The following is a 112,336-nucleotide window of genomic DNA, read 5'->3' as shown; positions in this document are numbered from 1 at the left end:
TGAGAGGGTTGTTAGAATAAAACATGAGCGTTTCCTTTTTTGTTTAGATTGAATTTGACACTCATATTCTAAACGGGAAACGCTCACTTTTTATTGTGATTTGTCAGATTTAATCTGATCTTCTACACTTAATTAAAGTTGTTCTGTACACCACATACCGATTCACTGCCAGCTCGGATTAGCACAGTTTTCCAATTGGTAGGTAATCTCTATTACCGAAATCAGTGCAATACTATATAACTTTGGTAAAATTTATTTTTCTCAATAAATCATCAGCTAAACTTATCCAACAAAACCTAAATGTGAGGAGCGGAGCCTTTTGGATACTAATCACAGATGTAATTGAAGCTAAATTTAAATAATTATATATTTGAATCATTTCAGAAAGTTAAACTGCTAAAATATCCAAAGCCAGGCCCACCCCCTCAAAAAACCGTTCGAGATCGTGTTGATTATTGTAGTGAGCGAGGGAAAGGCGGAGTGTGCCGGTTTGGTTGAGGTAGCGTAAGTAAGGTTTAGCGCAATGCTCGCCGCTGCGTAGGGCAATTCGTTGCTCGGTCAGAATAGCAGCAAGGTCGGCGTGGTGCTGATTTTGCACGGTAAAGCTCAAGGTCGGGCGGGTACCCTGCCCGATAATTTGCACGTTCGGATAAGCATCTAACCGCTTGTAGAGGGTGGCAGCCAACTTATAAAGCCCTTGATTGAGCATTGCAAAATCCCATTCATTCAGCCATTCCAACACACTGGCAAAGCCGATAATGCCGGCGATATTCGGCGTGCCAGCTTCAAGGCAATAGGGCAGATCCGCTAAAATTAACCGTTCTGCATTCACCTCTTGTAGCATTTTGCCGCCGAAAACCAGCGGGCGTAATTGTGCCAAACGTTGCATTTTGCCAATCAATACACCGACACCGGTCGGGCCATACATTTTATGGGCGGAAAAGGCGTAAAAATCGGCATCTAATGTTTGCACGTCAATCGCTTCGCTACACACCGCTTGGGCAATATCCAATACGATGATCGCTTCACTGTGTTGGCGGATAATCGGTATAAGCCGTTCAATCGGTTGCCGAACGCCGCTCACGTTAGACACCAAGTTCAATGCCACAATTTTGGTACGAGCCGACAACGCATTTTGGAGTATATCATCGTCAATTTGATAGGCTGAATTGAGCGGTAACACCACCAGTTTTGCCCCTATCTGTTGCGCAAGCTGTTGCCACGGCACAAAATTAGCGTGATGTTCCGCCACGGAAATCAAAATCTCATCGCCCGCTTGAAGCCGGGCAGCCAAGCCATTTGCCACGATATTCAGTGCGTGTGTCGTGCCGCTTGTCCAGATAACCGCCTCTCTCGCTTCGGCATTAAAACGTTGGGCAACCAAATCCCGTGCCAATTCATAGCGTTCGCTTTGGGCGAGATCGTACTGACTGCGATGCACCGAGCCGGCGGAGCGATAAAATTCGGCGGTCGCCTCGCCTAAAATAGCCGGTTTTAAGGTTGTGGCGGCGGAATCCAGATAAGTCCACTCGGGCTGTTGTTGAAAAAAAGGGAATTGTTGACGAAATTGTGCGTTCATTTGCGATTTGCCTGCCGATAAAGTTTGTTACAGGGAATGCCGTCATTGTTGCCGTCCAATTCTTTCCAACCGCATTGTTGAAAATAACGCAAGGCTTCATTGTAATCTGCCATTTGGCGACAACTGCGTTTCACATTGCAGTTTAGCGTTGCAGAAAGCGGGGCGTTTGGGCGGGAATGTTGCAAAATTGGGGAGTGATCCGAGCGCTTGTTCGCCCGCCAATCCGCCGGATTGATCGGGTTTGCCGCTTGCCATAGTCCAATTCCGCGTTGGCAGGCAAGACTTTCGGCTTGTTGATAGATCGGTTGGGTTTGGCGATACGCCCACGCCATTCCCTGTTCGACCAACATCAGATTGAGATTTTCACCCCGTTCGTTGTAGATCACGCCGAGCAAACGTTGATATTTGTCGTAACCGCTCACAGCAACACGCACCTGTTTTTTAAACGCCAAGGCGGCTAAGGCTTGTTTGGCTCGCTGACCAAACGGCTGGGTGCTTTCCGGCGCATCAATATATTGTAAACGGATTTTGAGCGGTTTGCGATCTTTTAAGCAAGTGAGCGTATCACCATCACTGATACCGACTACTTGACATTCCAAATGACGCAGCTCGGCGCTGCTCCCTGTGGAAAACAGACCTAATCCTAAGCTCATTATCAATATACGCCATCGTTGCAACATTTTCTCCCCACTACAAATCATCATCGGGCATTTAAACGGAACGGCAAATAATAAATTGATTGTTGTTTTTAATCAAATTTTATGCCTAAAATTGTATTCTTTACAAAACAAAAACAATTAGGAACCAATATGACACAACAATCCACTTGGCAAAGTAAATTTGCCGCTATGGGCCCCGGTATTTTAATGGCTTCGGCAGCCGTGGGCGGCTCGCATATCATCGCCTCTACCCAAGCCGGTGCGATTTACGGCTGGCAGCTTGCGTTAATCATTATTTTAGCCAACCTGTTCAAATACCCGTTTTTCCGCTTCGGTGCACAATATACCCTCGCCTCAAATAAAACCTTATTAGAAGGCTATAAAGAAAAAGGCACGCTCTACCTGTTTGTGTTTTTTGTCTTAAATGTGTTTGCCACAATGATCAATACCGCCGGTGTCGGTATTGTAACAGCCGCTATTTTGAGCTTTATTTTGCCGAAATCGTGGGCGCTTACCATTCCGCAACTCAGTACGATTGTTATCAGCGTTACTTGGGGGATTTTGTTACTCGGCAAATATCGCTTCTTAGACCGTTTGTCGAAATGGATTATGACGGCATTAACCGTTTCAACGGTCAGTGCGGTCGTCATCGCCAGCTTTAAAGGCAGTGTGATGCTGCCCGATTTTGTCGAACCCTCTCCGTGGGAACTCGCCTCACTCGGCTTTATCGTGGCGTTAATGGGCTGGATGCCTGCGCCGATTGAAATTTCCGCCATTAATTCAATGTGGGTGGTCGCCAAACAGCGTTTCCACAAAATCAGCTATCAAGACGGCTTATTCGATTTTAATGTCGGCTATATCGGCACCGCCATTTTAGCCTTAGTATTTTTGGCATTAGGGGCAATTATTCAATACGGTTCAGGCGAAGTCGTGGAAAAAGCAGGGGTAAAATATATCGCCCAACTGATCCGTATGTACGCCTATGCGATTGGCGATTGGTCAAGCCTGTTAATCGCATTCATAGCATTTATGTGTATGTTCGGCACGACCATTACCGTGATTGACGGCTACTCCCGTGCCAATGCCGAAGCCTTGCGGGTGTTACTCAACAAAAAAGAGAGCTCCCAAGCCCAATTAAGCCTTTGGATGACCTTTGCCGCCGTCGCCGGCTTAGTGATTATTCTTGTCTTTATGAGCGATGTCGCCAAAATGCTTAACTTTGCGATGATCTGCTCGTTCATTTCTACCCCGATTTTCGCTTACTTGAATTTATCGTTGGTACTCAAAGGGGAGCATCGGGTCAAAGGCGGTTTGTTTTGGCTATCTATTATCGGCTTAATTTATTTAACCGGTTTTACCCTGTTATTTATCGCTTACCACTTTGGCTTTTTAAGCTAGCCGAAATACAAGCGGTCGTTTACGCACAAAAATCTGTAATCAATGCTTTTCTGCTTGTGAAAAAAATTTTTGTGCGTATAATACGCCCGTTCAGTCATATTCACTTTTTAATCCTTGCTTCCACAGGTTGATGACTGGCTAAAGTTGGAGGCTGTTAAACCCGTAAGGATAGTCAATGCGTCACTACGAAATCGTTTTTATGGTTCATCCGGACCAAAGCGAACAAGTACCTGGTATGATCGAGCGTTATACCGCTTCTATTAAAGAAGCAGGCGGTCAAGTTCATCGCTTAGAAGATTGGGGTCGTCGTCAATTAGCATACCCAATTAACAAACTTCACAAAGCACACTATGTGTTAATGAATGTAGAAGCGCCTCAAAGCGTAATCGACGAGCTAGAAACTAACTTCCGTTATAACGATGCGGTTCTTCGTAACTTAATCGTTCACACTAAAAGTGCAGTAACAGAAGCATCACCAATGGTTAAAGCGAAGGAAGAGCGTAAAGCCCCTGAAGCAGTTGCTGAAGTTGAAGCCGAGGATGCAGGCGAGTAATTCGCCGATTGATAACTGTTTAATCCTATCCGGCACCGTTGCCACAAGGATTAAACAAAGCCGAAGCCCGCTAGGTATCCCACACTACAGTTTTTATTTGGAACATCGTTCCAACCAAGTAGAAGTGAATTTACAACGCCAAGCGTGGTGCAAAATCAAAGTGATTTTGAGCGGTAATCAATTTAGTACAATAGCCCAACAAATTATGGTCGGTGTTCGAGTGAAAATTCAAGGTTTTATCCACACTCACAAAGACTACAACGGTTTAAACCAGTTAGTATTACACACCGAACAGATTGAATTTATAGATTAGGAGAAGCCAAAATGGCACGTTATTTCCGTCGTCGTAAGTTCTGCCGTTTCACTGCGGAAAATGTTGTTGAAATCGATTACAAAGATATCGCTACATTAAAGAACTACATTTCTGAAAGCGGCAAAATTGTTCCAAGCCGCATCACTGGTACTCGTGCGAAGTATCAACGTCAATTAGCTCGTGCAATCAAACGTGCACGCTATCTTGCGTTACTTCCATACACTGACAACCATCAGTAATTTAAGGAGAGTACAATGCAAGTTATTTTATTAGACAAAGTTGCTCAACTTGGTACAGTAGGCGACCAAGTAAACGTTAAAGCAGGTTTTGCCCGTAACTACTTAATCCCGCAAGGTAAAGCGGTAATGGCAACGGCAGCAAATATTGCACATTTTGAAGCTCGTCGTGCAGAATTAGAAGCGAAAGCCGCAGAAGCATTAAGCGCAGCACAAGCTCGTGCCGCAGCAATTGCAAACTTAGGCGCTATCGCCATTACCTCTAAAGCAGGTGATGACGGTCGTTTATTCGGTTCTGTCGGTGCGCGTGATATCGCCGAAGCTATTTCTGCTGCTGGCGTTGCTATCACTAAAGCAGAAGTACGTCTTGTCGAAGGTGCGTTACGCACAACCGGCGAACACGAAGTGAAATTACACTTACACGCAGAAGTGAACACAACGGTAACAGTCAATATTGTTTCAGAATAAGCCGATAAAAAAACCCAGCCGAAAGGTTGGGTTTTTTATTTAGGCTCTGCTTGAAATTATGCCGCCTTTTTTCTCAAAATCGCATAGATTTCGTCTTTTAAATGGAGCTTCTCTTTTTTCAAGACTTCAACTTCCGTATGGGTTGCTAGCTCAATATTCGATTCCATATTTTTAATCCGTTGATCCAGCTCGTTATGTTTATCAAACAGCCGTGCAAAGTGGGCATCTTCCGTTTTTAATTGACTGATTAAATCACGGTATTCAGGGAACATATAAAACTCCTTTGGTTATTATTTATTATAGTCGGAATAATAACACTTTCATTTTGACTGCCGACAACTAAATATTAAAAATTTGAAGCAGATCACAAAAAATTCAGGCAAAATCCCGATGTGAACAAATTATGTTTAACGGTATAATAGTTGCGATTTTTTACTTATTAGGATCAAGAATGCGTTATCTTTCCGTCTGTCTGACACTGCTTTTGCTTGCTACCAATACGGTATTTGCCAACTGGCAGAAAATCAGTGAGGCCGATTATGTTTGGGGGCCGTTTAAAATCTATAATCTCTCGCTGTTTACGGAAACAGGTGAATATCAGCTCGGCACTCGCCCGCTAATGCTCACGCTAAAATATGCAAAACCGGTGGACGGGCGGGATTTTGCGATCTCCCTTGCCCGCTCGTGGTCTAATCTTGGTATTACATTGGAAAATCAAGATGAGGTTGTCGATCGGCTGCGCAAAATTCTGCCTAATATTAAGAAAAACGACCAATTAAGCTACATTGCATTGAGCGACAAAGGTTATTTTGTGCTTAACGATACGGTCATACCGGAAGAATTTAACCAAGCCTTTAACAATGCGGTCGTTTCTGTTTGGCTCGATCCACAGGTGGAGATTGGGCGAAAGTTGCTAGAAAGCCAAAAAAATGTTGAAACGATAGTGGTACAAATGCCGAAGGCGGAAGCAGTCATTCCGAGTGAAGCCACTGATGATACGGAACCCCCCCCCGAGCAAGCGGTGAGTTCCGAGCCAAATAATGCAAATACGTCAGCCCCCGAATCCCCAGCACCTCAAAACGATAAAAAACCTGACGCTTCACCCACTAATGAAGATCAAGAGATTGAGATTTCTCCCCCCGCCGATCCGATTCCGACCTGGCAAAATCCAACCGGCTAAAGAATGAAATATACTATCAAAGATATTGCACAACTGTGCCAAGTCGGTAAATCGACGGTGTCCCGCGTGCTAAACGATGATCCGAATGTCAATCCCGCCACACGAGAACGCATTCAAGCTGTAATCAAATCGCTGAATTTTCAGCCGAACCGCAGTGCCAGAGCAATGCGGGGCAGCCGAGAGCCTGTGGTGGGCATTATTATTACCCGTTTGAACTCGGCGGCGGAATCCCAAACATTGAGTGCTATTTTGCCGGCACTTTACCGCCAGCAAATCACCCCGATTATTGTTGAAAGCCAATTTCAGCCAGAACTTGTCAGCCGGCACTTTAAATTATTCCGAGAACGCCAAGTGAATGGGGTGATTTTATTTGGCTTTTCTCAGCTCTCTCACGCCGTTCTCAATGAATGGCAGCACCATTTGGTGACGGTGGCTCGCCCCTACCCGAATATTTCCGCCGTGTTTTATGATGACGCACACGCCGTCAAGCTGATAATGCAACGTTTTTATCAGCAGGGGTATCGAGAAATAGCTTATCTCGGTGTGAATGATGACGATGAAACCACCGGCAAATTGCGTAACCAAAGTTATTTGCAATTTTGTGAGCAGCACCATCTTTCACCGAATTTGGTGAAAACGCCGCTTGGAGCGGACAACGCTTACCGCAATGCACCGCAACTGTTTCGGCAGCCCGTTTCCGCCATTGTATGCGCCAGCAGTAGTTTGACGATCGGCTGCCTTAAATATTTGCAAGAAACACAACAAAACCGACCGCTTGCAACGATTGGTCGCAACGAATTGTTGGATTATCTGATCCCCGATTTGATCAGCCTTGATTTTGGCTATCAACAAGCGGGCAAATGGGCAGTCAAATTATTGTTGAAACAATTACAGGGCGATGCCGAGATTGAGCAACGCAAAGTCCCGCTCGCCCTTTTAGATTGATCATACTCAGGAGAAACAAACGATGAACCTTCCGTTTAAAGCAATTATTTCCGATCTGGACGGCACACTGTTGAACGCCCACCACCGCATCGGCAATTTCACGATTGAAACCCTGAACAAATTGGCAAAATTAGGGGTCGATATTTTTTTCGCCACCGGTCGCAACCTGCCCGATGTCAAACATATCATTAGCAAAGTTGATGTAAAAGAGGCGATGTTGGTAACCTCAAACGGCGCAAGGGGTAATAATTTAGCCGGAGAACTGTTAGTCAATCACCATATTCCTGAAGAGCTTGCCCTTGCGATTATGCAAAACACGCCGTTTAATCCGCAAACCGTTTGTATTAACAGTTATCAAGGGGACGAGTGGTTTATCAACGTGGATATTGAACAGTTGCGAAAATACCACCAAGATTCCGGCTTTTGCTACCAAGTGATCGATTTCAAACAGCACCACGGGCGGCAAACCGAAAAAATCTTCTACATCGGCAAAACCGCTGATGATCTTTTACCGATTGAGCAACATATCCGCCACCATTATGGCGACCAACTGCAAATCACCTACTCCACCCCGCAATGCCTTGAGATAATGCACAAAAATGTCTGCAAAGCGAATACGCTCGCCGAGTTAGTAGCACTACGGGGCTACACACTGGCGGATTGCCTTGCCTTTGGTGATGGAATGAACGATGTGGAAATGCTCTCGCAAGTCGGCAAAGGCTGCATTATGGGCAATGCCGACCCACGTTTAAAGCAGGCGCTGCCCGCCAATGAGATCATTGGCGATCATAAACACGAAGCCGTCGCCAGCTATCTACGGGCAACCTTCGGCATTCACTAACGCCGTTCACCGACAAGGAACTATTTTGCTAAAAATCAGTCGGAAAAGACCGCTTGTTATGTAAAATAAATAGAATGGAATGAAAAAAAGTAAATCAATCGTGATTTTGCTTGCCCTACTGGGGGCAGGCTATTTTATTTATCAGCAATTTTTTGCACCCCAACAGACTGCCCAAATCCACTATATTACCGAGCCGGTAACACGAGGGGATTTGGATAAAAGCGTACTGGCGACCGGTTCGGTACGAGCCAGCCAACGAACCGAGGTTGGAGCACAGGTTTCCGGTAAAATTCAAAAGCTCTATGTTGAAATGGGGCAAGCGGTACAAAAAGGGCAACTGATTGCGGAAATTGACTCCGAAACGCAACAAAATGAGCTTAATACCGCCCAAGCCGAGCTTTCCGCTTCCCAAACGCAGCTTCAATCTCGCCAAGTGGCATTAAATGTGGCGCAATCTAACTACAACCGCCTCTCGACCCTTTACCGCCAAAAAAGCACTTCATTAAGTGAGTTGGAGAAAGCCCAAAACGATTTGGCACTGGCAAAAGCTAATTTAGAAGAGATTAAAGTCCAAATCCAAGTGAAGCAGATCGCCGTCAATACGGCAAAAACCAACTTGGGCTACACCAAAATTCTCTCGCCGATTGACGGTGTGGTGGTATCGATCCCGATTTCCGAGGGGCAAACGGTCAATTCAAACCAAACTTCGCCGACCATTGTCCAAGTGGCAAATGTGGATAAGGCATTGATTAAATTTGAAATTGCCGAGGGCGATATTGCGCAAGTAAAACCGCAGCAGGTGGTCAGTTTTACCCCGTTAGCCGATCCTGAACAGCGCTATCAAGGCACAATCCACAGTGTTGATCCGGCACTCACCACCCTAACGGATAACACCTACAAAGAAGCCTCCGGTAACAGCGATGCCGTGTATTATTACGCTAATGCGTTAATTGACAACCACGATCACCGCTTACGCATCGGAATGACCGTGCAAGGCAAAGTCATTATTGAGCAAAAGAAAGGGGTTTTGCTTGTCCCAAGTAACGCCTTGAAAAAGCAGGGGCAAAGTGCGAGCGTACAAGTGCTGGAAAATAATAAAGCGGTGGAAAAAACGGTTACTCTCGGCTTATCGGATAGCCGCTACACTGAAATTACCTCAGGGCTAAAAGAAGGGGAACAGGTCATTACCACCCAACGGGCAGAGGGCGAGCAAATCAGCAGCGGCAATATGCGCTTGAGATTTTAAGGGGCAATGCCCCTTTTATTTTAGCCGGCGGATTTAATCGGATTGTGATTTATTGAGACGGCTAAACCACATCGCCAAAATCGGCCCTGAAATATTATGCCAAAAACTGAACACGGCACTCGGCACAGCGACAATCGGGTTCGCCTTAAAGTGCAACGCCGCCAAGGCTGCGCCTAAACCTGAATTTTGCATTCCCACTTCAATTGAAACCGCTTTACTATCGTAAACCGAGAGATTGAGTATACGCGCCAACGCATAGCCTATCAGATAGCCCAAGCTGTTATGTAAGGAAACAATCGCAAAAATCAGCAGCCCCGATGCCAAAATTTTCTCTTTGCTCACCGCCACAACCGCCGTAACAATCAGCACAATGGCGATCACCGACACCAGCGGCATTGCTTGGCTCACCTGTGCGATTTTCTGCTTAAATATGCCCCGTATCACCAACCCGATAAAAATCGGCAACAATACTATTTGCAATACCGACAAAAACATCGCCGCGGCGTTAATCTCCAACCATTCGCTGGCTAACAGATAGAACACTGCCGGCGTTAAAACCGGAGCAAGCAGGGTTGAAATGGTTGTACAGGCAACGGATAATACCGTATTCCCCCTTGCCAAAAAGGTCATCACATTTGAGGATGTGCCGCCGGGGCACGCGCCGACCAAAATCACCCCAATTGCCAGATCCGCCGGCAGTTGAAATAATTTTACTAACGCAAACGCTACACTCGGCATTACGATAAATTGTGCCGCTACGCCAATTAGCACGGCTTTCGGATTTTTGGTTACTTCGGCAAAGTCTTTAAACGTTAGAGTTAATCCCATTCCTAACATCACAATCCCAAGCAGATAGGGAATCCACGGCACAAACTGTTTGAAAATATCAGGAAACTGTGCCGCAAGCAAGGCAAACACAATCACCCAAACCGCAAAGGTTTGGCTGACAAATCGAGTTAATTTTAGTAATCCATTCATAAAAATATCTCAAAAACGAAAAGGAGTGCAAGATTATCGAAAATTAGGCAAAAAGTGAATAAAAATCATCAACTTGCAAGCGGTCTTTTTTACGGCAAATGTTGCAACATTGCACTATCATTTCTCGGTGGCACAAAATAGGCTTATTATTAAACCCTTAGGATACATTACCTGTCCTAGCCAATAACGGATTGATATTCTTTGGGTTTTAGATTGCACGCCGATGACGTCATCGTTTAGCGCTGTGCAACCGCTATATAATGTTGCAAAATTTTGCTAGGATCGAACCGCTTGTTATCAAATTAAAAGGAAATCCAATGAAAACGATGAATATCACCCTCTCAACCAGCCCTGCACCGCAAGTTTGGGGCGAAAATGCGATCATTTCGGCAAACGATCAGGGCATTACCATTCACTTGCAAGACAATCCGCTCATCACCATTCAAAAAGCCGCCCGCAAAATTAAAAATCAAGGGATTTTGAATGTCGCTTTAGCCGGAGCACAATGGGAATTGGAGCAATGCTGGGCGTTTCAGCAAGGCTTTGCCAGCGTGAAAAATGCGGGGACGATTGCCTTTCCATCACTGCACGAACAACAAACGGAATTTAACGCCCGCCTTGCCTGCTCAACCTTTACCCGCACACTCATCAACGAACCGTCCGATACCCTCACCCCCGAAGCATTGGCAAACAAAGTGGCAGAATTTATTTTGCATCAGGCGGATCACTATGTCGGTAAAGGCTGCGTTTCCTTTGAAATCATCGCCCGTGAAGCCTTAAAAGAGCGGGGCTATCACGGTATTTGGACGGTCGGCAAAGGCTCGGCGAACTCGCCGGCAATGTTACAGCTTGATTTTAACCCGACCGGCAATCCCGATGCCCCCGTGTTAGCCTGCTTGGTCGGTAAAGGCATTACTTTCGACACCGGCGGATACAGCCTCAAACCTAGCGATTCAATGAGCACAATGCGTACCGATATGGGCGGTAGCGCACTCGTTACGGGCGCATTAGGTTTAGCGATTGCCCGCGGCTTAAAACAGCGGGTGAAACTCTACCTTTGCTGCGCCGAAAATATGGTCAGCAGCCGAGCTTTCAAGTTAGGCGATATTATCACCTACCGCAATGGCGTAACCGCGGAAGTCAATAATACCGATGCCGAGGGGCGTTTGGTACTGGCAGACGGTTTAATTGATGCGGATAAACAGAATGCACAATTTATTATCGACTGCGCCACCCTAACCGGTGCGGCAAAAATCGCAGTGGGCAACGATTACCATTCGGTACTTTCAATGGACGATCAGCTCGTCAATGATTTATTCACCGCGGCTAAAGCAGAGAACGAACCGTTCTGGCGATTACCGTTCGAGCCGTTCCACCGTTCGCAAATTTCGTCCGCCTTTGCCGACATTAGTAACACCGGTTCCGTGCCGGTCGGTGCAGGTGCAAGCACTGCCACCGCCTTTCTCTCCTATTTTGTGAAAAATTATCAGCAAAATTGGTTGCATATCGACTGTTCCGCCACTTTCCGCAAAAATGCCTCGGATCTGTGGGCGGTCGGTGCAACAGGGATTGGGGTTAAAACCTTAGCAAATCTCTTGCTATCCAAATCATAATGCCAACGCCACGTTTAAATCGTGGCTGATTTTTGCTGAAAAAGGGATCGTAATACTGTAATAATTTACAAAAAAATGCATTTTGCCGATTGACACTGTTTTAATAAACAGTAAAATAAATCCTGTATAAACAGACAGTTTCGGAGGCTATATGGCATATTTGCGATCCCTTGAGCGTGAACGCTCCTACCAACCCCTTCCCCTCTATCGAGATACTAACAGCCAGCGATCACTCAAACTCGATCTCAATGCCCTCTGTATCCGCCGCCCGAATGAAACCTTTTTCATTCAGGTTAAAAACCCGAATTTGATTATGTGGGGCATTGAGTTTGACGATCTGCTGATCGTTGAAAACCACCAAGCCCCTCAAAAAAACGATCTGATTGTGATCGAAAAAGCAGGCGAGTATAAGTTCTACCAATTTTTTAATGAGATTGAGGATGAAAAAATCCTGTTTGCATTGGATATTCGTGAATCCAATTTACGGATTCAATCTTGGCAAGATATTCCCCTTGCCGGCGTGATCACTAATGTTGTCCACCAAATGCGAGGGCGGCAATCCGCCGCTTAGGCTTGTTTTCCATCGCACTTTCACGCTAGAATTGCCTTAATATTCTACAATTGAGGGGTAACTATGACTTCAGCCATTTGGACGGCACGTTTTCAAGCGGATCAAAAACGTGAGCAGGATCATCGCTCGCCCTTTCAGCGAGATCGGGGGCGGATTTTACATTCTGAAGCCTTTCGCTGTTTACAGGCGAAAACGCAGATTCACGCCGTTGGGGAAGATGATTTTTATCGCACTCGCCTCACCCATTCCCTTGAAGTTGCCCAAATCGGCAGCAGTTTACGGGCTAAACTGGCGGAGGATAAATTCGGCTTTCAAGCGGTCTGTTGCGAACCCAAATTTGCAAAATATGCCGAACAACTCACCGCCCTTTTACCTTCCCGCAGCCTTACCGAATCCCTCTGCTTTGCTCACGACTTAGGTCATCCGCCTTTCGGACACGGTGGCGAAATGGCGCTCAATTACAAAATGGCAGAATATGGCGGCTTCGAGGGCAATGCACAATCTTTCCGTATTGTTACCCAGCTTGAGCCTTACACCGCAAATGCCGGAATGAATTTAACCCGCCGCACCTTGCTCGGTATTATCAAATATCCCACGCTACTTTCCCAAGCTGTTCCTCGTCAGCCCAAGCCGATCACTCATTCCCGTTACATCAATTTACACGATTTCCCGACCAGTAAAGGGCTATTTGATGACGATCAGCCTTTTTTCGATTGGGTACTTGCCCCACTTTCCGAACCGGATCGCCAACTGTTCACCCAAGTTATCGAAAACAGCGATCCAAATTGTCCAAATCAGACCCGCTATAAATCCCTTGATTGCAGCATTATGGAATTGGCGGACGACATTGCCTACGGGGTGCACGACTTGGAAGATGCGATTGTCGGCGGAATGGTTACACCGCAATCGTGGCAAAATGCAGTAGCGGAGTTTGAGCAATGTTGCTCACCTTGGATCAAAACAATGCTAGCGAAGGGAATGAGCGAAAAACTCTTTTCCGAGCATCGCTACGAACGCAAAGATGTGATTGGCGGCTTGGTCAATTATTTTGTTACCAATGTGCAATGGCAGGCGATAAGCGAGTTTGAAGAGCCGTTGCTGCATTTTAATGCGACCTTGCCTGCGGAAGTCCGTGCCGTGCTGGATATATTAAAACGCTTTGTCTATCAATATGTTATCTGCGATGTAACGACACAGCGGGTCGAATATAAAGGGCAGCGCATCTTAATGGCACTGTTTGATATGCTCAGTTGTGATCCGAGACGTTTACTCCCTAAAGCCGTTGCCCAACGTTGGCAAAAAGCCGAACCGAACCAACGCCCACGGGTGATTTGCGATTACCTCGCAGGTATGTCTGACGGGCAAGCCTTTAAATTATATCAAAGTTTGTAATCCTATCGTTCACGTCGCTATATCATCACAATATGAGGTAGCAAAAATGAACGAACAAGCGATTTCAAAGCGTCCGTTTAAAAGCTCAATTCTATCGCGAGGGCTGCTAATGAACGAAACCGTTATTTTGCTCCATTGCAAACATCAGTGTTAAACCGACCGCTTGTCGCCCGTTCATCATACAATTTGGTGCAAGCGCTCGGATTCCTCACGATTTTTGCAAAATAGGGGCTTGCAATGAACGGCGGAGCAATGGAAAATATCCCCCCAAGATTCTCTACATAACCAATGAGGAAATCACAATGACTCCACACATTAACGCACCAGCCGGTGCATTTGCCGATGTTGTATTAATGCCGGGCGATCCGCTGCGTGCTAAATATATTGCCGAAACCTTTTTAGATAATGCCCAAGAAGTTACCAACGTGCGTAATATGCTCGGCTATACCGGCACTTACAAAGGACGCCGTATTTCGGTAATGGGGCACGGTATGGGGATTCCGTCCTGCTCAATCTATGCCAAAGAGTTGATCACCGAGTACGGTGTGAAAAAAATTATCCGTGTCGGGTCTTGCGGTGCAGTGCGTACAGACGTGAAATTACGTGATGTGATCATCGGTGTCGGTGCTTGTACCGATTCCAAAGTAAACCGCATTCGCTTTAAAGATAATGACTTTGCCGCCATTGCCGATTTCGATATGACAGTTGCTGCCGTTGAAGCCGCCAAACAAAAAGGGGTTAATGTACGAGTTGGTAATCTGTTCTCTGCCGATTTATTCTATACACCAGATGTTGAAATGTTTGATGTAATGGAAAAATACGGCATCTTAGGCGTGGAAATGGAAGCGGCGGGCATTTACGGCGTTGCCGCAGAATTTGGCGCTAAAGCCCTTGCCATCTGCACCGTATCCGACCATATCCGTACCCACGAGCAAACTACGCCCGAAGAACGCCAATTAACCTTTAACGAGATGATCGAAATTGCGTTAGAATCCGTCTTAATTGATGACGAAGCCTAATTGGTCAATATCTGCGGAAAACATACCGCTTGTTAATGCCGAACACCTGATTCGGCATTTTAATCTCTCTAAACATTCTCTCTTATGGCACTTATTGAATACAATCCTCCCCAAACCCCTTGGTTAGACGAAATTTATCGGGATAACCACATTCTTGTTCTGAATAAACCGAGCGGGCTGCTCTCCGTACCGGGCAATCGTCCTGAATATCAAGACAGTGCAATGGTCAGAGTGCAGCAAAAATACGGCTTCACCGAGCCGGCACACCGCTTAGATATGGCAACCAGCGGCATTTTATTGTTTGCGCTCAGCAAGCAAGCGGAAAAAGAGCTTAAACGCCAATTTCGTGAACGAGAGCCGAAAAAGCATTATCAAGCGCTAGTGTGGGGCAAAATGGGGCAGCACGTTGGCGAGCAAGGCACGATCAATTTACCGCTTATTTGCGATTGGGAAAACCGCCCCTGCCAAAAAATCTGCTTTGAGCGGGGAAAGCAAGCGGTTACTTTTTACGATATTCTTGCACACTATCCAAATAATACCACGAGAGTCAGGCTCACCCCCTATACCGGACGCTCCCATCAACTACGGGTACATAGCTTAGCGTTGGGGCATCCGATTATCGGCGATAAGTTCTACGCTAATCCTTTAGCCAAAAGCCTCTCGCCGAGATTGTGTTTACACGCTGAATATCTGGCAATTACCCACCCAATCACCTTTGAACCGATGGCGTTTGAGTCAAAACCGCCGTTTTAAACTAGAACAAAAAGGCTTAGCACCTGTAATGCTAAGCCTTTCTCCAAACTCTATTTTTACTTAAATAAAGAGTTGTCCGGTTGCAACATAACCTTGCGGAGCTTCGTGTTTTTGTTCAAAGGTTACAAATTCCCACGCATTTTGGTTGGCTAAAACGGCACGCAATAATTTATTATTTAAACCGTGTCCAGATTTATAGGCGCTAAAATCGCCTAAAATATTGTAGCCGCACATAAATAAATCACCCACTGCATCTAACATTTTGTGGCGGACTAATTCATCTTTAAAGCGTAATCCGTCTTCATTCAAAATACGAAATTCGTCCAGCACAATCGCATTATCTAAACTACCGCCCAACGCCAGCCCGATCGATTGAAGGTATTCCACATCTTTCATAAAGGTGAACGTTCTTGCCCGACTAAGCTGTTGAATAAAGTTTTGTGCAGAGAATGCCATTTGATAATGACGCACTTCGGGGCTAATCATCGGGTGGGTAAAATCAATGGTGAAATCCAGTTTTAAACCGTGAGCATACGGCTTAAACGCCGCCCATTTATCCCCTTCTTCCACTCTGATATGTTCTTTAATGCGAATGAACTTTTTCGTCGCATTTTGTTCCTCTATCCCTGCGTCTAAGAGAAGATAAATAAAAGGGCTAGAACTGCCGTCCATAATCGGAATTTCCGGCGCATCAACTTCCACAATGATATTATCTAAGCCAAGAGCGGACATTGCCGCATTGAGATGCTCGACTGTGGAAATACGCACGCCGTCGTCATTGATCATACAGGTACAGAGGGTCGTATCACGAATTGCCTCGGCACTTGCCGGAAAATAAACGACAGGATTGAGATCCGTACGAGCATAAATAATCCCGGTATTTGCTGGCGCAGGGCGCAGGGTGAGCGTTACTTTCTTACCACTATGTAATCCAATACCGGTAACTTTTGTTGCTTGTTTTAAGGTTCTTTGTTTAATCATATCGTTTTTCCTTAATCCTTCACAGGATTCGGCGTTATTGACCGTTTCTCATAAAGCCCGGGATAGATGCCGGTGAGAACATTTGGTTGCTATCCACAGACTGCGGTTTTGGTGCGGATTGCGGCTGTTGAACCGGTTGCTGTCCGAACTGGTTATTTTGTTGCTGATAGCCGCCGACAAACGCCGGTTGATTCGACTGTGGCTGTACCGACTGCGGATAGCCGTTTACCTGCGCAATAGGCTGTTGGATTCTCGGTGCGTGCATAATTTCTTCTTGTTGCCCGATACCTGTCGCCACAAGGGTTACCCGGATTTTACCTTCCATTTCAGGATAAAATGCCGAACCGAAAATAATCGCCGCATCAGGATCGGCAAAACTGGTAACATATTCCATAATGGTATTGACTTCGTTTAATTCAATGTCGAAACCGGACGAAATATTTACCAAAATCCCTTTTGCACCCGATAAATCCACATCTTCCAATAATGGGCTTGCCACTGCTTCTTTGGCGGCATTTTCCGCACGGTTTTCTCCTTCGGCAATCCCCGTCCCCATCATTGCTCGTCCCATTTCCGACATCACTTTCTTCACATCGGCAAAGTCCACGTTCACCAAGCCTTCCGATGTGATCATATCGGTAATACCTAATACGGCATTGCGTAAAACATCGTTGGCAACCCCGAAAGCTTCATTAAACTTCACATTTTTAGGCAATACTTTTAGCAATTTGTCGTTTTGGATAATAATCAGAGAATCAACGTGTTTGGCAAGTTCTTTAATCCCTTGTTCAGCGTAAGCGGAACGTTTACGCCCTTCAAAGGTAAAAGGTTTGGTTACAATACCGACCGTGAGAGAACCTTGACTTTTCGCAATTTCGGCAATGACTGGCGCAGCGCCCGTTCCCGTACCGCCGCCCATTCCGACGGCGATAAACACCATATCGGCACCGGTTAGCATATTGGTTAGCGCATCGCGATCTTCTTCTGCCGCTTGGTGTCCGACATTCGGATCAGCCCCCGCTCCCAACCCTTTGGTTACACTTGCACCGATTTGAATGGTATTTTGCACTGAACTACTGCGTAGCACTTGCGCATCGGTATTTACTGAAAAAAACTCAACGCTACCGCCAACATCGTTTTGCGTATTAACCATATGATTGAGTGCATTACCGCCACCGCCGCCGACACCGACAACTTTAATGACCGCATCTTGAGTTGGTTCAAAAATCGGTTCAAACATTTTCGATTCTCCCTGATGTGTTCTCTCGACACAATTAAAAATTTGATTTTGCCCAATGAATTAATTTTTTCGCCCCTCGACCGACAATATCAATGATGCCGCCAACCTTATCACCAATATCGCCCTCGGAACGACTATCCAAATCATTATAATGGCTATAATGTAATAAACCGAGCACACTGGCATATTGCGGTTTATTCACATAATCGGTTAATCCGGTAATATTGAGGGGGTCGCCCACTCTCACTTGGGAATTAAAGACAGATTTGGCACATTCTACAATATCTTCTATTTGAGAACCACCACCCGTTAATACAATTCCTGCAATTAATTCTTGTTTTATCCCTTTTTGATAAAGTTCATTACGCAAATTAATTAATTCGTCCGATATAACCTTTAATAAATCGTGATAGCATTGTGCAGTGTAATTAGACAGTTGCTCTTTGGAAAAAGTTCTCGGCACACGACCGCCTAATCCGTCAATTTGGAATTTTCTATCGGCAAAACTGGACGGCGGCGAAATCGCACTCCCGTGCTGCACTTTGATGGTTTCCGCCACATTGCGTGAGGTTGCAAAGGTTGCCGCAATATAATCGGTTACATTATTGCCGCCGAACGGAATCACCTTGCTAAAGCGCAATGCACCGTCCGTATAAACTAGCACGTCCATTGTGCCGCCGCCAATATCAATTAAGCAAACCCCTAATTCCCGTTCGTCATCGGTTAGCACGGAATAACTGGAGGCTAAACCGGAAAAAATAATTTGATCGATTTTTAATTTACTACGTTCTACCGCATTTTTTAAATTACGCAACCAATCATTATGGCAGGCAATAATATGGGCTTGTGCCTGTAAACGCATACCGGATAAACCGAGCGGGTTTTTAGTTGCCGGCAATCGATCGACTTTATACTCTTGCGGAATAATATGTAAGGTTTCCAACCCATCCGGTAATTTAATTGAACGGGCGATATGAATCGCATTATCCAGATCCTCTTGCTTGACCGTGCCCGATAGCGGCACAGTACCGACTTCGTTGAAAGAGGTAATATGCGCACCGGAAATCGCCAGCGTAACGCCCATAATTTGACATTCGGAGATCGACTCGGCTTCCTCAATCGCCCGCCCGATTGCCGATACCACCGCATCTAAATCCACTACGCCGCCGCTTTGCACGCCTTTGGAGGGGCTGACACCGGAGCCGATCACATTCACAACGCCGTCCGGTAAGACTTCGCCCACTACCGCCACAACTTTATGCGAGCCGACTTCTAACCCGACCACAATTTTAGATTCTGCTATTTTCGTCATATTCATTCTATTCGCAAAAATTAGTGTTTATTACTTAGTCCGACCGCCGCACCGTGTTCATAACGTAGATCGACATAGGACAACCGCTTACCTTCCGGCACATCAATTTCAGGGAAAATGCTCACGAAGCGGTCGATTTTCGGCAACCAATCTCCCCGCCCCAAACGTAATTCCACATCATTATCCAAAGTGATTGTCCAAGAACCGCGGGTATCCATCGCCACCGCTTTTAAACGTAAGTTGCGGGTATTTAAGTCCCGTTTAATTTTGCCCCACGCTTCCAGCACCACTTTACTTTCGCTATCCGGCCCAAACAGTAACGGCAAATTTTGTGCGTCAAAACGCCCTTCGGGCAGCCCAAATACCACGCCTTTGTCAGAGACAAACTGGCTATGATTCCAACGTGCCGCCGGAATGTGTTCAATTAGCGTCAGACTTAGCCGATTCGGGTACACTTTCCGCACCACGACATCTCGCACCCAAGAGAGCGCTAAAAACCGCTCTTTCACCGCTTGAATATCCTGTCCGAAATAGCCCTTTAATTGCGGCGCTTGAGATAGCGTTTCCCGAATATCTTGATTAGTAGTAAAACGGGTTTTATGGGTGAGCGCATAAGATTTGATCGGCGTTTTATCCAGCGACTCAAGCATACTTGTCCAATTTGCATAGAGTATATAGCCAAAAATCAAACAGACAAACAGAATCATCGGCTTAATAAAAATCAGCCAATCGATCGGATTATCGGGCTTACTGATCTTCGTCCCAATAACAGACGTTGGTTTTTTGCGGAAAACCACACTCATTACGCACTCAGCTCCAGTACCCGCTCGACTAACCGCTCAAAACTATAACCCACTGTTGCCGCCGATTTCGGGAAAATACTGTGGCTCGTCATTCCGGGGCTAGTATTCACTTCAACCAAACGGAAATGACCTTCACCGTCTTCCATCACATCAATGCGGCTCCAACCACGGCAGCCCACCACCTCATAGGCTTTTTTCACTAAGGCGGCAACTTCCGCTTGGCGCGCCTCGGAAAGCACAGGGCAGATATATTGAGTATTGTCGGAAATATATTTGGCGTGATAATCGTAAAACTCGCCGTCCGGAATAATTTGCACCGCCGGCAGCACTTCACCAGCTAACACCGGCACGGAATATTCCGCACCGGCTAAATTCTCTTCTACCAACACAATCGCATCATATTGCAGTGCCGCCTCGATCGCCGGTAACAGTTGATCCGCCGTTTTCACCTTGCTGACCCCGACGCTCGATCCCTCGCTCGCCGGTTTCACAAACAACGGCAAACCGAGTTTTGCAATAATTTGCTCGCAATCGACCGCTTGTCCCCGTTGCACCACAACCATTTCCGCTGTCGGCAGCCCAACTGCATTCCACAATAATTTGGTGCGGAATTTATCCAACGTAATCGCCGACGCCATTACACCGCAGCCGGTATAGGCAATGCCAAGCTGTTCCAACGCCCCTTGCAATACGCCGTTTTCACCGATGCCGCCGTGCAAAATATTGAATACCCGCTGAATGCCTTTTTCTTTTAATTTTTCAATCGGGAAGGTTTTAGTATCGATCGCTTCCACGTTATAGCCCAAACTTTGTAGGGCTTCAAACACCGCTTTACCAGAGTTGAGCGACACTTCACGCTCCGCCGATTCGCCGCCAAACAGTACGGCGATTTTTTCCTGTTTCAAATTCATCTTCGTTCTCTCTTAACAAGCGGTCGATAACCGCTGATTTTTTGCAAAATACTGTTATACGAACAATCTAATATTTAATCGGCTATGCGGACTATGGATTTGTCCACTCATATTGCAAATATTCGCCTCAATCCGACCGCTTGCCTAGCCTTTCCACTCGTCTGCCAAGCTACGAGCCAGTTTGCTGACATTGCCCGCCCCTTGTGCCAAAATCAAATCGCCGTCTTGTAAAATTTGATCGAGGACTTCGCCAAGCTGGCTGGTATCCGAAACTAAAATCGGATCAACCTTGCCAAGATTGCGGATCGAGCGGCACAACGCTTTACTGTCCGCCCCCACAATCGGCGCTTCGCCCGCCGCATACACATCGAGCATCACTAAAGCGTCCACCTGCGAGAGTACCTGCACAAAATCATCAAATAAATCACGGGTGCGGGAATAGCGGTGCGGTTGGAATACCATTACCACCCGTTTATTTTCCCAACCTTGACGTGCCGCTTTGATCGTTACATCAACTTCTGTCGGGTGATGTCCGTAATCGTCCACTAACATTATTTTACCGTTCGGGCGGATAAACGAACCGAGCTGATCAAAGCGTCTACCGGCCCCTTGGAAATCCGCCAATGCAGCTAAAATCGCCTCATTGCTGATCCCCTCCTCTTTGGCAACAGCCAATGCCGCTGTAGCATTTAGCGCATTATGCTTGCCCGGCACATTTAACAGCACATCAATCCGCTCGCCGTTCGGACAAACAACGGTGTAATGCCCTTGAAAGCCGGTCTGTTGGTAATCTTCAATACGGTAATCCGCCTGTTCGCTAAAACCGTAAGTCATCACTTGGCGACCGACTTTCGGGGCGATTTCCATTACCACCGCATCATCGGCACACATTACCGCCAAGCCGTAAAACGGCAAATTGCGTAAAAAGCGAACGTAGGTATTTTTCATCTGCTCAAAATCACCGTCGTAGGTATCCATATGATCCGGTTCGATATTGGTTACCACCGACACCATCGGCTGTAAATGCAAGAACGAGGCATCGCTTTCGTCCGCTTCGGCAATTAGATAACGGCTTGCGCCTAAATGTGCATTTTTACCCGCCGATTTAACCAAGCCGCCATTGACGAAAGTCGGGTCGAGCTTCGCTTCGGTATAAATCATTGAAATCATTGCGGTTGTGGTGGTTTTTCCGTGCGTCCCCGCCACCGCAATTCCGTGGCGGAAACGCATAATTTCCGCTAACATTTGCGCCCGTTGAATTACCGGAATGCGTGCTTCTTTCGCTGCGACGACTTCAGGGTTATCTTCGGTAATCGCACTGGAAATCACCACCACACTCGCCCCATTGATATTGTCTGCGTGATGCCCGAAACAGATTTTTGCACCGGCTTTGGCTAACCGTTGCGTTACCACGCCATCGGCAATATCCGATCCGCTGATCTGATACCCTTCGTTTAATAATACTTCGGCAATACCGCTCATTCCTGCACCGCCGATCCCGACAAAATGGATTTGGCTGACACGGCGCATTTCAGGCACCAGTTTTTTAATCTTATCTTGGAAATTTTTCATTTTATCTTCCTAATATCAGTTAATTCGCCACGTCCATAATCACTTCCGCCACCCGCTTGGCGGCTAACGGGGCGGCTTGTCGGCGGGCTTTTACCGCCATTTCGGTTAATGTTTGCCGATCAGCAAGCAGTGGCTGTAATTGGCGGTATAGATTTTCAGGAGTGAAATCCGCCTGCTCAATAATGATCGCTGCCCCCACATTCGCCAAATATTCAGCGTTTAAAAATTGTTGGCGATCTTTATGTTGAAACGGCACAAAAATTGCCGGTAAACCAGCGGCAGCAATTTCGCTAACCGTCAAAGCCCCCGAACGACAGATGACCAAATCCGCCCATTCATAAGCCGCTTGCATATCATCAATAAATTCACTCGCCGTGCCGTTGCCACTCTCTTGGTAGATGGCTTCCACATCGCCCAATTTACCTTTGCCGGCCTGATGACTGATAAACACTTTATCGCCTAGCATTTTCGCTACTTTTGGCACGGTGTTATTCATTACCAATGCCCCTTGGCTGCCGCCCATTACCAAAATATTAATCGGATAACCTCGCTCGGCGAAGCGAACTTCCGGGGCTGCAAGTTGAAAAAGATCCTGCCTCACCGGATTGCCCACCACTTCTGCTTGCGGAAAAGCGCTTGGAAAGGCTTGCAGGGTTTTACGGGCAATTTTTGAGAGCCACACGTTCGTTAAACCCGCCACCGCATTTTGCTCGTGCAGTACCACCGGCACACCGCATAATTTTGCCGCAATACCGCCGGGGCCGGACACATAGCCGCCCATACCGAGAACCGCATCGGGCTGATACGCTTTGATAATTTTACGGGCTTGCAATACCGCTCTGAAAATCGCAAAAGGTGCACTTAAAAGCGCCTTAATGCCTTTGCCTTTAATCCCGGAAATTTGGATAAATTCAATCGGAATACCGTGCTTCGGCACAAGCTCCGCTTCCATTCTATCTTTTGTGCCGAGCCAGCGGATCTCCCAACCTTGCCGCTGCAATTCCCGTGCCACCGCAATCGCCGGAAAAACGTGTCCGCCCGTGCCGCCCGCCATCACTAATAATTTTTTTACCATTGCTTTTTCCTATTCATCATTATTTAAATGAGCGTGTCCTATCCGCTCTAGGCGGTTTTCGTGGTCAATGCGTAACAATACGCCGATCGCTGCCGCCATAATCACTAAACTTGATCCGCCGTAACTGACTAAGGGAAAGGTCAGCCCTTTGGTCGGCAGCAATCCCGATGCCACCCCTAAATTGACAAAGCCCTGCACAAAAATCCAAATGCCGATACCAAAGGCAAAAAAGCCTTTAAAGCGGGCTTCCAATAATAAGGCTTCACGGCTGATTTTTAAGGCTCGGAAAGTTAATGCACAAAGTAAGGCAATAATGACGCAGATGCCAAATAAACCAAATTCCTCGCCAACCACTGCCATCACGAAGTCCGTATGCGCTTCCGGCAAATACTCTAATTTTTGAACGGAATTGCCCAAACCCCGTCCCCAAAACTCGCCCTGTCCAAATGCCATTTGCGAATTTGACAACTGAAAACCGTCCCCATACGCATCGGCAAAGGGATCTAAAAATGAAGTAACCCGTTTTAACCGATATTCCGAAGTTAATACCAAAAAGATAAAGGCTACCGCACCTGCCGCACCGAGCAATAAAAATTGCAAGACCTTTGCCCCCATAATAAATAGCATTGCAAAGGTTAATACAAACAGCACTGCCGTACTGCCCAAATCCGGTTGCAGTAGCAATAATACGCTAAAGAAGATCAGGATCACCATTGGGCGCATAAAGCTGAGATTCTTTGTTCGCATTTCATCAAACTTCCGCACATAAAAGCTGGAAAAATAGCAGATCATCGCTAATTTGGCTAACTCGGCAGGCTGAAAGTTAATTGGCCCTATCGGAATCCAACGGGTTGCGCCGTTCACATTTTTGCCCAAAATTAACGTTGCCAGTAGTAATATCAATGCACCACCGAACAGCCAGCCGTTATAGCGTTCCCAACGCTCACTGGGAATTTGCACAATAAAAGCACAGGCACACAACGCCGCCAACACATAAACCCCATCACGCACGGCAAAATAAAAAGGGTCATTGTATAGCCTTGTACTGACCGGAATAGCAGCGGACGTAACCATTACAAAGCCGATTACCAGCAAAATAAGGAATAGCCAAATCAAGCTACGATCATATAACGCATTAGGCAGGGTGAGTTGCCCCCATTTCTGCCATTCCTGCTTGAGCCTTGCCAGCATCAGTTCACCCCTTGTGCTAATTGGGCAAATTGCTGCCCTCGCACTTCAAAATTCGGGAATTGATCCAAGCTAGCACACGCCGGCGAAAGCAACACCATATCACCCGCTTTCAGTTGAGGGCGGATCTGTGCCACCGCCTGTGCCATTGTTTCCACTAACACACTGTTTTCGGTTAATGCCGCCAACGCTGCGCCGTCCCGACCGAAGCAGTAACAACGGATATGCGGTTGGTTAAGATAAGGCGTTAATTCTGAAAAATCCGCCCCCTTGCCGTCGCCGCCGAGCAACAGGTAAAGCACGCCCTCCACTTGTAAACCGTTTAATGCCGCAACGGTACTGCCCACATTGGTGGCTTTGGAATCGTTGATCCAGCGTACGCCGTCTGTGGTCGGCACAAGTTGAAAACGGTGATCTAGCCCCGTATAGCCCTGCAAAGCATTCACAATCCCCGTGCGATTTATGCCTGCCTTATCCGCCAATGCCATTGCCACCAACGCATTCATTACGTTATGGCGACCGCTTATTTTCAATTTGGCGATCTCAATTACCGGCTCGCCGTCTGCATAAAGCCAGCCGTTGCAAGCGGTATAATCCGCCGCATTTTCTGCAAAAGAAAATGATGAACTGACCGCTTGATCGGGCTGCGTTTGCGGATCTTCACCGTTGATAATCACGTTTTGTGCATTGTGATAGATACGCAACTTCGCTTGGCGGTAATCTTCAAGGCTGTCATAACGATCCATATGATCCTCGCTGACATTTAATACCGTTGCCGCAACGGCATTGAGCGAATAGGTGGTTTCAAGCTGAAAACTAGATAGCTCCAAAACGTAGAGCTGATAATCCTGCTCAAGTAGGCTCAATACCGGCACGCCGATATTGCCGCCCATTCCTACGCTGATGCCGGCTTGCTTTGCCATTTCGGTGGTGAGGGTTGTTACCGTGCTTTTCCCGTTCGAGCCGGTAATCGCAATAATCGGCGCGTTCGCTTCACGGCAGAACAGTTCAATATCGCCGACTACTTCCACGCCGGCTTGTATCGCCTGCTGAATTTCGGGCGTTTTCACCGACAAACCGGGGCTAATCACGATTAAATCGCTGGCGCACAGCCATTGGACGTTCAACCCACCGGTATGTAGCGGCACATCAGCAGGTAGCTGCTCTGCGCCCGTAGGATTGGCACGGGTATCAATCACTCGCACGCTTGCCTGTTTTTTGCGTAGAAATTCCATACAGGACAAGCCCGTTTTGCCTAAACCAATGACCGTAATCGTTTTGCCTTGATATTGATTTTCCATTGTTATTCTCTTGATTTTATGACGAACGCTTAGCGTCCTTACAATTACATCGATATATCCGTTTTTAGTTGCCCGTTGCAAATATTTTCTGAAAACTGACCGCTTGTTTAATTAGGTTTGCGGACGAGTTGCAAGGCAATTTTCTCGATATCCTTTCTACGATACAGCCAATTAAGCCAATTTTCCGGGATGGTTTCTATCCCGTAGTAAGCACCGGCAATTTGTCCGCAAATTGCTGCGGTTGTATCGGCATCATCACCCAAATTCGCCGCTTTTAAAATCGCCTCTTTAAAATTATCTGTGTGCCAAAATGCCCATAATGCCGCCTCTAACGATTCAATCACAAAGCCTGATCCAATGATGTCATCTGCCGATTTTTCCTTAAATTGTTCTGACGTAATCACAGATAAACGATCAAACTTCGTCTGCTCAAAATCAAATAAATCGCTTTTATCTCTACCGCTCAACGCATTGAATAACAGTTGGGCGAAATATTCACAGGCTTGTAAACATTCTTCGGAGGCGTGCGTGGTTTTTGAACTTAAACGAGCATACTCTGCTAAATGTTCGGGCTGATGAAAATAAAAGAGCGGAATTGGCGCTAACCGCATTAATGATCCATTGCCTGAATATTTCGGGTCGATATTTTGGCTATACGCCACTTGAGTACGCTGAAATTCAAATAGCGATTGGATCGTATGTTTGCCTATTCCAAAGGCTTTACCCGTACTTGAATTATGCCCTGAACTCGCCCAATGCCAATATCGTTGCATTTGATCTTTCGGATCAAAGCCGTTACAGTCTAAAAGGCTTTCGGCTAAACATAACGCCATTGAGGTATCATCAGTCCATTGCCCTCTCTCAAGTTTAAACTTTCCGCCGCCGATCATCTCCGTCAATGGGTGAATAATCCTCTCCCTCGGGCAAAACTCAACGGTTGTGCCAACCGCATCACCGCAGGCTAACCCAACCAAACAGCCCTTTGCCCTGCTCTCTAAATTCATCTCGGTATTATCTCAACTTCAACGTTACCAAGCCGATTAACACCAACATTAAGGTGATAATCCAAAAACGCACGATAACACGAGGTTCCGGCCAGCCTTTAAGTTCAAAATGGTGGTGAATCGGCGCCATACGGAAAATACGTTTTTTGCGTAATTTGTATGAACCGACCTGCAAAATCACCGATAAGGCTTCGACCACAAATACGCCGCCCATAATCACCAGTAATAATTCTTGGCGGACTAACACTGCAATAATGCCCAATGCACCGCCGAGAGAGAGCGAGCCGACATCGCCCATAAACACTTGTGCCGGATAAGTGTTAAACCATAAAAAGCCCAGCCCTGCGCCGACAATCGCCGTACAGATAATTACCAATTCACCGCTGTATTTAATATAAGGTATGTGTAAATATTGGGCGAAATTATAGTTCCCCGTTGCCCACGCAATCAGCGCAAAAGCCGCAGCGACCATTACCACCGGCACAATCGCTAAGCCGTCCAAGCCGTCCGTGAGGTTCACCGCATTACTCGTGCCGACAATCACAAAATAGGTCAGCACAATATAAAGCAGCCCCAGTTGCGGCATCACTTCTTTAAAAAACGGCACAACCAGTTGAGTAGCGGCGCTATCCTTACCAATCGCATATAGACCGAACGCCGAAATAAGTGCGACCACCGATAACCAAAAATATTTCCAACGGGCGATTAAACCGTCCGTATTTTTGCGGGCGATTTTCCAGTAATCGTCCACAAAGCCAATCACACCGTAGCCGCCCAATACAAATAATACGAACCAAACATAAGGGTTACGCAGATCCGCCCACAGTAATGTACTGATGCCGATAGCGAATAAAATCATCACGCCGCCCATTGTCGGTGTGCCACGCTTTTTATAGTGGCTCTCCGGCCCGTCGTGGCGCACTTCCTGTCCGAATTTTAAGATCTGCAAACGGCGAATCACTGTCGGCCCGATTAGCAGCCCGATAATCAACGCCGTTAATAACGCCATAATGGAGCGAAATGTAATATACGACACCACATTAAACGCCGTATGGTATTGAACAAGATATTCAGCAAGCCAAACTAACATTGGTTAATCCTTAAAAAGTAACATTAAACGCACGACAAATTGAGCCGATCAGCTCTTCCATTTTTTGGCTGCGAGAGCCTTTTGCTAATAATACAAGCGGTTGATTTTCCGATTTTTTTTGCAAAATAACCGATAAGAGAAAATCCGCCATTTTGGTTTTATCCGTAAAATGATGAGCGTCATTTTGGCTGATTACACAGCTTTGCTCGCCGAAACTCACCACCAAATCCAGCTCGGCTTGGGCAACAAAATCCGCCACCTCTTGATGACGTGTGGCACTTTCCGCCCCCAGTTCCGCCATATCGCCCACCGCAAAAATGCGGAAAGCCGGATACTGTTTCAGCACGCTGACCGCCGATTTCATTGAATCGACATTTGCATTGTAGCTGTCGTCAATCAGCAACAGGTTTGGCGCAATCTCAATCGGGAACAATCGTCCTTTCACCATAGAACGCTGCTCAAGCCCGCCTTTCACAGCGGTTAAATCCGCGCCGACCGCCATTGCCAACGCCGCTGCCGCCAACGCATTACTGATATTATGCTCGCCCAAATACGGCAGGTTAATTTCAGTCTGCCCTTGCGGACTATGCAAGGTAAATTGCGAGCCGTTAAGGTTGAGGCGGATATCGCTCGCCCAGAAATCTGCCGTACTATCCTGTGCGGAAAAAGATTGTCTTTTTCGTGTACCAATCGCCGCTTGCCACTGCGGATAGTCATAATCCCGATTGACAATCGCCGTACCACTCGGCTTCAACCCCTGATAAATCTCCCCCTTCGCCTGCGCCACACCGGCAAGCGAGCCAAAACCTTCCAAATGGGCGGCGGCAACATTATTCACCAAACAGGCATCGGGTTGGGTCATCTCGCTGGTGTAAGCAATTTCACCGATATGGTTCGCCCCCAGTTCCACCACCGCAAATTGATGTTTCTTGGTAAGACGAAGTAAGGTTAATGGCACACCTAAGTCATTGTTTAAATTACCGAAAGTGTAAAGCACCTCGTCTTCACAAGCGGTCAGTTGTTGCAAAATTTTTGCGGCCATCTCTTTAACAGTCGTTTTTCCGGACGAACCGGTCATCGCCACCGTTTTCGGATTGAGCTTGGCTTTCAGCCATTTTGCCAACTGCCCTAATGCTAAACGGCTGTCGGTAACGATAATTTGTGGCACGTTCACCGCCATTTCTCGCTCCACCACGACTGCCACACAGCCTTGCGCCACCGCATTAGCTAAATAATCGTGAGCGTCAAATTTCTCGCCCTTTAATGCAAAAAATAGCCCCGATTTAACCGCTTGTCGGGTATCGGTGCTGATGTTTTCAATACTGACTTCGCCATTGCCGAGCAATCTACCGTTTAGGATCTCGGCAATCTGGTTTACTGTGAGTGTTATCATTATTTTTACTACTTTAGTTTTAAGCCTATCGTATCATTACTTATCTTTCCAAATCTCCCCTAACCCCTCTTTGCTAAAGAGGGGAATCCGATCGAGGCGAACAGCACATTTCACGAATATTATCTCTATTTCACATTGGTGTTGATATTTTCAATGCTGATCTCATCATTGCCAATCAATATGCTGTTTAGGATCTCGGCAATCTGGTTTAATGTGGGTGTTATCATTATTCACTACTTCAGTTTTAAGCCTATCGTACCGTTTAGCTATCTTTCCAAATCTCCCCTAACCCCTCTTTACTAAAGAGGGGAATTCTATCGAGGCGAACAATACATTCAGTGAATATAATCTCCATTTTTCCTATTCCATATCATTAAAGCACTTTGATATTCAAATCCCACTTAATCAGTCCCCCTCTTTAGCAAAGAGGGGCTAGGGGAGATTTGAAAAATCCTTATCGCCCGCTCAAATGCGGCTCTCACTCACTGCTCATCGAAAAACAGATTTCAAACGCCGCCTAACCAATCCCCCTCTTTAGCAAAGAGGGGCTAGGGGAGATTTGAAAAATCCTTATTACCCGCTCAAATGCGTTCTCACCCACTCCAAATCGGAAAACAGATTTCAAACACCGCCTAACCAATCCCTCTCTTTAGCAAAGAGGGGTTAGGGGAGATTTGAAAAATCCTTATCGCCCGCTCAAATGCGTTCTCACCCACGGCTCATCGGAAAACAAATATTCAAACGATACCTAACCAGTTCCCCTCTTTAGCAAAGAGAGGCTAGGGGAGATTTAAAAAAACTTATTGCCCGCTCAAATACTCTCTCGCCCATTGTTGATCAGAAAACGGGTATTTTTTCGTGCCGAGAATTTGGTAGTCCTCGTGCCCTTTGCCGGCAATCAATACGACATCTTTCGGTTCAGCTTGAGCAATGGCTTGTTCAATTGCATATTGGCGAATGTGCATTGTCTGCACTATTTTCGGTTTCTTAAAGCCTTTCATAATATCGGCAAAAATCACATCCGGATCTTCGGTGCGGGGATTATCATCCGTAACAATCACCTTATCCGCCCACTGTTCGGCGATAGACGCCATTAGCGGACGCTTACCGCTATCTCGATCACCGCCGCAACCAAACACGCACCAAAGCTCGCCCTCGCAATGCAAACGTGCCGCGTCTAAGGCTTTTTCGAGAGCATCCGGCGTATGAGCGTAATCGACAATCACCATCGGCGCTTCGCTGTTCCCGCCCGTTACCGTTACCGCTTCCATTCGCCCGCTTACACCCGTTAAAAGCGGTGCGGTTTCGACTAATTTTTGCAAATCATAGCCCAACGCCAGCAGCCCTGCCAATGCAGTTAAGAGATTGCTCACATTGAATGCGCCGATTAGACGGCTCTCAATCGTGCCACCGCCCCAGCTAGATTCAAACTCAATCCTCGCCCCTTGTAATGTATAAGCAATGTGTTTCGCTTGTAACCAGCGAGCTTGATTTAGTGAGCGATCTTTTTCAATGCTCACTGCCACCGCCTGCGGCAAGGCAGGCAGCCATTCACGCCCAATCTCGTCATCAGCATTAATTACCTGTTGCTTGCTTGCCAATTCACCAAATAAACGGTATTTTGCCTGCGCATATTCCGCCATTGTGTGATGATAATCTAAGTGATCGCGGCTTAAATTGGTGAATACTGCCAAATCAAAAGCTAAAGCTTCGGCACGGTATTGGGCTAAGCCGTGTGATGACACTTCCATTGCACAAAAATCAGCGCCTTGAGCCACAAAATCCGCTAAGTTGTGTTGAATTTCCACCGCCGATCCGGTGGTATTAACCGCTTCTTTCACCTGCCCGAAAAGCCCGTTGCCGATCGTCCCCATTACTGCGGCTTTCCCGCCAAGTAAATTTTGCCACTGGGCAAGCAGTTGCGCCGTAGTGGTTTTGCCATTGGTGCCGGTAATGCCGACTAAGGTCAATTTTTGTGAGGGGTCAGCGTAAAATGCACCGGCAATCTCGGATAAACGCTGCGCCAAGTTCGGCACATTCAACACGCAAGCGGTTGGATTTTCCGCCGAATTTGCAAATTTTTCGTCTAAACTGACCGCCTGTTGTGCTTCATCGGCTTCCGCTAAAATCAATCCCACCCCTTGTGCCAGTGCAGCCGGAATAAATTGGCGACCGTCTAATTGATGCCCCTTGAGTGCCACAAATAAATCCCCCGATTGCACTTGGCGGCTGTCGAGGGTCATTTGGCGTAAAGGGGAAAGGCTTGTCCAATCAGACAATTTGGGAAAGAAAGGCAGTAAGCGTTTCATTGCTGTTCCTCTTGAAAATGGTTCGGTTTAAGTTGGCGGATGGCATTTCTCTCCGCTTCGCTGACATTATCCGGCTTGAGATTACGGGCTTTCAGCGTGTAGCCCATAATGCTTGAAAATAATGGGGCGGAGATCGCACCGCCGTAGTAAGCACCCGCTTTCGGCTCGTTAATCAAGACCACTAAGGCAAAACGCGGATCGGACGCCGGCGCAATACCCGCCGTGTAAGCAATATATTTTTCCACATATTTGCCCTTTTCGAGCTTACGGGCCGTACCGGTTTTGACAGCGACACGGAAACCGTCCACCGCAGCCCGCTGTCCGCCCTCGCCTTTTTGGGCGACACTCTCCATCATATGCACAACTTCACGGGTAATTTTTTCCGGCAGTACCCGCTCGCCAATCACCGGTGGATCGACTTTAGTGATCGATAACGGGCGATAAATGCCGAAACTGCCGAGAGTGGCATAGGCCCGCACTAATTGGAGCGGGGTAACGCTCAAACCGTAGCCATAAGAAAGGGTGGCACGTTCAATATCCGCCCAACGTTTGCGATCGCCGTTCGAGCCTTTTTGCTCGCCGAGCCCTAAACCCGTATCTTTGCCAAAACCGACTTTTGAGTAGGTGTCCACCAATGCCGTAGAAGGCATTCTTAACGCTAATCGGCTCACGCCCACGTTACTGGATTTTTGCAAAATACCGGTCAGCGTCAGGCTTTCCCTTGGCGCAACATCACGGATAGTATGCCCGTTTACCACGAAAGGTCGGGTGTTAATCACTTCGGAAAGGTAGGTTACTTTGTTTTGCAATGCGGTTAAGACCACCAGCGGTTTCACCGTCGAACCGGGTTCAAAGGTATCGGTAATCACACGGTTGCGCGCCAATTCGGACTTAAATTCGCTACGGTTATTCGGGTTAAACGAGGGCGCATTCGCCATTGCTAAAATTTCCCCCGTTTGAATATCCACCAATACCGCCGAACCGGATTCCGCCTTATTTTCCAGCACCGCTTTTTTAATCTCTCGATACACCATTGATTGCAATTCTTCGTCAATACTTAACACCACATCTTGCGGGTCGTACTGCTGTTCATTGCGTACCTGCTCAATCATATTGCCACGGGCATCTTTACGGATAACCTGTTTGCCGTTTTTGCCGATCAACAAGCCGTCAAAACTGCGTTCCAGCCCTTCCGTACCTTGTTTGTCGTCCACATCGGTAAAGCCTATCAGTTGGGAAACTTCTTCCGCCATAGGATAGAAACGGCGGAACTCCATTTTCAGCACCAAACCGCCGATATTTAAGGCTTTCGCATAGTCAGCGATGGTTTCAGGTTCGTGGCGGGAAATGTAAATAAAACGCTGTTCGGAAGCCTGGTAGAGTTTATCCATCAAGGATTTATATTTTTGATTGACACTCTTAGCCAGCTCTTGCATTTTTTCACGCTCAAGGCGGATCGTTTCATTTTCAATACGCACAAAAGCCGACTGCGGATTATTGCGCACTTTTTCGATCAATGTGTGATAATCCAACTCGGTCGCACGGGCAAGTAACTGCCAATAATCATCGCTTTGAATATTAAAAATTGCACGGGGATCGTATTTTTTACTGCCTTTTACCGCTTTTTGCTTAATAAAATTTTCAACTTTCGACTCAATTTTGCCAGCAGACACATTCATTTCCATTGCCAAATTACGCCACTGTGCTTTGCTGCGTTTTAATTTGCTGTCGAAATATTCCTTTGGATCGAGCGTAATCGAGTACATCGGTACGCTGATAGAAAGGACACGCCCGTGGCGATCCAAAATTTTGCCTCGTGTAAAATTGAGGGTTTGAGTACGCAAAGAGCGGTTATTCGCTTCTTTAATTAACCGCTCGGCATCCGTTACCTGTAAATAGACACTTTGTGCCGCCAACGCCAACGCCATTGCGAGAATCAATAACGCAACAACGACAAACCGAATCGGCAAAAAACTCGGCTCATTTTTGAGCGTTGCTGCCGATTCAGGCTGTTTTGGCGCTTTAGGCTTGTTAAACTTAACGGATTTACTCATTCTACTAAAATTACTTCTTGCTCTTTCTTAATCGGCTGTAAACCAAATTTTTCCGCCACCGCTTCTACACGGGATTTTTGGCTTCTGGAATTTTCCTCTAACTGCAAATGCACATATTGATGTTCCAGCTTTTGATTAGTCTGCACCAATTTCCCTTGCTCTGCGGTCAATAACCGAGTTTGGTGGGTGATCCAAATGGTTGCCACGGCACTGGCAATGACCCCTAACAGTAAAAACAGTGCCACTTTGTTGTGGCTGGTCAAATCGTCCAAAATCACTTGGCGCAGCGGATAACGTGTTTGTGCCATTAGCATTTCTCCGCAATCCGTAACACCGCACTGCGTGAGCGGGGGTTTGCCGCAATTTCTGCCTCGCTCGGCATCACCGCTTTGCCGATCGTTTTCAACGGAATATTTTTGGTTAATTCACTCTCTAAAATCGGCAACCCTTTCGGTACTGCCTCACCTTTGCTGTGCTTGCGCATAAACTGCTTAACCATTCTGTCTTCAAGGGAATGGAAACTGATGATCGACAAACGCCCTTGCGGTGCTAATACGGATAATGCCGACTGCAAAGCCTTTTCCAATTCGTCCAATTCACTGTTGATAAAAATGCGGATCGCTTGGAACGAACGGGTCGCAGGATGCTTATGCTTATCTTTAAACGGCACGGCTGCCGCAATAATCTCGGCTAATTGCAAAGTGCGTGAAATTTTTTCATTTGCAGATTGATTATAGGAAACGACCGCTTGCGCAATGCGTTTTGCAAACCGCTCTTCACCAAATGTTTTTAACACCCAAGCCAGATCCTCGACCGACACTTGCGCCAGCCACTCCATTGCCGATAAGCCTTTGGTGGTATCCATTCGCATATCCAACGGCCCGTCCCGCATAAAGCTAAACCCCCGCTCGGCTTCGTCAATTTGAGGGGAAGAGACGCCCAGATCGAGCAAAACACCGTCTATTTTGCCGACTAAATCAAGGGACTGGCAAATGTCCGGCAATGCCGAAAATGCACTGTGGATAATGCGAAAACGAGGATCTTGAATGGTTTTTGCTTCGGCAATCGCACGGGGATCACGGTCAATCGCAATCAAACGCCCTTGTGGTGATAATTGGCTTAAAATCAAACGGGAATGACCACCTCGCCCAAATGTGCCATCAATATAAATCCCCTCCGGCTTGATCGCCAAGCCTGCAACGGCCTCGTGCAATAAGACGGTAATATGCTGCGCTGAAGTGTGATTCATTTGATGTTCCAATTATAACGAGAGATTTTTTAGTGCATCGCAGTCGAGCATTTCCGCCGAACTGCCCAAAGCAAGATCTTCGGCAATCTGTATTTGCCATTGTTTTTCTTGCCAAATTTCAAATTTATTGAGCTGCCCGACAAACATAATACTGTGTTCAAGTTGAGCGTGCTGGCGTAATGTCGGGCTAAGCAAGATGCGTCCGGCATTGTCCATTTCACATTCGGTCGCAAAGCCTTGCATTACCCGCTGAATACGGCGTTGCATCGGGTCAAAATTAGAAAGTGCCAACAGTTTTTGTTCGACAACTTCCCATTCGTGCAGAGGGTAAAGCAGTAAGCAAGGCTGGCGGATATCCACCGTACACACCAAGCTCCCTTGATGCTGTTCTAACAAGCCGGCACGATAACGGGTCGGGATCGCAAAACGCCCTTTGCTGTCTAAGCTGATCGCACTGGCTCCCCGAAACATAACCTTGCCCTTTCGACTTTCAGTTTTTTACTGATTGATAGACACTGAAAAAGTTCCCACAAATACCCACTTTTTCCCACACGAATGGAATTTTATACATTAAGCACTGACTGGGCAAGGTTTTATTCCGTTATTTTGGTTGGTAACAAGGAGAGAGGAACAATAAAAAAGAAAATCCCACTACTATTAACAGTGGGATCTAGAAAACCGTATTCGGTGATTTACTCGCCAAAATTTTCCGGTAGTTGTTTAAGCACATCCGCCCATAATACCGTGCTTGCTTGGCGGTGCATTGCAATATAATCGCTCGCCTTTCGGCTGTCTTTCACACGACAAGCCTGTTTTAAATGGCGGTAGAACGCTAAGGTGGTTTGGCGAAACTCTGTGCTATTAAATACCAGCTCCGCCACTTTGTGATACAGTTCTTGGAAGCTGTTTAAAATTAAGCCGTAAACGGGCTTATCTGCAATAAAGGTAAATTGGTGATAGAGCTTATAATCGAAACGGGCAAACGAGCAGGCATCGTCCACCAAATCGTCTAAATCCTGAAATGCCTCATAGGCTGCTTCAGGGTTAAGCCGGATAGCTTCGGGAATATAATATTCTCCCATTCGGGTACGCAGGGATACCACATTGGAGATAATCATCGGTGTAATTGAACGATCGAGCTTAATCAAAGTGCCGATAATATTCGGACCGGCAGTTTCCCACACGTTATTTACCCTCGTAGGTTTGCCGTGTTGGATATTCAGCCAACCATCACGAGCCAAACGCTGCAACACTTCACGCAAGGTCGTGCGTGTTACACCGATAATATCGGCTAATTCACGTTCTGCCGGTAAGTCCGATCCTGCCGGAAAATGATGATTCCAAATGCTTTTAACAATATATTCCTCTGCCAATGCAGCCGGACTTTGTGCTTTTAGTAGCTCAGATGTATCCATTGATTCGTTTCCGATGGGGTAATGGTGAAAAAATACTCCATTATAGAGGTAAAAAATGTGACCTAGTTATCAAAAATAAAATTATCTACTCGCTTCGCTATTATCGTTTAATCTAAAAAAGATTACAATCAACAAAATCTATACTTAAATTGAATAAAACTATGAATAACCTTGATGCAATCTTTAAAAATTTTCTGGGGAAAGCACCGGAGTGGTACAAAATCAGTATTCTTGCCTTTCTCATCATTAACCCGTTACTCTACTTTTTTATTAGCCCGTTTATTGCCGGCTGGGCGTTGGTTGCGGAGTTCATTTTTACCTTAGCAATGGCACTCAAATGCTATCCGTTACAGCCCGGCGGCTTGCTGGCAATTGAGGCTATTATTATCGGTATGACCAAAGCCGATCACATCAAGCACGAAATAATGGCAAATTTTGAAGTTGTTCTATTATTGATGTTTATGGTGGCAGGCATCTACTTTATGAAACGCTTGCTACTTTATATCTTTACAAAACTCTTAGTCGCCATTCACTCGAAAAAAATCCTCTCCCTCGCCTTTTGCCTCAGTGCCGCCTTTCTCTCTGCTTTCCTTGATGCACTCACTGTGATTGCTGTGATTATCAGTGTCGGAATGGGCTTCTATAAAGTGTATCACAAAGTCGCCTCCGGCGGCGGATTTGAAGAAGAAGGGGATGAATCCTGCCACGATGACCAACTCATCAATAATAAACAAATTCTTGAACAGTTTCGAGGCTTTCTGCGCAGCCTGTTGATGCACGCCGGCGTAGGCAGTGCCTTAGGAGGGGTAATGACAATGGTCGGCGAGCCGCAAAATTTAATCATTGCCAACCAATCCGGCTGGGGCTTCGGGGAATTTTTCCTGCGTGTTGCACCAATCAGCGTGCTGGTGTTAATCAGCGGCGCATTAACCTGCTATTTTTTGGAAAAATACAAACTTTTCGGCTACGGCGACCGCTTGCCACGCAAAGTTTGGGTGGTATTAGCGCAATACAATCAACGTAAAGAGCAAGAGATGACCAAACAGGATCGGTTAAAGCTGGTCTTTCAAGGCATTGCGGGCGTGTGGTTGGTGATCGGTTTAGCCTTACACCTTGCCGATGTCGGCTTAATCGGGCTGTCCGTCATTATTTTCGTAACCGCTTTCTGCGGTGTAACCGATGAACATTCCCTCGGAAAAGCCTTCCAAGAATCTCTGCCGTTCACTGCTTTATTGGTCGTCTTTTTCTCAATCGTTGCCGTCATTGTCGATCTCAAATTATTTGACCCGATTATTCAATATGTGCTTTCCGCCCAAGAAAGCTCGCAACTGGCACTGTTCTATATCTTTAACGGTTTACTCTCAATGATCTCCGATAACGTGTTTGTCGGCACAGTCTATATCAATGAAGCAAAAGCCGCCCTTGAAGCAGGTGTTATCGGGCGTGAGCAATTCGATTTAGTCGCGGTAGCAATCAATACCGGTACTAACTTGCCGTCTGTTGCCACACCAAACGGGCAAGCCGCTTTCTTATTCCTGCTGACCTCTGCGATCGCACCTTTAATTCGTTTATCCTATGGACGAATGGTCTATATGGCATTACCATACACCTTTGTACTGTCGCTGGTCGGCTTCTTCGCATTAAAAGTGCTGTTGCCGGGTCTGACCATCTTAATGACAGAATGGGGTTGGTTAATCACTCGCTAATTCAAGGATTCGTATGTTTGCTTATTTTAAAGATCTCTCATTAAGCCGCAAGGCGTGGTTTCTGCTCACCATAAGTTGCTGTGCGTTAGAAGCTACCGCCTTATATTTTCAGCACGGAATGGGGCTTAAGCCTTGCGTAATGTGCATTTACGAACGGCTGGCACTCTTCGCTATTCTAGCCGCCGGCATACTGGGCGTACTCGCCCCAAAAATCACCTTAGTACGCTGGGCAGCCTTGGCATTAGGGCTATACGGTGCAATCAAAGGGCTGCTGCTTGCCCTCAAACATACGAATTACCAACTTCACCCTGCCCCTTGGAATCAATGCTCGCCTTTTGTCGATTTTCCCGATACGCTACCGTTGCATAAATGGTTTCCCTATCTGTTTGAAGCGACCGGTGATTGCGGCAAAATCAGTTGGCAATTTTGGGGGCTTTCAATGCCGCAGTGGCTGATTGCTATTTTTGCCGTTTATTTGGTGATATTTGTGCTGATTACGCTTAGCCAGTTTAAACGCACACGCAGACAGCGGGATCTTTTTCATTAAGCAGGTTTTGCAAAAAACCATCGTAAAACGACCGCTTGCAATGCAAACGGTCGTTCAACTTTAACCATTATCCTGCTAAACGCAGGCACTGAAATTATAGGCTTTCAGTGAAAGTACGGGTGATAACATCACGCTGTTGTTCCGGTGTTAAAGAGTTAAAACGTACCGCATAACCTGATACACGAATCGTTAATTGCGGGTATTTTTCCGGATTTCTCACCGCATCTTCTAAGGTTTCACGGCGTAATACATTCACGTTTAAGTGCTGACCGCCTTCAACCTTAATCGTCGGCGCAACATTTACCGGTACTTCACGATAAGCGATTTGACCTAACTCGCTGATTGCGATAATTTGGTCTTCTTGGAAATCACCTTTTGCCGCTAAGCAACGGGCTTCGTTTTTTTCTTCATCTAACAACCAGAAAGAATTTAACAAGTTTTTGTTTGCAGACTCGGTGATTTGTACGCCTTTGATCATTTTAAGCTCCTAGTAGGGTTAAATATTAAAAAAGTTGAAATTTTCAAAAATATTTGAGTATTCTAACCTGAAACGGATAAAATGCGAGAGATTTTTGAGCATTTTTTGGAAAAATTACGTAAACGAGTAAAAAACAAACGAATTTTAACAACCCTATTTCAACCCTCAACAATCTATTAACAGGTAAGACGATGAAAACGTGGACAGAAGCCATCGGCGATGAAAAAGCCCAACCTTATTTCCAACATATTCTCCATTATGTGCATAATGAACGGTGCGTTGGTAAAACCGTTTACCCACCGCAAAATGAAGTGTTTAGTGCCTTTGCGCTGACTGAATTTGAACAGGTGAAAGTCGTCATACTCGGGCAAGATCCCTACCACGGTCCTAACCAAGCCCACGGCTTATCTTTCTCGGTTAAACCCGGTATCGCTCCGCCACCCTCACTGCTCAATATGTATAAAGAGTTAGCCCAAGATGTGAATTTTCAGATACCGCAACACGGCTATTTGATCGACTGGGCAAAACAAGGCGTGCTAATGCTCAATACCGTATTAACCGTTGAACAGGGCAAAGCACATTCCCACGCAAATATCGGCTGGGAAACCTTTACCGACAAGGTTATTCACCAACTCAATCAACATCGGGAAAAACTGGTGTTCTTACTATGGGGAAGCCACGCCCAGAAAAAAGGGCAATTTATCGACCGTAACCGCCACTGTGTCCTCACAGCCCCCCATCCATCACCGCTCTCTGCTCATCGAGGTTTTTTCGGTTGCCGCCACTTTTCCAAAGCCAACGACTATCTTCGTTCACAAGGGCTTAGTGAAATCAACTGGCAATTACCGCTCACCCTTTAGCCCTTACAAGCGGTAAGTTTTGTGCCATTTTCTACAAAATGCTGCCGCTTTGACACAAATATGGGGAGTGCCATATCAGCAATTCAATGTGCTTAAACGGGCGACTGCATAGCACTTGATCTACTACCACCATTTTCTCAATATCAAACGGATCTAACCGCTTGCTTAGGCGTTGCTGTATTCGGTTTTTTGGTCGAGCCAGCGGCGGATCAGTTTTTCTGCCGTGTCAGGTTGTTCTAAAATCAACCGTTTGGCATAGGTCTGCACTAAGGGGATCATCTTGCGATCACGCATCAGATTGGCAATCTTAAACTCCACCATTCCCGTCTGTTTCGTTCCAAGAATTTCGCCCGTACCTCGAATTTCAAGATCTTTTTCGGCAATCACAAAGCCGTCTTGGCTATCTCTCAACACTTGCAAACGTTTGCCGGAAATTTTGCCGAGCGGTGCTTTATACATCAAAACACAGTGAGAAGCAGTTGCGCCCCGCCCGACACGCCCACGCAGTTGATGGAGCTGTGCTAAACCCAGTCGCTCGGAATTTTCAATGATCATCAAGCTGGCATTCGGCACATCAACCCCAACCTCAATCACGGTGGTTGCCACCAACAAATCAAGATTGCCCTGCTTAAATTCCGCCATAATCGCTTGTTTTTCTTGGGGTTTCATTCGCCCGTGCACTAAGCCGATGCGTAAATCCGGCAATGCCCGTTGCAAATCTTCTGCCGTTGCTGCGGCAGCTTGCGCTTCCAGTACTTCCGACTCGTCAATCAAGGTACAAACCCAATAGGCTTGACGCTTTTCCTGCTTACAGGCACGGTAAACCCGCTGAACAATTTCCGCCCGCCGATCTTCCGAAATCGCCACGGTTGTAATCGGTGTACGCCCCGGCGGCAATTCATCAATAATGGAGGTATCTAAATCCGCATATACGGTCATCGCCAGTGTGCGAGGAATCGGGGTGGCGGTCATAATCAGTTGATGGGGATAAACATCGCCCTTTGCACCCTTTTCCCGTAAGGTTAGCCGTTGATGCACGCCGAAACGGTGCTGTTCGTCAATAATCACTAATGCCAAATGGTGAAATTCAACCTGATCTTGAAATAAGGCGTGTGTACCGATGATCATTTGCACGCTACCGCTTTGGATTGCTTCTAGCTGGGCTTTGCGCGCTTTCCCCTTCACTTTACCTGCCAGCCAGCCCACTTCAATCCCGAAAGGTTGCAGCCAGTTAGCGAAATTATGGGCGTGCTGCTCGGCAAGAATTTCGGTGGGTGCCATTAGTGCTACCTGCTTGCCGTTATCAATCGCCAATAATGCGGCAAGGGCTGCCACTAAGGTTTTTCCCGATCCGACATCGCCCTGTACTAAACGCATCATCGGGTGAGGGCGGGCAAGATCCTGCTCTATCTCCGCCACCACTCTACGCTGTGCATTGGTCGGCTGAAACGGTAGCGTGGCGAGAAAGCGGGTTTTAAGATCCGTTTGATATTGTAACGGCTCGGCAAAATGTTGTTGCACGCCGATACGGATTTGCTGCATCGCCAAATTATGCGCCAATAATTCCTCAAAAATCAGCCGTTTTTGTGCCGGATGCTCGCCTTGCTCTAATTGTGCGGAGGAAATACTCGGTGGCGGGCGGTGTAACAGTTGCAGTGCCTGTTTGAGACTATATCGGTGGGGATTAAATTCATCGGGTAATAGTTCGGCAACTTGAACTTTATCCAATAGCGCCAAGGCTTGATCGGTCAATTTACGCAGTGCCGCCTGCTTTAAACCTTCGGTTGTGGAATAAATCGGCGTAAGGGTTCCTGCCAATACAAGCGGTTGGTTGCCACGAATAATTTGATATTCAGGGTGGTGAATTTCCGCCATATAACGCCCCCGTTTAATCTCCCCAAAGGCTTTCACCCTTGTCCCTGCAGCAAGGCTGTTTTTCATTCCGGCATTAAAATTGAAGAATTTGAGGGTAATTTTGCTCGTGCCGTCCGACAAGGTGGTCGATAAAATCGGGCGTTTGCCGAACTGCACTTCGGTCAGTTGTACAATGCCCTCAATGGTTGCGTAAGACTCGGGGCGTAAATCGGCGATCGGCGTGATGCGGGTGCGATCTTCATAACGGATCGGCAAATGGAACAGTAAATCCTGCACGTTATTGATGCCAATACGGCTAAGTTTTGCCGAAATTGCCGCCCCAACCCCTGATAATGCCGTAAGCGGCACGCCGTCTAATAACTGTTGCACCATTTTAGCCACACCGTCAGAATTAAAACTTTTGCAAATTAAAGGGGCGAGCGCACCGCTTGTACCGTGCCGGGTAAGTGGCTGATCTTCGCCAAAATATCGTCCAGATGGGCTTTACTTTGCACCGCCACCCGCAATAAAACTTGGTACACGCCGCCTTCTCTCGCTTGGCTTTGAATACTCAAAATATTGCTGTTTAATTTGGCGATTGTGCCGGTAATATCCGCCAACACGCCTTGTCGATTTAAAATATCCACGCAAATTTCCGCTTCAAATTCCGCCTGCTGATCTTGAGCAAGCTCCCAATTAACCGGCGTATAGCGACGTTTATCGCTGATATAATCCTTCACATTACGGCACATCACATTATGAATCGTCAAGCCTTTGCCTGAATTGATATGGGCGATAATGTCATCACCCGGCACCGGCAAACAACACTGGGCAAAGCAAATCAAGCCGCCTGTTCCGCCGCCAATCGCTAGCGGGCGAACGCCCTCTTTGCTCGGCATATCCACTTCCATCGCTTGCCCGCTTAGGTAGTGGGCAACCACACCACTGATCTGATTACCCAAGCCGATTTCCGCTAACAGATCGTCAAAACTTGTCAATTTCAGCTCTTTCAGCAGTTTATCAATCACAAGCGGGTCGATCGTATCGAAAGTTTGCAACTGGAGAGATAATAGTAGCTGACGGCGACCGAGGGCAATCGCATCGCTGCGTTGCTGGCGTTTTAAGGTATTCCGAATACTTGAGCGGGCTTTGGCAGTTACCACAAAATTAAGCCATAACGCATTGAGGCAGACAGTGTCGGCAGTGAGAATTTCAATCGTTTGCCCCGATTGCAGCGGCTCGGACAACGGATAAGGCGAGCGATCCACCATTGCACCAATGCAGCGATCGCCAATGTCAGTATGCAACGTGTAGGCAAAATCCACCGCCGTCGCATTGGCAGGCAGTTGGACAATCCGACCTTTCGGGGTAAAGACATAAATATCGCTGGAAAAGAGATCAGATTTGACGTTCTCAATAAATTCAGCGGAATTGCCCGCACTTTGTTGCATTTCCACAATGCTTTTAAGCCATTGATGCACCCGTAGCTGCACGCTGGTACTTTCCTGCCCCTGATAACCCCAGTGTGCCGCCACACCGAGCCGAGCCTGTTGATCCATTTCTTCGGTGCGAATTAATACATCGACCGGCACACCTTTCGGACCAATCATTGAAGTATGCAGCGATTGATAGCCGTTGGTTTTCGGCACGGCAATATAATCTTTCACTTGGAAAGGGCGTGGCTTGTAGAGAGCGTGCATTTGCCCTAACACTCGGTAGCAGTTGTCCAGCGACTCCACCACCACCCGAAACGAGTAAATATCTAAAATTGAGTTAAAACGCTGCTCTTTTTTACGCATATTTTCATAAAGATAGTAGAGCGGGCGTTCTTTGCCGTAAAGGCGGGCTTTAATGCCCACTTCTTGCAGGCGGGTTTGAATATCGCGGCTGATACGGGCGATCATCTCTTGATGTGTGCCACGGGCGGTTTCAATCGCTTTTTTAATCACACAATAGCGGTAGGGGTACATTGCCTCCAAGCAGAGATCTTCCAACTCATTTTTAATATGTTCAATACCTAAGCGGTGGGCAAGGGGAGTGTAGATTTCGAGGGTCTCTTTGGCGATACGGCGGCGTTTATCCGGGCGCAACGCCCCAAGGGTGCGCATATTGTGGGTGCGGTCTGCCAACTTAATCAAGACCACCCGCACATCTTTGGTCATCGCCAAAATCATTTTGCGGAAATTTTCCACCTGCGCTTCTTGACGGGTACGGAATTTCAGTTTGTCTAACTTGGATACGCCTTGCACGATTTCGGCGGTACTCACGCCAAATTCTGCCGCCAACTGCTCTTCGGTATAGGGGGTATCTTCAATCACATCGTGCAACAACGCCGCCATTATTGCCTCGTGGTCGAGTTTCATTTCGGCAATAATGCCCGCTACCGCTACCGGATGCGTAATATACGGCTCGCCGCTAGAGCGAAACTGCCCTTCGTGCGCCTGTTTGGCAACCTCATACGCCCGCTTCACCATTTGGATTTGCGCTTGCGGCAAATAGCGTTGAATAATCTGATTTAGACTGTCAAAAATTTCCATACCTCACCCCGAATAATCTGATCTCAATCCCCTAGATACAAAATGGGCAGTGGGAAATACAACGTGAAGACGTTTGCATTATCCACTGCCCATTTCTGCAATGGCGACAACTAGGCTTTTGCTTGAACGTCCGCGAGGAAAGAAATCGCTTCTCTTTCTGCCACTTCTTGCTTAAGCGCTTCAATATTCTCTTGCTGATCCATAATTTGATTATTAATCAAGCCTTCCTCGATCTCACGCAATGCAATCACGGTCGGTTTATCGTCTTCTTCCGGTACAAGCGGTTCACGAGTGTGAAGCTGTAATTGTCTTGCACGGCGTGCTGCGGTTAAAATTAAATCAAAACGATTGCCAATTTTCTCTACTGCGTCTTGTACGGTAACACGAGCCATTATCTACTCCGAATGTTGCAAAATTTGGGAATGTAAAAGGTCGGGCATTATACCGAACTTATTAACCGGATACAATTCATCTGCCGTATTTTATCGCTGTCATTTAATTGTCAAAAATTATTTTTATACTCCGTCTATCCCCACCATTGCAAAAGGACATCAAATGACATACGCCAAACTATTCACATTCATCAACACTGCGGTTTTATTTAGCCTTACCACAATTGCCGCCCCCCAGAAATTTGAAGCACAGCTCGCAGGCCACGCTATTTTGCCCGCACAAACCTTTATTGCCACCCCAAAAGAGGCGGGCGAGCATTTTAACCTCAGCGGTAAATTCACCCAGCCGGGTAAGCGGCTTGATACGCCTTACAGTCAATCGGCTAAATCCGGACAATTTCGCCAAACCAATCTTAAATTGCCTTTTGAAAATCAAGCAGTACAAGGGCATTCCGGTATCAAAGTGATGCCGGACGGCACAGTTTGGCTGCTGACCGATAACGGCTTCGGCACCAAGAAAAACTCTGCCGACAGTGCTTTATTTATCAATCAGTACCGCATTAATTGGGAAAAGGGTAATCTTGAGCGGCTACGCACAGTATTCTTGCAAGATCCGCATAAAATCGTCCCGTTTCCGATCCAAAATGAAAATACCGCCGCCCGTTATTTAACCGGAGCGGACTTCGACCCTGAAAGTATTCAGATCCACAACGACCATTTTTGGATTGGCGAAGAATTTGGGCCTTATCTGCTCGAAGCCGATCAAACGGGCAACATTGTCGCCATTTATGACACGCTGCTCGACAGCCACCCGCTACGCTCTCCCGATAATCCGGCGCTCACGCTGCCGTCCTCGCCTGACAAACCCTTGCCGGACTTTCAAGTCAAACGTTCAAAAGGCTTTGAAGGAATGGCAAAATACGGTTCAACGCTCTATCCAATGCTTGAAGGCGCATTATGGGACAACGAAAAACAGCAATATGAAAATGTGAAAGGTAAGCATTACTTACGCATTCTAGAATTCGATTTCGACCGAAAAGCCTACACGGGCAAAAGCTGGCAATACCCTTTGGAATCCAATCTCCACGCCATCGGCGATTTCAATATGATCAACGCACAATACGGGCTGGTGATTGAACGGGATAACCTTGAAGGCACAACCGCCTACCCTTGCCAAAGCGATGATAAAACCCACTGTTTCGATCAACCGGCAAAATTTAAGCGTATCTACAAAATCCGCTTGGCAGACAACGGTATTGCCGAAAAAATCGCTTACATTGATTTAATGGACATCGCCGATCCCAACAAGATTGCCCGCAACCCCCTAGTGAACGGGCGGTTTGTTTTCCCTTTCTTTACTATTGAAAATGTGGATATCGTCGATGAAAATCATATTATTGTCGGCAACGATAATAACCTGCCTTTCTCCGCCAGCCGAGAGCCGAACACCGTTGATGATAACGAATTGATCTTATTGAATGTCGGCGAGTTTTTAAAATAATTTGCACAAAATGGGGGAGAACCGACCGCTTGCTGATTTAGCGGTCGGTATTTTGCCGGATTATGCCCAAGTTACCGAAGTCAATCCGTTATAGACGGTCCCCATAAATAAAATGCCGATAATTACCAGTATCATTTTTTCACTGCGGCTTAGATTCAACTTTTTACCTTGAGATTGATAGCGTGAATACAGGAATAATCCAATACCCGGCACATAGAGTAACACCGAGAGCAGCAGGTAATCCAAACCTGCGGCATATAAAATCCAAAGCCCGTATAGTGTGGCGATAAATCCGGTTAATTTAATGTACCATTTGCTGTTTTGTTGAACGGCTAACTTTAACAGGTAAGCGCCGATTAAAAGGTAAGGCACTAAAATCATTGAGGTTGAAATGAGCAATAATGCGTTGTAGCTTTTGCCGGTTAGTAATACCAGTATTAGACACAGTTGAACGACAAATCCGGTAAACCATAGGGCGTTAATCGGTGTGCCATTGGCATTACATTTATCCAAGATTTTAGGAAACGCGCCGTTTTTCGCCCCACGATAAGGCACTTCGGCGGCATACATCGTCCAACTGATATAAGAGGCTAATACCGATACAATTAAGCAACAGGTAATGATAATTTTTCCCGATGAACCGATGATATGCGCCAATAACCCTGCCATAGAGGGATTAGACATTGCGGCAATCGTTTCGCGGGGTAAAATCCCTAAGGAAAGCACCGTAATCGCAATATATAATGCTAGGGCAATGATAATGCCTAATACCGTTGCGATGCCGACGTCCGAGCGTTTTTGAGCGTGGGCGGACAGCACGGAAGCGCCTTCAACGCCGGTAAACACCCATAGGGTAATCAGCATTGTATTTTTGACTTGATCGGTGATGGGGCTATTTAATTGCAAGGCTTGCGTATCTTGGTTGAAAGTATCCGGTGAAAATGCCCAAATTGCCAAGCCGATAAACAAGATCAACGGAAACACTTTGACAAAAGTGGCGATAAGATTGACCGTTGCCGCTTCTTTTACACCCTTAGCAATTAAAATATGCACTAACCAAAGGATAGCGGAAGAGCCGATAAACGCTGCCACCGTATTGCCTTGCCCGAAAATAATCCGATCGGGGCGATCGGTAAAAGTCCCGATGCCTTCAAACGCCACCACTAAATAGCCGACAATGCCGATAGTCGCACATAGCCAATATCCCCAAGCCGACATAAAGCCCATCAGTTCACCAAAACCTTCACGGGCATAAGTATAAATGCCACCGTCTAAATCGGGGCGTAAGCGGGAAATAAAGAAAAAACAAAGCCCTAAGAAAATGATACCGACGCCGGTGATTGCCCAACCAATCATCAGCGCTTCCGCACCGGCAACTTCCGCCATATTTTGCGGCAAGCTGAAAATACCCGAACCAATCATTGAGCTTAGCACTAAAGCCGTGAGCGAAATTAACCCGATTTTTTTGTGAGACATCCTGTTCCCCTATTTTAGTTTAGTGATTGTTTAAATGTTTGGACAAATAGCGGATATGTTCTGTGCCGATACCACAGCAACCGCCGATAATTGTAGCCCCTGCCTGTTGCCACGTTTTTGTCCATTGATAGTAGGCAGGCGGATCGAGATCGGCCCGTACCTCGTCCAAGCCGTCATTTGCGGTCGCATTTTTCGGCTGCGGTGCAAAAGCATTGGCGTAAGCACCGATTTGGATATGTTCTGCATTATGTTGAATAAGAGTTTGGCGGGTGATCCGAAGTGCTGACGCAATCACTTCGGGCTGACAACAATTAAATAAAATTGCCCCAACCGCTAATTCAATCATTTTTTCGACCGCTTGCTGCACTGTTTCCCCCGAGCGTAAGCAAGGTTGTGCAGAGAGTTCGTCATCTTGTAAGGTAAATGAGACCCAGAACGGACGGTTATCCGGTAGTAACGGCTTGATCGATTGCGGTTCAATGATGCTACTTTGGGTTTCGCATAACCAAATATCCACATAAGGCGAAAGCCCTTGAATAAGCGGTAATGCAATCTCATTCACCCGTGTGGCTTGAAACAAATCGGGACGGTAAGAACCAAATAACGGCGGGATCGAGCCGGCAATTTTGACACCCGCAACGTTCGCCTTTTTCACCGCATTGCGCGCCAGCTTCCCCGCTAAATCTGCGAGGGTACGGCTATCGGTTTTAAATCGCTGTTCGCCGATATGAAAGGGAACAACCGCATAGCTGTTGGTGGTAATAATGTTGGCCCCGTTCAGAATAAAATCTTCGTGTACCTGCTGAACCGCCGCAGGTTGCTCATAAAGAGCCAATGCCGACCATTCAGGCTGGCGAAAAGGTGCATTCAGCCGCATTAATTCACGGCTCATTCCACCGTCAAGGATAGTGATCATCGTTGTGTTCTCAAACAAAAAGTAAAAAAAGACCGCAAAAACGCGGTCAAATTAAGCGGTATTATGTAGCGAATGCACAAAAATAGCCATTTTAACAGAATGTAGGGACACATTGCGTGTGTCCTTTATAAAAATCAAATTATTTCAATAGGTTAAAATCCGGACACACTCAGTGTGCCCCTACAAGTGAACAAAAACAACTTTGTGCAACTGCTACATAAGATTGAAATTAAGATGATTATTAAACATTAAAGCGGAAGTGCATTACATCGCCGTCTTGCACAATGTAATCTTTCCCTTCCAAACGCCATTTACCCGCCTCTTTTGCGCCGTTTTCACCTTTAAATTGAATGAAATCGTCATAGGCAATCACTTCGGCGCGGATAAAACCTTTTTCAAAATCGGTGTGGATCACCGCCGCCGCTTTCGGTGCGGTTGCGCCGACCGACACCGTCCACGCCCGAACCTCTTTAACCCCTGCGGTAAAGTAAGTTTGTAAATTAAGTAACGCATAACCGGCACGGATCACACGGTTTAAGCCCGGCTCTTCAATGCCGAGATCCTGTAAAAACTCGGTTTTTTCGTCATCGTCCAGCTCGGCAATTTCCGCTTCAATCGCCGCACAGACCGGCACAACCACCGAGCCTTCTTTCGCAGCAAATTCACGCACTTTGTCAAGGTAAGGGTTATTTTCAAAGCCGTCTTCGTTCACATTGGCGATATACATTGTCGGCTTTAAGGTTAAGAAATTGTAGCCCTTAATGGCGTGCAGTTCTTCCTTATCCAACGCAACAGAGCGGATCATTCCCGCATTCTCAAGCACCGGCAGGATTTTTTCCATAATGGACAGTTCAAATTTTGCCTCTTTATCACCGCCTTTCGCCCGCTTTTGTAAACGCTGAATGGCCCGTTCGCAACTGTCTAAATCCGCTAACGCTAATTCAGTGTTGATGGTTTCAATATCGTCAAGCGGGTCGATTTTGCCGGCAACGTGCACAATATCATCGTTTTCAAAACAACGCACAACGTGGCCGATCGCATCGGTTTCACGGATATTGGCTAAAAATTTATTGCCCAGCCCCTCGCCTTTACTTGCACCGGCAACCAATCCCGCTATATCGACAAACTCCATTGTGGTTGGCAATACCCGCTCCGGCTTAACGATGTCTGCCAACGCATCAAGGCGGGGATCAGGCATCGGCACGACGCCGGTGTTCGGCTCAATGGTACAAAACGGATAGTTTGCCGCTTCAATACCGGCTTTAGTCAGCGCATTAAATAAGGTCGATTTGCCCACATTTGGCAAACCGACAATTCCACATTTAAATCCCATAGTGTTTCCTTTATGATGATGTTATCGGGCAATGATGATACCGATAATAAATTGATAAACAGTGAATTTTTTCGCCCGCTTGTTTGTGCAAGCGGTCAGTTTTCGGGCATTTTGTGCAAACTAGGCAGCCTTAAAGGCATTCAATCGGTTGGTGGCTTTGACAATCCCCTCTTTACACAAAATTGCCATACAGCGTCCCGCTTCATCAATCGCCGCATCGATCAGGGGTTTATCCGTTGGCGAGGGTTTACCTAAGACATAGGCAGCCACCAACTCTTTATGCCCCGGATGCCCGATACCGATACGGATACGGTAAAAGCTGTTGCGATTGCCAAGGGCGGCGATAATGTCTTTCAAGCCGTTATGTCCGCCGTGTCCGCCGCCTTGTTTAATTTTTACCGTGCCGGGCGGCAGATCCAATTCATCGTGGGCGACCAAAATTTCCTCTGGTTGAATGCGGTAAAAATTTGCCAACGTCCCTACCGCTTTGCCGCTTAAATTCATAAAGGTGGTCGGCACTAATAGCCGCACTTCGCCCTGTGGTGTGTTGATTTTCGCCGTTTTGCCAAAATATTTCGCCTCGTCTTTCAGGCTCACATTATGTTGGCGGGCAATCTCATTCACCAACCACTCCCCTGCGTTATGGCGGGTATCTTCATACTTCGCACCGGGGTTGGCAAGCCCGACAATCAGTTTAATTTGCGACATTCTATTCACCTTGCACATAAAGGGTGATATTGTAGGCAAAATGCCGACATTTCACAAGAAAGAAACCGTTCGCCCTAAACCCGTGCCGAATAGACCTTAAATTTGGTCGATTTTGCCAGCACTTTATGTGAGCCGAATGCACGGTCAAGCAAATCCGGATAAGGTAAAAATGCATTAGCAACAAGGCGAAGCTCGCCGCCACGGTTAAGGTGGTTTTTCGCCTGCGAAATCAGGGTTTCCACCGCTTGATAGGCGGTATCTACGCCATCGTGAAAAGGCGGGTTGGACACGATTAAATCAAATTTGCCTCCAATATGGGAAAACACATCGCTGGCAATGACGTCGCCCGCCAGCTGATTTTCCGCCAATGTACCTTCGCTTGAAGCGATCGCCATTGCGTGAATATCGGACATTGTGAGCGCAATCGTCGGACATTTCTGTTTGAGACTTGCGCCGATCACCCCCGCACCGCAGCCGAGATCCAAGATTTTGCCGCTGAGGTTCTGCCCTTCAAAACTCGACAAAAGCAATTTTGTGCCATTATCCAGTTCTGCCGAGCTAAACACTGCCGGTAGCGCAAAAATCTGTAAACCGTTCTGCAAGCGGTAGGATTTCCAGAATGTTTTGCAATCAAAGGCAGGTTGCGTGCGAAGTTTAAATTGGTATAAGCCGCAGCGTCTTGCCGAGTCGATTTTGTGAATATCACCAAAAGGCGCAAGGATTTTTTCCGCCGAACGCACACCGGCACGATTTTCGCCGATAATCAGCATCGTCTGTCCGATAGGGGCTTGTGCAAGCCATTGATAGAGCTGAAATTGACATTCTTGCTTATTCTTCGTCCAATAAAATACCGCCAAATCCGCTTGATTTCGACATTCAAAACCAAATTCTACATCTTGATATATACGGGCATAATCAAAATAACTACTAAAAATAGCGACTTGTGAGGCTAACGGGCGGATACGATCGGCAAACCGATCCCGTACATTGCCAAACAGTAAAACGGATTGCCCGTTAAAGCGATCTAAATGGCGTTCTAGCACTTCACTTTCGAGTGATAACATAAATTTCCTGTTTTTATACAAAATCATTTCGCCATTCTACCGATTTTTGCTAACATTCCCCACCGTTTTATGAGGAAAAAGAATGAACCGGCGTGATTTACTGCTAAACGAAATGAATATTGCCCAATGGGTATTGAGCAAGCCTCAAGTACTGAAAGGCGATGCCCAAATTCGTTTAAACGCAGCAGTTAAATTGGTGGTGGTTTGCGATGAGGATCACCGAAAAAGCCGCTTTTTCCAAGATGTATTACGGACATTAGCGCTGAATGTATCGCAGTATCAATGGCTCAACGTGGAACAAGCCCTACGGCTGACGTTCACGCACGAACCAATTATTTGGTGCATTCAGCCCGACTCGCAAGCGGTGCGATTAACCAAAAAATTTACCAATCAGCCCCTTTGGCGCATTTCAAGCTGGCAGGCATTACACACACCTGCTGCCAAACGCCAACTTTGGCAGCAAATGCAACCTTTCTGCCGACACATTGAGGATAACCTGTGATTGAACCCATTGCGGCTACCGATTTCGAGCAGCTCTTTGCGATTGAGCAACGTGCCCATTTAGTGCCGTGGTCAAAAGGCACACTGCACAATAATCAGGGGGAACGTTACCTCAACCTCAAATTCAGCGTGGATAATCAGATTGTGGCGTTTGCCATTTGCCAAACGGTGTTGGACGAGGCGACCTTATTCAATATTGCAGTTGATCCGGCTCATCAAGGCAAGGGCTACGGCAAGCAACTGTTGCAAGGTTTAATTGAACGTCTTCGCCAGCAAGGTATCATCACCCTATGGCTTGAAGTGCGTCAATCTAATCTCATCGCCCAGCAACTTTATCAGCAGCTCGGCTTTAACGAAGTCAGCTTGCGTAAAAATTACTACCCGACCCCAAACGGCGAATGGGAAAATGCTGTGATAATGGCGTTATATTTGTAACATATATCACCCATTAAAATATAAAACATCATATTGTGTTACTTATAACTATCACTAATATATTTTTATCGTTATAATGTGTCATATTTCTCACAATAAGGATAGGCTATGCCTGAATCATTAACATTTCAAGCCTATATTGACGGCAGTTGGAAAACTATTGCCACACTTGATTTTAATGTTGATTATTCGGTTAAGACATTGACCTATTTATATGATTTAGAAGAGATTTTAGGCGATAATCACAAGGCGGTATCGCTCAATTACCCTACTCTCGCTGTTTCCATTTGAGCCGAAACGGGATTGGTTTTATTTTTTAGACGATATTATCCCTGCCGGGGCAAGCCGCCGTTATTGGCTAAAAATGCTTGATATTAGCCATTTGCCCTTATCTCAACAGAATTATCTTCTATTAAAACAAGGGGCTATTGCGCCTATCGGCAATTTACGCATTAAACAAGCGGTTGAATCTTTCCCGAAAAATGAAACAGTCCGATTATTTGAAAAGGAGGACGTGCAAAACCGCCATACTGATTTTTTAGAATATGCAAATCAACGTGGTGCAATGGCTGGCGGTGCAACAGGTGCAGGCGTTGAAGCACCGAAGTTATTATTACGCCAAACCCAACACGGCAAAATTTGGATAGATAATTTACAACACGGCAATTCAAATGATGATTACTATTTGGTGAAATTTCCACGTGGTAAACGCAGCCCGATTGATTGTGATATTTTAAGGGCAGAATTTCATTATTATAATGAATTAGCTGCAATGGGATTTCACACCATAGATACGCATAAAATGCGCTTGGAAGAAGGGGAACGTTATCCGTCTTTGTGGTTGCCCCGCTTTGATGTGCAGGTTGATCCGCAAGGCAATACTGAACGTTATGCAATGGAATCGGTTTATTCACTGTTAGAAAAAGGTGCGGGTTCAATGTTGGATCACGAAGCGGTTATCCGACAAATCAATGATAAAATAAAACAATCTAATCTAGCCAGTATCACTCCCTTTGATACTCAAACTTTTGTGATTGAATGGCTAAAGCGGGATTTATTGAATATTGCATTTGGCAATAGCGACAATCACGGCAGAAACAGCGCTTTTTTACGCAATGCCCGGCAAATATCTCTCGCACCGATTTTCGATTTTGCCCCAATGAAAGCCGATCCCGAAGGGATTCCCCGCTCAATCACCTGGAGTAGTAAAACATCGCCGCCACTTGAATTAGGCGGAGAATATCGCTTTGATTTGATCGTACAAAGGCTTGCCGACTTATGCCCGCCTGATCGATTACTGGACGAACTACGCCAAACTGCCGAACAACTTATCGGCTTAAAAGCCCGTTTATTGGAAAGAGGCACGCCGGAGAGCATTTTAAACTTTCCTGCCATTGGTTTTGATTATTTGCCCGATAAATTATCTCGTTGGAAACTACTATGACGATGCAAGACAAGCAGACCAGAGCATCAAAAACCAAAAAAATGCTTGATATTGAGCAACGTGTACAAATGCGTAACGACATTATGAAAAAACTGCTTTTGAACCAAATAACGCTTGGGCAGGCATTAAAATCGTTACGTTTAAATTTACTGGCGGTTAAGCAGGAAGATTATGCAAAAATTGTCAAAATATCGCGTAAAACCTTGTCCGATCTGGAAAATGATAAAGGCAATTACAGCATCGAGATCATCAACCAAGCATTGCGCCCCTTTGAATTTCATATTGGCATTTTGCCGATCAACAGGCTTCAGATTAAACAAGCCTTAGAATCCGATATTAAATGAGAACGCTATGACCATTTTAACTTTTGAACAACTTGATTTAAGCCCCGAATTACTGAAAGCCGTACAGAAAGCAGGCTATAAACGTCCGACTGCTATTCAACAAAATGTGATTCCGGCGGCAATGGAAGGGCGTGATGTGTTAGGCTCTGCCCCGACCGGCACGGGTAAAACGGCGGCATTTTTACTGCCGGCCATTCAACATTTGCTCGATCACCCCCGCCGTAAACCCGGCCCGCCACGGGTGTTGGTGCTTACCCCAACCCGTGAATTAGCAATGCAAGTTGCCGAGCAGGCGGAGAGCTTAGCACAATTCACCCCTCTCAATATTGCCACCATCACCGGCGGCGTGGCTTACCAAAACCACGGTGAAGTGTTTAATACCAATCAGGATCTTGTGGTCGCCACGCCCGGACGCTTGTTACAGTATATCAAAGAGGAAAATTTTGACTGCCGCTCGGTCGAAGTACTGATTTTTGACGAGGCGGATAGAATGCTGCAAATGGGCTTTGGGCAAGATGCGGAAACCATCGCCGCCGAAACCCGTTGGCGAAAATATACCTGGCTGTTTTCCGCCACCCTTGAAGGTGAGTTGTTGGTCGATTTCGCCGAGCGGATTTTGCACGATCCGGTGCAAATCGATGCCGAGCCGAGCCGCCGTGAACGTAAAAAAATCCAGCAATGGTACTACCACGCAGATAATCTTGAGCATAAAACCAAACTCTTGGCCCGCCTTGTCAGCGAGTTCGGCATTGAACGGGGGATTGTGTTCGTACGCCGCCGTGAAAGCGTACGAGAATTAAGCGAAACCTTACGCAAGCGGTCAATTCGTGCGACTTATTTGGAAGGGGAAATGGCACAAACCCAGCGTAATCAGGCGATTGCACGCCTTAAAAACGGGGTGGTAAACTTATTGGTTGCTACCGATGTTGCCGCCCGTGGAATTGATATTGATGATGTCGATTTCGTTATCAACTTTGATCTGCCTTACAGTGCCGATACTTACCTCCACCGCATCGGGCGTACCGCCCGTGCCGGCAAAAAAGGCTCGGCCGTTTCGCTGGTGGAAGCTCACGATTATAAACTGCTCGGTAAAATCAAACGCTATACGGAAGAAGCACTCAAAGCCCGTCTCATTGAAGGACTAGAACCCCGCACCAAAGCGCCGAAAGATGCCGAAATAGCAAGCGTGAGCAAAAAAGAAAAAGCCCGTTTAAAGCAAAAGAAAGCGGCGAAAAAAGAGGCGGAAAAGAAAAAGGTGAAAATTCGCCACCGTGATAGCAAAAATATCGGCAAACGGCGTAAACCGACCTCCGAGCATTCGGCATAATCCCGTCAATATCAGGGCGCAGCCTGCGTCCTGACATTGATAATAGCGGTTGCATTACGCTCTCCCTCATCGTGCAACCCAATGCCATATTTGTTGCAAAAAAACCGTCCTAACTAACCGCGTGTCAAACCGGAGTTTCAAATGTCTTTACAAAATCTATTGTTATGGCGTCGATTTATCTCGACTTTGGCGTTCTTTTCAATGCAGAGCGTCTTTTTTGTGTATTTACAACAAAAAGGGCTTTCCAATGCCCAAATTGCCTTTTCTCTGTCGCTAATGTTCTTCTGTAACCAAGCCTTGTCGATCGTGGCGGGCATTTTGGGCGACCGCTATGGGCTGGCAAAAATGATGCTGCTCGGCTGTGTGTTTGATGTACTGGCGTACGTCTTTTTTCTCACCACCGATCACTACGGGCTATTATTAGTCGCCACTACGCTATTCGGGCTGGGCAGTTGCCTGTTTGCCACCAACGCCAGAGCCTGCCTACTCGCCCTTGCCGGTGAGGAATACCACGCAAAAACCCGCTTGCAAGGCAAGTTTTTACGGGTAACCAGCCTTTCTGCAATGGCTGCGCCGTTACTTGCGATCCCGTTTATCCATTTTGAACAAATCTACAGCCTGATTTGGTGCTGCTTTTTATTGGAGCTAGGCTTGTTGCTACTGATTGCCAAACCGTTTTACCAAATGCAAAACGAAAGTGCCCTTGTGAAATTTCGTTGGGGGCAGATTAAAGAGATCATCAATAAAAGATTTATCGCCATTCACCTGCTACTCTTTTTACCGCTGAGCGTTGCGTTATCTTTTTTTGTGATCTTCCCGTTTTTATTCGATAATAAATTAAATGCGCCGGAACATATTCCGATAGCTCTGTTTATTAACGGCATTATTACCGTAGCATTGCAATCTTATTTTTCCCGAAAAATCAATCTCACAATGGCACAACTATGCCGGATCGGCCCGTTATTAGCGGTCGGCATTATCGCGCCTTGGTTTATGGCATTGCACTACGCATCGTTATTTTCCGCCTATGCCTATTTAATCATTTTCACCTTAATTGAAGTGTATGCGCTGACGGCAATGGCAAATTTATTAGTGAAATTTGACAACGGTAAAAACAGAGGCTTTATTTTTGGTGCGTCTCGGTTATTATTATCGTCGCTTACTTTGGTTGTGATGAACTTAATCCCACATCTTTTATTAACCTAAAATGACTCATATCATCTTTATCGCCACCGGCGCTACCCTCGGTGCACTTGCCCGCTGGCAGTTGGGTCTCTGGCTGAACCCTTTATCGCAAGCGGTCAGTTTCGGCACATTATTGGCAAATTGGCTAGGTTGCTTGTTGATCGGTATTGCGTTAGGGTTGCATCTGCAAGACAGTGCCAAAGTGTTTTTTATCACCGGCTTTCTCGGCAGTTTTACCACCTTTTCAGCCTTTTCTGCCGAAGTGGTTCAATCATTACTCACACAAAAATGGCTGGCGGCAATGGGGATCGTCTGCTTACACCTACTCGGCGGGCTTGCCGCCACGCTACTGGGCTTTTGGCTGGTAAGTTATTTTACAAGCGGTCGGTTCGGCTAATTTTTTGCAATACATACGGCATTATGTAGCAAATGCACAAAAATAGACATTTTAACAGAATGTAGGGACACACTGCGTGTGTCCTTTATAAAAATCAAATTATGTCAATAGGTTAAAATCCGGACACACGCAGTGTGTCCCTACAGGCGAATAAAAAACAACTTTGTACAACTGCTACATAATATTGCGGATTTGATGAACGGACGCCGGCAGTGGCGTCCTGCGGTTATATTGGATAGTCGCTTTTATACATTGCGACTAATGTCTTATTTGGCAAAAAACGGGGTAAACTGACCGCTTGTCGAACGGATTAAGGCAAGGTGGCAATCACCGCATAGCCGTCCGTTTCGCCGATAATATCGACCTGGCTGTCGGCACTGATGAACACCGCTTCGCCTTGTGCAAGGTGGATAGAATCCTCGCCCAAATCAATGTATAAACTGCCGGACATCACCAATAAAATTGCCGCACTGGTCGCAACAAATTGCTCTTCGTCAAAAGGTTTAAACCCAAACCGTTGCAACGCAAAATCCTGTGCCTCAGGGGTCGGGTAGAGATAAAGCGGCTCATCGCCTTGATATTCTTCAATGATTTTCGGGGTAATTTCTCGGTAATCAATGGTATGCAACAGTGCCGGAATATTGACATATTTCGGGGTTAAACCGCCACGAATAACATTATCGGAGGCTGCCATCAACTCAATATTCTGTCCCCGCAGGTAAGCGTGCGGCAAGCCTGCCCCTTGATAAATGCCCTCGCCTTTGTTCAAATGCACAATATTAAACAGATAAAAACTGAGCAGCCCCGCATCTAAATTTTGCACATCAATCGCCATTGCTTCCATTGTGTATAGCACCCAATAATCCGGATTATCCGGCTTGAGTTTACCCTGTTGGTAGGCTGTTTTCTGCTCGGCAATAATCGGCAGTAACCAGTCGGCAAGCTGCGCCTGTTCGGCTTGCATCACTTCCGCATACACAGAGGACAAGCCCCGATGTTCAAGGGCTTGGGCAAGCGACATCAGGGACGGACGTTGTTTAAGCTCCGCAATCGTTTCGGTCAGCGAACGAAAGCCGTGCAGCAGCCAAAAATCCGAGAGGGCGATCATCATTTCCGGTTTGTGATTGCGATCTTTGTAGGTGCGATTTGGCGCATCAAGGGCGATGCCTTGCGCTTCCTCTTGCTCAAAACCGTATTCCGCCTCTTTTTTGGTCGGGTGAAGTTGAATGGAAAGCGGTTTTTTCACGTCCAAAATTTTCAATAAGAACGGCAATTCATCGCCGAATTGGCTGCGGGATTGTTCACCCAACAGTTTCGGGGCTTTGTCGATTACGCGATCTAACGCCAGCCATTGTCCTTCAAACTCAATCATTGAGGGCGCGCTACGATGTGCCCCCAACCAATATTCCGCATAGGGCTTGTCTTCCGCTTCGGTTAATTTGAGCCAGTTGGGGATAAAATGTTCGCCGCCCCAATCGTAATGCTGGTGCTTGCCGACTAATTTAAAAATCATTGATAACCTCCGAAAAAATTCACCACGCGTTCAACATCGGATTGCTGCTTAATCCGCACTAAAAGCCGTCTGCCGTTGTGCAAGTCGATCACTAAAATCTGTTTATCCGCTAAGTTAATTTGGCGGATTTTGGCATAATCAAAATAGACATTAGCGAAGAAAAAGCCTTGCTGCTTTAGGATTAAACGGGGGGAGCGGAAAAAAGCGAGATACAGGCAGAGCAAAATACAGATCGCCAGTAAAAACAGGGTTAGCGGTTCAATGCCCGTTTGCAGACTGTTGATGACGGTGAGGATAATCAGCCCGACCGAAATCCAGACATCAATCCCCGCTTGCCGTTGCAGCTCAACACTCAACCGATTTTCGCCTTTCAGCCTGTCCATTAAAATTTGATCGTAGAGGGCATAGGCAAAGCCCGCCAAAATGCCCAAGAGAAGAATTGCGTTCGTCATTGCAGTTTTTTATTCAAAAAAGACCGCTTGCATTGTACCACAAGCGGTCGGTTGGGTTGGATTTTTTGCGCAATTATATCGCCGTTGTCTAACACTGAATTTGGGTGAATAGGAGGGAATATCCCGTTGGTGCTTGTTTAAGCATATTACAGATTGTAGTTTACTATATCAGCAAAGGCGTAAGCCTGTGTAACATTGCATCTTGCACGGTGAAATGGTACAGTGCTTAACCAATTCAATATAACGGTGCAGCAGTAAATTGCGTTTTTATAAATAAGGAGTAAACAGTGGATATTACACAAATTCCTGTCGGCGCAGTCAAAAGTTTTGGTAGTTATGGCATTCCTTACCAAGTGGGAGAACTTGTCAAAACCTTGCCTGACGGTGATATTCTCGTCAATATTACGTTAGTACAAACTGGTGAAAAAGCACAGTACAAACTATCAAAATTATTACAAGATCCCGATGCGGAGTAAAAGAAATGTACGCTATTTCATTTGATTTAATCGTATCAGATACGGAAGAAAATCACCCAAAGGGCGTAACTCAAGCCTATTATGATATTGGTATGACATTGAAAAAATTCGGTTTTGAGCGTATTCAAGGGAGCTTATATACCAATTCAGATGAGAATATGGCAAATCTTTTCCAAGCGATGAACGCATTAAAAGCAATGGGCTGGTTCTCTAAATCCGTGCGTGATATTCGAGCGTTCAGAATTGAGCAATGGTCGGATTTCACACCAACGATGAAAGAATAAAAAACCGCCTGCATTTGCAAGCGGTTTGTTCAATCTGTTTTCTGACAAATTAGGCAAGAATGCCTGTCCACGCACCGAGAATACCGATAACGAAGAAGCCGAGGATAATCCAAAGGGCGTTCACACGGTTACGCAATAGCCACATACACGCAAAGGTGAGCAGTAGCGGTAGTAAGCCCGGCATTAGGCTGTCCAAAATGCCTTGTATCGTGGTGATTTCCGTTGTGCCGTCTTGCTTTTCAATGGTCGAAAGCACCAGCGGCACGTTAATGCTTGTCCATTTCTGCACCAGTGCGCCCATTATGAATAAGCCGAGGATAGATGCCCCTTCGGTCAGTTTTTGTAATAAACCGCCGCTCATATCGTGTACCACGTCCAACCCTTTTTTGTAGCCGTAGATTACGCCGAAATAACGGGTTGCCAAGCGCACAAGGTTAAAGAGTACGAAGAAAAGCAACGGCCCTAAAATACTACCGTTAAGCGCAATCCCCGCCCCTAATGCGGCAAAGACCGGACGGGCTGTTCCCCAGTAAATCGGGTCGCCCACCCCTGCCAACGGCCCCATTAAGCCGACTTTGATCCCGTTAATGGCAGCATCGTCAATCGGTTTTCCGTTGGCACGCTCTTCTTCCATCGCAATCGTTACGCCGATAACCGGTGCGGCAACAAACGGTTGTGTATTGAAAAACTCTAAGTGGCGTTTGATCGCATCTTTACGCTCTTGCGAATTTGGATCGGGATATAACCGCTTGATCACCGGTACCATTGCATAGGCAAAGCCTAATGCCTGCATACGTTCAAAGTTCCACGAACCTTGGAAAATATTAGAACGGCGCACGACCGCATTCAAATCGCTTTTGGTTACTTTTTTCATTTCAGTTGTCATTGTGCTGTCCTTTTTAGTCTAAACGGTTGTCAAGGTCGTTATTGCTGGCGGCAACTTGCACCACTTGTTTACTTTGGTTGTATTTCGGGTGAAGTTGAATATAAATAATGGCGGTGATCGTGCCTAAAATACCGAGTGCCACGAGGTTGAAATCGGTGAACGCGGCGATCACAAAACCGGCGTAGAAGAACGGCATTAAATGCCCTGCCCGCATCATATTGATCACCATTGCATAACCGACCACGGCGATAAAGCCACCGGCAATTTTAAGACCTGTCGTTACTACCGGCGGAATGGCATTCAACATTGTTTGAACGGCGTCTGTTCCGGCAGTCATTGCCACGATTAACGCCGGAATAGCAATACGCATCGCTTGGAGTAATAAGGCACTGCGGTGAATCCAATCCAGTTTGTTCAGATCGCCCGTTTCCACGGCTTTATCGGCAGCGTGTTGGAAACCGACCGTAATTGCACGCACGACATAGGTCAGTACTTGACCGGCAGCGGCAAGCGGAATGGCAATCGCAATACCGGTGGTAATATCTTGTCCGCCCACGATTACTAAAATTGTCGAAACCACAGACGCTAATGCGGCATCAGGGGCAAGGGCTGCACCGATATTCATCCAACCTAATGCCAGTAATTCTAATGAACCGCCGACAATAATCCCGGTTTTCATATCGCCTAACACTAAGCCGATAAGAGTACAGGCAATCAACGGGCGGTGGGTTTGCCATTCGTCTAAAATTGATCCCATACCTGAAATACAGGCAACCAAAAAGACGAGACCTATTTGTAATGCTGAAATTTCCATTGTCAATTCCTTAGATTAAGTTATTTTTCTTGAGTAAATCCATCATATATTGACGGCTGTCGTTTGAAACTTTGCGAACGTCCAATTCAATGCCTTTCGCATCAAGGGTTTTGAATGCCTCAATATCGTTATCATCCACGGCAACTGCACTGGTAATCATCTTCTTACCATCACGGTATGCCATTCCGCCGATATTGATTGATTTAAAATCGACCCCAGCCTCCATTAAACGCACAACGTCGCTTGGGTTAGTGAACAGCAGCATCATTCGCTCGCCGGCATATTCCGCGTTATTGTAAACACGGATCATCTTTTCCACATTCACCACGTGAGCCGTTACCCCCGGCGGTGCAACGCTTTTCAGCATTGTGGAACGTACGCTGTCTTTTGCCACATCATCGTTCACCACCACGATGCGAGAAACTCGGCTCTCTTTTGTCCAGCGGGTTGCCACCTGACCGTGAATTAAGCGGTCATCAATACGGGCTAAACCGATGGTTAAATGCCCGACACCGTTCGCTTCCACTTTCGCCGGCTCGGCAGGCTGACTAGCGGTCGGATTCGGCTCGTTTTTTGCAACGGGAGCGTCCGCGTCTTTTTCTTGATAACGTAACGCACGCACACCTAAACGACCGGTTTCCAACGCCACTTCAATCAGCTCATCAAGGGACGGGCCGTCATCACGCGCCATAAAGGTTTCCACCAACATCGGCACGTTTACGCCCGTAACAATATCCATATTGTCTTTGCCCTCGGCAACACGGTTTGCTGCATTAAACGGGCTGCCGCCCCAAGTATCCACTAAAAAGAGTACCTGCTCGCAATGGGCAAGCTCGTTGGCTAATTTCGCCTGATACTTGGTCATAATCGTTTCGGCATTCTCGCCCGGCACAAAGTCGATGGTCGCTACATCGCTTTGTTCCCCAATCAACATCTCGGTGGTTTTGAGAAGTTGCTCGGCGGCGACACCGTGGGTTGCTATGATAATAGCAATACTCATTGTTACTCCTTAATATGAAGAAATTGTAAATCGGTAAACTTATTTTCAAATAGAGTGAAATCGGCGTAATTGTAAAGAAAGGTGGCGTTTCAGCAATCGAAATTCCGTAAAAACGTGATCTAGTTCACATTTTTTAGCGATAAAATTTCACATTTGCTGATTTTTTATACCTTTTATTTTCAATAAAAAATTAAATGTCAATTTTGCAACATTTCGGCAAAATAAAACCGCTTGTCGATTGCTCAACAAGCGGTCAGATAAGAGATCAATATAACAAGGCTTAATCTTCTTTCGGTAAGCGTTTTACCGAGTAAATCAGCCCGCCCCAAATTACCACAAGGGCGATAATCATCATAATAATTGCGCTGCTACTCATTTTTATTCTCCTGTTACTGCGGTATCTTCATTTTTCCATTTGAGACGGGAAAGTAGGAATGCCACAACGACTAATCCAATCGCCATTCCCCAGCCAAAGGTATTCACAAACCAGCGTGGGTAGCCTTCATAACCTTCCGAGAAGACTTTCGCCCCTTCGCTGAATAACATAAAAGCAAGAATACCGGTCGTTACTACAATACATAACCGCCATAAAAAGCCGACTTTAAATGACGAGGTTTCGTTAAGGTGATCGCCGAGTAAGCCGAGTTTTTCGTTTGCCACAATCGCAATCAACGATACAAACGCCACTGCAACAATGCCGAAATAGTTCACGAATTTATCCATTACGTCCAGCATTGGCAAACCGGTGGTCGTGCCGAATAACACGACGGACACGAGCATCATCGGTAAGCCGACAATGAAAGTTACTTTCACCCGTCCGATCTGTAATTTATCCTGCACCGCCGAAATAATCACTTCAATCACCGAAATGAACGAGGTTAATGCCGCAAAGGTAAGCGAGCCGAAGAATAATACCCCCAGCACTTCGCCGAACGGGGCTTGGTTGATAATGGTTGGGAACGCAAAGAAGGCTAAACCGATACCGCCTTTTGCCACCTCACTCACTTCCTGACCGGCGGAAACAGCCATAAAACCAAGGGCGGCAAATACCCCGATCCCTGCTAGAACCTCAAAACTGCTGTTCGCAAACCCAACAACCAAGCCACTGCCGGTTAAATCGGAATTTTTCTTCAAGTAGGAGGCGTAGGTAATCATAATCCCGAAGCAGATCGACAACGAGAAGAAAATTTGCCCGTAGGCAGCGATCCACACGCTCGGATCGGTGAGTTTATCCCAATTTGGGGTAAACAACGCATCTAACCCTTTTGCCGCTCCCGGTAAAAAGAGTGAAGACACGACTAATACAAGGAACATCACGATCAATATTGGCATTAAAATACCGGAGGATTTGGCAATCCCTTTTTGTACACCGAGAGCCAACACAGCAAGTGCCACCAACCACACAGCAATCAATGGGCCGGTAACCATTCCGACAAACTCAAAGCTCACCCCTTGGCTAATATCGCCCATTTTCAAAAATTCACCGATGAAGAAATCGATCGGTTTATCGCCCCACGCCCCGTTCACCGAGAAATAGGTATAAACCGCTGCCCAGCCGAGTACGACCGCATAGTAAATACCGATAATCACGTTCACCAGCACTTGCCACCAGCCGAAAGTTTCAAAATGGCGGTTAAAGCGGCGGTAAGACAACGGCGCACCGCCACGGTGGCGATGGCCAATCGCATAATCTAAAAATAACAGCGGAATCCCTGCCGTCAGCAAAGCGACAAGGTAAGGAATGATAAACGCCCCGCCGCCGTTTTCATAGGTGGTATAAGGGAAGCGCCAAATGTTGCCAAGCCCGACCGCCGAGCCGATGGCAGCGATAATAAATGCTCTGCGGCCGGAAAACGTTTCCCGTTTCGGCTCGCTAGTGTGTTGCATATTAGACACGGTAATATCCTCAAAATAAAAATTGTTATGCTTTTTAATTATCCCAATTACTTATTTCCAAATATTGAAAAAATAGCTAGTAAATGAACCTCTTACAGAATCATTATTATTTTCAACCTTAGGTAACAATGATAAAGAAGAGTTTAGAATAATCGATATTTTCGTATGCCTAAAAGCGTTAGCATACTCAATGGCGAGAGACTATGCCGAATAATACACAAAAAGTAAATAGTGAAAAGTGAAAAAATCAGAGAATAAAATTGCAATTACTTAGTCTAAAATTTTAAAAAATCAACTAAATTTAGCATTTAAACCCAAAAACTTAAACAAGTTAAAATTTTATACTAACCTGCAAATCCAAAATTAGAATAACTATTTTTTTATTTTCTGTCTATTACATCAACTATATAGGAGTAAAGAAGTATTCATACAGATAGAACAGGTTGTTTTTTGAACTAAAAAGACTCTATGATTTTTAATGTAAGTAACACTGAGATATAGTATGATTAATAAAACTAATAGCTTAGTTAGGAAATTATTAAAGTGTGGTTGCTATTTGACATTAATACAGATAATCGGGAAGAACTAAAACAAGAAATCTTAAAATTCTTAAACGAAAATAAAGATATTCGATTAAAAGGTATCAGAGAAGTAATAGAAACAGGAGAAAGTTTACCTAATTTAGATAAAGAGTTTAATACTGAAATTAGAATTTGGCTTCCAAATATTCTCTATCAGTATATTTCTGACAATAGTTATTCTTCTATTGCAAATAGTATTCGTGAAATTCTAATAGAACATTGTTATGGAAAAATTGCGGTAAGGGAAATGCGCAAAAAATACTACGAGCGAAAGATTAAATTTTCTATTTCTGATGCCAAAGTAAATGTGGAAATGCTTATCTTGGGAAAGAAAAACACACCCTCTAAAATTGCCTGCAATAAAAAATTAAAAGAGGATTTAGAAAAATTAGCTAATCTAAATAATTGTACCTTATCAGAATATATTTGTGATGTATTATACAAACATTATTTTGGCAATGGATTTATCACAAATCTTGATTTAGTTGAAGAAGATGAGTCGATAGAATAATTTTATTTTATAAAATATAGGAGCAAAAATGAATAAATTTGGTGAATTACTCACTTTTTTATATATGTTAATCACTAGTACTTGGGGATTACTTACGTTTCCTCTTTGTGTCTATGCAGCATTTAAAGATTTTAAAGCTGATGAAATAATGTGGGCAGCATTAGATATTTATACACTTTTTGTTGGAATAATCAGAGGTCTAATGTATTTATTTGGGTGGTTATAATGAAAGAAAAAATTATTGGCAGTATTTTAAGTCTATTCAGTGCTATATTTTTTATTACAGTGGCTTTATTTGCATTCACAAATTATCCTCAGTTAGTGATCGATCTGAAATAATTGAAAAAGCTCAAAATGGAGATGCCAGCTCACAGGTTGAGCTAGGTATTCGTTACGCTGATGGTAGTTATGGTATGCCTCAAGATTATAGATTAGCTAACCATTGGTATAAAAAAGCGATAGAACAAAATAATCCCTATGCAATGCATAATCTTGCTTTATCCTACATAAGAGGGCAAGGTGTCGAAACTGATTATACTCAAGCCAGATTCTACTTTTCTAAGGCTTGTAATCTAAATATAAAAGAATCCTGTGATAATCTACAGAAAATGAATAATCGAGGAATGTACTAGTGAAGGATTTAACGAGATCATTTTATAATTTCTTTAATTATTCTGGAAGAGCAACAAGAAGAGAGTTTATATTTTTTGTTTTTCTTTATTTTAACTTACTCGAATTTTACTATTATTTATTTCTCTTAAATTAACAGGAGCATATCCATCCCTTAATTTTTATTCTCTAACAGATCTACTAGTAATTATAGATCATCTTTTTATTAAACTTCCTATTTTATTTATTTTCATCAGGCGTTCTCATGATGTGGGTATATCTGGCGGATTATCTATTTTTATTTACTTACTAAATGTTGCTGATTATTATTTTTCTGATTATATAGTTGCTATTTATAACCAATTGATAGCTGATTCGCCATATGCAGATTATTCATGGCCATATGGAGGTTTCATTTTAATAGTAAATATTGGGTTGTTTATATACTTAGCTTGCTAGCCAAGTGATGTTGAAAATGAATATGGTTTACCTAATTGAAAAACTAACCCTAAATCAAATTTCCATTTTAAAACGATTGGTTAAAGGGAATTTAGTCTAGTTATATAAGGTAATCCAAAATAAATATCTAAAACCAAGCCTATGCCTACTATTGTATAGGCTTTATTCTTTTACTGTACCAGATTATTTAACCTCGCCAAATAATTTCACAGGGGACTTTTATCGGTTTAAGCGTTTTACCTTGTAGGGTTTGCTGAATCAGTGTGAAAACTTGTTTGGCGATCTGCTCGTGATCCTGCTTGATAGAATGGATATGAAAAGGCAAGGCATTAAGCAGGGCGTGATCGTCAAATGTCGCAAGCTGTAACTGGCGATTGAGCAATTTATCCATTTGTTGATATTCGGTCAGATAGTGCAACACCCCTTCCAAAATGGTATAAGAGGCGGTAAAGACCGCTTGAGGTAAACGCCCCAGCCGTTCGACTAAGGATTGCATCAGCCGATAGCCCGATTCGGGGCGGTAATCTCGGTGTAAAATCCAGTCAGGCTGTTCACCCAAACCGCCCTCGGCAAGCCCCTGACAAAAACCAGCCAAACGGGATTGGCTCGGCGAAAGGGAGAGCTGCCCGCCAAAATAAAAATATTCGCTTAAATGATTGGTGGTAATCACCCGCTGCACAAGCTGTGCAATCTTTGGTGTGTCATCACTAATCGCGTAGCAGAGATCAAGCTGCGGCACAAAGCGGTCGAGCTGTAATAGGGCGGTCTGCTTTAACACGGATTTGTAATACTTCGGATCTTGATGGGTGGGTGCGGTGATAATGAGGTCGATTTGGCGGTCGAGTAAACGTTCTATCGCTAATTTTTCTTGGACGGGATTGTCGTCCGAGCAGGCAATCACCAGCAGTAAGCCGCTATCACGGCATAATTTTTCCAAATACTTGGCGGTTGATGCAAAACCGTAATTGGCGAGATCCGGCACAATCAAGCCGACAACGTTGGTACGCTGTAATTTTAACCCTTTGGCATAGGCATTGGCACGGTAGCCGTACTGGCGGGCAATTTGGCATACTCTCTGACGGGTCTCCGACTTGATGCGAAATTGTTCCGATTGCCCGTTCAGCACCATACTCGCCGTGGTTTTCGACACACCGCTTAACCGTGCAATATCATTGAGGGTGATCCGTTTAACAGGTTGATTTTCCGCCATTTTTCTTCCTTTAATCAGGGCGATAAGCGTAACAACGAAAATAAATGACCTAAAATCATCGGAGGGATAATTTTAGGCACATTATGACAAGAAAGGATTATTGATTGATCGGTAAATCCCACCAAATATCAAACAATTCGCTGACCTCGATTTCAATTAAACCGTTATCCGCTAACCATTTTTGCACTAATTGACGGTGAGAGTCATCGCATTTGCCCATTTTCTCAAGGCAAACTAAGCCTTCCCAATGTAAATAGCCTGAACCTTCGTAGGCTAAGCCGTTCGGGCGGATCACTTCATCAATAAAACGATCTACGAGCGCATCAATTTGGTCAATGCCCGTGCCTTCGGCAAATTGGAATTTCACCAAAAAGCCTAATTCTTGGAATTCGGCAAGGTGCATTTTCTTGCGCTGTCTGCGATTACGAGTTGGTTGTGCCATTTTTGTTCTCCTTAATGACAATAAAATTGTGGCTATTCTAGCACAATTTTGTTGGGTTTATCCTTTAATAAAGTAGAGATCCCACACGCCGTGTCCTAATTTCTGCCCGCGTTCCTCAAATTTGGTGAGAGGGCGAAAATCCGGACGCGGAATAAAATCACCACTCGGTGATTGATTTTTAAGTTCAGGGAATGAGCGTAGTACCGCTAACATATACTCCGCATAATTTTCCCAATCCGTTGCCATATGAATAAAGCCGTCTGACCGCAATTTATGTAATACCCGCTCAATAAAAGCCGGCTGTACAATACGGCGTTTATGGTGCTTGGCTTTTTGCCACGGATCAGGGAAATAGAGCTGTAAACCGCCGAGGGACTGATCGGCAATGCTATCCCGTAAAATTTCGGTCGCATCGTGGCAAATGACCCGCAGGTTTTTGACTCCCTTTTCAACCGCATAGGCAATACACGCCCCGACACCAGGCGTGTGAACTTCTATGCCGATATAATTGCGATCGGGATTTTGCGCCGCCATTTCAACCAAAGATTTGCCCATTCCAAAGCCGATTTCCAACACGACCGGATTGGCATTGCCGAAAATTTGGTTGAAATCGAACGGCATTGCTTGATAATCCAAGCCTAAATCCGCCCAGTGATGATTCATCATATCCCGTTGGAAATCGCTCAACCGCCCGGTGCGTAACACAAAACTGCGCACTTTGCGCATATAGCGTCCGTCTGCGGTAAATTCTGCTTGTTCTACGGTTTTCCGTTTTTTATCTGCAAAAGTGATTTTATGCATATTATTTAATTAACCGTTTCTCCATACCGTCTAAAAATTCTGAAATTGATTTTCCCAAATCAATGTCCATTCGATCAGCTAATACAATTAGCCACCAAATATTTTCACTCAATTTATGGGAAAGTTCATCTACCACATTATCATCTAATTTTAGCCAACGCCCTTGTTGTGCCATTGTTAAACGTCCAACTAAACCTGCATCGGTTAAATAGGCTAGTGCATCCTCCTCTACCGTCCAAGTTGAACCATGATATTGTTGTTCAAGTTGATGATAAGCTTGACGAATTTTTAGAGAACGTTCAATAATCTCATTAAAATTTAATTGTTTTTCCATTTTATTTTCCAAATAGCAAGTGAGCTATTCAACCCTAAAATTTACAAAATTAACTGCTTGTTAAAAACGGACTAACGCCGATCCCCACGTCCAGCCGCCGCCGAAAGCCTCCAGCAATAATAGCTGCCCACGCTGAATACGCCCGTCCCGCACCGCTTCATCAAGTGCTACCGGAATGGTCGCGGCACTGGTGTTACCGTAGCGATCTACCGTTACCACTACCTGATACATCGACATCGCCAATTTTTCCGCCGTTGCCGCAATAATACGCAAATTGGCTTGGTGCGGCACAAGCCAATCCAGCTCGCGCTTATCCAAGCCGTTTTCCGTTAAGGTTTCTTCCACCACATTAGCTAGTTCCCGTACCGCCAATTTGAAGGTCGCATTGCCCTGCATTGCAATAAAGCCCGATTGTGCTTCACCCCGCATCTCATTCGGCAAAACCAGTGCAGATTTGGTATCTGGCGAGGCGTGTAAGTGGGTTGAAATAATGCCTTGTTGTTCGCTTGCCTCTAAAATCACCGCGCCTGCACCATCACCAAACAATACGACTGTGCTGCGATCCGTTTCGTCTAATTTGCGGGAGTTGAGATCCGAGCCGATGACTAACGCTTTTTTCACCTTGCCGCTGCGTATAAACTGATCCGCCACACTCAACGCATAAACAAAGCCGGTACAGGCTGCCGCCACATCAAAGGAAATTGCATCGTCAATGCCGAGCATTCCTTGAATTTGGCAGGCGGCACTCGGATAAGCGTGAGAGTTGCTGGTCGTTCCAACCACAATTAAATCAATCTGTTGCGGATCAATAGCGGCTTGTGCTAACGCATTTTTCGCCGCTGCCGCCCCCATTGTTGCCACGGTTTCATCAGCACCGGCAATACGGCGTTCTTTCATTCCCGAACGGGTAACAATCCACTCGTCTGTTGTATCGACCATTTTCTCTAAATCCGCATTGGTGCGAATTTGCGCAGGCATATAGCTACCGGTCGCTAAAATTGAACTGTACATACTTTATACTCTTATAATTGATTTAATCCTTGCGAAATTTTAGCAGGAATTTCATTTTCAATCTGTTGAATTGCGTGCAAAATGGCATAAAAAAATGCATTTGCACCGGCACTCCCGTGGCTTTTCACCACCACGGACGATAAACCGAGCAATGTTGCACCATTGTGTTTGTCCGGATTGATACGTTGCAATTTTCGGTAATAGCGTTGAAAAATAAAACGCATAACCGCCCGCTTGAACCGCCGGCACAGATGTGAATCCGGCTGAGGCGGCTTAAAAAACACCAATAAATTGTGTGCTGCACCCTCTAAGGTTTTCAAGGCAATATTACCGCTAAATCCATCACAAATAATCACATCGGCATAATTATTCAGCAATTTATCGCCTTCCATAAAGCCGATATAGTTGAGGTGTTGTGCCTGTTTTAACTGCTGGTGGGCGGTACGGATTGCCGGATTGCCCTTATACTCTTCCGTGCCGATATTCAACAGTGCCAAGCGGGGATAGACCAAATCCAGCATCACTTGTGCAAAAATATTGCCCATCTCAGCAAACTGGCACAGCAACTCACTGTCCGCCTCCACATTTGCCCCTAAATCCAACATAATGCCGGAGCGACCGTTTAAGCTCGGTATAAGGGAGGTCAGCGCCGGTCGTCCAATATTCGGTAATAACGAAATGTGCTGCTTGGCAAGCGCCATCAGCAAGCCGGTATTCCCGCCGCTGACACAGCCTTGTGCTTCGCCGGTTGCCACCGCTTCAATCGCCAGTTGCATTGCACTGCCTTTGCTCTGACGCATTGCCTGCCGAAATGGCAGATCGTCAGCAACGGTTTTTGCGGTATGAACCAATCGGATACGTTGTCGGCTGGCGGGCGGTAAAGCCTGTAATAAAGGGCGGATTTGACATTGATCGCCAAATAGAAGAAAAGTGAGCTTCGGATAAACTGCCAAAGCCGATATGATTGCGGGAATAGTAATACGGGGACCAAAGTCCCCGCCCATTACATCTAACGCAAGGGTTAGACGAGCCAAATTATACCTCGAAAGATATGATTGGATTATTTGATCTTACGACCACGGTAGTAACCGTCTGCAGACACGTGGTGGCGTAAATGGGTTTCACCACGAGAATCGACAGATACCGCTGCCGTAGTTAATGCATCGTGTGAACGACGCATATCACGACGTGAACGAGATTTCTTATTTTGTTGAACAGCCACGGGCTTTTCTCCTAGATCTAGTTTTTCTTTAAATTAGCTAATACGGCGAACGGGTTCGGTTTACTTGCCAGTTTTTCCGGCAATTCGCCAAAAACCTGTTCTGCCACGGACACTTCACAGTGTTCAGCACTATGCATCGGGACTAACGGTAACGATAGAATGAATTCGTCTTCTACCATTTCCAGTAAATTTATTTCACCGAAAGCATTCAGTTCAATCGGTTCATAAACTTCGGGCAATTTGTCCGCCTGATCCATATTTGCCACCGGACTGAAGCATAATGTACAGTCAAGGGTGTGCTTAAAAGGGTTACCGCAACGTTGGCAGTCTAGCTCCACATCAATGCGTGCCGTGCCTCTAATCACAGTCAGCCGTTGTGGATCAACCTCTAACGATAAAGTAACCTGTGCATCACTTAGCACATTTCCAACCGATTCCCCCAAACGACTAAGCTGGCTTGCCGAAATCAAGCCCTCATAGTCCATACGCCGTTGCGCATCTTTATAGGGGTCAATAGTCAGGGGTAGTTTTGCTTTTTGCATAGGGTGTGCATATTACCGATTGCCAGCAAAATAGTCAAAGGGAAAATCGTGCTTTTCCCTGCTTTGCAAAATTTTACCGATAACTCACCGCTTGAGCTAAAATAAAAGCGCTTCCGGAAAATTCACGATCGGTTCACTCTTTGCAGAACACATTATCGTTGCTAAATGTTTCTCCTCCGTTGAAACTTCTAGGCTATATTCGGTTTCGTGCTCGTCCGTCATTCTGTCTGTCGCCACTCTGGCGGTATAAAAGGTATCACCGTTTTTGAGGGTTAAATTTGTCCATAAATAACGCCCAATACCCTCCCACTTTGGTGAGCGTTGAATTGCCTCTTGTACGAAATCTCGAAACACTAATTCAGGTTTATTCCGTTTCCCGAAGCGATACTCATATTGGTTGCCGATTTGCACAATAGAAATCTGCTTCCCATTTTGAGTCAAACACGAAAAAATCACCTCACTGGCAGCCGAAACAGGTGAAAGAACAAGTATAAATAGCAGGCAGAATATTTTCATTTTTTGTAATTTCGGGTGAAAAACATCCAAATTTTTATCATTATGCCTACCTATTTCTCACTTTTCAACAACGACTTTTGTCAAAAAACACCTTCAATCCACCGCTTGTAGCAATGTCTATCGCAGGATTTTGTGAAATGTTGTGGAAATTGTGCGGTGTCTGTGCTAAAAAGTCAGGCGTTTTTTCATTATCAATACATAAGGAAAGTCAATGTCATTACAAGCGATTATCGAAGCGGCGTTTGAGCGCCGTGCGGAAATTACCCCAAACAATGTGGATACCGAATTAAAACAAGCGGTAAATGAGGTTCTAGAAGGATTAGATAACGGCTCATTCCGTGTTGCCGAAAAAATTGACGGCGAATGGGTAGTGCATCAATGGTTAAAAAAAGCGGTATTGCTCTCATTCCGTATCAACGATAACCACATCATTGACGGGGCTGAAACGAAATACTACGACAAAGTGCCGCTCAAATTTGCCGACTATGACGAAGCCCGTTTCCAAAAAGAAGGCTTCCGAGTTGTGCCGTCCGCCACCGTACGTAAAGGGGCGTACATCGCTAAAAATACCGTGTTAATGCCGTCTTATGTGAATATCGGGGCTTATGTGGACGAAGGCACAATGGTGGATACTTGGGCAACGGTCGGCTCTTGTGCGCAAATCGGCAAAAACGTGCATTTATCCGGCGGCGTAGGCATTGGCGGCGTGTTAGAACCGTTGCAAGCCAACCCGACTATCATTGGCGATAACTGCTTTATCGGCGCACGTTCCGAAATTGTTGAAGGTGTGATTGTTGAAGACGGCTGTGTCATTTCAATGGGCGTTTTCATCGGTCAATCCACCAAAATTTACGATCGTGAAACCGGCGAAATCCACTATGGTCGTGTACCGGCGGGATCGGTAGTCGTTTCCGGCAGCCTACCGTCAAAATGCGGCAAATATAACCTCTACTGTGCGGTGATCGTCAAAAAAGTCGATGAAAAAACCCGTGGCAAAGTCGGCATCAACGAATTACTCCGCTCTATCGAAGAGTAATCTGCTGACAAGCGGTCGGTTTTTACGCGTTGTTTGCAAAATGAGATAGCACAGCGTACAAAAACGGTTATTTTAACCTCGGGAGGGCATACCGTTCTCCCGATATATCTCATACCGAGTTTAAGCCAATCGACCGCTTTTAGCCGTATGCTAAGGATACGATCAACACAATGACACAAAAATATTCCGCCCAAAGTTACGTTCTCTATTTACTCGCCAAGCGAGAATATAGCCAAGCGGAGCTACGTCAAAAACTCCGCCAAAAAGCGTATCCGGAAGACGATATTGAACCGGCATTAGCCCGCGCGGTTGAAAACGGCTGTCAGAGTGATGAACGTTTTTGTGCAGTATTTATCCGTTATCGAGCGCAACAGGGCTATGGGCCTCGCCGTTTAAAACAAGAATTGCGGCAAAAGGGCATTGCAGATTGGTTACTTACACAAGCGCTGGATAATGCCGAGATCGACTGGTTTGCCCTTGCCGAAAAAATGTTTGAAAAAAAGCGCCCTGCGGTTTGGGATTACAAAGCCAAGCAAAAAATGTGGCGTTACTTAGTGTCCCGTGGTTTTTATCAGGATCATTTCGATCACTTAATGAATGGCGACTATGCAGAAGATCACCTTTTTTAGCCGTTTTGAAGCGGATATTCTGAGCGGTAAAAAAACCATTACCATTCGGGATCACATGGAATCGCATTTTCAGGTGGGACAAACCCTTTGCGTATTTACGCTCGAAACCGACCGCTTGTTCGCCCACATTAACGTCAAAGCCGTCATACCGATTGATTTTACCGATCTGAATAGTCGCCACGCCATACAAGAGAATATGCGTTTGGACGAGCTGAAAGCAGTGATCCGTTCAATTTACCGAACCCGTCCAAACTGTTTGTGATTGAATTTGAGTTAGTTGATGAGCCTGTTTGAATCTACCCGCCAGACTGAAAATTGCCCCGATTGCCAAGCCCCTTTGCACATAAAGCGGGGCAAGCAAGGGCTGTTTTTGGGGTGCAGCCGTTACCCCGACTGCCAATACCTTAAACCCCTGCAGCAAAGTCATCACGTTATTAAAACACTGCCTCAATCTTGCCCGCAATGCGAAGGCGTCTTGCAGCTCAAACAAGGGGCGTTCGGGATTTTTATCGGTTGTAGCCGTTATCCCGACTGCGATTTTATTGTGCAAGAAGACGTTTCAGCCGAAGAAACGTTCGATTGTCCGGAATGCCGCAGCCACTCATTAGTCGCCCGCACCGGACGAAACGGCAAAACCTTTTACGGCTGCCGGGATTACCCGAAATGTAAATTCACCTTGCCGAGCAAGCCGATAAAAATCGTCTGCCCTGTCTGCCAATGCGGTCTGGCAACCCTCAAGAAACAACGGGGTAACACCTTTTACCAATGCGCCAACCGCCAATGCCAACATCTTTTTAGTGAAACGGAATAATGTTTTCTTTTGATCAAATTGTTGAACAATTAACCCAAAATCAAGTCGTTGCTTATCCGACAGAAGCGGTTTTCGGCTTGGGCTGCAACCCAAACAGCGAACACGCCGTTCACCGCCTGCTCGCGTTGAAGCAACGTTCCATCGAAAAAGGGCTGATTTTAGTAGCCCCCAGCCGAGATTTTTTTCTGCCTTACCTAGACGAAAGCCGCTTAACAGACCTTCATTGGCAGCGGTTCGAACAACCGCAAACCCGCCCGATTAGTTGGGTAATGCCGGCAAAAGCAAGTGTACCTCGCTATCTCAAAGGGCAATTCGACACCCTTGCTCTGCGTCTATGCCGTGTACCGGCGGTCGTCCAATTGTGCCAAGCGACCGGCTTTGCCTTGACGTCAACCAGCGCAAATCTGAGCGGTCAAACACCTTGTCGCACGGCACAGGCAGTCAGATCACAGTTCGGCGAACATTTTCCCGTATTAGATGCCGAAACGGGTGGTGAGCAAAATCCGTCCGAAATTCGAGATATTTTTAGCCAACATATTTTTAGACAGGGGTAAACGATGAATCAATATGCCGTGTGGGGAAATCCGATCGCTCAAAGCAAATCGCCCCGTATTCACCAACTGTTTAGCGAGCAAACCGCCAAGCCGATTTGCTATACTGCGGAACTGGGGAATAATCTCAATTTTGAAGCGCAGCTTCGCCAATTTTTCGCTAACGGTGCAAATGGAGCCAATATTACTGCGCCTTTTAAAGAGCGGGCGTTTGCCCTCGCCGATGTTCATAGCGAAAGTTGCTTACAGGCACAAGCCTGTAACACGCTCAAACGTTTAGCTGACGGACGTTTATATGCCGACAACACAGACGGACTCGGTTTAGTCGCCGATTTACAACGGCTCGGCTGGCTGGCTGCTGATCAACGTATGCTGATTTTAGGCACAGGCGGGGCAACCAAAGGCGTGTTATATCCACTTTTAAAAGCCAAGCAGCGTATCACGCTCTATAACCGCACCCCAGAGAAAGCGGTCGGTTTAGCCGAAAACTTTGCAAAATTCGGCGAAATTCAGCCCGCTTGCTTAGCCGAGATTGCCGAGCAGTCGTTTGATGTGATCATCAACGCAACCTCGCTCGGCTTACAGGGGCAGTATGTGCCGATTACCCCAAAGCACTTTGCCGGCAGCCGAGTGTACGATATGCAATATGCAGCGGCTATGCGAACGCCGTTTTTAGATTACGCCCGCACGCAAGGGGTGCAAAAAGTGCAGGACGGGCTGGGAATGTTAGTCGGGCAAGCAGCTTTCGCATTTCAACTTTGGGAGGGCGTATTACCGGAAATTCCCCCTGTTTTAGCAAAGCTCCAAGCGGAAATGCAATCGGCTTAAACAGAGGAAAATAACGCAATATCGTTGTTTTTTTTAGCAAATTGTCTAAAGCCTATCCAAACAAAACGAAAAAAATCGTTTTTTAAAAAAAGTATTTGACGAGGTAGGGTGAAATCAGCATAATACGCCCCGCAAAGCCGATATGGTGAACGCAATAAGGGCTACATAGCTCAGCTGGTTAGAGCACAACACTCATAATGTTGGGGTCGCAAGTTCGAATCTCGCTGTAGCCACCAAAGTTGCGGGACTGGCGAAATTGGTAGACGCACCAGATTTAGGTTCTGGCGCCGCGAGGTGTGTGGGTTCAAGTCCCTCGTCCCGCACCATTATCAGCTTGTAAAAATACGACTGGAGTATCGCCAAGCGGTAAGGCACTGGGTTTTGATCCCAGCATTCCTAGGTTCGAATCCTAGTACTCCAGCCATCTTTTTTATCAACTCTATCAGACTAACTTTTCAGTTAGTTTTTTCTTTTGGAGTATCGCCAAGCGGTAAGGCACTGGGTTTTGATCCCAGCATTCCTAGGTTCGAATCCTAGTACTCCAGCCATTTCCTTTCAATAAATAATGCAAATATTTCCACTGATTTCGCATTTCTTTACTTTTTATCCAAGCCAAAATTCTTTAAAATTAGCCCTATCATTTTAAAGGAAATCACGACTATGCTTAATCCGAAAAACTTAGAATCCCTCGCACAACAACTTCACAGTGTACTCCCGCAAAGTCTTAAAAATGTCGGCAATGATTTAGAAGAAAAATTCAAGCAGATCTTGCAGGCACAACTGACTAAATTAGACGTCGTTACCCGTGAGGAATTTGATGTGCAATCTCAGGTTTTGCTCCGTACCCGTGAAAAATTAAATGAGTTAGAAAAACGCTTAGATGCTTTCACCGAGCAAAACCAAAACTCATCATCGCCGAATGTTTAAACTTAGTAGAGGACGTTAGTCAATGCAAAAAATCAACCCAACCCAAACTTTCGCTTGGAATGCGTTAATGCAGCATAAAGCGGATAATCTCACTATTTCGCAGCTTTTCAGTGAAGATCCGCAACGTTTCAATAAATTTTCTCTCCTATTTCACGATCAAATCTTGGTCGATTTTTCTAAAAATGTGATTAACGAGAAAACATTAGCCTTGCTCCGTCAGCTTGCGGACGAATGTCAGCTTAAATCGGCAATTTACGCAATGTTCGGCGGACAAAAAATTAACCGTACCGAAAACCGTGCCGTGTTGCATACTGCTTTACGCAATCGTGCCAATACACCGGTTGAAGTGGATGGCAAAGATGTGATGCCGGAGGTAAATGCAGTCTTAGCCAAAATGAAAACGTTCTGCGAGCGGGTAATTTCGGGCGAGTGGAAAGGCTATACCGGCAAAGCGATTACCGATGTGATCAACATTGGTATCGGCGGTTCGGATTTAGGCCCTTATATGGTAACCGAAGCATTGCGTCCGTACAAAAACCACCTGAATATGCACTTTGTCTCCAATGTGGACGGCACGCATATTGCCGAAACGCTATGTAAAGTCAATCCGGAAACGACTTTGGTGCTGGTGGCATCTAAAACCTTCACCACACAAGAAACAATGACCAATGCCCTTTCCGCTCGTGAGTGGTTGTTGGCGGCGGCAAAAGATGAATCGGCGGTGGCAAAACACTTTGTCGCCCTTTCCACCAATGCGAAAGAAGTGGCTAAATTTGGTATTGATACCGCCAATATGTTTGAGTTTTGGGATTGGGTTGGCGGACGTTATTCCCTTTGGTCAGCGATTGGCTTGTCCATTGCGTTATCATTAGGCTTTGAGCATTTTGAGCAGTTGCTAGACGGTGCACACGCAATGGATCAACACTTTCTCAACAGCCCGATTGAGCAAAATATTCCCGCTACTCTTGCGTTAGTCGGCATTTGGAACAACAACTTCTTAGGTGCGGAATCTGAGGCTATCTTGCCTTACGACCAATATATGCACCGCTTCGCTGCGTATTTCCAGCAAGGGAATATGGAATCAAACGGTAAATTTGTCGGCAGAGACGGTAAAGCGGTCGATTATCAAACCGGCCCGATTATTTGGGGCGAACCCGGCACCAACGGGCAGCACGCGTTTTATCAACTGATTCACCAAGGCACAAAACTGATTCCGTGCGATTTTATCGCACCGGCACAGAGCCATAATCCGATCGGCGATCATCACAGTAAATTATTATCCAACTTCTTTGCTCAAACAGAAGCGCTCGCTTTCGGTAAATCGAAAGAAACCGTTGAACAAGAGTTCTTGCAAGCGGGCAGATCATTGGCAGATGTTGCAGAGATTGTGCCGTTTAAAGTGTTTACAGGCAACAAACCAACCAACTCGATTTTAGTCCAAAAAATCACGCCGTTCACACTGGGGGCATTGATTGCAATGTACGAACACAAAATTTTCGTGCAAGGGGTCATTTTCAATATTTACAGCTTCGATCAGTGGGGCGTAGAGCTGGGCAAGCAGCTTGCCAATCGTATTCTACCGGAGTTGGAAAATAGCGAGGCCATTACCAGCCACGACAGTTCCACCAACGGTTTAATCAACCAATTTAAAGCGTGGCGATAACCTCATAAAAGAAAAGGCTCAATCAATGAGCCTTTTTATTAACTGCTAAATCCAACTTAGAACGTGTAGCGTAAACCGGTTTTCACACCAATATTTTGGACTTTCACATTATCAATTTTGCCTAAATAATCATACTGTACACCCACATCAGCATTCAGATGATCCGCCAGTTTGAACTCTACCCCTGCCAATGCACCGTAGCCTGTTCTTAGATCCGATGTTTCGGTTTCTAAGGTTAATCCGGGCTCACGGATATAGGTATTGCTGTTTACAAAGTTTGCGCTAATCCGTGCGCCGAGATAAGGCGCTACCGCACTCTCATTAGCAAAACGATAAACCGCATTAAAACCGATCTGATGTACAGTTAAATCCGCTTTCACCGATGAACCGAAACGGTTATCTTCACTTTTAAGTTTTTGATTGTGGGTATAATCCAAGGATAAACGGAAATCACCGTAATCATAGCCTGCGCCAATCGTTTGGCTAAAGTTATTCTTTTTGAAGGTTACTCCCGGTGCTTTCAAAGAGAGTTTGCCGTAGCCCAAATCGCCTTTCACAAACCAACCGGTTTGTGCAGCGGCAACGTTCGATAAACCAAGTGTGGCAAGCAGTGCCAATGCCAGTGTGGATTTTTTCATTTTAAACTCCTCAATAGTAAAAGTTACCCTATTCTAACCGACTTAATACTTGATAGCACTCAAAATCTCATTTGGAGAACTTGATATTATTCCTATTTCGGACTAAAATGCAAACCACTTAGTCCGAAATAGGAATAATGATGAACCCATTCGATAAACTTGCCACCCTTTCCGCCCAACTTTCACAAATTTATGCCCAATGGGCGAAACAATACGATCTCACCCTCAACGAGCTGCATTTTCTTTACCATATCGGGCGTTATGGGCAAAGCTCGCCAACTGCGATCGGTGATAAGTGGAGCTTACCGAAACAGACCGTTACCTCCGTGTGCAAGCGGTTAGATGAGCGTGGTTTTCTGCAATTTCTTCCTGATCCGCAGGATAAACGCAGCAAATTGATCAGCTTAACGGCAAAAGGACAACACTTCACCCAACCACTGATTGAGCGTTTAACCGCAGCGGAATGTGCCGTTGCCACCGCTTTCGGCACGGAACACTGCAACACACTGCTCGATCAACTCGACCAATTACAACAACGCTTGAAACAACAACTTCGCCTTACACAACAGGAACACATACAATGACTATCCAAATCCGTCCAGCTCAACGACAAGATGCCGCACAAATGTGGCGGCTAATGCGGGAATTAGCCGTGTTTGAAAAATACATTGAATCCTTTGCGATCACACCGGAAATTATCGAACAATGCGGCTTCGACAAACAGCCGCCCGATTTTCACAGTCTGGTTGCCGTTGAGGGAGATAAACTGGTCGGCATTGCCGTCTATTATTTCCTGCCTTTCACCGCTCAAAATCGCCCGGCAATCTACCTCAAAGAGTTGTATGTCGATTCGGATTATCGTAATCAACGGGTTGGCGAAAAGCTGATGCAAGGGCTGAAAGCAGAGGCCCGCAGACATCGTTGCTTACAGATCAAATGGACGGTCGCCCCTTGGAACGAACACGGTAAACGCTTTTATGCACGATTAGGCGCAGCACAAAACACGGAATGGCTGAACTACGAATGGCAGGTTGAAGATGCAGATTAGAGCGTTAAATCAGCACGATCTGCCTGCCTTGCAAGCAATAAGCCGCCAAACATTTCACGATACCTTTGCCGACAACAATAGCACTGAAGATATGCAAGGCTATCTCGCGCAGCATTTTTCCGCCGAGCAACTCGGTAAAGAATTGTCCAATCCGAATATGTATTTTTATTTTGCCGAACAGCAAGGCGAACCGATTGGCTACCTCAAACTCAATCTCGGCGAGGCACAAACCGAGCGGCAAACGGATAACGCCGTTGAAATTGAACGCATTTATGTGCTTAAAGAGTGGCAGGGCAAAGGTATCGGGCAAACCTTGTATGAATTTGCCGTACAACAAGCTAAAGCACGGACGGCAGATTTGATTTGGCTCGGTGTTTGGGAACACAACCACAACGCCTTGACGTTTTATCAGAAAAACGGTTTTGTCCCCTTTGGCAGCCACCTTTTCCAACTCGGCAATGATCTACAAACCGATATTTTAATGAAACGGCAGTTGAATGATGAAAGGCAAAACGCCTTAGCAAAGTAAGGTGCTTAGATTATACAACGGTAATGGAACGTGCATTTTAGGTATGATGTAACAAGCCTAATGCAACAAGCCTAACAAAATAGAGGGTTCAATCTTATGTTGGAGGGCAAGCCCAGCCTCTTTACATATCACCTAATGTCAAAGAGGCAAAGCATTGCTCCCTATAAGCAATCGTTAGCATTGTAAAACTACTATATTGCAAATTTTCACTCTCATCTGCCCACTTGCTAGGGCTTCTCACAGTTTGCCGCCCACCAAGCCGCTCCGATTAAACCGGCATCTTGGGCGTAATGCGCTAAAACAATCTGCGGGCGATAAATTGCCGGCAGTTGTGCGAGGAAATGTTCAACCCTACCAAGATACCCCTGTGCTAAGCCAACGCTTCCCCCTAACGCAATGCGTTGAATATCAAGGTTAATCGTCAGATCGGCAATTAAGTTGGCAATCGCTTTTGCAGATTTATCGACCAATGCGACCGCTTGCGCTTCACCTGCCCGAAAGCGTTCAAACACTTCCGGCGGTTCGCACGGTGATTGCCATTTAGCCGCTTCACGCGCAATAGCCCGTCCCGCCGCCACCGCTTCAACGCAGCCTACCCGTCCGCAGCCGCAAGCCTCCCCATTCGGATCGGCAAGGCTATGTCCGATATGCCCTGCCACGCCGTTTGTGCCGGTAAACAGTCGGCGGTTGAGAATAATCCCGCCGCCGACACCGGTTGAAACGGTAATAAACGCAAAATTTTCAATATCGTCTTGCGCTAAATATTCCGCACAAGCGGCAGCTTGGGCATCATTCAACAACGTAATCGGTTTATCCGTCTTTTTACGGAGCGTTTCGTAGAGCGGAAAAAACGCCAAATTCCCTAAATTTTTCGGGTTTAGCGCGGTTAATATGCCGTCTCGGATAATACCGGTAGAGGCAACCGACACAGTATCAAACTGCTCGGCAAAGTGTTTCAGCACATCGGAAAGCGCCTTTTCCAGTGCTTCAGCGTCCGGGTTTTGCGGCGTGCGGATTTGCATCCGTTCACTGACCTCGACGTGTTTCCCCACTAAGCGTACCAATGCCGCCGCAATTTTGGTGCCGCCAATATCAATCGCTAGACAGACACCCATTTTATGCTCCTTGGCGGCGGTTAATCGCCTGTACAAACCAACCGACAATATGCTCCAAGCGGGTGAGCGCCGATCCGACCGTAACCGCATAAGCGCCGTTTTCAATCGCTAACGCAGCAAGTTCAGGGGTGTTATAGCGTCCTTCCGCCATTACGCAACAACCGTGTGCAACTAAATCCCGCACTAATTGCACGTCCGGTTCTGTCGGGATTTCACCGCCCGTATAGCCGGACATTGTGCTGCCGATAATATCCACGCCGAGCGATTGGCAATAGCTGCCTTCTGCAAAATTTGAACAATCCGCCATCGACATCGCACCCAACGCCTGAATCCGTTTGACGCAGGCATCAATCGTGGTCGGGCGAATACGATCCGTGCCGTCAAACGCAATAATATCCGCACCGGCGTGATAAAGATCGTCAATATCCTGCAAAAACGGGGTAATACGCACCGGGCTGTCGTCCAAATCCCGCTTAACAATACCGATGATCGGCACATCAACTGCCGCTCTCACCGTTTTTAAATTTTCAATGCCTTCAATCCGCAATGCCGCCGCACCACCCGCAACAGAAGCCGCTGCCATTGCAGCAACAATTTGCGGTGAATCCATCGGGCCATCATCGACCGGTTGGCAAGAGGCGACCAAGCCGTGTTTTAATTGAGCGAGAATTTGTTGTTTGGTTAATCTTGACATAAAAACTCCGTTATCCTTTACAAAAAAGAAGATTAACTCCAAGAATAATCGGATTTTCATCTAAAGGCAATCAATCGGGCATAAAAGTGAGAACTAGATCAAATTTTTTTATGTTAGGGCGAAACAATCCTGCCTATCGCAAAAAATTGAAGATTTTAGGCGAAAAAATCGGTATAGTATGGCGGATTTTTCCCTGCCGATTAAGGTGTAACTCATCGGCGCTTTTTTACTTTTTGAGGTTTTCCAATGGATACACTAATGAGCCTGTTTGGCATTGTTATTTTACTGTTGATTGCCTTTTTATTATCCAGTAATAAAAAAGCCATCAATTATCGTACGGTCATCGGCGCACTTGCCATTCAAATTGGTATGGGCGCTATTATTTTATATTGGGAACAGGGTCGTAAAGGCTTATTGGCAGCGGCGGAAGCGGTCAGCAAAGTGATCAACTACGGCAATGACGGGATCTCATTCCTATTCGGCGGCTTAGTCAGCGACAAGATGTTTGAAGTGTTCGGTGGCGGCGGTTTCGTGTTCGCACTGCGTGTCTTACCGCCGATTATCTTCTTCTCGGCATTGATTTCGGTGCTGTACTATTTAGGCATTATGCAGTTTATTATCCGTATTTTAGGCGGTGCGTTACAAAAAGTATTAGGCACGTCCCGCTCGGAATCAATGTCTGCGGCGGCAAATATTTTTGTGGGTCAAACGGAAGCGCCGTTATTGGTTAAACCTTACATCAAATCAATGACCAATTCCGAGCTGTTTGCCGTGATGTGCGGCGGCTTAGCCTCTGTTGCGGGTGCGGTAATGATCGGTTACTCACAAATGGGCGTGCCGTTGCCATACTTAATTGCAGCGTCCTTTATGGCGGCACCGGGCGGTTTACTCTTTGCAAAAATTATCTATCCGCAAACGGAAAACACTAAAGATGAATTGAGCGAAGACGATATGGAAAAACCGTCTAACGTGATCGAAGCGGCAGCGGTGGGTGCGTTTTCCGGTATGCAATTAGCGATGAATGTCGGTGCGATGTTGCTTGCCTTTATTGCGTTAATTGCGATGTTAAACGGCTTTATCGGCTGGGCGGCAGGTTTAGCCGGCTTTGAAAATGTAACATTACAATCGTTACTCGGCTATATTTTCCAACCGCTTGCGTGGGCAATCGGTGTGCCGTGGGGCGAAGAAGCCCAAGTTGCCGGTTCATTGATTGGTCAAAAATTAGTGCTTAACGAATTTGTCGCCTATGTGGATTTCGTTAAATACCTTGCCCCTGAAACAACAGTGCAATTAAGCGAAAAAACCGTTGCAATCATCACCTTCGCCCTTTGCGGTTTTGCAAACTTCAGCTCAATTGCAATTTTAATCGGCGGATTAGGCGGAATGGCACCAAGCCGCCGCAGCGATGTTGCCCGTATGGGGATTAAAGCGGTTATCGCCGGGACATTATCTAACTTAATGAGTGCAGCCATTGCCGGTTTATTTATCGGGATTGGCGGTGCGGTAATGACAATGTAAACCGTATGCGTTCTAATACACACCACAGGTCGCTGTGGTGTTGTCGTTTCTACTCGAACCGTTGCCATACAAGCGGTCGGTTCTGCCTCTATTTTTGCAAGGAGAAAACCAATGACACTCGTTCAAACTACGCAACAAGCCCTCTCTTTGATGGACTTAACCACGCTCAATGATAATGATACCGATGAAAAAGTGATCGCACTCTGCCATCAAGCTCACACTGATTTTGGCACGCCGGCGGCACTGTGCGTCTATCCCCGATTTATTCCGATTGCCCGTAAAACCTTAAAACAACTGGGCATTGAGCAGGTCAAAATCGCCACCGTGACCAATTTTCCGCACGGTAATGAGGATATTGAGATTGCGGTGGCGGAAACAAAGGCGGCGGTGGCATACGGCGCAGATGAAGTGGACGTGGTTTTCCCTTACCGTGCGTTAATGGCGGGCAATACGGAAATCGGCTTTGAGCTAGTGCGTCAATGTAAAGCGGTTTGCCAAGCGGCAAATGTGGTGTTGAAAGTGATCATTGAAAGCGGTGAACTGAAAACACCGGCGCTTATTCGTCAAGCAAGCGAAATTGCCATTCAAGCGGGGGCGGATTTTATTAAAACCTCTACCGGCAAAGTTGCTGTGAATGCCACCCTTGAATCTGCGCAAGTGATGCTTGAAACTATTCGAGATTTAAAGGCGGCGGATAAGGTCGGTTTCAAAGCGGCGGGCGGGGTTAAAACTAGCGAAGAGGCGGCGCAATATCTCGCCTTAGCGGCTGAGATCTTCGGGCAAGATTGGCTCAATGCCGATCATTTCCGCTTCGGCGCATCCAGCCTGTTAGCCAATTTACTCGCGACATTAAACGGTGAACAAGCTAACCCAAATGTCAGCGGTTATTAACACGCGGTCGGATTCGCCCTTTATTTTGCAAAAAGTCATTGATTAAGGATAAATATGTCAGTTTTAGCAAGGTATCACTCTTACGAGTCCTGCGGCACGGTGGACGGTCCGGGCATTCGCTTTATTCTCTTTTTACAAGGCTGTTTAATGCGTTGTAAATACTGCCATAACCGAGACACTTGGGATTTGGAAGGCGGTAAAACCATTTCAGTAGAAGAGTTAATGAAAGAGGTGGTAACTTACAAGCATTTTATGCGGGCAACCGGCGGCGGTGTTACCGCATCCGGTGGCGAAGCGATGTTGCAAATGGAATTTGTGCGGGACTGGTTTCGAGCCTGCAAAGCGGAAGGTATCGACACTTGCTTGGATACCAACGGTTTTGTTCGTCATTACAATGAAGTCATCGATGAAATGCTGGACGTAACCGATTTAGTGATGCTGGATTTAAAGCAGCTCAATGAAGATGTCCACAAGGATTTTATCGGCGTTTCCAACAAACGTACCCTTGATTTCGCCCGCTACCTGCAAAAACGCAACCAGCGGACGTGGATTCGCTATGTGGTAGTACCCGGTTATACAGATGCCGATGCGGACATTCACCTGCTCGGTCAATTTATTCAAGGAATGGAGAATATCGAAAAAGTAGAGCTATTGCCTTATCATCGACTGGGTGCGCACAAATGGAAAACCCTCGGCTTTGAATATGAGTTGGAAGACGTTTTACCACCTTCCAAAGAATCCTTAGAACATATTAAAGGCATTATTGAAAGCTACGGGCATACGGTGAAATACTAGCAATAAAAAACCCTTTCTAATCACTTAGAAAGGGTTAATTTTTCATTCAACTTTTAATTAGGCTTGGCACACGCCGCAGGTTGCTGCTGCTGAGAACATCCACACTAATTTTTCTTGCTCTTTGATGTAGTCGCTCATTTGAGATGCCGTTCCTTCATCATCAGCTTCACTCGCAAGGGCTAAGATTTCACGTTGCTGTTTTAGTAAGGTTTTAAACCCTTCCAATGTACCGGTTAAGCATTGTTGAGCAGAAGATACGCCTAAATCCTCTTTGATTAACGATGCATTCAGATACTGGCTGAAGCCGTTTGCCGGTACGTGACCTAAGGTTAAAATACGCTCTGCGATTTCATCTACTTTTACTACTAGATCATTATAAATTTCTTCAAATTTTTCGTGTAATTCAAAGAAGCTCACGCCTTTAATATTCCAGTGGTAGCCGCGTACGTTGGTATAGAATACTTGATAGCTTGCTAATAGATTATTTAATTCTTTGGCGAGTTTTTCAGATGAATCAACACTTAAACCGATTGAATTAGTCATTTTGTTTCTCCTATGTTAATTTCAGTTGTTGTTTTAATAAACGGGGGCAGTATATACCTAAATATTCAAAACAGGAAATGGATATAAGTTATTCATTTGATAGAAAATAACTATCGGATAAATAAGATTAGTTAGCATTTACTCTTTTTGAAAAATGTGAATGACTTGCATTTCCTGTTATGCCTACATTAACGTTCTTTTTGCATAATTTGCTGAATTTCCAACATTGTTTCTTGGTCGTTTTCCAATGCAATTTTCAAAAATTCTTCCGTGCGGAATTTTTTACTTTCGGCATCGTAGGCTTCCGCCATAACTTTTACACTATGGCGATCACGGTAGAAATAGGCTTCGCCGATTTCTTCGACTAACGCCTGATCCAAGCCCATTGCCCGTAATGCTTTTTTGCTGGTACGCAATGCTGAATCAAAGGTTTCACGCACTTGAATGTCCGCGCCTGCACGGAATAAATCAAAGACGTGTAAACGGTCGTAAGCCCGTGCAATAATTTTGAGGTGCGGGTTCATTTTACGGGCTAATTCGACAATGTGGGTAGCCTGTGCTTTGTCATCAACCGCCACAATCAGCAGTTCCGCATTTTCAATACCGGCTGCGTGTAGCAATTCAGGGCGGCTGGCATCGCCGTAATAACTTTTAATGCCCCGTTTTTTCATTCCTTTAATCAAGGTCGCATCTTTATCAATCACTGTCGGGTGGCAGCCGGTCATCATCAGCAGGTGATTAACAATTTGCCCGTAACGCCCTAAGCCAATAATAATGGTTGGGTGCTGGGCATCAATATGGTCGGCTTCAATGTCGTCTTGTTGCTTGCTCAAGTGAGGCACAATATATTTTTTATGCACAATCACGAACAGCGGGGTAAGCACCATCGACAGCACAACAATCGCCGTCATATTGGCTTGCACCTCGGCGCTGATCACATTTTGGCTTGCAGCAGCGGCAAATAGCACAAAAGCAAACTCACCGCCTTGCGCCATAATAATCGCACGGTCAAGGGCATTAGCATTATTCTTACCCATAATCCGAGCGACACAGTAAATCCCCAGCCCTTTCACAAACATAAAGGCAAGCACGCCGGAAATAATCAGCCCCCAGTTCGCTATCACCACCGATAAATTGAGCGACATTCCAACCCCAAGGAAAAACAGCCCAAGCAGCAATCCCCGAAACGGCTCAACATCGGCTTCAAGCTGATGGCGAAAGCTTGATTCAGAGAGTAGCACGCCGGCAACAAATGCGCCCATCGCCATTGATAAGCCGCCCATTTCCATCAACAATGCAGAACCGAGTACAACCAATAATGCGGCGGCGGTCATCACTTCACGGGTTTTGGTTTTGGCTAATATTTTAAATAACGGGTTTAACAACCAAAGCCCTGCGGCAACCAGTAATGCTAAGGAGATGCCCGCAATGCCAATCGTCTGCCAAACCGGCTGTGATGATGCCACGGTATTGGGGGAAAGAAAGGTAACCAACGCCAATAACGGTACAATTAACAGATCTTCAAATAGCAAAATCGACACTATCTGCTGCCCTCTCGGCGAGGTAATATCGCCCCTGTCGCTCAATTCCTGCATTACGATTGCCGTTGAGGTCAGCACAAAACCGGCGGCACTCACAAATGCGACTTTCCAATCAAACCCGTAAGCGACAGCAACGGCAGTTAATGCGGCAATACAGGTAAAAATTTGGAATGCGCCTAAGCAAAAAATGTGGTTGCGTAGCCCCCAAATATGCGAAGGCTTCATCTCCAGCCCGATAATAAACAGGAACATCACTACGCCCAGTTCGGCAATATGAATAATGCTGTCCGGATTGGTAAAAATGCCGAAGCCGAACGGCCCGATAACCAAGCCTGCCGCTAAATAGCCAAGAATCGACCCTAATCCGAGCCGTTTAAAAAGTGGCACGGCAATCACCGCCGCCCCAAGTAATGTTACTACGCTGACTAGGTAGTTTGCGCCTTCCGCTGCCATATTATCCCTCAATGTTGATTTAATGTTGCGTTTTAAAATGATCTAAACCGTACTGGTAAAGTGCGTTCTTTTTATCGCCGAACGTCTCAGCCACAATCGCTGCCGCTTTTTTCAACGACAACTCTTTGTGTAGTAGGGTGAGCAATTTTATGCTTTGCGCCGATAGTGCCTCGTCAGTATGGCTTGCAACTTTCCCCTCTACCACCAGCACAATTTCGCCTTTAATGCGATGATGATCCTGCTCTAACCATTCAATCAAAGCCGGAAGTTCTGCGCCGTGAATGGTTTCCCACGTTTTAGTTAATTCGCGAGCCATTACAAGAAATCGGTCGCAAAAGACCGCTTGCATATCTCTCAAGGTCTCTAAAATACGGTGGGTGGATTCATAAAAAATCAGCGTGCGGCTTTCATCTTCGAGTGCTTTAAGCCGCTCTAGACGGGCTTTAGATTTTGCCGGCAAAAAGCCCTCAAAGCAAAAACGATCGGAGGCAATACCGGCACTACATAGCGCGGTAATCGCCGCACAAGCACCCGGTATGGGAACGATTTTTACACCGGCTTGTCTAGCGTAACGCACTAAGTGGAAACCGGGGTCGCTAATTAACGGCGTACCGGCGTCGGAAATCAACGCAACACTTTGCCCCTGTTGTAATTTTTCGATCAGCGTATTTGCACGTTGTTGTTCATTATGATCGTGTAGGGCAAAAAACGGCTTTTTAATGCCGTAATGACTTAATAATAGCCCACTGTGGCGGGTGTCTTCGGCAGCGATCAGATCGACCTGCTCAAACGTTTGTAAAGCCCGTTGGGTAATATCGTCTAAATTTCCGATTGGTGTGGCAACAATATATAATGTGCCGAATTGTTCAGGCGAGTGTCCGTTTTTCATTTGATTTTCACTTGTTTGATAAGTAAGATCCGACTATTTCATTAAAGATAATGAAAAATCGCATCCCATTTTCTAAATATGGAGCAATAAAATGCCAACTATTTTATTACAAACTCGTCATTTTCGCCAAAAAATGAAAACTGTTTTTATCCCGACAGCCCTTGCACTGTTTCTTAGTGCGTGTGCAGGGAATAAAATCACCGAAACGCTCAAAAATGAAGCCTATGCAAATTCCGAGTTTTACATCAACAAAGCCGATCAAACCAAGAAAATTGAAGATCAACAAACCTACCGTTTGCTCGCTATCCGCAAATTGATTGATGAAAATAAAGTGGTTGAAGCGCAAAATACAATGGCGGATATTGATACCACTAAGCTGGACGAAGTTCAAAGTTTAGAGTATCAACTCTTAACCGCTCAACTGTTGGCACTCCAAGGCAATAATGCCCAAGCATTAGCTCAATTACAACGGTTGCCACAACCGCAATTAAGCCAATCGCAGTTACTGCGTGTATATCAAACCTACGCCCGTGTTGCCGAAAATCAGAATGATGTTATCGGTGCGGTGCGAGCCAGATCGTTAATGGATCGCTATTTAACCGATAATAAAGCCCGCCAGCAAAACAACGATCACGTTTGGGCAATGTTACGCAACGCTAATCGGGGAATGTTGGAAAAAGCCACCGCGGACGAAATCGGTTTAGCCGGTTGGTTAGCATTGGCAGTTACCTATAATCAAAATATGTCAAACCCGAGCGCCTTACCGCAGGCGATTCAATACTGGAAATCTCAATACCCAAATCATACGGCAGCCAACCTAATGCCGACCGAGCTGCAAAATGTTACCTCATTTCAGCAAACCCAACTCAGCCAAGTGGCACTCTTATTACCGTTAAGCGGTGAAGCTAAAATTTTAGGGGATATTATTAAACGTGGTTTTGATGATGCCAAAGGCACAAACCCGATCGCCGTGCAAACCTACGATACCGACACGGCACCGGTGGACGATTTACTGCTCCAAGCCAAATCCCAAGGGGTGCAAACGGTTATCGGGCCGTTACTCAAACCGCGTGTCGATGCCTTGTTGGGCAGCGCTCAAATTAACGACCTCAACGTCTTAGCCTTAAATGCCACCGCCAATGCCAGAGCTGTTGCGAGAGTGTGCTATTACGGATTATCGCCGGAAGCCGAAGCCCGCTCCGGTGCGGAGCGCTTATACCAAGATAACATTGCCCACGCGGTGTTACTTGTGCCGAGAGGCGATTTCGGGCAACGCTCCGCCGATGCGTTCGCTCAACGTTGGCGGCAACTCACCAATAAAGATGCGGATATTCGTTATTATAACGAACCGCTTGAAAGTGTCGCTTCATTGCAAAATAACGGCCTAGCCAGCCAAAGCGGTATCTATATTTTAGGCACAAACAATCAACTATTAGAGATTAAGCAAGGGATCGACAACTCAACATTAGCCGGACAATTCCCACTTTATACCTCGTCCCGCAGTAATTCTCCAAATAACGGGGCAGAATTTCGTTTGACGATGGAAGGGGTAAAATTCAGTGAAATCCCACTGTTAGCCGATGCGGAATCCGCTGAATATAAAAATGCGGAAAGCCTTGCCGAAAGCGATTTTTCAATGATGCGCCTATACGCAATGGGATCGGATGCGTGGTCGATTGCCAATAAATTCAACGAGTTTCGTCAAATTCCGGGCTATAAAGTATCCGGTTTAACCGGAGTACTCAGTGCTGGTACAAATTGCAACATTGAACGCCAAATGACGTGGCTGCAATACCGTAACGGCTCAATCGTGAGCGCAAACTAAATGCGATCGCAAGGGGCGGTGTTTGAACAAAAAGCGAGAGCCTTTTTGGAAACGAAAGGGCTTAGCTATGTCGCTCAAAACCAAGCCTTCAAATGCGGTGAATTGGATTTGGTGATGCAAGAGGGCAAAACCCTAGTGTTTGTAGAAGTCCGCCAACGCAAAAATACGCAATTCGGTTCGGCATTGGAAAGTATCAACGCCGCCAAACAACAAAAATGGCTGAAAGCGGCAAATTTATGGCTCTACGAACGTGGGCAGAGTTTAGATACCGCCGATTGTCGCTTTGATGTGGTAGTGTTTGAAGGCAATCAACCGCCCCTGTGGATAAAAAATTTTTTAGGCTGATATGTTAGAAAAAATTCGAGATCGGTTTAGCGAAAGTATTCAAATTCAAATTGCAGCAGCGGAACTCTTGCCGCAACGTTTGCAGCAAGCGGCAAACCGCCTTGTGAGCTGCTTATTACGGGGGAATAAAATTATTGTCTGCGGCGATGGTCGTTCCTATGCCAATGCGCAACTGTTAGTCAGCAATTTATTACACCGTTATGATCTTGCCAGACCGAGCCTTGCGGCACATTTACTGCATTTCGACAGTGTACTGGCGGGTTGCTTGAGCCAAGACAACGAAGCGGTCGAGATCTACAAAAAACAGTTACAGGTCATCGCCAAAGAGGGCGATATATTGGTGGCATTTTCGCCGTTTGGGAATGAACAAGCGGTGCTGAATGCGATAAATTCTGCAAATAATGAAAATTTGGAAATTTTGGTCTTTACCAGTAGTCGAAACGATCATACTAAAGGGCTACTGAGTGAAAACGATATTGAAATCGAGATGCCGTCTATCAATGAAATGCGGATTATTGAGGGGCATCAATTTTATGTAAATTTACTGTGTGAGCTGGTAGATAACCTACTGTTCAACCCAAACGCTCACTAAATCGGAGGAAACCGCTATGTCATCACGATTAAAACATTTTACCCTCATTGGCACACTCACTCTTTGCTGCCTTTTTCTACAAGGCTGTCTTGCCACTGCCGTTGTTGGCGGGGCGGCGGCCGCTGCCAAAGTTGCGACCGATCCTCGCACTGCCGGTCGCCAATTAGATGATGAAACCCTAGAGGAAAAAGTGGCTTATCAGTTAAATAAGGACGATCAGATCAAAGAGGAAGCCCGCATCAATGTCGTCTCCTACAATGGTAAAGTACTGCTCATCGGGCAAGCCCCAACCGAAATGGCAAAAGAGACGGCAAAAAGTATTGCCGCCGGCGTGGAGGGTGTTTCCACCGTTTATAACGAGATCCGCATCGGGCAAAAAATCGGCATCGGGCAAATCAGTCAAGATAGTTGGATCACCACTAAAGTTAAATCGCAACTTTTAGTCAATAGCCAAGTCAAAACCACCGAAGTCAAAGTCATCACCGAAAACGGCGAAGTATTTTTGATGGGCAATTTGTCTAACACCCAAGCAAACGCAGCAGCAGAGGTTGCCCGCAATGTCAGAGGGGTGAATAAAGTGGTGAAAGTGATCACCTATGTACAATAGCTTGTAAGCGGTCGGTTACACCGTATTTGTTACAAAATAACCGGGGTAATAAAGGCATATTCAACCCGTATGCCTTTTTATTTGGATAATTTTTGTCAATTTATTTAAAAGGATTTGACATTGTTTAGCCGTTTAGCGATTATCCGGACCCTTTTTTAATAAGAGAAACGCAGAATGAGTCAAGCGCAAAATTTGGTCGAAATCCAACATCTCACCTTCAAACGGGGTGAGCGGGTGATTTACGATAATCTCAATCTGTCTGTCCAAAAAGGCAAAATTACTGCCATTATGGGCCCGTCAGGGATCGGCAAAACCACACTCTTACGCTTAATCGGCGGACAAATTCTGCCGGAATCGGGCGATATTTTCTTTGACGGTCAAAATATCTGCACAGCCTCCAATAAAACCCTGTACCAACTTCGACAACGAATGGGAATGTTATTTCAATCGGGGGCGTTATTCACCGATCTCTCTACCTTTGATAATGTGGCATTTCCGTTACGGGAACATACCCGCTTACCCGAAGCCCTTATCCGCAAATTAGTGTTAATGAAATTGGAAGCAGTCGGGTTGCGGGGTGCGGCGGATTTAATGCCGTCCGAGTTATCGGGCGGAATGGCACGCCGAGCGGCATTAGCACGGGCAATCGCCTTAGATCCCGATTTGATTATGTATGATGAGCCGTTTACCGGCCAAGATCCGATCAGTATGGGTGTGATTGTTGATTTAATCAAAAAATTAAATCAAACCTTAAACCTGACCTCTGTTGTCGTATCCCACGATGTAACCGAAGTCCTGAGTATCGCCGACTATGCCTACATTGTGGCGGATAAACGGATTATTGCCGAAGGCACGCCGGCACAATTACAAGCCAGTCAAGATCCGCAAGTGGTACAATTTTTAGCTGGCAAAGCAGACGGGCCGGTGCGTTTCCACTATCCTGCAAAAGCCTACACGGAGGAATTATTTAATGATTAAGTTTATTTCTTCCCTTGGCAGCTCGGTGATCCGTACAGTGAGAGCATTCGGACGTGCCAGCTTTTTACTTTGGGGGGCTTTGGTTGGCAAACCGGAATGGCGCAAACATACGCCGCTGCTGATTAAGCAACTCCACGTTTTAGGCGTCCAATCATTATTGATTATTATGCTCTCCGGCTTGTTTATCGGAATGGTGCTAGGGTTGCAAGGCTATGTCGTCTTGGTGGACTTTTCCGCCGAAACAAGTTTAGGGCAGTTGGTTTCCCTCTCGCTGCTGCGTGAATTAGGGCCAGTCGTAACGGCACTGCTGTTCGCCGGACGTGCCGGATCGGCATTAACCGCCGAAATCGGCTTAATGAAAGCCACCGAGCAGCTCTCTAGCTTGGAAATGATGGCGGTTGATCCGCTACGTCGCGTGGTTGCGCCACGTTTTTGGGCGGGGGTCATTGCGATGCCGATCTTGGCTGTGATCTTTACCGCTATCGGTATTTGGGGCGGTTCGCTAGTCGGCGTGGATTGGAAAGGGGTAGATTCGGGCAGTTTTTGGTCGGTAATGCAAAATAGCGTTACACTGACCGATCTGCTGAACGGCTTTATCAAAAGCATTGTCTTTGCCTTTGCGGTAGTCTGGATTGCTTTATTTAACGGCTACGATGCACTACCGACCTCCGAAGGCATTAGCCAAGCAACCACTCGCACGGTGGTACACGCATCGCTTACGGTACTGGGCTTAGATTTTATTTTAACTGCCATTATGTTCGGCGGTTAAATCACATTGGTAAAAAAATGGCATAATCAAACCGCTTGCATCGGTTGATTTTTATCAAATTTAAGGACAATTATGCGTCAATCAATTAAGTATGAATTTTGGGTCGGGCTGTTTGTACTGCTTGGCTTGGGGGCGTTAGTCTTTCTCGGCTTGCGTGTGGCAAACGTACAGGGATTTTCAGCGGAAAAAACTTATCCCCTGTATGCAACTTTCGATAATATCGGCGGACTAAAAGTCCGTGCGCCTATTAAGGTCGGCGGGGTCGTGGTAGGCAGAGTAGCAAATATTGAGTTGGATACCAAAACCTATACCCCGAAAGTTACCTTAGCCGTCAATGAGGAATTTAATCAGATTCCCGACACCAGCTCGCTGTCGATTAAAACCTCCGGCTTACTTGGCGAACAATATATTGCATTAAATGTCGGCTTTACGATTGAAGGCGAAACAGAAATGCTAAAAGCAGGCGATACCTTTGCTGATACTAATTCTGCAATGGTACTTGAAGATTTAATCGGTCAGTTTTTATACGGCGATAAAAAATCTGACCAAACTAATGATACCGCTGAACCCAAAGCGAAATAAACACGTGGGTAATCCCTATCAACTTGGAGTGTTAAAATGATTAAAACCCTAAAAAAAATATTGATTGCCGGTGCTGTTGCACTATCAACGTTAATGGCAAACAATGCGTTTGCGAATACCAGCCCTTATGTGTTGATGCAGCAAACGGCGGATAAACTGTTTGGCGATATTAAAGCCAGCCAAGCCAAAATTAAAAAAGATCCGAACTATTTACGGACTATCGTGCGTAACGATTTAATGCCACATATTCACGTTAAATATGCCGGTCAATTAGTGTTAGGCAAAAACTTGTCGGCGGCGAGCGATGCACAACGTGAAGCCTTTTTCACGGCGTTCGGTCAATTTATCGAACAATCCTATGCGCAAGTTCTCACCCAATATAGTGATCAACAAGTGCAAATTGAATCGGAAAAACCCCTTGGCGATAAATCTATTGTGAGTATCCGTGTCAATGTGTTGCAATCCGGCAACGCTCAACCGATCAAATTGGATTTCAAATGGCGTAAAAACAGCCGTACCGGTGAATGGCAAGCCTACGATATGGCTGCGGAAGGGGTGAGTATGGTCGCAACCAAACAAAACGAGTGGAGCGGCGTATTACGTCAAAAAGGTATTGACGCTTTAACCGCACAGGTTGAGCAATCAGCCAAACAGCCGATCACATTGAGCAAATAATAACACTGTTATGAATGCAAAAAGTCCATTAAAATGGGACATTCAGCAAAATAACGAAAGCCTGATGGTGCAGTTATCCGGCGAACTGACACGGGACACGTTGCTTCCACTTTGGAAGCAACGTGCTTCTTTTTTATCGCCGAAAGCCAATCAGCATATCTATTGGGATCTCAAATCGCTCACCCAAATAGATTCTTCCGGCTTTACCTTATTGGCTGAATTACTCAACCACTATCAAAAGCAGAATTGCAATAGCGTCATTAACCCGCCCGACACGGTCAAAAAGTTAGCGGCGCTCTTTGGGTTATCCGCTTGGTTTTCCCCTTTTTTATACAGAGAATGTTACAATGATCGAACCGAAACAAATTGAAGAAATCCTCAAAAATGCTCTCACCCTTGATGAAGTCTATGTGCAAGGTGAAGGTTCACACTATGGCGTGATCGCAGTGAGCGACCAATTCGCCAGCCTCTCAAAAGTGAAACAGCAGCAAATGATCTATGCACCGCTCACCGAGTTATTTGCCACCAATGCGATTCACGCATTAACGATCAAAACCTTCACCAACGAACAGTGGAAACGAGAGCGTCTATTAAATATGCCGGGTTAATCGTCAAGTCGTTTTGCAGATTTTTGCCTGTAACCGACCGCTTACCGCCCGTCTCTCGTGTTAATTTAAGGACTTAATATGGAAAAATTTCGTGTTCACGGCCCCGTTAGTCTCAATGGTACCGTTAATATTTCAGGGGCAAAGAATGCCGCACTGCCTATTTTATTTGCCGCTATCTTAGCGGAACAGCCGGTAACCCTCACCAATGTGCCGGATCTGAAAGATGTCGAAACTACCTTTAAAATTTTGCGCAAATTAGGGGTGATTGTTGAACGAGATACTCAGAGCGCAGTGCAAATTGACGCCAGCGGCATCGATCATTATGTTGCCCCTTATGAATTGGTTAAAACAATGCGTGCCTCTATTTGGGCATTAGCGCCGTTACTGACTCGCTTTCACCAAGGGCAAGTTTCGCTTCCCGGCGGTTGTACTATCGGCGCTAGACCGGTCGATATGCACATTGCCGGTCTTGAAAAAATGGGCGCAACAATCACCTTGGACGAAGGTTATGTGAAAGCGGAAGTAAACGGACGCTTAAAAGGTGCAAGAGTCTTGATGGATAAAGTCAGTGTCGGCGCAACGCTCTCGGTAATGATGGCAGCGACCCTCGCACAAGGCACAACGGTGATTGAAAATGCTGCCCGTGAACCGGAAGTCGTGGATACGGCGATTTTCCTTAACAAAATGGGCGCAAAAATCAGCGGCGCAGGCTCGGATATGATTACCATTGAAGGCGTAGAACGTCTTGCGGGCTGCGAGCATCACATCGTGCCGGATCGGATCGAAACCGGCACATTTTTAGTCGCAGCAGCGATTTCCGGCGGGCGTATTACCTGCCGTGGCACGAAAGCCGACACCCTTGATGCCGTGATTGAAAAACTGCGTGAAGCAGGAATGCAGGTAGAGGTAAGTGAAGACACAATCACCCTTGATTCGCACGGTTTACGCCCTAAAGCCGTCAATATCCGTACAATGCCTCACCCCGGCTTTCCAACGGATATGCAGGCACAGTTTACCCTGCTCAACGTGGTGGCAAACGGCACAAGCAAAATTACCGAAACAATTTTTGAAAACCGCTTTATGCACATTCCGGAGCTAATCAGAATGGGGGCAAAGGCGGAAATCGAAGGTCATACCGCCATCTGCCACGGGGTAGAAAAACTCTCCGGCGCACAAGTGATGGCAACGGATTTGCGTGCCTCTATCAGCTTGGTACTTGCCGGCTGTATTGCCAATGGGGAAACGATCGTTGATCGTATCTACCATATCGACCGAGGCTATGAGCATATCGAAGAGAAATTGCGTGGCATTGGGGCAAACATCGAACGCTTTAACGAAGCAAACGAAAATAATACCGATAAACGATGGACAAATATCAAAGGGGCTTAACGCCCCTTTATTTTTACCCCTGTTAGATCAAAACAGAACGGAATAATTGACGCTTTTTATCGGTTTTTTTGATAGGATAACGATGATTTTAGTTTATTTTTCAGTGGTACATTGATCCGGCAAGTCGGCTTACAAGCGGTCGGTTTTGACATCTTTTTTGCAAATCCATCGGCAAAGTCGCTCGGTTATCATCTTTCGGAGTGTTTTACTTATGAACCCAAGACGCAAATCCCGCTTAAAAGTGGTGTTATCGGTACTCAGCGGTGTCGCGGTTGCCGCCGGCTTGACCCTTTATGCCCTCAGCCAAAATATCGACCTTTTTTATACCCCGTCCGAAATTATTTACGGCAAAAATAACGATCCGAAAACAAAGCCTGAAGTGGGGCAGCGTATCCGTGTCGGCGGAATGGTGGTGGACGGCTCGGTTAAACGGGACGATAAAACCCTCAAAGTCAATTTTGGCTTAAACGATATCGGACCGGCGATCGAGGTGGAATTTGAGGGCATTTTGCCGGATTTATTCCGTGAAGGGCAGGGCATTGTAGCACAAGGTACATTGATTGAGCCGACCAAACTGAAAGCTACCGAAGTGCTGGCAAAACACGATGAAAACTATATGCCGCCGGAGCTGGATGACCAGATGAAAAAACAGCATCAGCCAATGGGTATTTCCGCTAACGATTTAAAAGGTGAGTCCGAACGGGATCGCTATCAACGGGGAGAACAAAAATGATTGCCGAATTAGGTAATTACGCCCTCGCCGTCAGCTTGGCATTGTCAATTTTATTGGCGATCCTACCGCTTGTCGGCGCAGAAAAAGGCAATGCCTCCCTCATCACACTTGCCCGCCCGATGACGTGGGCGCTTTTCCTTGCCTTGAGCGTTTCCTTTGGCGCACTGTTCTATCTGTTTGCCGTTAATGATTTTACCGTACAATATGTGGTGAATAATTCCAACAGCCTACTACCGATTGAGTATCGCCTATCAGCCGTGTGGGGCTCACACGAAGGCTCTTTATTACTCTGGATTTGGCTGCTTTCCCTGTGGAGCGTCGCCGTCGCCCTCTTTAGCCGCCAAATGCCGGAAGATGCGGTAGCAAGGGTTTTAGGCATTATGGGGTTAGTGAGCATCGGCTTTTTAGTGTTTATTCTGTTCACCTCCAACCCGTTTGACCGTACTTTCCCTAATTTTCCGGTCGATGGGCGGGAGCTTAACCCGATGTTGCAAGACGTGGGGCTGATTTTCCACCCGCCGCTACTCTATATGGGCTATGTCGGTTTTTCCGTAGCATTTGCCTTTGCTATCGCGTCCTTAATGACCGGCAGATTAGATACGGCGTGGGCGAGATGGTCGCGCCCTTGGACAATGGCGGCTTGGGTCTTTCTCACTTTGGGGATTGTACTCGGCTCGTGGTGGGCGTACTACGAGCTAGGCTGGGGCGGCTGGTGGTTTTGGGATCCTGTCGAAAACGCCTCGCTAATGCCTTGGTTAGCCGGTACGGCACTGATTCACTCATTGGCGGTTACGGAAAAACGCAGCACCTTTAAAGCGTGGACAGTTTTACTGGCAATTTTAGCCTTTTCCCTCTGTTTACTCGGCACCTTCCTCGTTCGCTCCGGGATTTTAGTCTCAGTACACGCTTTCGCGTCCGACCCGACCCGAGGCTTATATATTCTTGCCTATTTGGTTTTAGTGATCGGCGGCTCACTGCTTCTTTATGCCTATCAAGGCAGCAAAATCAAAAGTTTGGATAACTCGGAACGTTACTCCCGAGAATCAATGCTACTGCTCAACAATATTCTACTGATGGCATTTTTATCGGTGGTTTTTCTAGGGACAATCTTACCGCTGATTCATAAACAAATCGGCTTAGGTTCTATTTCAATCGGTGCACCGTTTTTCGACCAAATGTTTATGAGCCTGATGATCCCGTTTTCACTATTACTGGGCATCGGGCCACTGGTCAAATGGCGGCGGGATCAGGTTTCCGCTATTCGTCTGCCGGTTATCATCGCTCTAATACTGATGACGGTACTTGGCTTTAGTCTGCCTTACCTGTTCAGCAATCATATCACCCTCAGCGCCGTATTAGGCACAATGATGGCACTGATTATCCTGCTATTAAGCCTCTACGAACTGCACCAACGGGCAACTCACCGCCATTCGTTTTTGGTCGGCATCTTTAAACTCCCCCGCTCGCACTGGGGAATGGTGCTTGCTCATTTAGGTGTTGCAATGACGGTCTTTGGCATCGCTTTCAGCCAAAACTTCAGCATTGAAAAAGATGTCAGAATGAACGTAGGCGATAGCGTCAATATCCTAGATTACCAATTTACCTTTAAAGGTATCAGAGACAGCAACGGGGCAAACTACATTGGCGGCACGGCAGATATTGAAATTCATCGCAATGGTGCATACGAAGCGACACTGCACGCCGAAAAACGTTTCTATAATGTCAGCAAAATGGGAATGACCGAAGCCGCAATTGATTGGGGCTTTACCCGTGATCTCTATGCCGCCCTCGGTGAAAGATTGGAAGACGGCTCTTGGGGCGTGCGGTTATACTATAAGCCGTTTATCCGCTGGATTTGGCTGGGCGGTGTCTTTATGGCACTTGGCGGCCTACTCTGTATGCTAGACAAACGTTACCGTCTCAAAACCACAAAACCCAATATAGCTCAATAATCATCTGTGCAAGGAGAAAAGGCTATGACAGAACAACCAAAATCGTTTTTTCGTAAACTGATGGATAAGTATAACGCCCTCTGTAAAGATCTCGGCGTAGAACAAGGTGCTTGCCGTGGCTGCGTACCGGTAGTGAAATTTGATCCGGAACGCAAAAAAGACGAACCGCCGAAAGCGTAGCCCATAAATTAAAAGGATAGCAATTGCTATCCTTTTTCTATGGTTATCCCGTTTTCAATAACATCTCAATCTCGGCAGGTATCTGCTTAGGATTTGGGATAAACAATTGTTTATGCCGTTGTAATTCGCCTTTTTCCAACAGAATTGCACTTTTCGGCACTTTAAATAATTTACTGAGAAATTTCAGCAGGTGGGCATTTGCTGCTCCATCAATCGGAGGGGCAGTGATCGCTATTTTTAGCTCGTTATCGTGCAAGCCGACAATTTGATCACGGCTCGCCTTAGGTTGTAAGAAGATCCGTAGGCGTAGCCCTTGCGGATTTTCCACTAATTCGACCGCTTGCATTATGCCATCGCCCACAGCGGTCCAAAAATTTGGAACAAGACATTATTGAGTAAGAGCAAGCCAAATCCAAGCACCATTACTGAAAAATCTAACATTCCCGTTTTCGGCAAAATTTTGCGGATAAATCCTAGCACAGGTTCGGTAATTTGGGCAACGGTGTAATCCAGCGGGTGATTACCTTGGGTAACCCAGCTCATCAACGCACGAATTAATGTTGTAAAGAATAAAATTTGCCCGAAAGCTTTCACCACACTCAGCAATCCAATCAATACCGAGCGGGGCAAATCTAGCCCTAATAGCAAATATTGCAACATAACAAACGCCGCTGCGAGCAATAAAGCCGCAAAGTTTATCCCTTTAACTGTCGGAATAATCTGACTCACCGGATTTACCATCGAGTTCGTCAAACGCATTAACGCTTGCGAAATCGGCATATAAGGATCGACTTTGCAAAACTGCAACCACATCCGTAATACCAACACAAATTTAAAAAAGCTGACAATAATAGCCAGTACCGGAGCAAGCAATTCCATCCAATTTCTCCCTATTTAATTCAGAAAGCCCACACTATGGGGGTAAAACTCAAAAATGCAAGCGGTCTGTTGTGCCAAAAAACTAGAAAATTTACTCTTTCCAAAATTATCCAGCTGTTTTACGTTAAAATATAAAGAAGGCAATCAAAAATTGAGCAATTTTAGTGACATTTTGAGTAGAAAATTACCTTTTTAGATTCTAGTTAGAGTTCAAATTAAGAAAGTATCCCCCATCCTCAAGTGCGATGATAATGACGGATACCTCTGGTTGTAGACACAAAAATAATACCAGTTAGAAACCATATAGCAGCAGTGACATAAAAGATGGATTCATAAGAAACATGATCGATAAGGAATGCACTTAGCATGGGGCCTATAACCATGCCAAAACTACTGGCAGAACCAAGGAATCCCATGATTCTGCCCATTCCCTCCTGTTTACCTGTTTCTACTGACAGTGCAGACACCCCTGCCATGCAAAGGGCAGAACTAATGGCAGTAGTACTGATGAAAAAGAAGAATCCTACCCATACCGAGAAACCAGTTATCAAAGGGGTAAGGAGTAGACTTAGGCACATGCCTACAACAGACACCAAGATACTAATGCGTTTGGATTTGCGATCCACAAGGCGACCAAACGGAATTTGCAGTCCTGCCATAATAAGGCTGTTTGCGGCAATAAGCCCCCCCAATATAGGGGCTGAAAGCTGCATTTTTAGGGTGTACAGTGGAAAAAAAGAAATGATGAAAATATCAAAAATCGCAATAATAATATTAAATAAGGCTAACACAACAATATTGCGGTTCAAACGTAACTTTACCACGTGTTCTTTTTTCTTTATTTCTTCACTCTCCAAGATGTCCTGAGGAGAATGATCGCGAGGCAAAAAAATGGCGATCATGAGCGAGATAAGTGATAGAAAGAAGAGGCAGGAAAATGCTATACGGATCCCCCAGTACTGGGCAATAAAACCGCCGACAACCGGACCGAAGGCCCCAGCTGTGAGGATAACGGTATTGAGTATACCGATATAATATCCTTCTTTTCCCCGTAGACTGATATTTCCCATATATGCCATAGCCATAGGAAGCATCATGGCAGAGGCAATACCATGGAGCAGACGTGCACTCAATAGAGAGAGCACATCATTGGCAAAGAAGTAAGAGAGGGATACAAAAGGATATACAATCAGCGACACTATAAGCGTTTTTCTTGAGCCATATTTTTCAGAAAAAAAACCAACTGGCGTGCCAATAATCAGCCTAACGATATAAAACCCGCTGAAAAGAAAACCGATAGCATAAGCAGAAATCCCCATAGAACTGGCGTAAGGTGCCAGCAACGGAGCAATAATTCCTGTACCACTGACCAACAAGAAAACTGCCGAACAAAGTAAAAGCCGCATCCGACGATTATCTTGCGGTGGGTTAGTGATAACATTCAATTGTGAGGTATTCATCTGACTCAATAATCCTAGTTAATGGTTCAAGAGGGAACTCCGTTGCTAGAATACGACATTGCCGAGCGAGTTCGAGCCTCGTTTCCCGCTCCATTTACTTTATAATCTTTTATCTCAAACATACGTCAGAACCTGATACAGCAAGGTTCCAACGCTATGTTTTGCCTATTTCCGCCTTCCAAACCACCGCTTGTGCTAAATAATCCCAAGCAAGATTGCACCACCGAGTGTCAGCAGTGAAATGCCCCAAATCCAAAAGAATGAATAGCGGATATGTTGCCCCATTGAGAGTTTAGCCAGCCCTAACCCCATCCAAAGCGCCGGAGAAAACGGGGAAACGAAAGTGCCGACAATGCTGCCGATCATCATTGCGTAGCCTGCCGAAACAGAGGGTACACCGGCTTGCTGAGTGATATGCTCTACCACTGGAAATAAGCCGAAATAGTAAGCGTCCGTACTAAATACTAATTCTAGCGGCACGCCAAGAGCACCAATCACAATATGAAGATGCGGAATTAAGCTATCCGGCAGAATTTTGACTAAATCGGTTGCAATCGAAGTGAGCATTCCCGATTCCCGTAATACCCCTAAAAATGTGCCGGCAGCTAAGATAATACTTGCCATCATTATCGCTCCGCCGGCGTGGGCATTGATGCGTGCAAGTTGTTCTTTCGGATCGCGGAAATTGATCAAAAGTGCCAAAACAACGGCGATCATAAATACATAGCCGGAAGGTAAAATGGCAGAAACTAACACACCTAAAGTGATAATGAATAACGCCAAGTTAATCAGAAAAAGCCCTTTCGATTGTGCTTTAGGGCTTTTTTGCGCTAAATTTTCCTGTGTGCCGACGCTGGCATCAAATGTTACGTCATACAGACTGTCGCCATATTCTTTCGCAATACGCTTTTTCTCTTTTAAACCGAGAAGAATCGCTACCATTAAGGTAACACCAATCCCGATGCCCTGTACTGCCATTAAAGGTTGATATAGCTCAGCAACATCTTTGCCTAATATACTGGCAATCCGCCCTAAAGGCCCGCCCCACGGCAACATATTGATAATACCGGCACTGGCTGCCAACAGTAAAAAGAGTAAATAGGGGTTAATTCTTAGCCGTTTATAGAGCGGTAAGAGCGGCGGAACGACCAGTAAGAAAGTCGATGCACCTGCACCGTCTAATTGGGCAATGGTAGAAATAATCACCGTGCCGACCGTTACCGCTACTACATTACCGCCGGTCAGCCGAATCAGTTGGTTTATCATCGGGTTAAACAAACCGACATCGTTCATTATGCCAAAAAAGATGATGGCAAAAATAAACATAATGGCAATTTGTACTACCGATTTCGTGCCTGCTTGGTAAAATTTCGTTAAATCCGCCACGGAAAAGCCGGCGAGAAACGCACCGATGACCGGGATTAACACTAAAGCGACAACCGGCGAAGTTTTCTCTGTCAGTAATAATAAGACGATGGTAAAAATAATCGCTAATCCGATTAACGTAATCACAGTTTTCCTCCTGTTGAATCAGTCTGTTCAAATTAGGCGATATTTTGCACATTGAAAAGGACTTCTTTTCACATTTGAGAACAAGATCACAACTTTTGATTAACAATTTACAAAAAATAGACTAAAAGCAACCGCTTGTAAGCATAACATTACAATGTTTTGAGAAATGCTATCGGTTCTATACTCACTTTATCTAGTTGTTTTTTTTATACTTATTCAATTAGTAGGATTTTTGAAAACGTAAATATTTTCATCAAAAGGCAGCCTCTATTTCTGCTTTTGCTAAACTAGCGTATAATCGTGCGAGTTTGTTATAGCCTAAGGATTTATTATGTCTCACCTTTCCAGTGCACGCACAACGCTTAGCCTCTATGCCGCTGCGATTGAACGGTTAAATCAACATCTTGATCAACGCTTTGATCAAGCGGTCGAAATGATCTTAAATTGTGCAGGACGTGTCGTGGTGGCGGGAATCGGAAAATCGGGACTAATCGGCAAAAAAATGGTGGCAACTTTTGCATCAACAGGAACACCGAGCTTTTTTCTCCACCCGACCGAAGCCTTTCACGGTGATTTGGGAATGCTCAAGCCGATCGACATTGTGATCCTCATTTCTTATAGTGGCGAAACTGATGACGTGAACAAACTCATTCCGAGCCTGAAAAATTTCGGTAATAAAATCATTGCAATGACAGGCAATGTCAATTCAACGCTTGGTCAGCACGCAGATATTTGCCTAGATATTAGTATTGAGCGGGAAGCCTGCCCGAATAACCTTGCGCCGACGACTTCCAGTCTTATCACAATGGCGCTCGGTGATGCGTTAGCCATTGCCTTGATTAACGCTCGTCAGTTCAAAGCGGAAGATTTTGCCCGTTTCCATCCGGGTGGTAGCCTTGGACGTAAATTGCTCTGCCGTGTGCGTGATGTGATGCAACGCAAATTGCCGGTTACATCGCCAGACAGCCAATTTAGCCAGTGCCTTGATGTAATGAATGAAGGCAGAATGGGCGTGGCATTAGTGATGGAAAATGCCCAATTACTCGGCATTATTACCGATGGTGATATTCGCCGTACCCTTGCCAAATTTGGGGCGGAAAGCCTAAACAAAACGGCAGAGCAAATGATGACGCGCCATCCGAAAACCATTTTAGAAACAACTTTCCTTGCTCACGCCAAAGCCTTTATGAAGGAAAACCATATCCATTCATTGATTGCCGTCACGGAAAACGGCACGGTCTCCGGTATTGTGGAGTTTGCAAGTTAATGGCAAAAACAAACTATATCACCCGTAGCGGCTGGCAGGCATTGGATCAAGAGCTTAAATTTCTCTGGAAAGAGGAACGTCCCAAAGTAACACAAGCGGTATCCGATGCGGCAGCGTTAGGCGATCGTAGTGAAAATGCCGAATACATCTATGGTAAGCGCCGTTTGCGTGAGATCGATCGACGTGTCCGCTTTCTGACTAAACGGCTTGAAGTGTTGCAAATTGTCGATTATCACCCAAGCCAAAACGGTAAAATTTTTTTCGGCGCTTGGGTGGAGCTGGAAAACGAACAAGGCGAAACCAAACAATACCGAATTGTCGGCTGCGATGAGTTTGATCCGGCAAAACACTGGATCTCAATTGATTCTCCCGTTGCCAGAGCGCTAATTGGTAAACAGGTTGATGACGAAATTCTCGTTACCACCCCATCGGGTAAAACCCGCTTATATATCAATAAAATTTGGTATGATTAACCCTAAAATGACCGACTATTAAGAAGCGGTAAAATATCGCAATATACCCAAATCCTACATACGTTTTCTAATTGCGACTCAATATTCTGACGAAAGTCAAACCTTTTAACCGCCTAGGTTAGCCCCTTTTCAAAAATAGTGTTATCTACATCACAAATTTGTTAAAAAGATGTAACTTCATATAATGCTTTTGCGATATACTCATCAGCCATTCAGGGATAATGCGTAAATTATCATCGCTTACGGCTCGCCCAATTTTCAGTAAATGATTTTCTGATATAGTAAGTTTTTGACATTCATTAGAATAAGAAGGAGAAACCCTATGTTTGGTTTTGACCCAACCACAACCACCTTTCTGATTTATATTATCGGAATGATCTCAATAGGCTTTATTGCTTACCGTTTTACCAATAACTTTTCGGATTATATTTTAGGCGGGCGAAGTTTAGGTAGCTTTGTAACCGGTTTATCCGCCGGTGCGTCCGATATGTCCGGCTGGCTGTTAATGGGGCTGCCCGGTGCGGTTTATGCGGCAGGGTTGGTTGAAGGCTGGATTGCGATTGGCTTAACCGTGGGCGCGTATTTAAACTGGCTATTTGTTGCAGGTCGTTTGCGGATGCACACCGAATACAATGCAAACTCGCTCACCCTACCGGAGTACTTCCATCACCGCTTTGGTGATAATACCAAAATCCTTAAAATTGTCTCTGCTGCGATTATCCTGTTCTTCTTTGCCATTTACTGTGCGTCAGGGGTCGTTGCCGGTGCAAGATTATTTGAAAATTTATTTAATGTGCCTTATAGCACGGCACTTTGGTACGGCGCATTAGCCACGATCATCTATACCTTTATCGGCGGCTTTTTGGCGGTTAGCTGGACGGATACTATCCAAGCCACGCTAATGCTGTTTGCGCTGTTTTTAACGCCGATTTTTGTTCTTATTCAGCTTGGCGGCTTTGAAGAAACCCACCAAGTCATTGTTGCTGCCGGGAATGCGGTAAATAAAGATTTTACCGACCTGTTTACCGGCACGACCTTTATCGGTTTACTGAGCTTATCGGCTTGGGGGCTAGGCTACTTCGGTCAGCCACACATTTTGGCACGCTTTATGGCAGCGGATAGCGTCAAAACCATTCCGAACGCCCGCCGTATCAGTATGACGTGGATGATCATCTGTCTTTTCGGGGCGGTCGGTATCGGCTTCTTTGGTCAAGCCTACTTCTTTGCTAATCCGGCGCAAGCTGCGGTAGTTAATCAGAACCACGAACAAGTCTTTATTGAACTTGCCCGTATTCTATTTAACCCTTGGATTGCAGGCATCTTGCTCTCTGCCATTTTAGCGGCGGTAATGAGTACCTTAAGCTGTCAGTTACTGATCTGTTCCAGTGCGATTACCGAAGATTTTTACAAAGGCATTTTACGCCCGAAAGCCTCGCAAAAAGAGTTAGTCTGGTTAGGTCGATTGATGGTTTTAGCCATTGCAGTATTAGCGATTGTCTTGGCTCAAGATCCGAACAGTAAAGTATTAGGTCTTGTGTCTTATGCGTGGGCAGGCTTCGGCTGTGCCTTTGGGCCGGTAGTAATTTTATCGCTGTTCTGGAAACGAATGAACGTAGCGGGTGCAATGGCAGGAATGCTTACCGGCGCATTGGTGGTCGTGTTCTGGAATACATTAGTGCCGAATAGTGGTATCTACGAAATGATCCCTGGCTTTATTTTAGCCACTGTTGCAATCATTATCGTATCGCTAATTACCCCTGCACCACGCAGCGAAATTAGCGAGACCTTTGAAAAAGCAAATAATGCTTACAAAGACGCAATGAAATCTTAATCGTAAAGACGGTTCGCCTTTCGGCAGCCGTCTTTTTTATCGACCGTGCAAGCGGTCGGATTTTCTATTTATTTTGTCAATCCTAGTTTATGTAAGGGAAACATTATGTCATCAACTTATCAACTTCTGCCGGCGCAAACGGCTATCCGTCCATTGATCAGCGAGCATTATCGCATTGATGAAGAAAGTTTGGTAAAACAACTCGTTGAGCAAGCCCGCACCTATGAGTTTGCATCGGAAATTAAAGCCTTAACCGAAAAACTGGTCGGCAAGGTACGCACCGCCCGTAAAAAAGCCAGTGGGGTTGATGCCCTGATGCACGAATTTTCCCTTTCTAGCCAAGAAGGTGTGGCGTTGATGTGTTTGGCTGAAGCGCTACTAAGAATCCCCGACCAAGCCACTGCCGATAAATTGATCCGAGATAAAATTGCCAAAGGCGATTGGAAAGCCCACACCGGCAATAGCCCATCGTTATTTGTGAATGCGGCGGCTTGGGGATTGGTGGTAACCGGCAAATTGGTCTCCACCCATAGTGAAAACTCCCTTTCATCGTCCCTGTCCCGCCTAATCGCCAAAGGCGGTGAGCCTTTAATCCGTAAAGGAATGGACGTCGCAATGCGTTTGCTCGGTAAACAGTTTGTTACCGGCGAAACGATTCAAGCCGCCCTCAAAAACAGTGAAGCCCGCTTCAACAAAGGATTCCGCTACACTTATGATATGCTCGGCGAATCGGCTTTCACCGAAGAAGATGCCAAACGCTATTTCGACGATTATGTTGCCGCCATTCACGCTGTGGGGGCCGTTTCCAAAGGGTTGGGCGTGCATAATGCCTCCGGTGTGTCGGTGAAACTGTCCGCCATTCACCCCCGTTACAGTTTGGCACAACACCAACGGGTAATGGATGAACTTTATCCACGCCTAAAAGATCTGTTTTTACTGGCTAAACAATACGATATTGGGCTTAATATTGATGCGGAAGAAGCCGACCGCCTCGAAATTTCCCTTGATTTAATCGACAGATTACTCGCCGATCCGGATTTAGCCCATTTTAACGGTATCGGCTTTGTAGTACAGGCATACCAAAAACGCTGCCCGTATGTGATTGATTACCTTATCGAAAAAGCCCGAGCCAACCAACGCCAGCTGATGATCCGCCTTGTGAAAGGCGCTTATTGGGATACCGAAGTTAAACGTGCGCAAACCGATTGTGCCGAAGGTTATCCGGTCTTCTCCCGCAAAGTGCATACGGATTTAAACTATGTGGTCTGCGCCAAAAAACTGTTGGCGGCGCAAGATGTGATTTACCCGCAATTTGCCACGCATAACGCCCAAACGCTTGCGACCGTTTATCATTTGGCGAAGGGCAAACGCTTTGAGTTCCAATGCCTACACGGTATGGGTGAGACCCTCTACGATGAGGTGGTCGGCAAAGAAAATCTTGACGTCCAGTGTCGGATTTACGCGCCGGTCGGTTCTTACCAAACGTTGCTCGCCTACTTGGTACGTCGCTTACTCGAAAACGGAGCAAACAGCTCTTTCGTCAATCAAATTGTGGACGAGAATATTCGCATTGAAGATTTAATCGCCGATCCGGTGCAAAAGACGCTCAGTACCGATTGCACAATGCACCCGAAAATTCCATTGCCAATCAACCTATTCGGCGATCAACGCCAAAACTCAAAAGGGTATGATTTAACCGATGCCGTGCATCTGCGTGCTCTGGAGCAACATCTCAATCAATTAGCCGGCCAACACTATTTTGCCGCACCACAACTAGCGGACGTGCAAGCACACAATGGTGAAGTCCGCCGTGTCTATAACCCGGCGAAAACGAGCGAGATGGTGGGCGAAGTGATTGACGCAACTGCAACGGACGTTGCGACAGCGCTCGATCGGGCGGAACAAGCACTTGCAGAATGGCAGCAAACATTGCCGAGTGAACGGGCAGATATGCTGGATAAAATGGCGGAGCTAATGGAAGCCAATATGCCACAGCTCTTTGATTTAGCTGTTCGGGAAGCCGGCAAAACCCTCAATAATGCGATTGCAGAGGTGCGGGAAGCGGTCGATTTCTGCCGTTATTATGCAAGAGAGGTACGTTTAAATCCGGAAGGTTTCCAGAACCCTCGTGGCATTGTGGTTGCAATTAGCCCGTGGAACTTCCCACTGGCGATTTTTGTCGGCGAAGTTTCCTCTGCGTTAGTTGCGGGTAACGTTGTGTTGGCAAAACCGGCGGAACAAACCTCGCTAATGGCAAATTATGCGGTCAATTTATTCTATCAAGCGGGCGTACCGAACTATGCGTTGCAGTGCTTGCCGGGCAGCGGTAAAACAATCGGGGCGGCGTTAGTGCAAGATCCGCGAGTGAACGGCGTGATTTTCACCGGCTCAACGGATACCGCCAGACAGATCAACCGCCATTTGCAAAAAAATGAACGTATCGTCCCGCTTGTGGCGGAAACGGGCGGGCAAAACGCAATGATTGTGGACAGTTCTGCATTGGGCGAACAAGTGGTTGCCGATGTGCTAAATTCCGCCTTTGATTCTGCCGGTCAGCGCTGCTCTGCGCTACGAGTACTCTACTTACAACGTGATGTGGCGGATCATATCCTCACAATGCTCAAAGGCGCAATGGCGGAACTTAAAGTCGGTAGCCCACAACAACTGAACACGGACGTTGGGCCTGTGATCGACAAAATTGCACAACAACGCTTACTCGACCATATTGACAAAATGAAGAAAGTGGCGAAATCCTGCTATCAAGTGGAGATCGATGCACAAATCGCCCAAAACGGCATTTTTGTGCCGCCGACATTATTGGAAATTGACCATATCAGCCAGCTCAAACACGAAGTCTTCGGGCCGGTATTGCACGTTATCCGCTTTGACGGTGATAAACTTGCGCAAGTAATGGCGGACATCAACTCAACTGGGTTTGGTCTCACCAGTGGCTTACATAGCCGGATCGATGAAACGGTCGATCTCTGGCTTAACCAAATCCACGCAGGCAATTTATACGTTAATCGTAACACTGTCGGGGCGGTTGTCGGCGTTCAACCTTTCGGCGGAATGGGTCTGTCCGGTACAGGACCAAAAGCAGGAGGCCCGCTTTATTTACAACGATTGGTCAATCGCCGTGAGTGGACACTGACAGGTTTAACCGGTGAAACTGACTTGAATATCAAACCGTTTATCGAACAGTTAAATACGGTCAGCAATAATGATTTTCAAAATACGGTGGCGTTGGCAAAACAGTTAGCTGCCCAATCGCCGTTGGGTAAAGTGTATAAAATGCAAGGGATCACCGGCGAATCCAACTACCTGCAATTTGTTGCCCGCCCGCTGATTTCGATCGGCAAAGGCAGCCTTGAACAG

Annotated in this window: 118 protein-coding genes, 4 tRNA genes and 2 pseudogenes (1 of these 124 running past the window's edge); 67 read left to right on the top strand and 57 right to left on the bottom strand. The window is 46.0% G+C overall.

The genetic code is table 11. The annotated features are described in order from the left end of the window. Window positions 1-388: 388 nt before the first annotated feature. Window positions 389-1,579 (bottom strand): aminotransferase class V-fold PLP-dependent enzyme, encoded by a 1,191-nt coding sequence (locus E4T80_RS01705; protein WP_135054364.1) that lies wholly within the window; start codon window positions 1,577-1,579, stop codon window positions 389-391. Further along, window positions 1,576-2,259, bottom strand: a complete 684-nt coding sequence (locus E4T80_RS01700) for a thermonuclease family protein (RefSeq protein ID WP_135054362.1) — start codon at window positions 2,257-2,259, stop codon at window positions 1,576-1,578. The genes E4T80_RS01705 and E4T80_RS01700 overlap by 4 nt, the downstream gene beginning before the upstream one ends. A 129-nt stretch (window positions 2,260-2,388) precedes the next feature. Here E4T80_RS01700 and E4T80_RS01695 point away from each other — a divergent pair, with 129 nt between their 5' ends. The 5 genes and pseudogenes from E4T80_RS01695 to rplI all read left to right on the top strand — a co-directional run bounded on the left by E4T80_RS01695 (window position 2,389) and on the right by rplI (window position 5,206). Further along, a complete protein-coding gene (locus tag E4T80_RS01695; protein ID WP_135054361.1) occupies window positions 2,389-3,636 on the top strand; it encodes an NRAMP family divalent metal transporter in 1,248 nt (415 codons plus the stop codon). Between the two features lie 175 nt (window positions 3,637-3,811). Next, window positions 3,812-4,189 (top strand): 30S ribosomal protein S6, encoded by a 378-nt coding sequence (gene rpsF, locus E4T80_RS01690; protein ID WP_047976289.1) that lies wholly within the window; start codon window positions 3,812-3,814, stop codon window positions 4,187-4,189. Further along, a pseudogene (gene priB / locus E4T80_RS01685) lies at window positions 4,176-4,539 on the top strand (primosomal replication protein N). The gene rpsF and the pseudogene priB overlap by 14 nt, the downstream one beginning before the upstream one ends. Further along, complete coding sequence (gene rpsR, locus E4T80_RS01680) at window positions 4,514-4,741, top strand: 30S ribosomal protein S18 (RefSeq protein ID WP_005598105.1); 228 nt, start codon at window positions 4,514-4,516, stop codon at window positions 4,739-4,741. Before priB ends, rpsR begins: the two are co-directional and overlap by 26 nt. 15 nt (window positions 4,742-4,756) lie before the next feature. After that, window positions 4,757-5,206, top strand: coding sequence for a 50S ribosomal protein L9 (gene rplI, locus E4T80_RS01675; RefSeq protein ID WP_135054357.1), 450 nt, complete (start codon window positions 4,757-4,759; stop codon window positions 5,204-5,206). A gap of 56 nt (window positions 5,207-5,262) precedes the next feature. On the opposite strand, the gene E4T80_RS01670 is transcribed toward rplI, so the two are convergent. Continuing rightward, window positions 5,263-5,478, bottom strand: a complete 216-nt coding sequence (locus tag E4T80_RS01670; protein WP_047976286.1) for a YdcH family protein — start codon at window positions 5,476-5,478, stop codon at window positions 5,263-5,265. Between the two features lie 179 nt (window positions 5,479-5,657). On the opposite strand from E4T80_RS01670, the gene E4T80_RS01665 reads away from it, so the two are divergent. The 4 genes from E4T80_RS01665 (at window position 5,658) to E4T80_RS01650 (ending at window position 9,418) form a co-directional block, all read left to right on the top strand. Beyond that, the gene (locus tag E4T80_RS01665; RefSeq protein ID WP_135054355.1) at window positions 5,658-6,386 is read left to right on the top strand and encodes a pyruvate formate lyase-activating protein; all 729 of its coding nucleotides are present in this window, start codon (window positions 5,658-5,660) and stop codon (window positions 6,384-6,386) included. A gap of 3 nt (window positions 6,387-6,389) precedes the next feature. Further along, window positions 6,390-7,331, top strand: coding sequence for a LacI family DNA-binding transcriptional regulator (locus tag E4T80_RS01660; protein WP_135054353.1), 942 nt, complete (start codon window positions 6,390-6,392; stop codon window positions 7,329-7,331). Between the two features lie 22 nt (window positions 7,332-7,353). After that, a complete protein-coding gene (locus tag E4T80_RS01655) occupies window positions 7,354-8,172 on the top strand; it encodes a Cof-type HAD-IIB family hydrolase (RefSeq protein WP_135054351.1) in 819 nt (272 codons plus the stop codon). A gap of 79 nt (window positions 8,173-8,251) precedes the next feature. Continuing rightward, the gene (locus E4T80_RS01650; protein ID WP_135054349.1) at window positions 8,252-9,418 is read left to right on the top strand and encodes an efflux RND transporter periplasmic adaptor subunit; all 1,167 of its coding nucleotides are present in this window, start codon (window positions 8,252-8,254) and stop codon (window positions 9,416-9,418) included. A gap of 33 nt (window positions 9,419-9,451) precedes the next feature. Here the strand turns inward: E4T80_RS01650 and E4T80_RS01645 are convergent, their stop codons facing one another. Further along, a complete protein-coding gene (locus E4T80_RS01645) occupies window positions 9,452-10,396 on the bottom strand; it encodes a bile acid:sodium symporter family protein (RefSeq protein ID WP_135054347.1) in 945 nt (314 codons plus the stop codon). 326 nt (window positions 10,397-10,722) lie between these two features. Here E4T80_RS01645 and pepB point away from each other — a divergent pair, with 326 nt between their 5' ends. The 5 genes from pepB to rluA all read left to right on the top strand — a co-directional run bounded on the left by pepB (window position 10,723) and on the right by rluA (window position 15,744). Further along, a complete protein-coding gene (gene pepB / locus E4T80_RS01640; RefSeq protein ID WP_135054378.1) occupies window positions 10,723-12,009 on the top strand; it encodes an aminopeptidase PepB in 1,287 nt (428 codons plus the stop codon). Window positions 12,010-12,160: 151 nt separating this feature from the next. Next, the gene (locus E4T80_RS01635; RefSeq protein ID WP_135054345.1) at window positions 12,161-12,580 is read left to right on the top strand and encodes a LexA family protein; all 420 of its coding nucleotides are present in this window, start codon (window positions 12,161-12,163) and stop codon (window positions 12,578-12,580) included. Window positions 12,581-12,643: 63 nt separating this feature from the next. After that, window positions 12,644-13,972, top strand: a complete 1,329-nt coding sequence (locus E4T80_RS01630; RefSeq protein ID WP_135054343.1) for an anti-phage deoxyguanosine triphosphatase — start codon at window positions 12,644-12,646, stop codon at window positions 13,970-13,972. A gap of 302 nt (window positions 13,973-14,274) precedes the next feature. Continuing rightward, window positions 14,275-14,991 carry a purine-nucleoside phosphorylase gene (deoD, locus tag E4T80_RS01625; RefSeq protein ID WP_135054341.1) on the top strand — a complete coding sequence of 239 codons (717 nt, stop codon included), beginning with the start codon at window positions 14,275-14,277 and terminating at the stop codon, window positions 14,989-14,991. 84 nt (window positions 14,992-15,075) lie between these two features. Further along, on the top strand, window positions 15,076-15,744 hold the full coding sequence (rluA, locus tag E4T80_RS01620; protein WP_135054339.1) for a bifunctional tRNA pseudouridine(32) synthase/23S rRNA pseudouridine(746) synthase RluA: 669 nt from the start codon (window positions 15,076-15,078) through the stop codon (window positions 15,742-15,744). Window positions 15,745-15,804: 60 nt separating this feature from the next. On the opposite strand, the gene lpxC is transcribed toward rluA, so the two are convergent. From lpxC to fadR, 18 genes are all read right to left on the bottom strand, one after another. Next, complete coding sequence (gene lpxC, locus E4T80_RS01615) at window positions 15,805-16,725, bottom strand: UDP-3-O-acyl-N-acetylglucosamine deacetylase (protein ID WP_135054337.1); 921 nt, start codon at window positions 16,723-16,725, stop codon at window positions 15,805-15,807. A 34-nt stretch (window positions 16,726-16,759) separates the two neighbouring features. Then, window positions 16,760-17,965: a cell division protein FtsZ gene (gene ftsZ / locus E4T80_RS01610; RefSeq protein ID WP_135054335.1), complete on the bottom strand. Its 1,206-nt coding sequence runs from the start codon at window positions 17,963-17,965 to the stop codon at window positions 16,760-16,762. Between the two features lie 34 nt (window positions 17,966-17,999). After that, the gene (gene ftsA / locus E4T80_RS01605; RefSeq protein ID WP_047976275.1) at window positions 18,000-19,277 is read right to left on the bottom strand and encodes a cell division protein FtsA; all 1,278 of its coding nucleotides are present in this window, start codon (window positions 19,275-19,277) and stop codon (window positions 18,000-18,002) included. A gap of 20 nt (window positions 19,278-19,297) precedes the next feature. After that, complete coding sequence (locus E4T80_RS01600) at window positions 19,298-20,080, bottom strand: cell division protein FtsQ/DivIB (protein WP_135054333.1); 783 nt, start codon at window positions 20,078-20,080, stop codon at window positions 19,298-19,300. Continuing rightward, window positions 20,080-20,991 carry a D-alanine--D-alanine ligase gene (locus E4T80_RS01595; RefSeq protein ID WP_135054331.1) on the bottom strand — a complete coding sequence of 304 codons (912 nt, stop codon included), beginning with the start codon at window positions 20,989-20,991 and terminating at the stop codon, window positions 20,080-20,082. The genes E4T80_RS01600 and E4T80_RS01595 overlap by 1 nt, the downstream gene beginning before the upstream one ends. 144 nt (window positions 20,992-21,135) lie before the next feature. Beyond that, window positions 21,136-22,563: a UDP-N-acetylmuramate--L-alanine ligase gene (gene murC / locus E4T80_RS01590; protein ID WP_135054329.1), complete on the bottom strand. Its 1,428-nt coding sequence runs from the start codon at window positions 22,561-22,563 to the stop codon at window positions 21,136-21,138. Window positions 22,564-22,582: 19 nt separating this feature from the next. Beyond that, a complete protein-coding gene (murG, locus tag E4T80_RS01585; protein ID WP_135054327.1) occupies window positions 22,583-23,638 on the bottom strand; it encodes an undecaprenyldiphospho-muramoylpentapeptide beta-N-acetylglucosaminyltransferase in 1,056 nt (351 codons plus the stop codon). Window positions 23,639-23,647: 9 nt separating this feature from the next. Then, window positions 23,648-24,829, bottom strand: a complete 1,182-nt coding sequence (gene ftsW, locus E4T80_RS01580; protein WP_135054325.1) for a putative lipid II flippase FtsW — start codon at window positions 24,827-24,829, stop codon at window positions 23,648-23,650. After that, window positions 24,829-26,127 carry a UDP-N-acetylmuramoyl-L-alanine--D-glutamate ligase gene (murD, locus tag E4T80_RS01575; protein ID WP_135054323.1) on the bottom strand — a complete coding sequence of 433 codons (1,299 nt, stop codon included), beginning with the start codon at window positions 26,125-26,127 and terminating at the stop codon, window positions 24,829-24,831. Before murD ends, ftsW begins: the two co-directional genes overlap by 1 nt. Before the next feature lie 107 nt (window positions 26,128-26,234). Continuing rightward, window positions 26,235-27,131, bottom strand: a complete 897-nt coding sequence (locus tag E4T80_RS01570) for an ADP-ribosylglycohydrolase family protein (protein WP_135054321.1) — start codon at window positions 27,129-27,131, stop codon at window positions 26,235-26,237. Between the two features lie 7 nt (window positions 27,132-27,138). Then, window positions 27,139-28,221: a phospho-N-acetylmuramoyl-pentapeptide-transferase gene (gene mraY, locus E4T80_RS01565; RefSeq protein WP_135054319.1), complete on the bottom strand. Its 1,083-nt coding sequence runs from the start codon at window positions 28,219-28,221 to the stop codon at window positions 27,139-27,141. A gap of 10 nt (window positions 28,222-28,231) precedes the next feature. Further along, window positions 28,232-29,614, bottom strand: coding sequence for a UDP-N-acetylmuramoyl-tripeptide--D-alanyl-D-alanine ligase (gene murF, locus E4T80_RS01560; RefSeq protein ID WP_135054317.1), 1,383 nt, complete (start codon window positions 29,612-29,614; stop codon window positions 28,232-28,234). An 800-nt stretch (window positions 29,615-30,414) separates the two neighbouring features. Next, on the bottom strand, window positions 30,415-31,923 hold the full coding sequence (gene murE, locus E4T80_RS01555; protein WP_135054315.1) for a UDP-N-acetylmuramoyl-L-alanyl-D-glutamate--2,6-diaminopimelate ligase: 1,509 nt from the start codon (window positions 31,921-31,923) through the stop codon (window positions 30,415-30,417). After that, window positions 31,920-33,977: a penicillin-binding transpeptidase domain-containing protein gene (locus E4T80_RS01550; RefSeq protein ID WP_135054313.1), complete on the bottom strand. Its 2,058-nt coding sequence runs from the start codon at window positions 33,975-33,977 to the stop codon at window positions 31,920-31,922. The genes murE and E4T80_RS01550 overlap by 4 nt, the downstream gene beginning before the upstream one ends. Then, window positions 33,974-34,285 carry a cell division protein FtsL gene (gene ftsL / locus E4T80_RS01545; protein WP_047976263.1) on the bottom strand — a complete coding sequence of 104 codons (312 nt, stop codon included), beginning with the start codon at window positions 34,283-34,285 and terminating at the stop codon, window positions 33,974-33,976. The genes E4T80_RS01550 and ftsL overlap by 4 nt, the downstream gene beginning before the upstream one ends. After that, window positions 34,285-35,226 (bottom strand): 16S rRNA (cytosine(1402)-N(4))-methyltransferase RsmH, encoded by a 942-nt coding sequence (gene rsmH / locus E4T80_RS01540; RefSeq protein ID WP_135054311.1) that lies wholly within the window; start codon window positions 35,224-35,226, stop codon window positions 34,285-34,287. Before rsmH ends, ftsL begins: the two co-directional genes overlap by 1 nt. 12 nt (window positions 35,227-35,238) lie before the next feature. Further along, window positions 35,239-35,697: a division/cell wall cluster transcriptional repressor MraZ gene (gene mraZ / locus E4T80_RS01535; RefSeq protein WP_047976261.1), complete on the bottom strand. Its 459-nt coding sequence runs from the start codon at window positions 35,695-35,697 to the stop codon at window positions 35,239-35,241. 221 nt (window positions 35,698-35,918) lie between these two features. After that, window positions 35,919-36,641: a fatty acid metabolism transcriptional regulator FadR gene (gene fadR / locus E4T80_RS01530; protein ID WP_135054309.1), complete on the bottom strand. Its 723-nt coding sequence runs from the start codon at window positions 36,639-36,641 to the stop codon at window positions 35,919-35,921. 161 nt (window positions 36,642-36,802) lie between these two features. Here fadR and nhaB point away from each other — a divergent pair, with 161 nt between their 5' ends. Further along, complete coding sequence (nhaB, locus tag E4T80_RS01525; RefSeq protein ID WP_135054307.1) at window positions 36,803-38,347, top strand: sodium/proton antiporter NhaB; 1,545 nt, start codon at window positions 36,803-36,805, stop codon at window positions 38,345-38,347. A gap of 13 nt (window positions 38,348-38,360) precedes the next feature. Beyond that, window positions 38,361-38,894, top strand: coding sequence for a disulfide bond formation protein DsbB (gene dsbB / locus E4T80_RS01520; RefSeq protein WP_135054305.1), 534 nt, complete (start codon window positions 38,361-38,363; stop codon window positions 38,892-38,894). Window positions 38,895-38,988: 94 nt separating this feature from the next. On the opposite strand, the gene grcA is transcribed toward dsbB, so the two are convergent. Beyond that, on the bottom strand, window positions 38,989-39,372 hold the full coding sequence (gene grcA / locus E4T80_RS01515) for an autonomous glycyl radical cofactor GrcA (protein ID WP_135054303.1): 384 nt from the start codon (window positions 39,370-39,372) through the stop codon (window positions 38,989-38,991). A gap of 191 nt (window positions 39,373-39,563) precedes the next feature. Between grcA and ung the strand changes: the two genes are divergently transcribed. Continuing rightward, window positions 39,564-40,232, top strand: a complete 669-nt coding sequence (gene ung, locus E4T80_RS01510) for a uracil-DNA glycosylase (protein WP_135054301.1) — start codon at window positions 39,564-39,566, stop codon at window positions 40,230-40,232. 165 nt (window positions 40,233-40,397) lie between these two features. On the opposite strand, the gene recG is transcribed toward ung, so the two are convergent. The 3 genes from recG to rpoZ form a co-directional block, all read right to left on the bottom strand. After that, complete coding sequence (gene recG / locus E4T80_RS01505) at window positions 40,398-42,479, bottom strand: ATP-dependent DNA helicase RecG (protein ID WP_135054376.1); 2,082 nt, start codon at window positions 42,477-42,479, stop codon at window positions 40,398-40,400. A gap of 35 nt (window positions 42,480-42,514) precedes the next feature. Next, the gene (spoT, locus tag E4T80_RS01500) at window positions 42,515-44,623 is read right to left on the bottom strand and encodes a bifunctional GTP diphosphokinase/guanosine-3',5'-bis pyrophosphate 3'-pyrophosphohydrolase (protein WP_135054299.1); all 2,109 of its coding nucleotides are present in this window, start codon (window positions 44,621-44,623) and stop codon (window positions 42,515-42,517) included. 110 nt (window positions 44,624-44,733) lie between these two features. After that, a complete protein-coding gene (rpoZ, locus tag E4T80_RS01495; protein WP_047976253.1) occupies window positions 44,734-45,015 on the bottom strand; it encodes a DNA-directed RNA polymerase subunit omega in 282 nt (93 codons plus the stop codon). A 163-nt stretch (window positions 45,016-45,178) separates the two neighbouring features. On the opposite strand from rpoZ, the gene E4T80_RS01490 reads away from it, so the two are divergent. After that, window positions 45,179-46,516, top strand: a complete 1,338-nt coding sequence (locus E4T80_RS01490) for an esterase-like activity of phytase family protein (RefSeq protein WP_135054297.1) — start codon at window positions 45,179-45,181, stop codon at window positions 46,514-46,516. A gap of 60 nt (window positions 46,517-46,576) precedes the next feature. On the opposite strand, the gene E4T80_RS01485 is transcribed toward E4T80_RS01490, so the two are convergent. From E4T80_RS01485 to rsmC, 5 genes are all read right to left on the bottom strand, one after another. Continuing rightward, complete coding sequence (locus E4T80_RS01485) at window positions 46,577-47,992, bottom strand: basic amino acid/polyamine antiporter (RefSeq protein WP_135054295.1); 1,416 nt, start codon at window positions 47,990-47,992, stop codon at window positions 46,577-46,579. A gap of 19 nt (window positions 47,993-48,011) precedes the next feature. After that, window positions 48,012-48,908 (bottom strand): homocysteine S-methyltransferase family protein, encoded by an 897-nt coding sequence (locus E4T80_RS01480; RefSeq protein WP_135054374.1) that lies wholly within the window; start codon window positions 48,906-48,908, stop codon window positions 48,012-48,014. A 241-nt stretch (window positions 48,909-49,149) separates the two neighbouring features. Next, on the bottom strand, window positions 49,150-50,241 hold the full coding sequence (ychF, locus tag E4T80_RS01475) for a redox-regulated ATPase YchF (RefSeq protein WP_135054293.1): 1,092 nt from the start codon (window positions 50,239-50,241) through the stop codon (window positions 49,150-49,152). Window positions 50,242-50,361: 120 nt separating this feature from the next. Next, window positions 50,362-50,949, bottom strand: a complete 588-nt coding sequence (pth, locus tag E4T80_RS01470; protein ID WP_135054291.1) for an aminoacyl-tRNA hydrolase — start codon at window positions 50,947-50,949, stop codon at window positions 50,362-50,364. A gap of 74 nt (window positions 50,950-51,023) precedes the next feature. After that, window positions 51,024-52,013 carry a 16S rRNA (guanine(1207)-N(2))-methyltransferase RsmC gene (rsmC, locus tag E4T80_RS01465; RefSeq protein ID WP_135054289.1) on the bottom strand — a complete coding sequence of 330 codons (990 nt, stop codon included), beginning with the start codon at window positions 52,011-52,013 and terminating at the stop codon, window positions 51,024-51,026. 82 nt (window positions 52,014-52,095) lie between these two features. Here rsmC and E4T80_RS01460 point away from each other — a divergent pair, with 82 nt between their 5' ends. The 8 genes from E4T80_RS01460 to E4T80_RS01430 all read left to right on the top strand — a co-directional run bounded on the left by E4T80_RS01460 (window position 52,096) and on the right by E4T80_RS01430 (window position 57,646). After that, window positions 52,096-52,515, top strand: a complete 420-nt coding sequence (locus E4T80_RS01460; RefSeq protein ID WP_135054287.1) for a DNA polymerase III subunit psi — start codon at window positions 52,096-52,098, stop codon at window positions 52,513-52,515. Then, complete coding sequence (rimI, locus tag E4T80_RS01455; protein ID WP_135054285.1) at window positions 52,512-52,949, top strand: ribosomal protein S18-alanine N-acetyltransferase; 438 nt, start codon at window positions 52,512-52,514, stop codon at window positions 52,947-52,949. Before E4T80_RS01460 ends, rimI begins: the two co-directional genes overlap by 4 nt. A gap of 108 nt (window positions 52,950-53,057) precedes the next feature. Continuing rightward, window positions 53,058-53,240, top strand: a complete 183-nt coding sequence (locus tag E4T80_RS13365; RefSeq protein ID WP_228064853.1) for a hypothetical protein — start codon at window positions 53,058-53,060, stop codon at window positions 53,238-53,240. A gap of 73 nt (window positions 53,241-53,313) precedes the next feature. Further along, window positions 53,314-54,393, top strand: coding sequence for a HipA domain-containing protein (locus E4T80_RS01450; protein ID WP_228064852.1), 1,080 nt, complete (start codon window positions 53,314-53,316; stop codon window positions 54,391-54,393). Then, on the top strand, window positions 54,390-54,737 hold the full coding sequence (locus E4T80_RS01445; protein WP_228064851.1) for a helix-turn-helix domain-containing protein: 348 nt from the start codon (window positions 54,390-54,392) through the stop codon (window positions 54,735-54,737). The genes E4T80_RS01450 and E4T80_RS01445 overlap by 4 nt, the downstream gene beginning before the upstream one ends. Before the next feature lie 7 nt (window positions 54,738-54,744). After that, on the top strand, window positions 54,745-56,064 hold the full coding sequence (gene srmB / locus E4T80_RS01440; protein ID WP_135054283.1) for an ATP-dependent RNA helicase SrmB: 1,320 nt from the start codon (window positions 54,745-54,747) through the stop codon (window positions 56,062-56,064). Window positions 56,065-56,205: 141 nt separating this feature from the next. Next, entirely contained in the window at window positions 56,206-57,270 is a 1,065-nt protein-coding gene (locus E4T80_RS01435) for an MFS transporter (protein WP_135054281.1), read from the top strand. A 1-nt stretch (window position 57,271) separates the two neighbouring features. Beyond that, window positions 57,272-57,646 carry a CrcB family protein gene (locus E4T80_RS01430; RefSeq protein WP_135054279.1) on the top strand — a complete coding sequence of 125 codons (375 nt, stop codon included), beginning with the start codon at window positions 57,272-57,274 and terminating at the stop codon, window positions 57,644-57,646. 310 nt (window positions 57,647-57,956) lie between these two features. On the opposite strand, the gene manA is transcribed toward E4T80_RS01430, so the two are convergent. Continuing rightward, entirely contained in the window at window positions 57,957-59,159 is a 1,203-nt protein-coding gene (manA, locus tag E4T80_RS01425; RefSeq protein WP_135054277.1) for a mannose-6-phosphate isomerase, class I, read from the bottom strand. Continuing rightward, window positions 59,156-59,611 (bottom strand): DUF986 family protein, encoded by a 456-nt coding sequence (locus E4T80_RS01420; protein WP_135054275.1) that lies wholly within the window; start codon window positions 59,609-59,611, stop codon window positions 59,156-59,158. Before E4T80_RS01420 ends, manA begins: the two co-directional genes overlap by 4 nt. A gap of 287 nt (window positions 59,612-59,898) precedes the next feature. On the opposite strand from E4T80_RS01420, the gene E4T80_RS01415 reads away from it, so the two are divergent. Together E4T80_RS01415 and E4T80_RS01410 are read left to right on the top strand one after the other, a co-directional pair. Beyond that, complete coding sequence (locus E4T80_RS01415) at window positions 59,899-60,087, top strand: DUF5397 family protein (protein WP_047976511.1); 189 nt, start codon at window positions 59,899-59,901, stop codon at window positions 60,085-60,087. A gap of 5 nt (window positions 60,088-60,092) precedes the next feature. After that, a complete protein-coding gene (locus tag E4T80_RS01410; protein ID WP_047976510.1) occupies window positions 60,093-60,371 on the top strand; it encodes a virulence factor in 279 nt (92 codons plus the stop codon). A gap of 49 nt (window positions 60,372-60,420) precedes the next feature. Here E4T80_RS01410 and E4T80_RS01405 read toward each other — a convergent pair whose 3' ends face one another. From E4T80_RS01405 to E4T80_RS01385, 5 genes are all read right to left on the bottom strand, one after another. Beyond that, the gene (locus E4T80_RS01405; RefSeq protein WP_135054273.1) at window positions 60,421-61,257 is read right to left on the bottom strand and encodes a PTS mannose transporter subunit IID; all 837 of its coding nucleotides are present in this window, start codon (window positions 61,255-61,257) and stop codon (window positions 60,421-60,423) included. A 13-nt stretch (window positions 61,258-61,270) separates the two neighbouring features. Next, entirely contained in the window at window positions 61,271-62,071 is an 801-nt protein-coding gene (locus tag E4T80_RS01400) for a PTS mannose/fructose/sorbose transporter subunit IIC (RefSeq protein WP_047976508.1), read from the bottom strand. Window positions 62,072-62,081: 10 nt separating this feature from the next. Then, window positions 62,082-63,071, bottom strand: coding sequence for a PTS mannose transporter subunit IIAB (gene manX, locus E4T80_RS01395; RefSeq protein WP_135054271.1), 990 nt, complete (start codon window positions 63,069-63,071; stop codon window positions 62,082-62,084). Between the two features lie 280 nt (window positions 63,072-63,351). Further along, the gene (locus E4T80_RS01390; protein ID WP_047976506.1) at window positions 63,352-63,447 is read right to left on the bottom strand and encodes a methionine/alanine import family NSS transporter small subunit; all 96 of its coding nucleotides are present in this window, start codon (window positions 63,445-63,447) and stop codon (window positions 63,352-63,354) included. Window positions 63,448-63,449: 2 nt separating this feature from the next. After that, window positions 63,450-64,958 (bottom strand): sodium-dependent transporter, encoded by a 1,509-nt coding sequence (locus E4T80_RS01385; RefSeq protein WP_135054269.1) that lies wholly within the window; start codon window positions 64,956-64,958, stop codon window positions 63,450-63,452. Window positions 64,959-65,510: 552 nt separating this feature from the next. Here E4T80_RS01385 and E4T80_RS01380 point away from each other — a divergent pair. From E4T80_RS01380 to E4T80_RS01370, 3 genes are read left to right on the top strand one after another with little or no spacing between them, the layout of a single operon-like run. Further along, window positions 65,511-66,059 carry a hypothetical protein gene (locus E4T80_RS01380; RefSeq protein ID WP_135054267.1) on the top strand — a complete coding sequence of 183 codons (549 nt, stop codon included), beginning with the start codon at window positions 65,511-65,513 and terminating at the stop codon, window positions 66,057-66,059. A gap of 28 nt (window positions 66,060-66,087) precedes the next feature. Next, window positions 66,088-66,285: a hypothetical protein gene (locus tag E4T80_RS01375; protein ID WP_135054265.1), complete on the top strand. Its 198-nt coding sequence runs from the start codon at window positions 66,088-66,090 to the stop codon at window positions 66,283-66,285. Then, a complete protein-coding gene (locus E4T80_RS01370; protein WP_135054263.1) occupies window positions 66,272-66,691 on the top strand; it encodes a tetratricopeptide repeat protein in 420 nt (139 codons plus the stop codon). The genes E4T80_RS01375 and E4T80_RS01370 overlap by 14 nt, the downstream gene beginning before the upstream one ends. Before the next feature lie 623 nt (window positions 66,692-67,314). Here E4T80_RS01370 and E4T80_RS01365 read toward each other — a convergent pair. The 9 genes from E4T80_RS01365 to E4T80_RS01325 all read right to left on the bottom strand — a co-directional run bounded on the left by E4T80_RS01365 (window position 67,315) and on the right by E4T80_RS01325 (window position 73,130). Continuing rightward, window positions 67,315-68,337, bottom strand: a complete 1,023-nt coding sequence (locus E4T80_RS01365) for a LacI family DNA-binding transcriptional regulator (protein ID WP_135054261.1) — start codon at window positions 68,335-68,337, stop codon at window positions 67,315-67,317. A 97-nt stretch (window positions 68,338-68,434) separates the two neighbouring features. Then, window positions 68,435-68,779, bottom strand: a complete 345-nt coding sequence (locus E4T80_RS01360; protein ID WP_047976503.1) for a YggL family protein — start codon at window positions 68,777-68,779, stop codon at window positions 68,435-68,437. A gap of 57 nt (window positions 68,780-68,836) precedes the next feature. Then, window positions 68,837-69,580: a tRNA (guanosine(46)-N7)-methyltransferase TrmB gene (gene trmB / locus E4T80_RS01355; RefSeq protein ID WP_135054259.1), complete on the bottom strand. Its 744-nt coding sequence runs from the start codon at window positions 69,578-69,580 to the stop codon at window positions 68,837-68,839. Window position 69,581: 1 nt separating this feature from the next. Further along, window positions 69,582-69,914 (bottom strand): nucleoside triphosphate pyrophosphohydrolase family protein, encoded by a 333-nt coding sequence (locus E4T80_RS01350; RefSeq protein ID WP_135054257.1) that lies wholly within the window; start codon window positions 69,912-69,914, stop codon window positions 69,582-69,584. Window positions 69,915-69,974: 60 nt separating this feature from the next. After that, window positions 69,975-70,925, bottom strand: coding sequence for a beta-ketoacyl-ACP synthase III (locus E4T80_RS01345; protein WP_135054255.1), 951 nt, complete (start codon window positions 70,923-70,925; stop codon window positions 69,975-69,977). A gap of 11 nt (window positions 70,926-70,936) precedes the next feature. Then, a complete protein-coding gene (gene plsX / locus E4T80_RS01340) occupies window positions 70,937-71,959 on the bottom strand; it encodes a phosphate acyltransferase PlsX (RefSeq protein ID WP_135054253.1) in 1,023 nt (340 codons plus the stop codon). Window positions 71,960-71,985: 26 nt separating this feature from the next. Beyond that, window positions 71,986-72,147, bottom strand: a complete 162-nt coding sequence (rpmF, locus tag E4T80_RS01335; protein ID WP_084724243.1) for a 50S ribosomal protein L32 — start codon at window positions 72,145-72,147, stop codon at window positions 71,986-71,988. Window positions 72,148-72,164: 17 nt separating this feature from the next. Beyond that, entirely contained in the window at window positions 72,165-72,689 is a 525-nt protein-coding gene (gene yceD, locus E4T80_RS01330) for a 23S rRNA accumulation protein YceD (RefSeq protein WP_135054251.1), read from the bottom strand. A gap of 96 nt (window positions 72,690-72,785) precedes the next feature. After that, the gene (locus E4T80_RS01325; RefSeq protein WP_135054249.1) at window positions 72,786-73,130 is read right to left on the bottom strand and encodes a hypothetical protein; all 345 of its coding nucleotides are present in this window, start codon (window positions 73,128-73,130) and stop codon (window positions 72,786-72,788) included. A gap of 286 nt (window positions 73,131-73,416) precedes the next feature. Between E4T80_RS01325 and dapD the strand changes: the two genes are divergently transcribed. From dapD to pgi, 12 genes and pseudogenes are all read left to right on the top strand, one after another. Continuing rightward, window positions 73,417-74,241: a 2,3,4,5-tetrahydropyridine-2,6-dicarboxylate N-succinyltransferase gene (gene dapD / locus E4T80_RS01320; RefSeq protein ID WP_135054247.1), complete on the top strand. Its 825-nt coding sequence runs from the start codon at window positions 73,417-73,419 to the stop codon at window positions 74,239-74,241. A 170-nt stretch (window positions 74,242-74,411) separates the two neighbouring features. Continuing rightward, window positions 74,412-74,870, top strand: coding sequence for a recombination regulator RecX (gene recX / locus E4T80_RS01315; RefSeq protein WP_135054245.1), 459 nt, complete (start codon window positions 74,412-74,414; stop codon window positions 74,868-74,870). Further along, window positions 74,848-75,164, top strand: a pseudogene (gene yqfB, locus E4T80_RS01310) (N(4)-acetylcytidine aminohydrolase). The gene recX and the pseudogene yqfB overlap by 23 nt, the downstream one beginning before the upstream one ends. Next, complete coding sequence (locus E4T80_RS01305) at window positions 75,151-75,681, top strand: DNA topoisomerase family protein (RefSeq protein ID WP_135054243.1); 531 nt, start codon at window positions 75,151-75,153, stop codon at window positions 75,679-75,681. The pseudogene yqfB and the gene E4T80_RS01305 overlap by 14 nt, the downstream one beginning before the upstream one ends. Then, entirely contained in the window at window positions 75,681-76,235 is a 555-nt protein-coding gene (locus tag E4T80_RS01300) for a Sua5/YciO/YrdC/YwlC family protein (RefSeq protein WP_135054241.1), read from the top strand. Before E4T80_RS01305 ends, E4T80_RS01300 begins: the two co-directional genes overlap by 1 nt. Window positions 76,236-76,238: 3 nt before the next feature. Next, a complete protein-coding gene (aroE, locus tag E4T80_RS01295; protein ID WP_135054239.1) occupies window positions 76,239-77,060 on the top strand; it encodes a shikimate dehydrogenase in 822 nt (273 codons plus the stop codon). Window positions 77,061-77,219: 159 nt separating this feature from the next. After that, window positions 77,220-77,296, top strand: a tRNA-Met gene (locus E4T80_RS01290). Between the two features lie 5 nt (window positions 77,297-77,301). Then, window positions 77,302-77,386: transfer RNA gene (locus E4T80_RS01285), tRNA-Leu, on the top strand. 23 nt (window positions 77,387-77,409) lie between these two features. Further along, window positions 77,410-77,484, top strand: a tRNA-Gln gene (locus tag E4T80_RS01280). Window positions 77,485-77,533: 49 nt separating this feature from the next. Continuing rightward, a tRNA-Gln gene (locus E4T80_RS01275) sits at window positions 77,534-77,608 on the top strand. Between the two features lie 112 nt (window positions 77,609-77,720). Continuing rightward, on the top strand, window positions 77,721-77,987 hold the full coding sequence (ubiK, locus tag E4T80_RS01270) for a ubiquinone biosynthesis accessory factor UbiK (protein ID WP_047976493.1): 267 nt from the start codon (window positions 77,721-77,723) through the stop codon (window positions 77,985-77,987). A gap of 22 nt (window positions 77,988-78,009) precedes the next feature. Further along, entirely contained in the window at window positions 78,010-79,650 is a 1,641-nt protein-coding gene (gene pgi / locus E4T80_RS01265) for a glucose-6-phosphate isomerase (RefSeq protein ID WP_135054237.1), read from the top strand. A gap of 56 nt (window positions 79,651-79,706) precedes the next feature. On the opposite strand, the gene E4T80_RS01260 is transcribed toward pgi, so the two are convergent. After that, a complete protein-coding gene (locus tag E4T80_RS01260) occupies window positions 79,707-80,288 on the bottom strand; it encodes an opacity family porin (protein WP_135054235.1) in 582 nt (193 codons plus the stop codon). A gap of 140 nt (window positions 80,289-80,428) precedes the next feature. Between E4T80_RS01260 and E4T80_RS01255 the strand changes: the two genes are divergently transcribed. The 3 genes from E4T80_RS01255 to E4T80_RS01245 are packed head-to-tail and all read left to right on the top strand — an operon-like array spanning window position 80,429 to window position 81,865. Further along, window positions 80,429-80,872, top strand: coding sequence for a MarR family winged helix-turn-helix transcriptional regulator (locus tag E4T80_RS01255; RefSeq protein ID WP_135054233.1), 444 nt, complete (start codon window positions 80,429-80,431; stop codon window positions 80,870-80,872). Further along, window positions 80,869-81,336, top strand: coding sequence for a GNAT family N-acetyltransferase (locus E4T80_RS01250; protein ID WP_135054231.1), 468 nt, complete (start codon window positions 80,869-80,871; stop codon window positions 81,334-81,336). The genes E4T80_RS01255 and E4T80_RS01250 overlap by 4 nt, the downstream gene beginning before the upstream one ends. Then, the gene (locus tag E4T80_RS01245; protein ID WP_135054229.1) at window positions 81,326-81,865 is read left to right on the top strand and encodes a GNAT family N-acetyltransferase; all 540 of its coding nucleotides are present in this window, start codon (window positions 81,326-81,328) and stop codon (window positions 81,863-81,865) included. The genes E4T80_RS01250 and E4T80_RS01245 overlap by 11 nt, the downstream gene beginning before the upstream one ends. 227 nt (window positions 81,866-82,092) lie before the next feature. On the opposite strand, the gene E4T80_RS01240 is transcribed toward E4T80_RS01245, so the two are convergent. Next, window positions 82,093-82,980, bottom strand: coding sequence for an N-acetylmannosamine kinase (locus tag E4T80_RS01240; protein WP_135054227.1), 888 nt, complete (start codon window positions 82,978-82,980; stop codon window positions 82,093-82,095). Between the two features lies 1 nt (window position 82,981). After that, window positions 82,982-83,674 carry an N-acetylmannosamine-6-phosphate 2-epimerase gene (locus E4T80_RS01235; RefSeq protein WP_135054225.1) on the bottom strand — a complete coding sequence of 231 codons (693 nt, stop codon included), beginning with the start codon at window positions 83,672-83,674 and terminating at the stop codon, window positions 82,982-82,984. Window positions 83,675-83,920: 246 nt separating this feature from the next. Between E4T80_RS01235 and E4T80_RS01230 the strand changes: the two genes are divergently transcribed. The 3 genes from E4T80_RS01230 to pflA all read left to right on the top strand — a co-directional run bounded on the left by E4T80_RS01230 (window position 83,921) and on the right by pflA (window position 86,878). Beyond that, window positions 83,921-85,192, top strand: a complete 1,272-nt coding sequence (locus E4T80_RS01230; RefSeq protein ID WP_135054223.1) for a NupC/NupG family nucleoside CNT transporter — start codon at window positions 83,921-83,923, stop codon at window positions 85,190-85,192. A gap of 111 nt (window positions 85,193-85,303) precedes the next feature. After that, a complete protein-coding gene (gene deoC / locus E4T80_RS01225; RefSeq protein ID WP_135054221.1) occupies window positions 85,304-86,083 on the top strand; it encodes a deoxyribose-phosphate aldolase in 780 nt (259 codons plus the stop codon). Between the two features lie 54 nt (window positions 86,084-86,137). After that, window positions 86,138-86,878: a pyruvate formate lyase 1-activating protein gene (pflA, locus tag E4T80_RS01220; protein ID WP_135054219.1), complete on the top strand. Its 741-nt coding sequence runs from the start codon at window positions 86,138-86,140 to the stop codon at window positions 86,876-86,878. Window positions 86,879-86,935: 57 nt separating this feature from the next. On the opposite strand, the gene E4T80_RS01215 is transcribed toward pflA, so the two are convergent. The 3 genes from E4T80_RS01215 to rsmI form a co-directional block, all read right to left on the bottom strand. After that, window positions 86,936-87,421, bottom strand: a complete 486-nt coding sequence (locus tag E4T80_RS01215) for a Dps family protein (RefSeq protein WP_047976483.1) — start codon at window positions 87,419-87,421, stop codon at window positions 86,936-86,938. Window positions 87,422-87,609: 188 nt separating this feature from the next. Continuing rightward, window positions 87,610-89,415, bottom strand: coding sequence for a monovalent cation:proton antiporter-2 (CPA2) family protein (locus tag E4T80_RS01210; protein ID WP_135054217.1), 1,806 nt, complete (start codon window positions 89,413-89,415; stop codon window positions 87,610-87,612). Window positions 89,416-89,434: 19 nt separating this feature from the next. After that, a complete protein-coding gene (gene rsmI / locus E4T80_RS01205) occupies window positions 89,435-90,304 on the bottom strand; it encodes a 16S rRNA (cytidine(1402)-2'-O)-methyltransferase (RefSeq protein ID WP_135054215.1) in 870 nt (289 codons plus the stop codon). A 91-nt stretch (window positions 90,305-90,395) separates the two neighbouring features. Between rsmI and E4T80_RS01200 the strand changes: the two genes are divergently transcribed. The 14 genes from E4T80_RS01200 to E4T80_RS12750 all read left to right on the top strand — a co-directional run bounded on the left by E4T80_RS01200 (window position 90,396) and on the right by E4T80_RS12750 (window position 101,539). Continuing rightward, the gene (locus tag E4T80_RS01200; protein WP_047976480.1) at window positions 90,396-92,129 is read left to right on the top strand and encodes a penicillin-binding protein activator; all 1,734 of its coding nucleotides are present in this window, start codon (window positions 90,396-90,398) and stop codon (window positions 92,127-92,129) included. Continuing rightward, window positions 92,130-92,474 carry a YraN family protein gene (locus E4T80_RS01195; protein WP_047976479.1) on the top strand — a complete coding sequence of 115 codons (345 nt, stop codon included), beginning with the start codon at window positions 92,130-92,132 and terminating at the stop codon, window positions 92,472-92,474. Window position 92,475: 1 nt separating this feature from the next. Continuing rightward, entirely contained in the window at window positions 92,476-93,066 is a 591-nt protein-coding gene (locus E4T80_RS01190) for a D-sedoheptulose-7-phosphate isomerase (protein ID WP_135054213.1), read from the top strand. 16 nt (window positions 93,067-93,082) lie between these two features. Further along, window positions 93,083-93,673: a division/outer membrane stress-associated lipid-binding lipoprotein gene (gene dolP, locus E4T80_RS01185; RefSeq protein ID WP_135054211.1), complete on the top strand. Its 591-nt coding sequence runs from the start codon at window positions 93,083-93,085 to the stop codon at window positions 93,671-93,673. 174 nt (window positions 93,674-93,847) lie between these two features. Then, window positions 93,848-94,651: a phospholipid ABC transporter ATP-binding protein MlaF gene (gene mlaF, locus E4T80_RS01180; RefSeq protein ID WP_135054209.1), complete on the top strand. Its 804-nt coding sequence runs from the start codon at window positions 93,848-93,850 to the stop codon at window positions 94,649-94,651. Continuing rightward, window positions 94,644-95,420, top strand: coding sequence for a lipid asymmetry maintenance ABC transporter permease subunit MlaE (mlaE, locus tag E4T80_RS01175; protein ID WP_135054207.1), 777 nt, complete (start codon window positions 94,644-94,646; stop codon window positions 95,418-95,420). Before mlaF ends, mlaE begins: the two co-directional genes overlap by 8 nt. Window positions 95,421-95,492: 72 nt before the next feature. Next, the gene (mlaD, locus tag E4T80_RS01170; RefSeq protein WP_135054205.1) at window positions 95,493-96,002 is read left to right on the top strand and encodes an outer membrane lipid asymmetry maintenance protein MlaD; all 510 of its coding nucleotides are present in this window, start codon (window positions 95,493-95,495) and stop codon (window positions 96,000-96,002) included. 36 nt (window positions 96,003-96,038) lie between these two features. Then, complete coding sequence (gene mlaC / locus E4T80_RS01165; protein WP_135054203.1) at window positions 96,039-96,677, top strand: phospholipid-binding protein MlaC; 639 nt, start codon at window positions 96,039-96,041, stop codon at window positions 96,675-96,677. A 10-nt stretch (window positions 96,678-96,687) separates the two neighbouring features. Further along, on the top strand, window positions 96,688-97,047 hold the full coding sequence (locus E4T80_RS01160) for an STAS domain-containing protein (protein ID WP_135054201.1): 360 nt from the start codon (window positions 96,688-96,690) through the stop codon (window positions 97,045-97,047). Continuing rightward, window positions 97,028-97,285: a BolA family protein gene (locus E4T80_RS01155; protein WP_135054372.1), complete on the top strand. Its 258-nt coding sequence runs from the start codon at window positions 97,028-97,030 to the stop codon at window positions 97,283-97,285. Before E4T80_RS01160 ends, E4T80_RS01155 begins: the two co-directional genes overlap by 20 nt. 78 nt (window positions 97,286-97,363) lie before the next feature. Continuing rightward, window positions 97,364-98,674 (top strand): UDP-N-acetylglucosamine 1-carboxyvinyltransferase, encoded by a 1,311-nt coding sequence (murA, locus tag E4T80_RS01150; RefSeq protein WP_135054199.1) that lies wholly within the window; start codon window positions 97,364-97,366, stop codon window positions 98,672-98,674. A 211-nt stretch (window positions 98,675-98,885) separates the two neighbouring features. Next, on the top strand, window positions 98,886-99,407 hold the full coding sequence (gene ccmE / locus E4T80_RS01145; RefSeq protein WP_135054197.1) for a cytochrome c maturation protein CcmE: 522 nt from the start codon (window positions 98,886-98,888) through the stop codon (window positions 99,405-99,407). Continuing rightward, the gene (locus tag E4T80_RS01140; RefSeq protein ID WP_135054195.1) at window positions 99,404-101,359 is read left to right on the top strand and encodes a heme lyase CcmF/NrfE family subunit; all 1,956 of its coding nucleotides are present in this window, start codon (window positions 99,404-99,406) and stop codon (window positions 101,357-101,359) included. Before ccmE ends, E4T80_RS01140 begins: the two co-directional genes overlap by 4 nt. A 24-nt stretch (window positions 101,360-101,383) precedes the next feature. After that, window positions 101,384-101,539 (top strand): DUF5363 domain-containing protein, encoded by a 156-nt coding sequence (locus tag E4T80_RS12750; protein ID WP_162198519.1) that lies wholly within the window; start codon window positions 101,384-101,386, stop codon window positions 101,537-101,539. A gap of 43 nt (window positions 101,540-101,582) precedes the next feature. Here the strand turns inward: E4T80_RS12750 and yggU are convergent, their stop codons facing one another. The 4 genes from yggU to E4T80_RS01120 form a co-directional block, all read right to left on the bottom strand. Next, window positions 101,583-101,885 carry a DUF167 family protein YggU gene (gene yggU, locus E4T80_RS01135; RefSeq protein ID WP_135054193.1) on the bottom strand — a complete coding sequence of 101 codons (303 nt, stop codon included), beginning with the start codon at window positions 101,883-101,885 and terminating at the stop codon, window positions 101,583-101,585. Next, complete coding sequence (locus E4T80_RS01130; RefSeq protein WP_135054191.1) at window positions 101,885-102,418, bottom strand: YggT family protein; 534 nt, start codon at window positions 102,416-102,418, stop codon at window positions 101,885-101,887. The genes yggU and E4T80_RS01130 overlap by 1 nt, the downstream gene beginning before the upstream one ends. A gap of 236 nt (window positions 102,419-102,654) precedes the next feature. Then, the gene (locus E4T80_RS01125) at window positions 102,655-103,878 is read right to left on the bottom strand and encodes an MFS transporter (protein ID WP_135054189.1); all 1,224 of its coding nucleotides are present in this window, start codon (window positions 103,876-103,878) and stop codon (window positions 102,655-102,657) included. A 195-nt stretch (window positions 103,879-104,073) separates the two neighbouring features. After that, window positions 104,074-105,390 carry a CitMHS family transporter gene (locus E4T80_RS01120; RefSeq protein WP_047976322.1) on the bottom strand — a complete coding sequence of 439 codons (1,317 nt, stop codon included), beginning with the start codon at window positions 105,388-105,390 and terminating at the stop codon, window positions 104,074-104,076. Window positions 105,391-105,721: 331 nt separating this feature from the next. Here E4T80_RS01120 and E4T80_RS01115 point away from each other — a divergent pair, with 331 nt between their 5' ends. The 4 genes from E4T80_RS01115 to putA all read left to right on the top strand — a co-directional run. Beyond that, on the top strand, window positions 105,722-106,657 hold the full coding sequence (locus E4T80_RS01115) for a KpsF/GutQ family sugar-phosphate isomerase (protein ID WP_135054188.1): 936 nt from the start codon (window positions 105,722-105,724) through the stop codon (window positions 106,655-106,657). Then, the gene (greB, locus tag E4T80_RS01110; RefSeq protein ID WP_135054187.1) at window positions 106,657-107,130 is read left to right on the top strand and encodes a transcription elongation factor GreB; all 474 of its coding nucleotides are present in this window, start codon (window positions 106,657-106,659) and stop codon (window positions 107,128-107,130) included. Before E4T80_RS01115 ends, greB begins: the two co-directional genes overlap by 1 nt. 322 nt (window positions 107,131-107,452) lie before the next feature. Then, window positions 107,453-108,961, top strand: coding sequence for a sodium/proline symporter PutP (gene putP / locus E4T80_RS01105; RefSeq protein WP_135054185.1), 1,509 nt, complete (start codon window positions 107,453-107,455; stop codon window positions 108,959-108,961). Window positions 108,962-109,066: 105 nt separating this feature from the next. After that, a protein-coding gene (gene putA, locus E4T80_RS01100; RefSeq protein WP_135054183.1) for a bifunctional proline dehydrogenase/L-glutamate gamma-semialdehyde dehydrogenase PutA crosses the window boundary here: on the top strand, window positions 109,067-112,336 show its 5' portion. Its footprint extends 333 nt past the window's final position; the window shows 3,270 of its 3,603 coding nt (coding positions 1-3,270); its start codon is at window positions 109,067-109,069; the stop codon falls past the right edge of the window.

It is taken from the genome of Muribacter muris, from assembly GCF_004569585.1.
In the GTDB taxonomy this organism is placed as follows: Bacteria; Pseudomonadota; Gammaproteobacteria; order Enterobacterales; family Pasteurellaceae; genus Muribacter; species Muribacter muris.
Note: the sequence above shows the minus strand (reverse complement) of the source record. Positions and strands in the feature narration are given on the sequence as shown.

Excerpts from the sequence above, each read along its gene's own strand:
- grcA (WP_135054303.1), bottom strand. The coding sequence starts at position 39,372 with ATGATCAAAGGCGTACAAATCACCGAGTCTGCAAACAAAAACTTGTTA.
- rluA (WP_135054339.1), top strand. The coding sequence starts at position 15,076 with ATGGCACTTATTGAATACAATCCTCCCCAAACCCCTTGGTTAGACGAA.
- ftsZ (WP_135054335.1), bottom strand. The coding sequence starts at position 17,965 with ATGTTTGAACCGATTTTTGAACCAACTCAAGATGCGGTCATTAAAGTT.
- rsmC (WP_135054289.1), bottom strand. The coding sequence starts at position 52,013 with ATGTTATCACTCGAAAGTGAAGTGCTAGAACGCCATTTAGATCGCTTT.
- E4T80_RS01140 (WP_135054195.1), top strand. The coding sequence starts at position 99,404 with ATGATTGCCGAATTAGGTAATTACGCCCTCGCCGTCAGCTTGGCATTG.
- E4T80_RS01300 (WP_135054241.1), top strand. The coding sequence starts at position 75,681 with ATGTTTTCTTTTGATCAAATTGTTGAACAATTAACCCAAAATCAAGTC.
- E4T80_RS01460 (WP_135054287.1), top strand. The coding sequence starts at position 52,096 with ATGAACCGGCGTGATTTACTGCTAAACGAAATGAATATTGCCCAATGG.
- E4T80_RS01700 (WP_135054362.1), bottom strand. The coding sequence starts at position 2,259 with ATGTTGCAACGATGGCGTATATTGATAATGAGCTTAGGATTAGGTCTG.
- E4T80_RS01235 (WP_135054225.1), bottom strand. The coding sequence starts at position 83,674 with ATGTCAAGATTAACCAAACAACAAATTCTCGCTCAATTAAAACACGGC.
- E4T80_RS01345 (WP_135054255.1), bottom strand. The coding sequence starts at position 70,925 with ATGTACAGTTCAATTTTAGCGACCGGTAGCTATATGCCTGCGCAAATT.
- E4T80_RS01115 (WP_135054188.1), top strand. The coding sequence starts at position 105,722 with ATGTCTCACCTTTCCAGTGCACGCACAACGCTTAGCCTCTATGCCGCT.
- deoD (WP_135054341.1), top strand. The coding sequence starts at position 14,275 with ATGACTCCACACATTAACGCACCAGCCGGTGCATTTGCCGATGTTGTA.
- E4T80_RS01215 (WP_047976483.1), bottom strand. The coding sequence starts at position 87,421 with ATGACTAATTCAATCGGTTTAAGTGTTGATTCATCTGAAAAACTCGCC.
- mlaE (WP_135054207.1), top strand. The coding sequence starts at position 94,644 with ATGATTAAGTTTATTTCTTCCCTTGGCAGCTCGGTGATCCGTACAGTG.
- E4T80_RS01375 (WP_135054265.1), top strand. The coding sequence starts at position 66,088 with ATGAATAAATTTGGTGAATTACTCACTTTTTTATATATGTTAATCACT.
- murD (WP_135054323.1), bottom strand. The coding sequence starts at position 26,127 with ATGGAAAATCAATATCAAGGCAAAACGATTACGGTCATTGGTTTAGGC.
- E4T80_RS01660 (WP_135054353.1), top strand. The coding sequence starts at position 6,390 with ATGAAATATACTATCAAAGATATTGCACAACTGTGCCAAGTCGGTAAA.
- dolP (WP_135054211.1), top strand. The coding sequence starts at position 93,083 with ATGTCATCACGATTAAAACATTTTACCCTCATTGGCACACTCACTCTT.
- pepB (WP_135054378.1), top strand. The coding sequence starts at position 10,723 with ATGAATATCACCCTCTCAACCAGCCCTGCACCGCAAGTTTGGGGCGAA.
- E4T80_RS01390 (WP_047976506.1), bottom strand. The coding sequence starts at position 63,447 with ATGAGTAGCAGCGCAATTATTATGATGATTATCGCCCTTGTGGTAATT.
- mlaC (WP_135054203.1), top strand. The coding sequence starts at position 96,039 with ATGATTAAAACCCTAAAAAAAATATTGATTGCCGGTGCTGTTGCACTA.
- srmB (WP_135054283.1), top strand. The coding sequence starts at position 54,745 with ATGACCATTTTAACTTTTGAACAACTTGATTTAAGCCCCGAATTACTG.
- murA (WP_135054199.1), top strand. The coding sequence starts at position 97,364 with ATGGAAAAATTTCGTGTTCACGGCCCCGTTAGTCTCAATGGTACCGTT.
- E4T80_RS01450 (WP_228064852.1), top strand. The coding sequence starts at position 53,314 with ATGCTTGATATTAGCCATTTGCCCTTATCTCAACAGAATTATCTTCTA.
- yceD (WP_135054251.1), bottom strand. The coding sequence starts at position 72,689 with ATGCAAAAAGCAAAACTACCCCTGACTATTGACCCCTATAAAGATGCG.
- E4T80_RS01400 (WP_047976508.1), bottom strand. The coding sequence starts at position 62,071 with ATGGAAATTTCAGCATTACAAATAGGTCTCGTCTTTTTGGTTGCCTGT.
- E4T80_RS01125 (WP_135054189.1), bottom strand. The coding sequence starts at position 103,878 with ATGAATACCTCACAATTGAATGTTATCACTAACCCACCGCAAGATAAT.
- mlaF (WP_135054209.1), top strand. The coding sequence starts at position 93,848 with ATGAGTCAAGCGCAAAATTTGGTCGAAATCCAACATCTCACCTTCAAA.
- E4T80_RS01305 (WP_135054243.1), top strand. The coding sequence starts at position 75,151 with ATGAGCCTGTTTGAATCTACCCGCCAGACTGAAAATTGCCCCGATTGC.
- pgi (WP_135054237.1), top strand. The coding sequence starts at position 78,010 with ATGCAAAAAATCAACCCAACCCAAACTTTCGCTTGGAATGCGTTAATG.
- mlaD (WP_135054205.1), top strand. The coding sequence starts at position 95,493 with ATGCGTCAATCAATTAAGTATGAATTTTGGGTCGGGCTGTTTGTACTG.
- rpsR (WP_005598105.1), top strand. The coding sequence starts at position 4,514 with ATGGCACGTTATTTCCGTCGTCGTAAGTTCTGCCGTTTCACTGCGGAA.
- deoC (WP_135054221.1), top strand. The coding sequence starts at position 85,304 with ATGACACTCGTTCAAACTACGCAACAAGCCCTCTCTTTGATGGACTTA.
- trmB (WP_135054259.1), bottom strand. The coding sequence starts at position 69,580 with ATGCATAAAATCACTTTTGCAGATAAAAAACGGAAAACCGTAGAACAA.
- ung (WP_135054301.1), top strand. The coding sequence starts at position 39,564 with ATGAAAACGTGGACAGAAGCCATCGGCGATGAAAAAGCCCAACCTTAT.
- E4T80_RS01595 (WP_135054331.1), bottom strand. The coding sequence starts at position 20,991 with ATGAATTTGAAACAGGAAAAAATCGCCGTACTGTTTGGCGGCGAATCG.
- E4T80_RS01200 (WP_047976480.1), top strand. The coding sequence starts at position 90,396 with ATGCCAACTATTTTATTACAAACTCGTCATTTTCGCCAAAAAATGAAA.
- yggU (WP_135054193.1), bottom strand. The coding sequence starts at position 101,885 with ATGCAAGCGGTCGAATTAGTGGAAAATCCGCAAGGGCTACGCCTACGG.
- spoT (WP_135054299.1), bottom strand. The coding sequence starts at position 44,623 with ATGGAAATTTTTGACAGTCTAAATCAGATTATTCAACGCTATTTGCCG.
- E4T80_RS01600 (WP_135054333.1), bottom strand. The coding sequence starts at position 20,080 with ATGAGTGTGGTTTTCCGCAAAAAACCAACGTCTGTTATTGGGACGAAG.
- pflA (WP_135054219.1), top strand. The coding sequence starts at position 86,138 with ATGTCAGTTTTAGCAAGGTATCACTCTTACGAGTCCTGCGGCACGGTG.
- ychF (WP_135054293.1), bottom strand. The coding sequence starts at position 50,241 with ATGGGATTTAAATGTGGAATTGTCGGTTTGCCAAATGTGGGCAAATCG.
- E4T80_RS01240 (WP_135054227.1), bottom strand. The coding sequence starts at position 82,980 with ATGGGTGTCTGTCTAGCGATTGATATTGGCGGCACCAAAATTGCGGCG.
- E4T80_RS01405 (WP_135054273.1), bottom strand. The coding sequence starts at position 61,257 with ATGACAACTGAAATGAAAAAAGTAACCAAAAGCGATTTGAATGCGGTC.
- ftsL (WP_047976263.1), bottom strand. The coding sequence starts at position 34,285 with ATGGCACAAACACGTTATCCGCTGCGCCAAGTGATTTTGGACGATTTG.
- putP (WP_135054185.1), top strand. The coding sequence starts at position 107,453 with ATGTTTGGTTTTGACCCAACCACAACCACCTTTCTGATTTATATTATC.
- E4T80_RS01645 (WP_135054347.1), bottom strand. The coding sequence starts at position 10,396 with ATGAATGGATTACTAAAATTAACTCGATTTGTCAGCCAAACCTTTGCG.
- E4T80_RS01490 (WP_135054297.1), top strand. The coding sequence starts at position 45,179 with ATGACATACGCCAAACTATTCACATTCATCAACACTGCGGTTTTATTT.
- E4T80_RS01260 (WP_135054235.1), bottom strand. The coding sequence starts at position 80,288 with ATGAAAAAATCCACACTGGCATTGGCACTGCTTGCCACACTTGGTTTA.
- E4T80_RS01160 (WP_135054201.1), top strand. The coding sequence starts at position 96,688 with ATGAATGCAAAAAGTCCATTAAAATGGGACATTCAGCAAAATAACGAA.
- ubiK (WP_047976493.1), top strand. The coding sequence starts at position 77,721 with ATGCTTAATCCGAAAAACTTAGAATCCCTCGCACAACAACTTCACAGT.
- E4T80_RS01430 (WP_135054279.1), top strand. The coding sequence starts at position 57,272 with ATGACTCATATCATCTTTATCGCCACCGGCGCTACCCTCGGTGCACTT.
- E4T80_RS01360 (WP_047976503.1), bottom strand. The coding sequence starts at position 68,779 with ATGGCACAACCAACTCGTAATCGCAGACAGCGCAAGAAAATGCACCTT.
- nhaB (WP_135054307.1), top strand. The coding sequence starts at position 36,803 with ATGAATAACCTTGATGCAATCTTTAAAAATTTTCTGGGGAAAGCACCG.
- E4T80_RS01385 (WP_135054269.1), bottom strand. The coding sequence starts at position 64,958 with ATGCAACACACTAGCGAGCCGAAACGGGAAACGTTTTCCGGCCGCAGA.
- lpxC (WP_135054337.1), bottom strand. The coding sequence starts at position 16,725 with ATGATTAAACAAAGAACCTTAAAACAAGCAACAAAAGTTACCGGTATT.
- recX (WP_135054245.1), top strand. The coding sequence starts at position 74,412 with ATGACACAAAAATATTCCGCCCAAAGTTACGTTCTCTATTTACTCGCC.
- E4T80_RS01670 (WP_047976286.1), bottom strand. The coding sequence starts at position 5,478 with ATGTTCCCTGAATACCGTGATTTAATCAGTCAATTAAAAACGGAAGAT.
- E4T80_RS13365 (WP_228064853.1), top strand. The coding sequence starts at position 53,058 with ATGCCTGAATCATTAACATTTCAAGCCTATATTGACGGCAGTTGGAAA.
- manA (WP_135054277.1), bottom strand. The coding sequence starts at position 59,159 with ATGATTTTTAAATTAGTCGGCAAGCACCAGCATTACGATTGGGGCGGC.
- ftsA (WP_047976275.1), bottom strand. The coding sequence starts at position 19,277 with ATGACGAAAATAGCAGAATCTAAAATTGTGGTCGGGTTAGAAGTCGGC.
- murE (WP_135054315.1), bottom strand. The coding sequence starts at position 31,923 with ATGAAACGCTTACTGCCTTTCTTTCCCAAATTGTCTGATTGGACAAGC.
- E4T80_RS01410 (WP_047976510.1), top strand. The coding sequence starts at position 60,093 with ATGTACGCTATTTCATTTGATTTAATCGTATCAGATACGGAAGAAAAT.
- E4T80_RS01195 (WP_047976479.1), top strand. The coding sequence starts at position 92,130 with ATGCGATCGCAAGGGGCGGTGTTTGAACAAAAAGCGAGAGCCTTTTTG.
- E4T80_RS01655 (WP_135054351.1), top strand. The coding sequence starts at position 7,354 with ATGAACCTTCCGTTTAAAGCAATTATTTCCGATCTGGACGGCACACTG.
- manX (WP_135054271.1), bottom strand. The coding sequence starts at position 63,071 with ATGAGTATTGCTATTATCATAGCAACCCACGGTGTCGCCGCCGAGCAA.
- E4T80_RS01665 (WP_135054355.1), top strand. The coding sequence starts at position 5,658 with ATGCGTTATCTTTCCGTCTGTCTGACACTGCTTTTGCTTGCTACCAAT.
- murC (WP_135054329.1), bottom strand. The coding sequence starts at position 22,563 with ATGAAAAATTTCCAAGATAAGATTAAAAAACTGGTGCCTGAAATGCGC.
- E4T80_RS01365 (WP_135054261.1), bottom strand. The coding sequence starts at position 68,337 with ATGGCGGAAAATCAACCTGTTAAACGGATCACCCTCAATGATATTGCA.
- rplI (WP_135054357.1), top strand. The coding sequence starts at position 4,757 with ATGCAAGTTATTTTATTAGACAAAGTTGCTCAACTTGGTACAGTAGGC.
- aroE (WP_135054239.1), top strand. The coding sequence starts at position 76,239 with ATGAATCAATATGCCGTGTGGGGAAATCCGATCGCTCAAAGCAAATCG.
- E4T80_RS01635 (WP_135054345.1), top strand. The coding sequence starts at position 12,161 with ATGGCATATTTGCGATCCCTTGAGCGTGAACGCTCCTACCAACCCCTT.
- E4T80_RS01480 (WP_135054374.1), bottom strand. The coding sequence starts at position 48,908 with ATGATCACTATCCTTGACGGTGGAATGAGCCGTGAATTAATGCGGCTG.
- rsmH (WP_135054311.1), bottom strand. The coding sequence starts at position 35,226 with ATGAATCACACTTCAGCGCAGCATATTACCGTCTTATTGCACGAGGCC.
- murF (WP_135054317.1), bottom strand. The coding sequence starts at position 29,614 with ATGATAACACTCACAGTAAACCAGATTGCCGAGATCCTAAACGGTAGA.
- mraZ (WP_047976261.1), bottom strand. The coding sequence starts at position 35,697 with ATGTTTCGGGGAGCCAGTGCGATCAGCTTAGACAGCAAAGGGCGTTTT.
- E4T80_RS01695 (WP_135054361.1), top strand. The coding sequence starts at position 2,389 with ATGACACAACAATCCACTTGGCAAAGTAAATTTGCCGCTATGGGCCCC.
- recG (WP_135054376.1), bottom strand. The coding sequence starts at position 42,479 with ATGGTGCAACAGTTATTAGACGGCGTGCCGCTTACGGCATTATCAGGG.
- greB (WP_135054187.1), top strand. The coding sequence starts at position 106,657 with ATGGCAAAAACAAACTATATCACCCGTAGCGGCTGGCAGGCATTGGAT.
- E4T80_RS01190 (WP_135054213.1), top strand. The coding sequence starts at position 92,476 with ATGTTAGAAAAAATTCGAGATCGGTTTAGCGAAAGTATTCAAATTCAA.
- rpsF (WP_047976289.1), top strand. The coding sequence starts at position 3,812 with ATGCGTCACTACGAAATCGTTTTTATGGTTCATCCGGACCAAAGCGAA.
- E4T80_RS01250 (WP_135054231.1), top strand. The coding sequence starts at position 80,869 with ATGACTATCCAAATCCGTCCAGCTCAACGACAAGATGCCGCACAAATG.
- E4T80_RS01255 (WP_135054233.1), top strand. The coding sequence starts at position 80,429 with ATGAACCCATTCGATAAACTTGCCACCCTTTCCGCCCAACTTTCACAA.
- E4T80_RS01570 (WP_135054321.1), bottom strand. The coding sequence starts at position 27,131 with ATGAATTTAGAGAGCAGGGCAAAGGGCTGTTTGGTTGGGTTAGCCTGC.
- murG (WP_135054327.1), bottom strand. The coding sequence starts at position 23,638 with ATGGTAAAAAAATTATTAGTGATGGCGGGCGGCACGGGCGGACACGTT.
- E4T80_RS01230 (WP_135054223.1), top strand. The coding sequence starts at position 83,921 with ATGGATACACTAATGAGCCTGTTTGGCATTGTTATTTTACTGTTGATT.
- E4T80_RS01420 (WP_135054275.1), bottom strand. The coding sequence starts at position 59,611 with ATGACGAACGCAATTCTTCTCTTGGGCATTTTGGCGGGCTTTGCCTAT.
- E4T80_RS01485 (WP_135054295.1), bottom strand. The coding sequence starts at position 47,992 with ATGTCTCACAAAAAAATCGGGTTAATTTCGCTCACGGCTTTAGTGCTA.
- E4T80_RS01210 (WP_135054217.1), bottom strand. The coding sequence starts at position 89,415 with ATGGCAGCGGAAGGCGCAAACTACCTAGTCAGCGTAGTAACATTACTT.
- rsmI (WP_135054215.1), bottom strand. The coding sequence starts at position 90,304 with ATGAAAAACGGACACTCGCCTGAACAATTCGGCACATTATATATTGTT.
- E4T80_RS01630 (WP_135054343.1), top strand. The coding sequence starts at position 12,644 with ATGACTTCAGCCATTTGGACGGCACGTTTTCAAGCGGATCAAAAACGT.
- E4T80_RS12750 (WP_162198519.1), top strand. The coding sequence starts at position 101,384 with ATGACAGAACAACCAAAATCGTTTTTTCGTAAACTGATGGATAAGTAT.
- pth (WP_135054291.1), bottom strand. The coding sequence starts at position 50,949 with ATGTCGCAAATTAAACTGATTGTCGGGCTTGCCAACCCCGGTGCGAAG.
- ccmE (WP_135054197.1), top strand. The coding sequence starts at position 98,886 with ATGAACCCAAGACGCAAATCCCGCTTAAAAGTGGTGTTATCGGTACTC.
- E4T80_RS01550 (WP_135054313.1), bottom strand. The coding sequence starts at position 33,977 with ATGAGTAAATCCGTTAAGTTTAACAAGCCTAAAGCGCCAAAACAGCCT.
- fadR (WP_135054309.1), bottom strand. The coding sequence starts at position 36,641 with ATGGATACATCTGAGCTACTAAAAGCACAAAGTCCGGCTGCATTGGCA.
- E4T80_RS01350 (WP_135054257.1), bottom strand. The coding sequence starts at position 69,914 with ATGGAAAAACAATTAAATTTTAATGAGATTATTGAACGTTCTCTAAAA.
- E4T80_RS01435 (WP_135054281.1), top strand. The coding sequence starts at position 56,206 with ATGTCTTTACAAAATCTATTGTTATGGCGTCGATTTATCTCGACTTTG.
- rpoZ (WP_047976253.1), bottom strand. The coding sequence starts at position 45,015 with ATGGCTCGTGTTACCGTACAAGACGCAGTAGAGAAAATTGGCAATCGT.
- E4T80_RS01245 (WP_135054229.1), top strand. The coding sequence starts at position 81,326 with ATGCAGATTAGAGCGTTAAATCAGCACGATCTGCCTGCCTTGCAAGCA.
- E4T80_RS01445 (WP_228064851.1), top strand. The coding sequence starts at position 54,390 with ATGACGATGCAAGACAAGCAGACCAGAGCATCAAAAACCAAAAAAATG.
- dapD (WP_135054247.1), top strand. The coding sequence starts at position 73,417 with ATGTCATTACAAGCGATTATCGAAGCGGCGTTTGAGCGCCGTGCGGAA.
- ftsW (WP_135054325.1), bottom strand. The coding sequence starts at position 24,829 with ATGCTGGCAAGGCTCAAGCAGGAATGGCAGAAATGGGGGCAACTCACC.
- E4T80_RS01705 (WP_135054364.1), bottom strand. The coding sequence starts at position 1,579 with ATGAACGCACAATTTCGTCAACAATTCCCTTTTTTTCAACAACAGCCC.
- mraY (WP_135054319.1), bottom strand. The coding sequence starts at position 28,221 with ATGTTAGTTTGGCTTGCTGAATATCTTGTTCAATACCATACGGCGTTT.
- dsbB (WP_135054305.1), top strand. The coding sequence starts at position 38,361 with ATGTTTGCTTATTTTAAAGATCTCTCATTAAGCCGCAAGGCGTGGTTT.
- E4T80_RS01130 (WP_135054191.1), bottom strand. The coding sequence starts at position 102,418 with ATGGAATTGCTTGCTCCGGTACTGGCTATTATTGTCAGCTTTTTTAAA.
- E4T80_RS01650 (WP_135054349.1), top strand. The coding sequence starts at position 8,252 with ATGAAAAAAAGTAAATCAATCGTGATTTTGCTTGCCCTACTGGGGGCA.